Here is a 115343-nt window from a genome sequence, read left to right on the forward strand (position 1 = left end):
GCGCCCTGGTATCTCTTACGGCGAGACGGATGACTACAGCTACAACGTCGTGAACGATCCAGTACCGGTGCGCGACTTTAATGCGACCATCCTTCATTGTCTTGGCATCGACCACAACAAGCTGACGTACAAGTTTCAGGGACTCGACCAGAAGCTGACGGGGACTATACCCGCAAACGTGGTGAAGGGGCTCCTGGCATGAGGGCGTGTGTTCGCAGATAAAACTCTTTGGAAGGACAACGTCGCACGCAGACGATGGACTGCTGCACTCGTACTGTCGCTACTGTTGTTGAGTTTGCCATGGATCGTTCGGCTGAACGGCCAGCCCCATGCTGACTGGCAACAGTTCCTCGGACGTTTTCATCCGCTTGCGGTCCATCTGCCGGTTACGCTCATACTGTTGGTGCCTCTGCTTGAACTTGGTGGCAGGTGGAAGCCTGCGCTACGTGAAACTGCAGGCTTCGTGCTCGGCCTCGCATTCGCAGGCTGCATAGCATCGCTGATGCTGGGGTATCTACTTGCTTTTGGGAGCGGCGCGGCCGGTCCTGGAGTCACGCGACACATGTGGGGCGGCATTCTGCTCACGATATGTACCATGCTGTGTCTGCTGGCACGCCCACTATGGTCAGCGTTGCCGACAGACAAGGTCTATCCTGCACTGCTGACCATCACGCTCATCGTGATGATGTGGGCCGCGCACCAAGGTGGCTCGCTCACGCACGGCAGCAACTACCTCATCATGTACGCGCCACGTCCGATCAAAACGATCGCTTCACTGGGTGGTTCGCAGGCCAAGAGCGACTCATTTTACGTGCAGCATATCAACCCCATCTGGGATAAGAAGTGCTTGTCTTGTCATGGCGACGGCCAGGTGAAAGGCAACCTGCGCATGGACACCTTTGAAGCACTCATGCTGGGGGGAAAAGATGGTCCCGTAATCGTGCCCAACAAGCCGGACGATAGCTTGTTGCTCAAGCGGGTCACACTTCCTGAAAGTCACAAGCAGTTCATGCCCGCGGAGGGAAAACCACCTCTCAGCAAAGAAGAGATCGCATGGATCCGGGCATGGATTCAGCAGGGCGCATCGCCCACAACCACTCATCTTGCAGGCATCTCGATTCGCGAACAGAGCGACATTCCACTTGAACCCGTGGGAGACTACAGCGCGCTACAGCCTGAAATCGACCGCATGAAGAATGCTCCTGGAGCAAAGCTGCTCACCGTTTCTGCAAAGCCATCTGACGGCTTGATACTCAACACACTCGACGTTGCAGGCAACTTTGGCGATGCGCAGTTGGCACAGTTTGAGAAATACGCACCGTTCATCGTCGAGGTCGATCTCGCGAGGACTGCCGTCACTGATGCCAGTTTCTCCACGCTCGCCAAATTCACACACTTGCGCGCGATTCATCTGGACAACACAAATGTTACCGGCATCGGCATCGAGAAGCTTGCAGCGCTAAAGCACCTGACCTATCTCAACGTGAGTGGGACGAAGATTACCAGCGAAAGTGCCGACCGGTTGAAGTCGCTGCCCGGCTTGCAGCATATCTACCTCTTCAACACACCCGCACAGCCTTTGGCACCAGCAGAAGCGAGGAAGACATCATGAGCAGTGCACCCACCTGGACACGCCGCGGCTTCTTGGCAGGTTCAGCCGCAGTAGCGGTCGCAGGCAGTTCGAATCAGCAAACCACGGCACATGCGCAGACAGCTTCGCCGGCCAGCACAATCACCGGCAACGGCGAATGGATATACCGCACAGTGAATCACTGGGGTGCTCTGCCTGCTGGAACCACTTACGGCGGTACGCACGGCGCGATCGCTACCGATGCTGCAGGCAATATCTACGTCGCCACGCAAAGCAGCACCGGTGTCCTCGTATATTCACCGGACGGCACGCTGTTACGCAGTATTCTCAAGGACTACCCTGAAGTGCATTCCATGGTGCATGAACAGGATCCATCCGGAGAACGCTTCCATGTAACAGTGCAGAAAGGAACGCCAGAAGCGAACTGGCTCTACCTCACCGTCAAGCCGGACGGCACGGTATTGAGAAGAATTACAGCGCCGCGTGATGCAGGTTTTGCAACACCAAATGCATGGCGTCTCACCGCAGCAGTGCCCGCGCCCGATGGAGACCTTTGGATCGCAAATGGATACGGCGACTCGCGCCTGTTTCGTTTCGATAAGACTGGAGACTACAAAGCGGCTTACGCAGGCAAGGGAATTGCAGACGGTATGTTCCAGTGCAGTCATGGACTTGCCATCGACACACGGTATGACCAACCCTTACTTCTGGTCTGCGATCGCGAAAACCGTAGGCTCGTACACATGGACTTCGATGGCAAGTTCGTCCGCAATATTGCCATGCATATGCGCCGTCCGTGCCAGGTCAGCTTCTACGGCGAACACGCAGTCGTCTCTGAACTCGAAGGCCGTGTCACGATCCTCGATAAAGACAACGCCATCGTGGCATTTCTTGGTGATAATCCTGATCGCACGATGTGGGCGAAATACGACCTGAATCCTGCAACCGTTGCCCCCGCACTCTTCAGCGCCGCACACGGCTGTCTCATAGATTCACACGGCAGTATTTACATCTCCGACTGGAACAAGACCGGCCGTGTCTCCAAGTTCGAACGTATAACTGCTTGAGCAACGACCAGCGCGTGAGAAGTTGACTCGCGATATCGTCAATCCTGACAGGCGCACCTCTCGGCCTTATTGGTGGCTGGTTAACCTGCAGCGCTAAGGCACGGAAGTAGCTGACGTTTTCATCGTCTGGATGGGGGCGCTACCAAGGAGGATTGCAGCGAAGGCCTCTAGACCCGAACTGCCTCCGTGTTTGTCCGCCACTGCTCGTCATGCACAATTTGAGAAGATCACGGCGCATGGTGTGACGCATCTCCTGCTTCTTCTGTCATTTCCGGAGTTCGGTGTGTTTGGTGGGTAACACCAATTCAATGCAGTGCGACTGGAATAGGAAGCGATTTAACGCCACCGGTCATTCCGTAGGAAACGCGCCCTGGTCACTTGCCATCCATTCCCGCAACGAGGTGACTAAGCGTGGATGCATCGGACGTACTGGTAGAGCGGCTTATCGCGTGGGGTGTGGATACGATCTTTGGTCTACCCGGTGACGGCATAAACGGTGTAATGGAAGCACTCCGTAAGAAACAAGAGAAGATACGCTTCATCCATGTCCGACATGAAGAATCTGCAGCGTTTATGGCGTGCGCCTATGCAAAGTTCACTGGCAGGTTGGGCGTGTGTCTGTCCACCAGCGGCCCCGGCGGAATTCATCTCCTGAACGGTCTTTATGACGCAAAATTGGACGGCGCTCCTGTACTTGCAATTACAGGAATGCAATTCACAGACGTCACCGGTTCTTTCGGACAACAGGATGTGCAGTTGGACAAAGTCTTTGTCGATGTAGCTGTGTACAACGAACGCATCATGAGTCCGACCCACGTTGAACCAACGATGGACCTGGCTATTCGCACAGCCATCACGCAACGTGGTGTAGCGCATGTCACGATTCCCATTGACGCCCAGATGATGGAAGTGAAAAGTTCCCAACGTTCCGAGCGTAACGTGGCTCACCATAGCAATGCGGTTTACGCCATTGCGGGAAATAAACCCATTGAGGGCGATTTGCAGGCGGCCGCGGCCGTGTTAAATGCCGGGAAGCGCGTTGCGATTCTTGCTGGCGCTGGTGCATTGCAGGCAACGGAAGAACTGCTACAGATTGCGGAGTTGCTTGGAGCGCCTATTGTGAAGCCGCTGCTGGGTAAGGCAGTGGTGCCGGACGATTCTCCATACACGACAGGTGGCATCGGTTTATTGGGAACAGCTCCATCACAGGAGGTGATGGAGAACTGTGACACACTCCTGATGGTCGGCACCAGCTATCCGTATATGGAATACCTGCCAAAACCGGGCGACTGTAAGTGTGTCCAGATCGACGCAAATCCGCAACGCATCAGCCTGCGCTATCCCGCGGAAGTGGGCCTTGTAGGCGACAGCAAAAAAACGCTTCGTGCTTTATTGCCTTTGTTACAACGCAATGAGTATCGCCGCTTTCTGGAACAGGCTCAGAGCGGCATGAAGGACTGGAACAAGATCATTGAAGCGGAGGGTACGGATTCCGCGTCGCCGATGAAGCCGCAAGTGGTGGGTTATGAGCTGAGCAAGCGCACCAGGGAAGATGCCATCATCGTCAGCGACAGCGGCACCAACACCACTGTGTGGGCGCGCTACATGCAGGCGAAGAAGGGACAGAAACACTCTTGCAGCGGCAATCTTGCCACCATGGCAGGTGGCATGCCGTACGCAATCGCTGCGCAGATTGCCTATCCCGATAAACAGGTCATTGCAGTGATCGGCGATGGCGGGTTCACCATGTTGATGGGCGAAATCATCACAGCAGTCACGTACAAACTACCTATCAAGTTCGTCATCATCAAAAACAATACGTTGGGCCAGATCAAGTGGGAGCAGATGGTCTTTGAAGGCAATCCGGAATATCAGTGTGACTTGTTGCCGATCGACTTCGTAGCGCTCGCACGCTCGGTCGGTGCTGAAGGCATTCGTATTGACGATCAGAAGACAGCGGGAACAAAGTTCGACGAGGCCCTGGCCATGTCTGGTCCAGTCATCGTTGAGTGCGTGGTGGATCCATTGACCGCGATGCTGCCTCCCAAGATCACAGCGAAGCAGGCACTGAAATTTACAGAGGCCTTGGCGAAGGGAGAGCCGAATCGATTGAAGATCGCTCTCACGGCTGCCCACGATACCGTCCGACAAATTGTGTAATCACCATCGCGGGGCAGGCAACTGTCCCGCGGCTCATTTAGGAATGCTTTGAACAGCTCTCCCAAAATCACAAGCGGTACCGCGAGTGCCTACACCATACCCATAGATGTGCCGGAGGGAGACGGCACGTTTGCCTGGAACTCCACCACGTTGGTTGTGGTGGAACTGGCATGCGGGGATGGGACCGGTCTCGGCTATACGTACAGCCATAAAACAGCCGCATTGCTTGCCCAGGATTTGATCGACAAGGTCGTTGTCGGATCAGATCCGTTCGATACGAATGCGCTGTTTGCCAGGATGCGCTACGAACAGCGTAACTACGGGCGCGAGGGAGTCGCGGCGACTGCACTATCCGCTGTGGATATTGCTCTTTGGGATTTGAAGGCAAAGCTGATGGGGCAACCACTGGTTCGCGTGTTGGGACAGATGCGCGAAGCAGTTCCTGTGTACGGTTCCGGTGGGTTCACGACATACACAGACTCGCAGTTGAAAGAGCAGTTAGCTGGTTGGTTGCAGCAAGGAATAACCCGCGTGAAGATGAAGATCGGAGCCCACCCGGAAGACGATGTGCGCCGTGTCGCGGTAGCTCGGGAAGCAATCGGAGACGAAACAGAATTGTTTGTAGACGCCAACGGTGCGTACTCATGCAAGCAGGCTCTGTCATTCTCAGAGACGTTTGCAAAAGACTACAGGGTGAGTTGGTTTGAAGAACCTGTGAGTTCTGACGATCTTGAGGGTTTGCATCAGCTGCGTACTGCAGGACCCGCAGGCATGGATATTGCTGCAGGCGAGTATGGGTTCACCGCAATGTATCTGCAACGCATGCTGGAAGCACAGGCGGTCGATGTTCTTCAGGCCGACGCAACCCGATGTGGCGGTGTAACAGGCTTTATGGATGTAGCGGCACTCTGCGATGCACATCCGCTTCCGCTATCAGCACATTGTGCCCCAACGGTACACACGCACATTGCGTCTTCTGCGCGTCCATTGCGTCACGTGGAGTATTTCCACGACCATGCTCGGATTGAGCGCATGCTTTTCGATGGATTTCGGGAACCTGTGCAGGGTGCTTTGTACCCCGATCTCTCGACTCCGGGATTGGGTATCGCTTTCAAACATCAGGACGCGGAACGATTCCGCGTGGGAGTTTGAGTATGCGGTTACTCCCTGCGGACACATCGCCGCACGCCATGCTTCAGCGGATTCGAACTCCGGTTCGTCCTCCGTTCGCAACAGCGCTCAAACATCTGCAGCACGGCACGTTTCAGCGAACACTGTCATTGATGGTGGCGGGTTCCAGCGCAGTGAGTGCGATGGAGGTCGGATATGAGCACTATCGCGGTAGCTACTCCAATCCCGTGATGTACACGCCGGTATTACTCTCCGCTGCCCTCACCTTCGCCAGTGGTACCGCAGTTTTCTCCCGTCGTGCAGCCAGAACATGGATGCGCTATCTCTCATTCCTGACATTGGTCGACGGAGTCATCGGCTTCGGATTTCATATTCGTGGAGTGGCTCGTAAACCGGGTGGATGGCGCATGCCGTTAGTGAATATCGTCATGGGGCCACCTCTTTTCGCTCCGCTTCTCTTTGGCACTACTGCCTATTTGGGGGTGATTGCTTCATACCTGCAACGGGAAGAGGATGAAACCATTGGAACCGCCACCATGGACAAGTTGGTCCATGGAGACAAACCGGATTGGCGCGAGGACATTCGCATAGGTCGATTCCAAAAACATCTCTGCGTGGTATGCGCCATCGGTACGTTGTGTTGCGGAGGAGAATCCTTGTACTCGCACTATAAGGACAACTTCAAGTACGGCGTGCAGTGGTCACCTGTGTTGTTGACCCCGTTGCTTGCGGGCTCTGCAATCGCCGCAGTGGGGAGCGAGCGCTGTGCTAACACATTGCTGCCGGTCGTTTCTGCAGCGGCTATCGCTAACGGCATTGTGGGTACTGGGTATCACATTCGAGGCATACTCCGTCGTTCTGGGGGGCGCAGGAAGCCCTTGTACAACACGCTCTATGGTCCGCCGATCTTCGCACCGATGTTGTTCGCAGCAGCGGGCATGCTCGGGATGATGGCGTACCTCATGCGACGGGAGAAGTCATGAACAACACTCAGGCGAATTCAGTCAATGAAAACGAACGAATTCAACGAGAGCAACCTGGTTACTATCCCGGTTGGGATGTGATGTCACAGGTTGCCTATTGGGACGCAGCGACACGCAATCTTGTAGAAGAACGCCTTGCGCCTCCCAAACCACTTCGCTTTTTCAGTGAAGCAGAAGCTCTGACTATGACAGCGCTGTTGGATCGCGTCCTGCCGCAGGATGACCGCGTACCGTCAAGCCGTATTCCGTTGCTGCCGACGCTCGATGCGCGGCTCTATGAGAATCGGATCGAGGGTTATCGCTATGAGGATATGCCGAGTGATCAGCAGGCGTATCGATGGGCAGTGGAGTCTCTCGACGCGATGGCAGAGGAGGCCTTCAATGCATCCTTCGCGAAACTCACATCCCATTCGCAGGAGCTGTTGTTGAAGTCCCTTCATGACGGCGAACCGATGGCTGCAAAGATGCTGTGGCAGCGGATGAATGTAAAGCGCTTCTGGACGTTGTTAGTGAACGATGCTGCCGCCGCGTACTATGCTCATCCTCTGTCCTGGAATGAAATTGGTTTCGGTGGTCCTGCGTATCCACGTGGCTACATGCGGCTGGAAGAGGGCGAAGCGGAGCCGTGGGAGTTCACGGAACAACGCTATCCATGGTCTGCGCCCGCGAACAGTGTGAGTGATCAGGACGGCAGCGGATCGGGTGATAACGATTGAGCTTCTTCGACAAAGACAAGCCGCTGTTCAGAGCGTTCAAAGCAGCGAACGATGAGTTGCATCATCTTGGCTCCATGCAGAAGATCGTCATTCCACGACGTCGATGGAGAGATGAGGATGAAGTCGACGTTGCGATTGTCGGCGTTGGCGCAGCAGGCGGTGTGCTCTTGCAAAGGCTCGCCCGAGCGGGACTAAGTGTCGTGGGATTTGAAGCAGGACCATTCTGGGATACAGAGCGTGATTGGGTAAGTGATGAAGCTGGCTCTCACAATCTTTACTGGAACGATCTGCGCATCACCGGTGGTGAACATCCACTAGCACTCGGCAGCAATAACAGCGGAAAGGGAGTAGGAGGCGGAAGTGTCCATTGGGCCGCGTTCACGCCGCGCTTTCATCCCAGCGATTTTGAGGTTTACACAAGGGACGGTGTAGGTGCCGATTGGCCACTGACCTACGAAGAAATCGAACCGTACTACGAATTGCTGGAACGGGAGATGCCTGTCGCTGGGCCTGCCTACTATCCGTGGGGAAAGCCACATGGCTATCCGTATGCGCCACACCCGATGGGTGGTGTGGGCGACACCTTGATCAAGGGGTGCACCAAACTCGGCATCGGTGTTTCGGCGGGTGGACCGGTGGCAATCCTCTCCGCGTCTCGTGGAGATAGACCGCACTGTATTTATCGCGGTTTCTGTATCCAGGCATGCAAAGTCGGCGCGAAAGCATCCACGTTGATCACACACGTGCCGGACGCGCTCAAGAACGGCGCAGAGATTCGTGATGAGAGCATGGTGTCGCGCGTCTCGATCAACAAACAAGGCCGCACAGATGGTGTGGTTTATTTTGATCGCGATGGCCGCGAACATTTTCAGAAAGCACGCATCGTCATTGTGAGCGGCTATGCCATTGAGACGCCACGGCTCTTACTGAACTCGGCATGCCCCGGCCACGAGCATGGTCTTGCCAATTCGAGCGGCACACTTGGGAAGTACCTGATGGCTCAGGCAGGCAATGTGATCGCCGGGCGCTTCGATGAACTGATCCGTATGTACAAGGCCCCGCCAGCACATGCGCTTACGGAGGAGTTTTACGAGACGGACCCAAAGCGTGACTTCGCACGCGGCTTCGCTGTGCAGACCGTCGGCCCACTCCCTATCGCGTTTGCTAAACAAATGGCCGCGGCAAAGGGTGTATGGGGCTGGGGGCTCCGCAGAACCATGATGGATTACAACCACTGGTCAGCACTTGGTCTACTTGGAGAAATCCTCCCATGGGAAGAGAACCGCGTGGAGCTGGCGACCGGATCGGATCAAAAAGATCGTTTTGGCCTGCCCGTTGCAAGGGTCTCATTTACATTGCACGAGAATGACAAACGCATGATTGAGTTCGGAAAGAACAAGGTCGTGGAGATCATGCGTGCAGCAGGCGCTGTAGAAGTCGTACAGGAACCACGATACGCACACCTTGTAGGAGCGGCCCGCATGGGATCCACTCCGCATGACTCTGTCTGTGACAAGTTCGGCCGCACGTGGGATGTGAATAATCTGTTTGTGATGGACGGCAGCGTGATGCCAACCCAAGGTTCTGCAAATCCAGGACTGACGATTCAGGCTTTAGCCGCACGCACTGCGGACTACATTCTGTCGCAAAAGGATTCCATCATGAACGGTGGGCAGCGTGATCTTGCGACTCCGCCTGTTCGTAAGACGTTATGTCCGCCGGGAACCTTCCGAAGCGGCATTCCGCATCTCTAAATGGCTTAGGCCTCGCCGATTGTGATTCCGACAAGGCCAAGCACATGAACTCCGGCAGAAACTCAACTGACTTCGAGTCCACCTGTCGCGCCGTACACTTCGCCCGTGACATAGCTGGACTCCTGCGACGCCAGCAGCACATACAGCGGTGACATTTCCACCGGCTGTCCAGCTCGCTTCATCGGTGTCTCCGCTCCACACTCTGGAATTTTCTTCTGGGGTTGACCACCACTGATCTGAAGCGTCTCCACACCGGACCAAGCGCGACGCAGTTCACGCGGATTCCGTCTTGCGCAACCTGACGAGCGAGAGCACGAGTGAATGCAAGGATCGCTGCTTTTGTGCGGAGCGTAGTCCAGCAGCGAAGGGCTCGGATGTGTCGCCTGAATCGATGCGGTCGGTAATGATTGAGCTCCCTTCCGCTTCAAAGGCGATGCTGCTTTGCGAGTCAAAAGAGGGCAAACACATTCACTCCATATGTCTTGGTGTTCGTAAACATGGCTGGCCGCTTGCATTTTTGTGCGCTTGCGTGTAGTTAGTTAATAAACCTACATACAAGGTCTGCAAACCGGAAACTGAGCGTCCGGCGGAGTCTGCAGCAGCATCGCTGCGGCGGTGTGCTCTTCCACCCGGCAGATCGCAAGTTCGTCGCGTTCGCGTCTTCAGCATTACCAAAAAGCAAGTTCGTCTGTCGCACCGCCGTTCCACCCAAGCATTGCACTGAGCTGTTTGAGGAGGTTCACCGCACGATGAAGTTGTTTCCCCGCTATCTTCCCGCCGCCCTGTTTCTGATCGCTGGCCCAGCCGTGGCCCAGCAAACTGGCTTGTCCGGAAAGGTGACGGACGCCTCAGGCGCAGTCATCGCCGGCGCCTCTGTGAACGTTAAGCAAGTGGGCGCGTCTGCGTTCCAGACGAAGAGTAATCGTGAAGGCGTATGGATTCTTCCTTCACTGCCTGCGGGCGATTACATCGTGACCGTAACGGCGCCTGGGTTCTCCACAATGGAGACAAAGATCAGCATGCTGGTGGGGCAAACACCAACCGTAGACAGTGTGCTGCCTGCATCAGGAGGTAACACTGATGTGGTCGTAACGGCTGAAGCCGTTGCGGTGGATACGACGACTTCCGCAGTCGCTGGTAACGTGACACCGACAGAAGTTCAGGGTACGCCGATCAACGGCCGTAACTACATGTCGCTGGCAACGCTGGTTCCCGGTGTGAAGATCAATGCAGTCACTTCGGATGTGCCGGTAGGCTCTGCATCGGAATCGGGTAAGTTCCAGATCACGATGGATGGTCTGCAGGTCTCGCAGGATACGGCGGGGTCCTCGTTCGGTCAGCCGCGCTTCTCTCAGGATGCGATCTCGCAGTTCCAGATCATTACCAATCGCTTCGACGCGACGCTTGGCCGATCTGCAGGTGTGTACGTGAACGCGCAGTCGAAGTCGGGCACCGATATGTTTCATGGTGGCTTGTTCGGCTTCTTCCGCAATTCTTCGTTGAATGCACCCGATCCTGTTACGAAGACGGTGCTTCCGTTCAGCGATCAGCAATACGGTGGCACGCTGGGCGGCCCCATCCTGAAGCAGAAGCTTTGGTTCTTCGGATCGTATGAAGGCGAACGCAAGCCCGATACGGCAACGACTCAGTCACCCGCAGCGAACTACGCCAACTACACCCATGCGGTGAACTTCAAAGTGAATGAGTACCTTGGCCGGGCCGACTACCAGCTGAATGCAAATAATCACATCCTGTTGCGTGGCGATGGATTTACCTACAACAACGATTACAACGGCGTCAGCGGCAACACCGACCCATCGCGTGCTTACCAGGCGACGCGCACCAGCTACGGCTTTGTTGCAGACTGGAACTCCACACCAAGTACGCACTTGGTAAATGACGTTCGGGCGGGCTATCACCACTTTGGCTGGCAGAATCTGCCATACACGTCGTCCATTCAGATCACGCTTCCCACTGTGACGGTCGGTGGCCCGTACAACTATCCACAGATCTTTTCTCAGGACACGCAACAGTATCGCGATGACTTGTTCTGGTTGAAGGGCAAACACACGATCCGCGCAGGTGGAGAATATCTCTACACAAAGCACGGCGGCTTCTTTCAACAGAACGTGCGCGGCGCGTCCACCTGTACGGTTGGCAGCGGTTTCAACTTTGCAACGGCATTTCCAAACGGCACGCTTGATCCTTCCACATGGAACCTGACTTATATCTCATCGCAGTGCACTTCGAACACGTTCGTGCAGGGCTTTGGTAACTTCACTGTCAATGTGCCACGCTCGATCCTTGGACTGTGGGCGCAAGACGACTGGAAGCTCTTACCGCACTTCACGTTGAATCTTGGCATACGCTGGGACGATGATCTGGGTGCTTTTACGGGCGGACCGAAGTTGACGAATGGGCTGCTGGTGCCCGGTGGCAACGACAACAACAACTTCTCGCCTCGAGTTGGATTCGCATGGGATGTCATGGGCGACGGCAAAACCAGCCTTCGTGGTGGAACAGGCCTTTACTTTGCGGATATCTCTGCAAATCAGATCATCGATCAGCAGATCTTCAACGGAGTATCGACCATTCAGGCTTCGGTCTCAGGAACCGGGGGCAGTGTGAATCTGGCCAACCCCTTCAATGGCGGTAATCCTGCTGCGAATCCAGGTGCCTACCTGCAGGCTGTGCAGCCACTGGCCAAAGACTCCAAGGTGCCATACGCATTGCAGGCCTCGTTCGGTTTACAACGGCAATTGCCCTGGAACACGTTGCTCACTGCGGACTTCGTCCACACGCGTGCGTACCACGACTGGATTCGCTTACAAGGAAACTACCTGGTCGATCCGACCAACCCGCAACGCAATCTGAATTCAACCGCAGCTTTGAGTGCTTCAACAGCCGTTAGCTGTGGCAATGGTTCGGTCGCGGTATCAACGCCTACGAACTATGCGTCTGCAAAGCAGGTATGCAATCAGAGCTTCACCACCGTGAACCAGTTCTTTACGCCACCAGGGTCAGGTTCCATCTTTGACGCGCTGCAGGTAGGCATGCGTCACACATCGCAACGCTTCACCGCGGCGTTGGCATACACATGGGGACGTACGAAGAACTCCACCGAAGGCCCGTTCTACTATCCGAACAAACCCTTCGCGTACAACATCAAGGATGAGTGGGCAAACGGTACGGACGATCAGCGTCATTCGTTGACCGTCAATGGCGAGTACAGGTTCAAGTACGGCTTGTCGTTGTCGTCACTGTATCGCTTTGGCTCCGGCCAGGCGTATGCGGTTGCTACGGGAACATCAGGACCAAACGGCTACTCCCCGAGCTATAACCGCACGCTCGGTGCTGGTGTTACTCCCGTTGCACCGGGCACTACTCCGTGTTCTACAGCGAGCTGTCTGGTAGTGTATGCCCCACTGAATCACTTTCACTACGATTCAGGGTTCGGTTACTACGTGATGGACCGCAATAGTTTCCGCGGACGTGCATACGAACGGCTGGATGCGCGGCTGCAGGAGACGTTCCCGATCCACGAGCGCTTCAAGGCAAGCGTCGGCGTTGAGGTGTTCAATATGATGAACCACTTCAACCCGGCGGCCTATAGCTTGAATGCGAATGCTGCAACCTTCGGCAGGCCCTCTTCCGCACAAGGTTCAGGATATCTGGAATATGCGGCACGACAGCTGCAGTTCCTTGCGCGGTTTTCCTTCTAGCAGGTGGTTCGGCACGCAGCATTCGGGCGTGCCGAACTGCTTTAGTGACTCTTCCTAATCGATCGCCGCAGGAGCGTATCTCTGATGTTCGCTGTCTCTGTTCGCAAAGCTTTGCCGTTCGTCGTTTCCAGTCTTGCCGTCTCTGCACTCTGTGCTTCCGCGATGGCTGCTCCGGTCACGCCAGCGAAACCGGCGGTTAAAAAGGCTGCTTCAGTGATCACCGTTGATGAGGTAACCAACGGGCAGGTCACCGTCTCGCCTGACGGCAAGCGTCTGTTGCTTGATCTGCAAGGCCTGATCTACGCCATGCCGATGACCGGTGGTAAAGCGAAACGTGTGACCGAGCCGTTTCAAGAGGCTTCGCACCCTGACTGGTCGAAGGCCGGCGATATCGTTGCACTGCAGTGCTACGCCGGAGGCACCTTTCACATCTGGACAATGAAGCCGGATGGCACTGGCCTGAAGCAGGTCACGTTTGGCCATGGCGACGACCGCGAACCTCGCATCAGTCCCGATGGCAAGACGATTGTGTTTGCTAGTGATCGCGCATTCAAGAGGGCTGCGAATGGAGCATCGGTTGGATCGTATGACATCTGGACGGTGCCGATTGCAGGTGGCCAGCCGAAACAACTGACACATGGTGATGAAGATGAGTTTGGACCATCGTGGTCTGCCGACGGCACAAAAGTCGCATTCGTTGCAGGTACCGGCATCAACGCGACCTTGATCAAGTCGCTTGATCTTGCCACAGGTAAGGAGATGGTACTGCGCAAGGCGTCCGGCAACAATCGCTTCGAAGCTCCGTCATGGTCGCCGGACGGAAAATACCTCGCCTTTGTGGAGTTTGAGGCTGCAGATGCTCGCACGGTGAACACGGGTGTGATGAAGGTGGTCGCTGCGGACGGTAGTGGTGATGCGATCATGACACGTTCGACAGATGCGTTTCCGTTCCCCGCGATCTGGTTGTCTAATACAGAATTCCTCTACACGGGAAGTGGACACATCCTCCACGCTGGCCTCGCAAGCGGGGAGGAAGCGCCTGTTGCATTCACAGCAGATATCCCGTATCAACCGCATGGCTTTCACCACAAGGTTCGCGATTTTGATTCCACTGCTGCAAAGATCGTCAAAGGCATCTATGCGCCCGCGATTTCGCCAGATGGTAAGTCCGTTGCGTTTGTCGCACTCAACGAGCTTTACGTCATGCCAATCGGAGGAGAGCCAAAGGCCATCACACACGACACGTTCTATAAGCAGGGACCAGCGTGGTCACCCGATGGATCAAAACTTGCATACATCAGTGACAAAGATGGAATCGAGAACATCTACGTTCACTCCATGAGCGATGCAGGCGACGATCAGGATAAACGTATCGCTCCGCAGCAGACAGCTCAGATTATGCCCGCGTGGTCGCCCGACGGGAAATGGATGGCCTTCCAGGATCAGACCGGCGCTACCTTGCTGGCAGATGTGTCTTCCGGCAAGGTGAAGCCACTGGCTCCATCAACGTTCTTTCCGGGTCGTGCAGCCTTTTCGCCGAACGGAAAGACAGTCGCCATCGCAACCATTCGTCCGTATACGAAACGATTCCGTGAAGGAACCAGTGCGATCCTCACAGTGGACATTGGTTCTGGCAAACAACAATGGTTTGAGCCTGCGCCATTCGAGTCTGTAACGACGCGTACAGAGGATGGTCCGGTCTACACCGCGGATGGTAAGAGCATGCTTTTTGTCATGCATGACCTCCTGTATCGCATGCCGGTCGATGCGAATGGACACCCCAGCGGCATTGCCGAAAAGTTGAATGACGAAACGACCGACGCTCCCTCCATTAGCGCCGATTCGTTGCATGTGCTGTATCTGAACAATGGCAAATTGCACATGATGAATACCTCGACAAAGGCTATCCAACCCATTGCAATGAACCTGACCTGGACTCCGGCCAAACCGAAGCAGAAACTGCTGATCCATGCGGGTGCTGTGTGGCAGGGCAACGGTCCCGGCGTGCTCCATGATGTGGACATTGTCATCACGGACAATCGCATCACCAGCGTTGGCCCTCACACGGCAACTGCGCCTGCGGGGATTACCCGCACCATCGAAGCGCCGAACTCGACGGTGCTCCCGGGACTTTGGGAGAACCATGCGCATCCCGACAGTGACAATGGCATCTACTACGGCGCGCGTATGGGACGCCTCTGGCTGTCTTACGGTGTGACGACAACGCGGGGCATTGCTGACAACGCATACCGTAGTGTGGAGCACAATGAGAGCTATCGATCTGGTGCTGCAGTGGGCCCACGCACATTCTCCACAGGGGAGGCCGTAGACGGTGAGCGTGTCTACTATCCCATGATGATTGCCACCACCAGCGAAGAACAGCTTCAACGCGAGTTTGAACGCCTGAAAGCGCTCGACTTCGACATGGTTAAGCTCTATGTGCGGTTACCTTTTGCGTGGGCTGCCAAAGGTATCGACTTTGCGCATAACCAAATGGGCGTCGACACGGCGAGCCACTACCTGATGCCTGCGGTCTCGCTTGGCGAAGATGGGATGTCGCACATATCAGCAACTTCGAGATTCGGCTGGGCGTACTCGCGTTCGTTGACCTATCACTCGTACGGTGACGTACAGACGCTGTTGTCAAAGAGCGGCATGTGGACCATTTCCACCACATTCGCGCAGGCACAGTATGCCGAAGACCTGGGAATAATGAATGATCCACGCCAGGGAGTAGCTCCGCCATGGGAACATGGCCGTGTGGTCACTGCAACGCAGACCGCGCAGAAGGTGAATCAGAAGGACGCGTACACACACCTGAAAGACGAAGAAGAGGTGGTGGCGAACACGTTCCATCATGGCGGCATAATACTTGCCGGAACAGATTCCCCACTCGACATACCTGCAACAAGTCTTCATCTGAATCTGCGTGCGCAGGTAAAGTACGGCGGTTTGAAGCCATGGCAAGCGCTGACGACGGCGACGTCCATGGCGGCGAGGGCTTATGGCTACGACAAGGACCTGGGCACTCTGACGCCGGGCAAGCTGGCAGATCTGATCATCGTAGGTGGAGACCCTTTGACGAATATTGATGACGTCGCGAAGGTGCAGTGCGTCGCGGTCAATGGCAAGCTGCGGAGCGTTGATGAAATTGCTGAACCGTTTACAAAAGACGTGCCCAAGAACAACGTGTGCTCCATACGCTGAGCGGACCGAACAATACCGGGCCGGAGTGAAGGCACGTATCAATCTCGATGGAAGCGGCACACAATAGTAGAGGCTCGCTCTTCCAGCCCGTGGCGAAGGACGGCCCCGTCAAGAACGATGGGCTTCAGGATGAAAAGTCAATCTAGCTGTAGCCGTGCGCTACGCCGATGACGGAGTTAGGAAGCTCGATCCGCATTTTCTGGCGAAAAAAGTCCAACGGTGCGTGCCAAAAGGGCCACGTACGATCAGACCAACATCTGTACGAAGCTCAAGCTGGAATGTGTCAATTTGCCGTACAAGGTTCACTCCTTCTGAGTCATGCGTTCGGACTGAGCGATGTCATGTAGGGCAGGAGCGCAGCGTGTTCAGGCATGCAGCCGGTGAATACAGCCGGCTTTGCTAATAGTTCGGTCCCCATACTAAAATTCACAGCGATTTACACGGACAATTTTTCGGTCGGTCGCGGGCAAGCACTCAGATGTTTTGCGGCTGTTCGCACGAGTTGATGACAGTGATTGCGCTCTGTGACACTGGGGATTCATTCTGACGTGGATCGCAGTCTGACATGTCATTTACGTCTTCGGCCTCACCCAACGAACGTTCGCAGAACTGAAAAGGAATCGGAGTCATACCATGACGTATACGCGACGGCAGTTCGGCAAGCTGGCAGCGACCACTCTCCCCTTCGCCGCGTTTGCAGCGTCATACCCGAGGCCGCTCTTTGCCCAGGGCAAACCTGATTCCATCTTCGGCGGCGTCCAGATCGGCATTATCACGGCGTACAGCTACCACAACATGCCGGACGATGCCAGATCCCTGGTGAGTTACATGGTCAGAGACGGCATCAGTGCGACTGAGAGCCATGACGAGCCGCTGGCTGAGTTCCTGGGTGCTCCGAAGGCGCCTGTGCGGCCGCGCCCCGTCAGTGCACCTGCAGGTACCGAACGCCCTGTCGGCGGACCTCCTGCGGGCGAGCCGCGTGCTCCTCGTGTTCCAAGCCCGGAACAACTCGCATATCAGGAAGCACTCAACAAGTGGCGTCTTGCAACGCCGCCTGCGAAGTTCGGAGAGGTTCGCAAGTTGTACAACGACGCAGGCATTTCGTTCTACGGCTTCAAAATGAGCCTGACCAACGCGATGCCGGATGAGCTGTATGACTGGACGTTTGAGGTGGTGAAGGTTCTTGGCGCGAACCAGTTGACCATGGAAATGCCGGATGGCGATTCAGCCCTGACCGCGCGCATAGGCAAGTTTGCACTCAAACACAAAACGAGGGTCGGGTATCACGCCCATCTGCAAGCGACACCAACGACCTGGGATGAGGCAATGTCGCAGTCTCCTTACAACTGCATCAATCTCGACATCGGCCACTATACTGCCGCCGGCAATCATGATGTTGTAGCCTTCGTGCAGAAACACCATGAGCGCATTACCAGCGTGCATCTCAAGGATCGCAAGTTCAAAGAAAATGGTGGCGAGAACATGCCATGGGGACAGGGCGACACTCCCATCAAGGAAGTGCTGGCACTGATGAAGAAGGACAAGTATAAGTTTCCGGCCACGATCGAGCTGGAGTACCGGCCGCCCGAAGGATCGGACAGCGAGAAAGAGATTCTGAAGTGCCTTGCGTACGCGAAAGCCGCCTTGGCATAGCCAGAAACGAGCTTGCAGCAAAGCGCAAGCACTCAGGGGACAGATGCGTCGGATCGTGGGAGTCGAGGGTAACTTTTAATGAAGAAAAAAATGCAGTGGTGGTGGATGGTTATAGTCCTTGCATCCTTGCCATCCATCCTCAAAGCCCAGCAGCCGGGAGCAGCAGAGGGCCACGCGGGTGCCAGCCCGGGGGGCCCGCAAGGCCGCCTGCAAACCGAGCCCTACAATGCCCCTCGGCCACCGGTAGCTCCCGCCGTAATAGCGCATGGCAAAGAAGTGTTCAGCGCCAACTGCAGCTTCTGCCACGGCGACGATGCGCGTGGGGGATCGGTGGGCCCAAACCTGATCCGCAACAAGGTGGTGCTGGACGATCAGAATGGCGAACTCATCGAGCCCGTCGTACACGGCAGCCGGCAGGCAGAGGGTATGCCCAAGTTCAACCTGGCCAATGACGACATCGTCGCCATCGCTGGGTGGTTGCACAGCCAACCGCTGGGCAACAGGGGCGCGCCTTCAACACTGGACATCGTGGTGGGCAATCCTCAGATGGGTAAGGCCTACTTCAACGGTGCTGGCAAATGCAGCACATGCCACTCCGTGACCGGAGATTTTGCTGGCATCGGCGGCAAGTATTCGCCGAAGGATTTGCAGAACGCGATTGTCTCTGGTCGCGCGGGCCGCGGTGGGGGTGGGAAGACTGTGACCGTGACATCTGGAGGACGGACAGTTGAGGGCCGCCTGGACCACCTGGATGCATTCAACGTCTCGCTAACGGAGAAGGACGGCACACACGTCAGCTTCGAGATCAACAACGGCGCACCACAGGTGGTGGTTCACGATCCTCTGCAGACGCACGTAGACATGCTGCGGACTTGGAAAAACAGTGACCTCCGCAACCTGACGGCCTACCTCACAACATTGAAATAGGAGTTCTGCCCGTGACGAACACAATGATGCGGCTCATGGCCGGGTTGTCCTTCCTGTTGCCGATGGCGCTGCAGGGGCAAGCAACCGCAGCTACTGGCGTGGGCCTGGACCCGGCCACTTTGACACAGCAGTTGGCCAAGCCGGCAACCACTTCGTGGCCAACCTATGCGGGCGATTACTCACAGCGGCGCTATAGCGTTCTGGACCAGATAAACCGCACCAACGTGAAGGATCTGACGTTGGCCTGGAAGAGCGTAGCGCTTACCGCCGGACCGGGTGGTGGAGCAGGGGCACGGCGAGGCTTCGGGCCGCCGGGATTTGTCGCGCCGACTATTGTGGGCGGTGTTACCGAGACACCGGTCCCGGTACCGGGTTCCAGCAGTGGCTCTCCGCGCATCACCGGTTCCATTCTCCAGGTGAATGGCGTGCTCTACATCTCGTCGCCTGACAATGCCTGGGCCATGGATGCTCGCGATGGCACGGTTCTGTGGCATTACTGTTGGACAACGCGCGGCGGCGATCACATTGGCAATCGTGGCATGGCCATGTACGGCGATACGCTGTACTTCGAGGTGCCAGAGGATTACCTGGTCGCGCTCGATGCCAAGACGGGCAAGGAGCGCTGGCACAAGGAGATTGCACCCTATACTCAGCAGTACTTCTCAACGACTGCGCCGGTGGTGGTGGGCAATCACGTACTCGTTGGAACCAGTAGCAACCTGGATCAGCCGGGCTTCCTCCAGTCGTTCAATGCAGAAACGGGCGAGCTGCAATGGAAGACCTTCCTGGTGCCGATGAAAAAGGGCGATCCGGGATGGGATACCTGGGGCAGTATGGACGCAGCCCAACACGGCGGTGCTATGCCTTGGCTCTCCGGCTCCTACGATCCGGCAACCAAGCTTTACATCTTCGGAACCGGGAATCCGATCCCTGCCTATTCGGCTGCTCCGCGTGGCGCGGACGCAAAAGACACCAATCTGTTCACCTGCTCGATCGTTGCGCTCGATGTCGAAACGGGCAAAATGGCCTGGTACTACCAGACCTCACCTGACGACACCCACGATTGGGATTCCGTGCAGGCACCGGTCTTTGTGGATGGTACGTTCGACGGCAAGCCTCGCAAGCTGGTGATGGAAGCGACCCGCAACGGCTACTTCTTCGTCCTTGATCGCGTGACCGGGCAGCATCTGCTGACCACCAAGTATTCACCGGCGGCGAATTGGGCGACCGGGCTTAACGCGAACGGCAACCCGATTCGAGATCCAGACCAGGACTCGACGGTAGCGGGCTCGCTGGTCTCACCTACCAACGGTGGCGCGGTCAACTGGCAGCCGCCCAGCTTTTCCCCGCAGACAGGGCTGTTCTACGTCGGTCTGCATCAGGGGTACGCGATGTACTACCTTACACAGACCGATCCGAAGCAGATCATGGGATTGGGAGGGAAGGAAGAAGACGCAGTTGGCTCTTACCCCAGCTCGATTGTCGGCATTGACTATCGCACCGGCAAGACTGTGTACAACTACGTCTTCCCGGGTGACGGCTCTCCCACGGGACTGCTCACCACTGCGGGACACCTGCTGTTCTCCGGTGATGGTTCCGGCAATCTGGTGGCCTACGACGCCAGCACGCCAAAACCGCTGTGGCACGCCCGCATCGGCAACGTGTCCAACGCTCCAGAGACCTATTTGCTGGATGGCCGGCAGTACATCCTGACGGTAACCGGCGACACAGTCTACGCCTTTCGGCTGTCGCAGTGATTGCAGGCAAAAGCGTCGCAGCTGAACTGCTCCCGTCTGGCCCCGGTTTGGCCAGACGGATGAATCCTCAATGACCCGGCTATGTTTACCGGATCGTTTGGATCGGTGCTGGCGATAAAGGTAACGTTCTTCTTCATTAACGTTCAGCGCACGGCGTAGTATGGCCGCCATGCGATATCTTGCAACGGCTTGTTTGTTGGTGGGGTGCGGTGTGAGTCTTGGGCAGAGTTCTGGAGCGCCTACGATGGGTACGGGAGAGCTGGCAAAGGCACGGGTGTTTACGCCGGAACAGGGCAGCGTGCGCACGATGGCGAACGGCGGGCAGAGCCGCGACATCCTGCGTGCGGCATTGGCTACCGGAGAGCCTGTCTCGATCCATGAGTCAACGCAACCGGTCGGAGCCAAGCCGAATCCACCGCATACGATTCAGCACTCAGAATTCATCCTGGTGCGCGAAGGGACGCTGCTCTTTGAGCATGATGGCGTTTCGGAGGAGGCCAAGCCGGGCAGCGTGATCTATGTGGCCTATGGGACGATGCATACGGTTCGGAATGTGGGCAACACACCGGCGAAGTATGTGGTGATCGCGATCGGTGGAGATCAGAAGAATTAGAGAGAACGCATCTTTGTGGAACGGCTACGGGTATAGCCTGAACCCCTTCGTTCAGCGTCTGCACGACTGCGGCGATTTCTCCATGGTCCTTGCGGACATTGCGGTCGCTCAACTGCTGTAGCGGGTATAGTCGGTTCCCAATCCCATCCACTCGTCCCGAGCCGATTCGACGCGTAGTGAAAATGCATTGCGGATCGTGACGTGTAAGGCGCGCATCTTGCAGACCCCAAATCTGCAGTTGTGTTTCAGGAAGCAAAATCTCACGCTTTCCGAAGAAGGTTAACGACGGGCAAAGATCATTGGCACACATACGGACGCCAGTGCGCGTACCGCATGGAAGAAATGACCCACGCCAAGCCCATGCGGATGCCTGAAATCAAAGTTACCGACTTAACGTGTGCCAGACACATAAGTCCTGCATAAAACAATGTTTGTCTGGGGAGTTGAGCTAGCTGCGCCGCGGTGGAGATTGCGCGTCAATGTTTGCAGTCTCTCTTTTGTGAGCGTAAATTGGCGGAGCGAAAAAAACGATTTGATTTTCTGCCCCCAATTTCAGGAGAGCCATCTATGAAAACACCACGCGGTCTATGGTGCACGGTAGCACTTGTAAGTCCTCTGCTTCTGATAAGCGCCTCAGCGCATGCTCAAAGCAGCTTCGGTCAAATCTCAGGTGTTGTCACTGACCAGACCGGAGCCGCAATTCCTAACGCGAGTATCTCCATCACTTCGGTCACAACCCAGGCGATACGTACGGCAACGTCCGATTCCGGTGGAAGCTATATCGTCACAAACCTTCCCATTGGGGAGTATGTGATCTCCGTCAAGCAGTCCGGCTTTCGCGAAGCAAAGCAGTCTAATGTCACCATCACTGCCGATGCGAAGGTGACCTCAAACTTCTCACTGCAGCTTGGCCAGCTTTCCGAAGTAGTCGAAGTTCAAGGTGGCGCGATCGAAACGCTTAACACCACCTCTGGTGAAGTTTCCCGTGTCATCGACGCCAAACAAGTTGAGAACCTGGCACTGAACGGACGTAACTACACGCAGTTGCTCACGCTCGTGCCCGGCGCGGTCGTGACCAATCCCGACATCTTCGCCGTTACAACATCTCTTGCTTCGAACAATCAGACCATCAATGGAAACCGGTCCGACTCCAACAACCTCACCGTTGATGGAGCCTACAACCAGGTGGCGGGATCCAATGGTTCGCTGATGAATAATGTGGGAGCCGATTTCATCAGCGAAGTTAAGATCAACACCTCGAATTCGTCTGCGGAATACGGTCGAACTCAGGGACCAACTTTCAACATCGTCACAAAGAGTGGATCGAACGCGTTTCATGGTGGCGCTTTTGAGTTCCACCGCAACAGCTACCTGGATGCAACGAACTATATTGCTCGCAAGAAAACACAGTTGATCTATAACGACTTTGGCTTCTTCCTCGGCGGTCCCATCCTTCGAGACAAACTCTTCTTCTTCGTAGGAGAAGAATGGAAGCGGCTACGCCAGCAGGCCACTGCGAGTACCTTTACAGTGCCAACAACGGCCATGCTGAACGGAGACTTCAGCGCTCTTTGCTCCGCAGCTAAGGATGCCGCCGGAAATCCCGGATCGTTCAATGGCGCAGGCGTTTGTTCGGCCGTCAGCGGCAGTTTTGGCCAGTTGTACTATCCAGGCACAACGACGCCGATACCGAACAACAACATCTCGTCACTGATGTCAGTCGATGGAAAAGCAATTGCGAACATCTACAAAACGATCATTGCCGGCGGGTTGAGCTATCGCGATGGCGGCATTCCCTCGAACAATTTGACGCTTGCCCCTTCTAACCCTTTGAACTTCCACCAAGACCTTGTGCGAGTGGATTACGTTATCAACCAGAAGCACTCGCTGTTTGCCCGTTGGATTCACGATCAGAACACGCTGATTGATCCCTTTGGAACGTTTTCCAATAGTGGCATTCTCAATACAACTCCAACGACGCGTAACCGCCCAGGGCAAAGCTACCTCATCAGCGAAACCTGGACCATTCGCCAGAATCTGATCAATCAGGTACAGGCGAACGCCAGCTGGGCTGCGCAGCGCATCCCGCCGTATGGCAATAACTGGAAGCGAGAAACCTATGGGTTTGCCTTCAACAAGCTCTATCCAGGCGTGGGCCCATATCCAAACGGTATTCCGATCGGGAACATCACCAACTATGCGGGCTTCCAAGGCCCCAACTTCTCGCTCATTTCGCCATCCACTGACATTCAGGTCGCAGACAGTGTCACGTATGTGAAGGGCGATCACAATATGAAGTTCGGTGTCGTCTACATCCGAGACCGCGTGGATCAGAATGGCCGCGCCAACTACACCGGAACGGTAACCTTCAACCAGAACGGAACCGCCACTGCCCGCTCCAGCAATTGCGGTCAGGCAGCCTTTAACACTACTTGCTATTCCCTATCTGATGCCTTCCTGGGTAACTTCCAATCGTATTCAGAGAACAGTGCAGATCCTGTGGGCCATTTCCGCTTCAATCAAATTGAGGGCTACGTACAGGATCAATGGCGCGTCGCGAGGAATCTGAGCCTTGACCTGGGACTTCGATACCAGTGGCTCCAGCCCTTCTACGCTCAGGGAAACAACCTGACCAACTTTGATCCTGCGGTATATAACGCAGCCAACGCCGTAGCAGTAACTCCAGGCGGTACTCTGGCCAACCCTGGTGTAGGCAATCCATACAACGGTCTTATCCGGGTCGGCGATGGTGTACCCCAGGACCAGCAGAAGCGGGTTCCCAATGTGAACACAAGTCTCTTCGGGCTGATTCCCTCAGGTGCGCCTCGCGGGTTCTACAAGATGAATGGAGCCGTTGGACCGCGCTTCGGCTTTGCCTATGCCGCGAATGACAAGACTTCGATCCGGGGCGGCGCAGGCCTTTTCTACTACCGTCCGCAAGGCAATCTGGTTTTCAGTCAGCTCAACCTGCCGCCCTTCCTCCAGAACACGCAACTTGGCGTCGGCAACCTCGCCACACTCAATTCGGTTTCTGCAAATAGTACGGGGTTGCAGGCGGGTATCAGTGCCGTAGACCCCAAGGGCAAGTCCCCTTATACATGGCAGTACAGTCTTGGTGTTCAGAGACAATTGCCAGCCAAGGTTCTGGTGGAGGCCAGCTACGTGGGAAGCGTGGCACATCATCAGTTACGCCAGCCCAATATCAATATTCCTGACTTGGCGCCGGTCTTCGCCAATCAAAATTCCGCGTCGCCAAATTCGTCTATCGCCGCGTTCAACCCTTATAAGGGTTTCAATGCAATCAGCTCAAACCTCTTCGACTCCAATTACAACTACAACTCTCTGCAGCTGTTTGCTTCCAAGCGAAGCGGCGCCCTCACAACGACGCTCTCTTACACGTATTCCAAGGCACTAGGGGATTCTTCGGGCAACAACATTACGCTGGAAAATTGGCGTAATCTCGCATACAACTACGGCCCGCTTTCGAACGACCGCCGTCACGCATTTGTCGCAAGCTTCACGCTGCAGACTCCAGAGTTGAAGGGCAAAAACTTCCTGCTGCGTGAGGTCGCAGGTGGTTGGCAGCTCAGCGGTGTCGCACGGCTTCAAAGCGGTGCGTATTACACCATCCAGCAGACTTCCACCATTCAGCTCGGCACAGTACGCGCTGATTACGCGCCGGGGCAAGGACGTGTCTACAACGCTCACGCGGGCCTCTGCGGCTATCTGAACAACGGCGCCGGTGGTACCTGCAATGACAGTTCAAAGCCCTACGTGACCACTCCGAAGGCACAGGCCAGCCACTACGGCAATGCGCCTGTGGGCGGGGTAGTCGGGCCGGGTCTGGCACAGACCGATGCGACTCTTTCCAAGACGTTCCCATTTGGTGAAATCGCGCGGCTCAAGCTGCAGGCTGATATGTTCAACGTTCTAAACCGGACAAACTTCAACGGCCTGAATCTGAATACCAGCAGCAGTAACTACGGCACGATTTCGTCTGCATTCCCCCCGCGGCAGATGCAACTTGGTGCACGAATTCTGTTCTAGCCAAACAGTAGAAACACTAAAGGGGAGCAGCTTTTCGGCTGCTCCCCTTTGCATGTACCGTTATTCTGCTTTACCGATGCTGTGTTCTGTATACGCCTTTCGAACAACGTCGGCTGCCTTCTTCTTTTCCATACGTTCGGAGAACAAACCTTTGCGGTTATATCCATCCTGCAGCTTCGGAATGTTGCGCGTGGTGGACCGGAAATCCATCAGAACCCATGGGGTTACGCCCCTCACCTGTGGGATCTTCTGCATCATCTTGAACTGATGTTCCAGGACATTGGCCTCTTGTTCTTCCGTCCAGCGATCATGGTCACCTCCGTGATTCCCGTACTTGGCCTCTGCACCAAACTCAGAAAATATCAGCGGCTTGTTCACTGAGAAGGTCCACTCCTTGCGGTCCGCGTCTTCCGGCTGTCCCTCGTACCATCCGATGTATTCGTTCTGACCGACCACATCCAGCGCCTGCATCAACTGGTCATCCTGACGGACTTGATCTTCACTCACTCTTGGCCCAATTAACGCCGAGGTGATCAGGCGAGTGGGATCTGTGTGGCGTGCCTCGTTTGCCAGATCGGTGAGAAACTTCGTGCGCACCGGATTATTCGGCGTTTCATTCGATACAGACCAGAGTATGACCGACGCCTTGTTGCGATCGCGCCGAATCATCTCGTGCAGCATGATCACCGCCTTGTCATACACATCGCTCTTGTCGAAAGAGATGCGCTGCCATAGAGGAATTTCGGACCACAGCATAATCCCTGTCTTATCTGCGTATCGCTCCATACGTTCATCGTGGGGATAGTGACAGAGACGCGCGAAGTTGGCATTTATCTGTTGGAGCATGCTGAACAGGTTCTTCACATCCTCATCCGTCGTGACGCGTCCACCCCGGACCGGCGCCTCCGCATGCACGTTCGCTCCCTGGAGGAAAACCGCTTTGCCGTTCAGCAGAATCTTCGTGCCATCCACGCGAACATCGCGGAAGCCTATGTCATCGGTCACCTCGTCCGTACCCGACGTAAGGACGACTCGATACAGCTTGGGTGATGCAGGCGACCACAAGCTTAGGTTGGTAGCATTGACCGTGAACTCAGCCCGTCCGTCCGCGTTGGTTGTGAGTGTTTTCTCCACGCCCGCCTCAGGAATCCGCAATGTCACCGATGTGCCGGCAGGCGCATCCTGCACATGGATGTAGCCGGTGAGCGTACGCGCATCCCTCGGTGAGAATGTCGGACCATGTTGCAGATGGACGTCATAGTCGTCAATGAAGTAAGTCGGTACTGTGACGAGCGACACATCGCGCGTGATGCCGCCATAGTTGAACCAGTCATAGGACACGCTGGGGATATCGTCTTTGTGACGTGTTGAATCCACGGCAATCACCACAGCGTTCAAGCCGGCGTGCGCCGCTCCTGTCATCTCGCAATCGAACGGCGTGAAGCCACCTTCATGCTGGCAGATGCGCTTGCCATTTACCCATACGAACGATCTGTAATTCGCTGCGCCTACATGCAGAAAGGTTCTCGTTCCCGGTTTGGGCTGCATCGGAACGTCCCGCTCATACCAGACAACACCTTCAAAACGGAACAGTGTCGAATCCTGCGTGTTCCAATCACCCGGTACCTTTAGGGTTGGAGCGGTGCTGAAGTCATACTCCGAGTTGTGAGGCCCCGACTTGATGTTCGGATGGCTATTTTGTGCATAGCCACCATCGCGCACGTTGCCTTTGTCGTCATACAGTTCGCGGGCCGGCGGCTGCTCCACCAAGTAATGCCAATCACCGTTTAAGGATTCTGTATGGCGATGATCTACGCCAACAATCAATGTCCGCAGCGGTTGTTGCGCGGAACCACAACGTAATATCAGGGCAAAGACTAAGGCCGCAGAAGCGCTTCGAAGCAGAGACTTCAAAGACCATTGGGCCGCGCGAAGATCAGACATGATTCTCCCTCGTACTATCCGTGAATGACTGACAGCGGTGCCACGTCGCCCGAGCTGACCGAGAAGAGTAGCAGCGAGATCAGCAACGTGAAAATCGATAGTGATCAGGCTAAATCATCATGTGGATTCGGCCCCAAAAGTCCAAAGTCGCATAGCAACTGCGCATCGAACATCCCCAACGCGCTTCCACATTGACTAGGATCCCGCCAAGGTGATTCTTTTGGGGCCGAGATCAATAGAGAAGATAGTGGGCGCGAATTGCCTTGAACGCATTCAATTCAGACTGCCATCCTGCTGCAATCTTTCGTGGGTCGGACCCTTTTCGAATCTCCTCAAGTACCGGCTTGTTGAGCAACAAACGGTCAACGCGGTCGAGTTGGAATTGTTGCGGATAGAGCTTCCAGAGAGCCGAGACTGCCTCGATACCGAGTTCCGGCGCATCGAGTGCATTGCGATCGTTAACGATGATTTCGACGCCTTCAACTCGTTTGCCAATGTACGGATAATGCTCTGATCCGCTTGGAACATAGGTCACGGGCATGAAACTCACGCCAGGAATTTTTCGAGCTTGCAGATATGCTGCTAACTCCGTTGCGTGAATCCAGGGAGCGCCAAACCGGACGAACGGAGGCTCGCCAGGCCCCTTAACATTCACATTCGTGCCTTCGATTAATCCGATTCCCGGATAGAGCATGGCCTGGGTAAGGCTGCGGATATTCGGCGAAGGGTTGATCCAGAGCAAACCTGTGTCGTCATACCAATCCGACCGCTTCCATCCGCTCATCTTGATTACTGTCAACGAAGCTCCGAGATGTCCTTCCCTATTGAAGAGCTGCGCCAGTTCGCCCATCGTCATTCCTGTACGCATGGGCTCGGAAGATGGATTCACGTAATTCTCGCGACCGGTAGTGGAGAGAGGGCCTTGCACAGCTATTCCGTTGATTGGATTCGGTCGGTCGAGAACAACAATGTCAAGATGATTTGCTGCCGAAGCCTGAAGGAAATACTTCATGAGCGTCTGGAACGTCCAGTAGCGTACACCGACATCCTGAAGATCAATCACAATGGCGTCGAGCCCTTGTGTCTGTTGCGCCGTTGGATGCAGTTGGGCCTCGGTTGCACCAAACAAACTGATGATTGGTAATTGGCTTGCCGGATCAATCTTGTCGTTGATGGAGTACCCGTCTACTGCGGCGTTGATGCCGTGTTCGGCGCTGAACAGTGTCACAACCTTCAATCCGGGAACGGCTTCTGCTGCATCCTGCCGCAGTACATCAATCGTTCTTCGTTGTTGCGAATCAACCCCCACAGGGTTTGTGAGGACTCCCAACCGTAATTGTCCCTGGTGCTTTTCGGCGAGTTGCTTGAGGGGAGCAAAGTGCTCTGCCTCCAATACGTCGATTCCCGTTTTAGTCTGACCGTGCAACAAGGTCGTCACAGCGAGGATCCCTAACGGCAACAATCTTCGAAATCCCATACAGCACCTCTAAATTCCTTTTGAAATTTCCTAGAAAGAGAGCCGCGCTGCGAACTGCAGCTGTCTGCCTTGTGCATTCGTACGCAAGGAGTTGATGACACCGAAGGTCGATGTTCCCAATGTAGAACCAGGCTGACCGAAGTTTGGTGTGTTCGATAAGTTAAATGCTTCCGCGCGCAACTGAAGGACGGCTCTTTCAGGAAGCTGGAAATCCTTGAATATAGAGACATCAAAGTGACGGTAGTGCGGCCCATAAAGGCTGTTTCTGGATGTGGTCCCAAGCGTTCCAAGTGGCTGGGCAGAAAATGCGGCCGTATTGAACCATGCCGCAATTGTCTTGTTCGCTAGGTTCGGATTTCCTACCTGATTCGGACGGTCTGAACCGACACCGGTATTTGTGCGCGGACTTGAGTTGACCACAGTGAAAGGCTGGCCAGTCTCCCAAACATCGATTGCATTGAACTGCCAACCTTTGCCGACAACACCTGCGATTCCGTTGAGGTGATCTGCAAATGCCAAACGGTAGTTCAACATCATGGTGAAGCGGTTCCGCACATCCAGTTCACTGTTGCCATATTCGACGGTTGAGTTGTGAGCAGGATCTGCACTGGTGTAGAGGCCCCCGGCAGAGAATCCTTGTACATCGCCAAGCGCGTGCGCCCACGTGTAGTTGGCCTGTAGCGTGAGCCCGTGGCTGGTTTGCTTTACTAGCGTTGCCTGAAACGAATTGAAGTTGGAGGTGCCGTTGGATTGAATGTTATAGATATCCGTTACCGCCGGATATTTCGAATAGAACGGCCGCAGGGTCGTATAGGCTCCTGCTGTTGTTTGGCCAAGTGGACCGAGGTTGACGTTCGGAGAAATGCGCAGACGATGGCCCAGCTCTGCAACATAAGCCAGGGTTAGAACGGAATCGAAACCGAGATCGTGTTGGATATTCGCGTTGATCTCATGCACGTAGGAATTGCGATAATCCAGCTGCATACCGCGAAGCGCGCCCGATGGCGACGTAGTGGAGGCAAGCGTGGGCAACGGTAGTGGAGTTGAGAAGGTCGTCGTATTCGGGTTTGGTTGATAGGTTCCAACGTATGGCGGATCAGCAAAAGGCACGGAAGGCCCGGTGTTGTCGCGGAAGAAAACTACTGCGTAACCAGCTCGCAAGACTGTCTTGGGAGTAGCGCTGAACGCCATCCCCAGGCGAGGTGCAATGGAACGATAGTCGGTCTGAATATCTGCTGTGTCTGACGCACCTCCTCCACCGGCTACGCGAAATGTTCCGGAGACGGGATCAAAGTGGGAGATATGTCCGAACTTGTCTTTAACCGGAGTGATGATGTCGTACCGAAGGCCAAGGTTCAATGTCAGCTTATCTGTTGCTCGCCAGTCATCCTGGACGAAAAGGCTTGGCTCGAAGTTTCGCAGGTAGCGTGGGTAAAGCTGGACAACTCGCGATACCTGGTAGACATTCCCTTCGAGCAGATTGATGAGAGGAGTAAGTGTCGAGATCGTAGACGTGGTGGGGTTCGTAGTGAAGGTAAATGATCCTGAACCGGAAGTAGGTTGCTCGTTGTAAACCTGTCGACGAATGAGCATAGCCCCATACTTCAAAGAGTGGCGGCCTTTCACCTGGGTTAACGCAGCGCTGTACTGAAACGCATTATCCCTATCGAACAGTGGGAGCGAGCTTGAAACACCCAGCGGAGCGTAACCGGTCACGGAAACGGTCGGAAGAGCCGAGGTGAAGATGTCGAGATTCGCATTTGTGATGCCAAATGCGTTGCCGTAATTTTTGCCATAATTCAGCGGCAGCGAAACGTTACTGATGTGGGTATAACCCGCCTTTAATTCAAGAAGAAGCGAAGGGTTGAATACGTGAATGTAATCAGCGAGCCACTGATAGGCTTGCTGGGAGGCCGCCCCCGGGAAGGATACTGAGCCGCCTGGGTCTACTCCGCCCACATTGGGCAGAGCACTTGGCGTGAGTGTACTGACGTTGTTATAGGCCCACCGTCCAAAGATGGAGTTGCACTCATTGAAGTGGTGATCAATGCGGGCATCAGCAGTAGTGCTGTTCTGTGTCTGTGGGTATGAAGATGTGTAAGTCGTCGCTCCGTTGTTCGGAGCTGGATAAAGCGCAAAGTATTTTGCACCAATCGAATTGATCTGTGAACTGCTTAGAACTGGGCCACCACGATCAGAAAAATCTCCGGGGTGAGCTACTTCGTAGGCGGTGGGAACCAAGTTGTTGACAAGAGAATTAGTGGCGTCGATTCTGCGAAATCCTTCGTAGTCAGCGAAGAAGAAGGTCTTGTCGCGGAAAACCGGACCACTGATGCTCCCGCCAAATTGATTTTGACGAAACTTTGGCTTTGTTGGAACAGCAGCTTTAGTCGCAAAAAAATTCCGCGCATCGAACATATCGTTCCGCACGAACTCGAAGATCGATCCATGAAACTGACTACTTCCGGAACGCGTAATCAGGTTGATGATTGCACCGGGGGTCTTGCCCACCTCTGCCGGTGGGACACTTGTGATGACTCGAAACTCCGCAATCGCATCCACCGAGGGACGAACGCCAATGGTGCCTACGGTGTACTCAACGTTATCCACGCCTTCTACCATCTGGTAGTTCAACGTATCGGACTGGGCATTCGCGACAACCGCGGATGTCTGCCTGCGATCGTCGGGCCGGTTGCCGTTGGCAATGGCGGACGATGTCCCTTCATTTGCTCCGGCTGCAAGCTGTGCGAGTTGAACGAAGTTTCGGCCGTTCAGTGGAAGATCCTGCACTTGCCGCTGACTCACCTGAGTGCTGAGATTGCTTGTGTCAGTGCCAAGCATGGAAGGGGCGGAGGTGACATTAACCGCAACATGACTGCCTTCAAGAGTCAACGCCACGTCTAGGCGTCTACGATCACCACCACCAAGAGCAAACTGCTGCACCTGATATTGCGCGAACCCAGGCGCATCAACAGAAAGCTTGTAGGTTCCATTCTGCAAAAGACCGAAAGTGTATTCTCCGGACGCGTTTGTCTGCGTATTGCGAACTACATTTCGCTCCGTAAGCGTCAACGTTACGTTGGCGTTTGGAACGAACGCGCCGCTAGCGTCCCGCACTGTTCCGATAACTTCTGCCGTTGATACCTGTGCCATCGAACTTTCTGGAAGAAACAGCGTGGTCATGATCAGGAAACCAAAGGAGACTAGACATTGGCACAACCAACGGAAACGGGATGAAGTCATGGGGAACTCCCTTTTATTCTGAACATCTGCAGACACATCGCAACTAGCAAAACCACCGGGATGCATCTGCCTCTTTGTCAAAAATCATGGCGGAGAGAAACTTTCGTCTGTGTATACAGGGAAATAATTGGGCGCGTCAACGCGGGGTCAATTTGCCGACCACTCAGGCAATGGGTAGCCCTCCGGCTTGCGTCAGACGCCGCAGGAGCAAAGCCAGAACTCGTCGTGAACAACCTTCGTCATGCAAGCCATGAAAGGTTCGAAGTTGCGCGAGATTTCATTGCCACAGAACTGAATGCACGCAACAAGGGGAATGCCTGTCACATCGTTGCTTAAGGGCTTCATTCTCCCCATGGGAATGAGGCCCTTAAGTAACGAGCGAATACGCTCCACCGTGACTGGAGACTTAGCCGCGCGATGTGGCAAGCGTTCAGCTGGAGTCGCATTCGCATCGCCTGTAAAAGCTATGGTTGACGCGGTCCGACACAATCATCAGGATGCTTCCCATCGCATTTCCTTGTCACAAGGGCCGACGTCAATTTCTGAATTTCAAGTTGCTGACTGCCGACTCTGGACCTGCCTTCTTAGAACTGATACGTAAGCCGTGAACTGAATGCACGTGGCTGGCCAGGTATCACGTCGTAGCTTCCGAAGTCTTTGAGGAAGTACACGCTATCTCCAACACTGGTCAGGTTGGCATCGAGGCGCAGATGGCCTAAGGTATACGTCCCGCCTAGGTTGACGTTGGTGTACTCCGGCAGACGCACCTGGTTGCCGAGTACGCCCGGTCCTTGGACTACGTTCGCGGTATCCAGAAACGCCCGGTTGCCAACGTAGTTGAATCCGAGGTGAACCTGCACTGGGATATGCGCGAATGCGTATCGCAGGAACATGTTGCCCCGGTGCTTTGGCGTGTCAGCGATCTGGAAACCGAGATTGCCAGAGTTGCTCTTGACGATCTGTCCATCCAGGTAGGAATAGCCAGTGTCCAGAAAGATTCCACGGCCTGCACGCCAGCTCTCTTCGAACTCGATCCCGCGCACGCGATAGTCGCCGTTGTTGATGCTGTATCCCGGATGCGCAGGGTCGGAAGTAACCGCATTCGTGCGGTGGATCTGAAAGAGGCTGATGCTCCCACTGAACGCGCCTTCGCTGTGGCGAATGCCGCCCTCGCCCTGCCATGAAGTCTCTGGACTGAGGGCCGTACCGCTGTAGGTAAGAGTGTTGACGACCGGCATGATGTTGAAGCCAGTGGCATATCCGCCGAAGAGGGAGAAGCCGTGGTTTAGTCGGTATGTGGACCCAAGCTGAAAGGTCGGATGGTTGAAGTTGCTGTCAGTCACCGTGGCAGGAGTCGTGAAGTCAGGCGCGAGCGCACGGTGGTTCAAGTAGAAGTCTTCACGAAAGGCGGCAATAACATTGAGTCGAGTCGTCACGTCGATACGGTCCTGCGCATACAGCCCCCAACCGTTGTAATTCGTGAAGCTCACAGTACTGAGTGGATAGGGGCCATCCGCCACATTTCCATACGTCGGATTGAGAGTATTGATGGAAGGTACTGAAGGCATGTTCTGCTGGAAGAAGTTCACTCGATACAGGCTGTTCTGCGTGCCGAGGATAAGGTGGTGTTTCATCCCCAACGTATTCACAGTCCCAGCGAAGTCGAATTGTTCATTCGGATAATGGTGACGCTCCTCGTCATAACGGCCCGTACGCGATACGGTAACCAGGTCTGCGAGCACCTTGTTCAGGTTCAACTCCGAATAGATACCGGTGAAGGTGGAGTAGGAGATGCGAGGCGTAAACGTCCACGACTCGCTCAGTTTGATCGGAGCCCACGCCTGAATCAACTGTCCCGTCGCAGTGAAATTGCTGTGCCCTGGATCGCCGTCCATCGTCGGATCACCGAGGAATGCGGAGCGCGAAATCTGTCGAACGCCATTTGGCAGAACGGTTCCAATCACCGGAAGGCCAGGGTTGCGGTAGGTATCTCGCTCCTGCCACTCACCCACGAAATGCACTGCGACACGATTGTTAGGTTCCCAGCTCGCTGAGAAGTTTCCATTTTGCCGATTGATCGGCAAGTAGTTCACGAAGCTGCCGGAACGCTCGACTTCTCCTGTTGCTCGAAAGTAAAGATTGCGTATCGGACGCAACGGGCCAGTCACGTCGAAGGAACCGGATGCCTGATTGAACGAGCCCGCGATGATGCTTACGCTCCCTGCGAAGTCATGTTGCGGACGTTTCGTTGTGATATTCATGGCGCCACCGACTTCTCCCTGGCCAAGGATCACACCCGAAGGCCCCTTGATGACCTGTACATCTTCGATGTTCACCAGTGCCGAGGGATCTACGTTGAAGAAGTAGTTCTGAAACACTCCGTTGTAGATCGGATAGGCCGTGAAGCCACGAATACGAAAGGCGAACCCTTGGTAGGTAGACTCGCGGGACGGCCCGGGAGTCGCCGATGGAACTGTCGCGAGAATGTCGCTTAAGCTGATTGCATTGCTGTCCACAATCTTTTGGTGAGAAACGACCTGAACTGCCTGCGGAAACTGCTCGAGTGGGATATCGAACTTCTCCTCAACGGCGGAGCTCGGAGTTCCAGTCACCACCACGCTCTGACTCGCGCTGCCTACGATGAGCCGAACGTCTGCGGTGGTGATCGCATCCGAGGCGATTCTCACCTGGGCATTCGTCGCATGGAAGCCATTCGCTTCCACTGTCAGGTTGTAGGCTCCTTCCATCGGGCTGGCGATGCGGTAGTGTCCGCTGGCGTCGGTGATCGTCTCATAACGAAGCGTTCCGTTCGCTTGTGTGAGTGTGACCTTTGCCCCGACGAGCGCCGCACCTGAAGGATCGGTCACGGTTCCAGAAATAGCCGTGGCCTGCGACTGTGTCGGAGCCTGCGGAGCTGCCCATAGCGGCAGCATGCACATCACCAAGAGCGGTAGGTATAAAAGCGGATTGCGTCTCATAGCGTGAGTTCCTCAAAGTTGTTGCCATCGTCATCGTGTCCGCACCGAGTGCCTGGAAGGATGACGGTAAAGTCGGTTTACCGCCGACCGTGTTCGTAGCCGAAAGCGAATGGGTTCTGCAGAGTTCATTTGCGACTTCGTTTAGTTCGCAATGAACTTCTCGGGCGAAGCGTCGAAGAGTTGTTTATGCTCTCGCATGCAGAAGTAGTAGGTCTTGCCCTTGTACACAGAAGAAAGCTTCGGATCAGGGTCCATACCGCAGACAGCGCAACGAACATGCTTCGTATTCAGAGAGACCGTCTTGGCAAAAGCAGCATTGGAATTCGGGTGCTGCCATCCATCGCCCTGGTATTCCAGCATGTTCGCCGTTTCGCGAACGGTGTCCTCGCCGAAGTAGCGCTCGACCACTCGTAGAGCGAGATCAATACCAGACGTAAGACCGCCCGCTGTAGCAAGGTTTCCGGCCTCAACAAAACGAGCGCCACGTTGAACGTGGATGTCTGGATACTTGGTTTCGAGGTCGGTGTAGAAACCATGGTGGGTAGTGGCCGACTTCCCGGCGAGCAAGCCCGTGCTGGCCAGTACAAACGCCCCAGTGCAGACGGACATTGTCACGTCCGTCTGCTTGCTCACACTCCGTATCCACTCCTTGGTCTTTTCGCTGACAGGGTCCTGCGCTGGAATGACAACCACCTTCGGCGCAGGTGCGTCCGCGATGGTGTATTCGGGAATCACCTTCATCCCTCCACTCAGACGAACCGGATCGCTTGTCTCTGCTACCGTGTAGAGCCTGAAGGCGTCGAACGATGCCTTCGGTTTCGGCACACGTTCGAAGACTTCCCATGGTCCGCAAAAGTCGATGACAACGGCCTCATTCGAGAGAAGGAACGCGACCGGGATAGACTCCTTTGCTGGAGGCGTTAGCGGGTTGTGCGGTGCAACATCACGAACTGCCTCGCTCTTCGGTGTGGCTTTGCAACCAGCGAGCGATGAAGCGAAGGGAGCGAGCAGAGAAAGCTGCAGTGCTTTACGACGATTGATGTGAGTCATACCACTAGTCCTTTCCAAGACGAACGCGCAAGGTGACGTACCCCGAAATCGGCTGATTCGGCATGACGACCGGAAAGCCAAAATATTGGTATGGGTCGAAGGTCTTGTGCGCTGTGAGATTCACAGCCGAACCCTGCACTGTGTATCTGCCAAATTCGTATGCGGCCTGCGCATCGATAGCGGCATAGCCTGGAACAGCGATGGTGTTCGGGAGAGTGATCTCGCGCTTTGTGAACGCGGTCACGCCTGCACCAAACGACAGTCCTCTGGCGATGCCGTTCTGTATCCGATAGCGCCCTGCAATGCGTCCACTGTTACGCGGTACTCGCTGCAGAAAATCACCAACCGGCGTGGAGTTGTCTTTAGTGACCGTGGCCTGCACATACGCATAGTTCGCCAGCAAGGAGAAGGAGCGTACCGGCTCCCACGTGATATCTGCATCTGCTCCGCGAGCACGTTGCTGCCCCGTCTGCACGGAGTACAGGAAGTTCACCGGATCAGGCGTTGCAACGTTGTTGCGGGTCTGATTAAAGACGGCAACTGTACCTGCCAGATGCGCTCTGGTCAGTGCCAGCTTCACACCGCCTTCGACGTTCTGCGAAGTCTCCGGCTTCGGAGCTTGCTGTACGACAAGACCAAACGCACCGCGAAAGGCTGTAGCGTATGCAGCGTAGAGAGAGACACCGCTGGCGACCCGGAAGTTACCGCCGATGCGTCCCGAAGCGTGGTTGTAGGTCTTGTCGGTGGCCTGCTCGCGCTCACGGAAGTCTAGCTTCGTATAGCGGACAGATCCCGTCAGACTGAGCCGCCCGTATGTGGCCTGGTCCTGACCATAGACTGCGGTGGTTTTATAACGATCCGTTTGAAACAGGCTTGCCGGAGTGGGAGGGCCAAACCTCAGGTTGTACGAGGGATGTGCCAGATCCTCTTCACCCACCGGAATGCCAGAGAAGCCCATCTCCGAGTAGAAGTTGGTGTGGTCGTAGCTCACGCCAGCGAGTAGCCCGTGCCGTCCGCCGAGACCACGAAGACTTGCGAACAAGTTGGTATCGAAGGTGCCTTCCCGGACTGGGTTGTTTGTCATGTCCAGCGTAAAGATGGGATACACGGTCGGAGTCGCCGGATCAGGTGGGGCAAGCGCGGGAAGGACGAAGCTGCCGTGCTCATTCGCCTGACTGAAGTAGTAGCGTGCGCTTGTATTCCAATGCACATTGTCATTGAAGTCATGGTTCAGTTCCGCTGTGACCATGTTGCTGTCGAGTACCGTATGCGGCTGCCCAACAGGAGCACCGACGAAGGCGTTGCGATCAATCTGCCCTGCCATTGCCTGCACCGCTGGAACACCGGAATACTCCAACTGGTCGCGATGATTGAACCGCCCTTGAACGAAGAGATTCGTCTTCGACGCCAGTTGAAACGACATAGCCGGTTGTGCCGACCAGCGATCTCCGCTCACCACATCGACCCAGCTATCGTTTCGCTGATACTCGCCAGAGAGACGTGTTGCGATTCGGGAGTTGAGCGGAAGATTGATATCGCCGTACGGATCGACGGTTCCGAAGTTGCCGCCACGGAATCCGACGTAGCCTGAGAACCCAGGCTCCGGGCGTACCGAGACCACGTTGATCAAGCCGCCCAGGGGCGAGCCAAGGCCACCGCCATACATGGTGGAACTCGGTCCTTTCACCACGTCAATCCGTTCCACTCCAACCAGGCTTGTGGGGTCGTTTGCGGTGCTCGTATTGCCAAACATGGAGAGACCGTCGGTGTAGATCTCGGCTGAGAAGCTACGGACAAGAGGAGTGATCCCGAACAGGATTTCTTCGGGTTTCGGTACAACAACTCCAGCGACATTGACCAAAGCCTCCGCCAACGTGCGGCGATCCTGATCGCGAATCACGGTGCTATTTACCACTTCGATCGATTGCGGAACATCGATCAACGGCGTTCGCGTGCGGGTTCCGGCACCGGAATCGAGTGCGGTGTATGGCGTCTCCGTGGCCGACACTTGCACGGTTGTACTCGCCGAACCGACGAGGAGTTTGGCATCGATGTGAAGCGTCTGGTCGGCGGTGAGCTGCGCACCAGTTGCTTCAAAGTTTCGGAAGCCAGACGCAGTGACCTTCAGGGTGTAGCGGCCCTGAGGCAAAGCAGAAAACTTATAGTGACCAATGCTGTTTGTTCTTGCTGTGATGCGATAGTTAGTTGCCGTCTCGACGAGAGAAACGCTGGCACCCGTAATCGCTGCTCCTGAAGGATCGAGAACGTTACCAGAGATTGATCCGCTGGTTTGCGCGGCGGCTGGTAAGGAAGCTAAGCACGTGAAAAGAGCAATTCTTGCGGCCCATCCCGCGATGGACACGGATGGTCGTACCGGATGGAGTGCTCCGTATGTCAAATCGAAGCAATTGTTTCTTACAGGCGAGAAGGCTACGGCTAGTGCCGCAGGTCGGATCAAGGAAATCATTGGTTTCTCCAGCGTTCGGCAGCCGAGATCGGCTACGGTCTTCGTCATGAACTCAGGCGAAGGACTTGTCTGCTGGAGGGCCGCGTTTGCCATGCGCTCGCTCGCTGGCGATGCGTCGCTTGCATTCGGTCTGTACGACGACTGCCGGATGGCTGAGGAGTCCGGCATAGATGGCATGGGCAGATGGCGGAGCAAAGCCGCCTGAAGAATGGATGCCCTTTGTTGCTGCGGGACAATAAGGGCATTTGTCCAGTGGAGCCGAGAACGCCGGTTGATGATCAGAAAGTGGATCGCGCTCGGCCATGCTCATCATGCAATGGTGCTTGCCGTTCCGCCTGCAACACGCAGGCAGGTTTGCATCGTTCCTTGGCATTAGCGCCAAGAGCACCGATACAAACGGAAGGCCAAACAGGGCCACCAACGTGATGGAGATGAGCTTTCTCAAAGTTTTATCAAGTCATTGAGTGATTGCCGTTCATGTAGCCACTAACGAATAGGAAGTACAGTCCGACCAATCCCCATAAAAGAAGGAATCCGATCGAGAAACGTACACACTTTGGGCGCACCTTCTGGTGTGCTTCCGTCACATGCTTTTCTGTATCGCTCGTTGCGCCACAGGCCACTGGGTCAGCGGCAGCAGGATACTAATGAGCCAAATCTTAGCTATGCTGTGCGATCTCCAGGTGCAACTCGCCATCCTTCATCAGGAGGAGATGCACTCTACCAGCATGGATCTCGCAAAAGCGAGGAACCACCGGATCAAGCAGGGACTAGAGAGCTGAGGTGGAAGGAGGGCCGCGCTTATGCCGAGAACGCTCGTGAGCAACGCGCCACTTTGATTTCGTCTGGGTGTGAACCGCAGGATGACTAATGACCTCGCCAAAGACGGCAGACGATACGGTCAGCCCAAAATCCGAGTGCTGGGATGCTTTGAGCGAGGCTGGATAAAACGGGCATTTCTCTAATGGTGCGCGAAACTCTGACTTGTTGCTCGCGACATGGCTACGAGCCACCATGCTCATCGTGCAGTGATGCTTTCCGTTGCGGCGGCAGCAGGCAGGCAGGTCCGACTCACTCTTTGCCGTAGCAGCGAAGAGTGGAGAGACGAACGGCAGGCCGAAGACAGCCAGCAGCAAGATGGAAATCAGTTTCCGCAATGGCTTCATTCAATCATCCGCGTCTCGTCTCAGCAAATCTTTATGCGTTTATCGGCACTATCTCGGTGGAGAGCGCCTAACCCGATGATGAATCACTTGCACGCGCTGGTCGGCTTCACTCCGGGTCACGAGCGCACCTTGAATGGAGGAACCATTCATTAAAGGGATTGTGGTGGAAGCATGCGTGACACGTCGCACTGCAGCATTCCGACTGCAACGTATCTGATCCCCAGCGCAAGGATGTTCATTGAGTTTTCCAGCACCCTTGAACCTTCGCGAAAACGGAAGGCTATGAGAAATAGAGTCGAGTTCGATCGATTAGTCCTGTGAGTCAGCTTTCGGAAGTGATACCTCAATCGGGAGGAACGGAGTGATTACTCCTCCGCAATATGGCGAAGTGCTGGATAAGTTATGTATCCAGCACTTCCCCGTAAAAGGTTGCGGAATCCGGCTCATTCAGCGCGGCTTTAAGTTCTAGCCGCCGCGGGAAGTCAGGATTTTCCAGACCTGTTCAGACGACCAAAGTTGCTAAACTTCAGCACAATTTCGGGCAAAATTCGCGAGATGCTTAGAAAGAGAAAACGAAACTAAGACAGGAGTGGCGGAGAGTGGGGGATTCGAACCCCCGATAGAGCTTTTGACCCTATAACGGTTTAGCAAACCGCCGCCTTCAGCCACTCGGCCAACTCTCCGCGGAGTCTTGCGCGCTCAAAACGCGCAGAAACAGCGCGGAACGGCGAGACAGGTTTGATTATAGCGTGCCTTTGTCAGAATCCGAATTTTTGCTTTTTTGTGGGATTTCGTCCTCGAAAAAGGCACTTTCTTAGCTGTTTTGTCTCACTTAGGGCCGTTCTGCGTGCGCTTTGAGGCGCAGCAGGGTTTCGTCCCAGTGTTGTGCGATGGCTTGCAAGTAATCGCGTGCGTCATCCAGCGCGTTCGGGGCAAGGCCGTAGTGCCGTTCACGGCCTTGCTCCCGGCAGCGCACCAGGCCGGCGCGTTCCAGAACGTGCAGGTGTTTCGTTACGGCCTGGCGCGTCACGCTGGTGGATTGCGTCAGCGATTGGATGGATTGCTCGCCCTCTTCGCCCAGCCGCGATAGCAGCGACAATCGTGTGGCATCGCCCAACGCGGCAAAGACAGGGACACATTGCTGTCGTAGTCGATCGGATGTTGCTGGTTTACGCATCGGGTGATCCGGTCAGAACATAGCGCTGGATGCGTGCCACCTGCTGTTCCCATCCGCTGCTGTTCATCTTGAAGGCGAGTTCGCGGCGCCACTCCGGCACCTTGTCAAAGCCGCATTCCGTTACGCGCAGATGTGTGCCGCCATTGGATGGTGAGAAGTGAAAGGTGACGGTTGTGGGTGTTTCCGAGGAATAGTCCACATCGGGATCGAGAGCATAGGGCAGCCAGCGATAGACGAACCGTGTCTCCGGCTCAATAGTCTCCACGGTCAGTTTCAGACGGATGTGGCTGTACTTCGGATTCGAGATCATGCCCTCCATTACGGCACCCACAGCGAACTGCGATTCCAGCTTCACTCCAAACCATGTGCTGAATTCGCTTGCATCGGTGACAGCTTTCCACACGCGTGAAACGGGCGCTTCAATGAAGATTTCCTTGTCGATACAGTCCTGCATTTACGCAACCTCCAGGTTGCATTTAACTATCCCATCGTCGGTCGGATTGTGCAACCAAAAAGTTGCGTGTCGTTTTGCCATGTCCTGCTGCGATACTGAATGGCAAATGAGAACGGTTCTGGTAACGGGGGCTGCTGGGTTCATCGGTTCTCACCTGGTGGACGCGCTTTTGGCGCGGGGTGAGCGTGTGCGCGGACTGGACAATTTTGCGACCGGACGCGCGGAAAATCTTGCCGGGGTACGCGATCGCATCGAGTTCACAGAAGCGTCGTTATTGGATCGTGATGCATTGGCGAAAGCCGTTGATGGTGCGGAGGTGATCTTTCATCTTGCCGCGCTGCCCAGCGTGCCTCGCAGCGTAAAAGATCCGCGCAGTTCGCATATGGCGAATATTGAAGGAACATTTGAGGTGTTGGAGGCAGCGCGTGCCGCTGGTGTGAAGCGTGTTGTGTATGCGGCATCCAGTTCTGCGTATGGCAATCAGCCGGGCTTTCCGCGTGTGGAGACCATGATCCCGATGCCCATTGCGCCCTACCCGGTGCAGAAGGTGGCAGGCGAGTTCTACATGAAGAGCTATTGGCAGGTGTATGGGCTGGAGACGGTCTGCCTGCGCTACTTCAATATCTTTGGGCCGCGGCAGGTGCCGAACTCAGAGTATTCCGGCGTGATGGCGAAGTTCATTCTTCAACTGCTGCAGGGAGAACATCCAACAATTTATGGCGATGGCGAGCAGGGCCGCGACTTTACTTATGTTGCGAATGCCGTACAAGCAAACCTGCTGGCGAGTGAAGCTCCGGCGGAGAAGGTTGCTGGCCAGATATTTAATGTTGCCTGCGGCGAGCGGCACACGCTGAACGAAACCTATCGCGTGATTGCCGGACTGCTGCAATCTCCGCTTGAACCAGCCTACGGTCCTGCCCGCTGCGGCGATGTGAAGGATTCTCTGGCGAGCATCGAAGCAGCACGGCAAGCCCTTGGATATATGCCGCAGGTGAGCTTTGAAGAAGGCCTGCAGCGCACCGTTGCATGGTATTGCGATCAGCTTCCCCGCAGGTCGTAGCCCTTTTGTTTCAATTTGTTTAAAAGATTGGCGGCATTTGGCGCTCCAGGCGCGGAACTTGCTGCTTTGCCGGGCGTCCAATGGTGAAAAGTATTTGGTGACGGTTTCGCCGGGCGTCGTTCGCTAGCGCAAACAGTGCATCTGGGAGCAGCATGGCGACAGGCAACATTAAAGACAGCGTACAGACACCGACCAAGGGCGGAAGCGTTCCCGCAGTAACGACGCTCGCAGCATGGCGTGCGCGGGTGCAAAACCGCGAAGCCCGCGTTGGCATCATTGGACTGGGCTATGTGGGCTTGCCGCTGACGCTGCTGTTTTCAAGCGAAGGCTTTCGCGTGACTGGCTTCGATGTCGACGAGAAGAAGGTCGACACGCTGAATGGTGGCGCCAGCTATATCTGGCGGATTGAGCCGGAACATATTGCTGCTGCGCAGGCTAAAGGATTTCGCGCGACAACTGATTTCCAGCACATCGCCGAGATGGATGCCGTGCTCATCTGCGTGCCCACGCCGCTGACGGAACATCATGCACCGGACCTGAGTTATGTGGAAGCAACGGTCCATGCGATTGCGCCTTATGTGCATGCAGGACAGTTGATTGTGCTGGAGAGCACAACCTATCCCGGTACGACGGAAGAGATTGTGGTGCGCATCCTCACCGAGGCAGGCGCAGCGCGCGGTTTACACGTACAGATTGCTCCGCCGGAAGAGACAGAGCAGATTGACGGCATCCTGGTGGCGTTTTCGCCAGAGCGCGAAGATCCCGGCAACATGGTCACACCTCGCCGCGAGATTCCCAAGGTTGTCGGCGGCATGGACAAGACGGCTACGGAAGCAGCCTGCGCCTTGTATGGTTCCATCTTCACGAAGACGGTGCCGGTGTCATCGCCTGCAACAGCGGAGATGACCAAGCTGCTGGAGAACATCTACCGCAGCGTGAACATCGCGCTGGTGAACGAGCTGAAACAGCTTTGCATGAAGATGGGCGTGGATATCTGGGAAGTGATCGATGCGGCTGCTACAAAGCCCTTTGGGTTCCAGGCGTTTTATCCCGGCCCCGGCATCGGCGGGCACTGCATTCCGGTTGATCCGTTCTATCTAACGTGGAAGGCCAAGGAGTATGGCTTCACGACGCGCTTCATCCAGCTTGCGGGTGAAGTCAATGAGGACATGCCGGTATTCGTAATGCGGCAGGTCGCTCGCGCGTTGAATGCACGGGGCGTTGCCACCAAGGGTGCAAAGGTGTTGGTGTTGGGTGTGGCGTACAAGGCAGATGTGGACGATCTGCGCGAGTCGCCGTCGCTGGCCATCATCGAGCAATTGCAAGGTTTGGGATGTGATGTGAGCTACAACGATCCCTTCTTTCCCAAAGTGGGACACGGTCGTAAATACGCTCTCAACATGGAATCCACACCACTAGAACGAGTTAGCGAATTTGACTGCGTTTTGATCGCTACCGACCACTCCGCATACGAGATGGAAACGATTGTTGCGGAAGCAAGGCTGGTGGTAGATTCGAGAAACGCCACACGTCATATTCAGTCACCTAAGATTGTTCGTTGCTAAGAATCAGCGAGCAAGCAAGGTAGATCATCGGCCATAAGAGCTGTAGACGGGGCGGGTTCCGCCCCGTTTCTGCTTTCAGTGGCTATTGAAACTGAGAGTTCTCTCACAGGTATCCCTGGGTTGCGGCATATGCCGTGCAACGCGCACTTGTGCGCGTTTCTGTGCCACCAGGTTCCTGCTTGAGGGGATTTCGTACGTTGCCGTTTTGGAAAGATGCCACAAGCCATTTGAGATGTTTGCAGCGATGGCCTGTTGCAAGCTGCTTACCAGTGGCTGCGCTCCTTTTTGCTTTTCCCGGAAGCGTAGCTCAGCCCCAACAATTGGAATCGGCACAGGCTATGCGTGCGCGAACTGCGGTGGAAGAGCCTGCCGCGGCTACACGTAGAGCAAGGGCGTTTGTGCGGTCGCATCAGGCACCGCAACAGGATTCGCCCGCTGCGGCGCTGGTGTCGGCAAAGGCACAACAGGCAAATCTGGTTCAGGCGCAGGCGACTTCGCTGACGACGCAGTGGACTGCGGTTGGCCCGGTGCAGGTGCAATCGCTGAGTTATGGGTTGGTTACAGGACGCGTCACTTCGCTGGCGTTGGATCCGAATGACGTCAGTAACAACACGCTCTACGTGGGGACTTCCGGTGGTGGTGTCTGGAAGAGTACGAATGCTGCTTCAAGTTCGGTTAGCTTTACACCGCTGACCGATACGCTTTCAGTGTTTTCTCCGAACGCAGGAACGTCGGCGATACCTTCGCTTTCCATTGGCGCCGTTTCTGTGCAGCCGGGAGGAACAGGCGTCATCCTTGCGGGAACGGGCGACCCGAACGATGCGTTGGACAGCTACTACGGTGAGGGCATTCTTCGTTCCAGTGACAACGGCCAGACGTGGTCGCTGGCGCAGGCGCTCAGCTATTCATTCAACGGGGAAGGCATTGCCGGATTTGCATGGAGCACCACGTCACCTCAACTGGTGGTGGTGGCGGTGTCATCGGCGGCAGAGGCCGCGAACGTTCGCGCAACAAACTATCCCGGCGTGCGTGGTCTTTACTATTCCACAAACGCAGGTCAGACATGGACGCCTGCCACCATTCAGGATGGCAGCACTATCATTCAGAACCGCACCACCAGTTACACCAGCTTTCGTGGCAATGCAGCTACGTCTGTCGTGTGGAATCCGATTCGCAAAAAGTTTTACGCGGCGATTCGTTCGCATGGATATTACGAATCCAGCGACGGTGTTACGTGGACGCGCATGACGAATCAGCCCGGCGTGGGATTAACGACGGCGAATTGCCCTCCGCGTCCCGGTGATTATGGGCTGTTGTCATGCCCCATCTTTCGCGGCACGTTGGCCGTGCAGCCAACATCCGGCGACATGTTTGCCGTGACGGTTGATCCGAACAATGGCAGCCAGGGGTTATGGCAGGATGCATGCGCAATCTCTGGTAGTGCCTGCGCTTCTACAACGGTTGCATGGGCGAGCAAGATTGATACTTCCGCAGTCGAGAGCGCGGGCAGTATTCCTCAGGGTGACTACAACCTGACATTGACGGCGATTCCTGCAGCTACATCGCTTGCTACGAATGACACGCTGCTTTTCCTGGGAACATCTGATCTGTATCGCTGCAGTTTGTCTGGTGGATGTTCTTTGCGCAATACGACCAATGCCACTACAGGATGCGCGGCTCCTGCGGGTGTGGCTCCGGCGCAGCATGCAGTGGCGTGGGGCGTGAATGCGGGGAACTCTGCGACGCCCACCATGTTCTTTGGCAACGATGGTGGCTTGTGGCGGTCGTTGGATGGTGTGCGACAGCAGGCGGGAGTGTGCAGTGCCGATGATGCCACGCACTTTGACAATCTGAATGGCTCGCTGGGGTCGTTGGCAGAAGTCGCGGGAATGGCCTCTGATCCGACGGATGCGAATGTGCTGCTTGCAGCTCTTGGTGGGAACGGAAGTGCTGCGAGTACGACCTTGGCGCAGGCTACGGCTATTTCACCGTGGACGCAGTTGAATGCCGCTGAGAGTGGTGCAGTGGCGATTGATCAAGGCAACGGTCGCAACTGGTTGTTGCAGGCTGGTGCGGGTGTGGCGCTGCACGCATGTACGAATGGAAAGCTTTGTACTGCGACAGACTTTAGTGGAGTTGCGACGATTGGATCTTCGCAGGTGAGTGGCGATCTTGCGCTTACCGATCCACCTGCTCTGCTTGATCCGGGGCTGAATACGAATGTGTTGGTGGGCACGTGCCGAGTGTGGCGTGGGCCGGAAGATGGCGGAGGCCTGTGGAGCACATCGAACGCGATCAGTTCACCCATGGGCAGCATGTTGTTGCATAGTCCCTGCAATGGGACTGACGCAATGATTCGTTCCCTGGCAGCAGGAGGACAGACGCAACTAAGTAGTGGGTCGCAGAACAGCGGCTCATCCGTGTTGTATGCGGGCCTGAGTGGCACGCTGGATGGCGGCTCCATTTCTGCGGGGCATATCTACAGCATGACGTCGGCGCCTACGGCGGGATCGTCGACCGCATGGACTGATCTGACAACGAACTCTGTGACCAACGACACATCTCGTCGCTTCAATGCAGGCGGACTTGATGTGTCCAGCATTGCTGTTGACCCTGGCGATCCCACGGGCATGACCGTCTATGCGACGATTCAGGGCTTTGGTTATCCACATGTCTATCGTTCAACCAATGGCGGTGGCACGTGGCTGAACATCTCGGCGAATCTGCCGAATGCTCCCGCAAATGCTGTGGTGGTGGATCCCAATAATCCAGTGGTGGTCTACGTTGCGATGGATACGGGTGTGTATGTGGCGCAGGATGTGACCACATGTGTCGCGGCTGTGAGTGGAACCACTGGAGCGTGCTGGAGTGTCTACGGTACGTCGTTGCCGAACGCACCCGTTACATCACTGTTTGTTTCGCCGGGCATTAGCGTTCCCGGAAGTTCTATTGCGGGTGTGCTTCGCGCAGGCACTTACGGTCGCGGCATCTGGCAGATTCCATTGCTCACTGCAGGTCAAACCTCTGCACCGGCAATCACGTTCTCGTCGACATCACTTACATTTGGCCCCCAGGCTGTGGGTACGACCAGCGCGTCTCAGACAGTCACGCTCAAGAACACTGGCACTGCCGCGATGCAGATTACGGGCGCGTCTGCCAGCGCGGGTTTCGTGGAGACCGATACTTGTTCTGGAACTTCGCTGACGGTGAACAGTACGTGCACTCTTACCGTTAGCTTTGCTCCCGTTACTGCAGGGAATATCACAGGCACCGTGCAGGTGTTTGCGAATGTTACGGGCGGCTACGCATCGGTGACACTTGCCGGAACAGCTACTGGCGCGGCGAAGGTCTTGGTTTCGCCCACGACTGTTTCTTTCGGTGATGTCGCGGTGAATGCTGTCTCCGCATCGCAGACGATTACGGTGAGCAATGTTGGCACGGCTTTGGCAACACTGAATACGCCGGTCGTCAGCACTGGTTATCGGCTGACCGCTACCACTTGCGGAGCCACCTTGGATGCAGGTACCACGTGTACCTTGTCCGTGGCTTATGCGCCGGCAGCGGATGGCGCGAATAACGGCAGCCTTACTCTGACGAACAATGCTGGGACCAGCACGGTATTTCTTAATGGCAATGGTGTTGGTGTCGCGAATGTCGTGTATTCGCCTTCGTCTCTGGTCTTTCACGGCGTGACAGTCGGCGTCGCTGTGGGCGGCACGTTCACGATTTCGAATACCGGTAGCGCAGCCAGTTCGTTGGTCGGTCCGACCTTCACCGGAGACTTCGGCGTCTATAGCAATACCTGCGATACGGTTCTTTATGCGGGACGCAGTTGCACAGTTATTGCATTCTTTGTTCCTACCGCAATCGGATTACGCACAGGCACCATGACCTTTGTGGACAACGCAGGAAGCCATGCGATCGCACTCTCTGGACAAGGCCTGGCTTCTGGTTCACTCGTGATGCCTGCATCGGTTACTTATCCTGTGACCGCAGTGAATAACACCTCTGCGGGCCAAATCATCACGGTGACAAATTCTTCAAGTTCCGCGATATCTTTTGGGATCCCGCAGATCCTTGGTGATTTCGGTATTACAGCAAATACCTGCATTACAGCGACGAACAATGGAATTCTGAATGCGGGCGCTTCCTGCCAGTTGACAGTGGTTTTTTCCCCGACGACAGATGGCCAACGGAATGGCTTTATCACCCTGTCGGATACTTTCAGCGGATCTGTCGCAACCACCCTGTTGTACGGAACGGGCCAGGGTGTAGCGAACGTTACTGTTGCGCCCTCCACGTTGGCATTTGGCAATGTCGGAGTCGGCAGTATCAGCGCGGCGCAGATGGTGCAGATATCCAATTCCGGAACAGCCGTGCTGACGATGAACGGACAGAGCATCAGCGGCGATGCAAACTTTCGTATTGCAACCAATTCTTGTGGGACCTCGCTGGCGATAGGTGCATCATGCACGCTGTCCATCACTTTTGCACCTACAGTATCCGGAGCTCATGCAGGCACGCTTGTTCTTACAGACGCATTAGGCACACACACTGTCGCCTTAAGTGGAAATGGACAGGGGCAAGCTGTGGTGGGGCTTTCGGCAACTGCCATTGATTTCGGCACGGTGCCATTGGGGCAGAGTGCAAGCCAGACCATCACTGCAACAAACACAGGCAATGCATCCACCGGTCTCGTCGTCCCAATAGCGACGGGCGATTTCCGCGTTACCGCGACCACTTGTGGAAGCAGCATCGCTGCGGGTAGTAGCTGCACGATTACGATTGTGTTCGTGCCCGCGGTCGATGGCGCGCGCGCCGGCACCATGACGTTGGCGGACGATACATCTGCTCACGTTATGGCGTTGACTGGCACAGGTAAGGGGAGTGCGTCCGTTGCGTTTGCACCTGCATCTCTCAGCTTCAGCAATACTGCGGTCAACAGCACTTCCGCAACGCAGACCGTGAGCTTTACGAATAATGGAACGGCTGCGGCCACGCTTACTGCGGCAACGATCAGCGGCGACTTCCGCACAGCGTCGAATAGCTGTGGCAGCAGCCTGGCGATCGGAGCATCCTGCAGCATTGCCGTAGTCTTTGCACCGTCAGCGGCTGGCATTCGTTCCGGCATCCTTTCCCTTGCTGATGCGGATGCATTGCATTCTGTTTCCTTGCAGGGGACGGGCGTGGCAGGCACGCTTGCGGTATCGCCCGCTTCCGTTGCTTTTTATGACACCACGCTGAACACCACTACGGCTGTTCGCAACGTGGTGCTGACCAACAGTGGTAGCGGCTCGTTGAAACTAGGCAGCGTTACGGCGACAGATGATTTTGCTGTGAGCAACAACTGCGATGGTATTTCGCTTGTTAGTGGTGGACTGTGTACTCTCTCCGTGACGTTCACACCGAAGTCGGTCGGCGCGCATGTGGGTATTCTTTCCATTCCCAGCGATAGCAACGGAGTTCTCGGTAGCCTTTCTGCGATTGCTCTTTCCGGCAACGGCAAAGGCGCATTCAACATAACGCTGATGCCGACGTCCGTCGATTTTGGAACACAGAGTATCGGCAGTACCAGCGCGGTCACGAACGTTACTGTGTCCAATACCGGTGCAGGTAGTGGCGCACTGAATAGCATCTCCGTTTCCAGCGGCGACTTCAGCGTGCAGGCAAACACCTGTGGGGCTTCTTTGGCACCGCAGGTAGGCTGCACTGTTTCTGTTGTCTTCAAGCCCACCGCAACTGGCACTCGCACAGGAACGCTCACAGTTGTTAGCGATGCAGGGACGCAGACAGTTCCTCTTGCTGGTGTGGGAACAGCTCCCGCAACCGATACGCTTTCAGCGTTGGCTCTCACCTTCGGGCAGCAGGTGGTGAATACCACCAGCGCATCGCAAACAATCACCCTTACGAATAACGGTGATGTGCCTCTTACATTGGTGAGTGCGCAGATACTGGCTGGCGATTTCACGGCGGTCAATGCTTGCGGCCCAACGTTGCCAGCGCATGTGTCGTGTGCTGTCAGTGTAGCGTTTGCTCCGAAACACTTAGGAACACTAACTGGTGTTCTACAGATCAGCGATGTGCAGCGTGCACAGACGGTTGCGCTCAGCGGTAGTGCGATCGCCGGTGCAGGCGTTTCGCTTGCGCCTTCCAGCCTTACCTTTGCGAACACAGGCGTTGGTGCGGTGGGCGCAGCGCAAACATTGACGTTGACGAATAACGGTGGCGTTCCGCTGCTTATTTCCGCAGTCACAATTACAGGCAACTTCGGCATTGTGGCTGGCAGCAGTACATGTTCCACCACCACTGCGATTCCTGTTGGTGACAGTTGTTCGATGGGCATTGCGTTTCTTCCGGATGGCGCCGGCGCACGTATGGGCACCGTTGCCATCACGAGCAACGCAGTCACACAAATAGCGCAGCTCTCCGGTATGGGGATCGACTTCAGTTTCGTTGCCAGCGGCGCAAGTTCTGCGACGATCAACAACGGCCAGAGTGCGGTTTATGCGCTGTTGCTGCGGCCTTCCGTGAGTACGGCGGATGCCGTAACGTTTGCATGCTCTGGTGTGCCTGCTTCAACAAAGTGCACCATCACGCCGCAGTATCGTGATCTCTCCGCGACTGGCACCGTGACGGTGACGTTGTTGACGGGCACCACGGCAAATGCCATTACTGGCACATCGCTGTTTCTGTCACTTGTACCGCTTCCGTTGTGGCTGATGCGTCGAAGAGCTACCCGTGGCATAGCACTTGCATTGATCTCGATCATTGTTCTTGCAGGTGCACAGGGCTGCGGTTCGGGCAGGAAGATGGTTGACGATGGTTCGTCGGGCGGCTCTGGTGGTAGCAGCACCACGCCGTCAGGAAGCTACACCATCACGGTCTCTGCGACGGCTGCGGGTGTTACGCACACAGTTCCGCTTACCTTGAAGGTGCAGTAGCTACAACGCCATTGCAGCAGCATGGGCGCTGGCCCATGCCCATTGAAAGTTGTAACCACCGAGCCATCCTGTCACATCAACGACTTCGCCAATGAAGGCAAGCCCTGGGACCGCCTTTGCCTGCATCGTGGTGCTGTCCAGGTCTGCCGTGCTGACACCGCCTGCGGTGACTTCTGCCTTGGCAAAGCCCTCCGTTCCCGCAGGAGTTACAGGCCATGCGTGTAGTCGCTCTTCCAGTTTGGTGATGGATGTGTTTTTCCAATCCGGTGGAGCGTTCTCATATAGCCAACGTTCTGCCATGCGCTGTGGCAGATGAGCGCGCAGCAGTGCAAACGCTGTGGCGTCATCGCGACGGTGAGTTGCTGCAAGCATCGGAGTGAATACCTCTGCACCCGGCGCAAGGTCAAAATGTACGGCTTCACCCGGTCGCCAGTACGACGAGATCTGCAATACTGCAGGACCGCTCCATCCACGATGCGTGATGAGGATCTTTTCGCGGAACTTCGGTGCCGCACCTTTCTTACGTGGTGCAGTTGTCGCAATTGCTTCCGCGGATAAACCTGAAAGGTCGCACCAGAGTTCGCGTTCGGTGTCGCTCAACGTGAATGGAACAAGCGCTGCACGCGGTTCCACGATGTGCAGGCCGAAGCTGCGTGCGATGTCATAACCCACGCCAGTTGCTCCAAGCTTTGGAATGGATAACCCGCCGGTTGCCACGACGACATTGCGGGCAGTGAATTCGCCTGTGGAGGTGTGCACACAAAAGCCTCCGTCTATTTGCTCCACACGCTCCACTGCTGTTCGCAGTTTCGTCTCTACATTGCTGTTGCGGCACTCCGATTCCAGCAGCGAGATGATCTGCTGCGCGCTGCCGTCGCAGAAGAGTTGTCCCAGAGTTTTCTCGTGATACGGAATGCGATATTTCTCCACCAGTGCGATGAAGTCGCGCGGGGTGTAACGCGCCAGGGCACTCTTGGCGAAGTGCGGGTTCTCGCTGAGGTAATTCGCAGGACCCGCATGGATATTGGTGAAATTGCAGCGACCGCCGCCGCTGATCAGGATTTTTCGTCCTGCCCGCTCGCCCGCTTCCAGCAGCAACACGCGCAGTCCGCGTGCGCCAGCCTGCGCCGCGCAGAACATTCCGGCGGCTCCTGCGCCAAGCACAATACAGTCGTAAGTAGGCGTTTTGGACATCTGATCTTTATCCTATTGGGAATGCAGTTACGCCGTTATATTCCCCCGGCACGTGCAGCGCGTTCTGCTCCGCGTGCAGCCACTGTTGAGCCAGGCACCACGAACCACCACGGGCAGACCGTTGTGCGCAAGGCAGCGCGTGCTGTAAATGATCTACCCGGCCAAAGCGTCTATGTGCTGCGGTGCAAAGGCTGCGGCCATGAGTATGGCGAAGCGGGCATCCGCGTGCATCAGCGCAAATGCCCGGTGTGCGATGGCGGCAAGCCAGGCCTGCCGGTTCCGGCAGAAGAACCTACGTTGTTCGGCTGATAGACGTCCGAATTACGCGATGGCTCCTACTTCGCGCAGTTTTGCGTTTAGTTGTTCCAGAGATTCCTGCGCAGTTCCGGCAACGGAGATGTGCCATGCCTCGTCTTCGGATGGGTCTTCCAGCGTGTCTAGCTGGCTGGTGAGCAGGTTCGGGTTCATGAACTCGTGCGCGCGACGGTGCAGATGGTCTGCAATGGTTTCCTTCGGCGCGGTGAGTATTGCAAAACGCACCGTGTCGTGCGAGAGTTCGCCACGGAGCACATCGCGATATGCGGCCTTCAAGGCAGAGCAGGCCATGATCATGCCTTCGCCGCGCTGAGCATACTCCTCAATCTTGCCGTGCAGGATTGCGAGCCACGGGGCTCGGTCGTTGTCGTCCAGCGGATGACCGGCGGCCATCTTTGCCTTGTTTGCGGCGGGATGAAAATCATCGCCGTCCAGAAACGGCCAGCCCGTCTCCTTTGAAAGCATGGTGCCCAGTGTGGTTTTGCCGGTGCCACTTACACCCATCAGGATCAGGATCACGGTGGTAAGACCTCTCTTCTTTCTATTGTGCGGCATCTATGGGATTGCATCCACCCCGGGGCCCGCGTCTAATCTGGTGTGGTGATTACGCGTCCGCTTTCCGCCCTTCTGCCCGCCGCCGCCTTCCTGCTCGTGTCCGCCTGCGGATGCAAAGCTTCCGCGCCTTCTGCGGCTCCGACCGATGCCCCGAAAGTGGTGGCCAAGACTGCGGCACCCGCTGTTCCTGCAACGGTTGCGCCGGTATATGGCTACAGCGTTGTGGCGAAGTATCCGCACTCCACGAACAGCTATACGGAGGGCTTCCTATACAAGGACGGCAAATTTTACGAAGGGACCGGCATGGAGGGCCGCAGCGGCATCCAGGTGCTTGATCCGGCCACGGCGAAGGTATTGCAGGAACGCAAGATGACCAGCAATTTCTTTGGAGAAGGCATTGTGGACTGGGGCCCGAACATCCTGCAGTGGACTTGGCAGACACACATTGGTGTGGTGATGGATCGCGCCACGCTGAAGCCGCTGCACACCTTCACCTATACGGGGGAAGGATGGGGTATGACGCGCGACAACAAACGCCTGATCACCAGCGACGGCACGGCGACTCTGCGTTTTCGCAATCCGGAGACGTTTGAGGAGATTGGCCATATCGACGTGAAGGATGGCGATAAGCCTGTCGATCAGTTGAATGAGTTGGAATACATCAACGGCGAAATATGGGCCAATGTGTGGCACCTGGAGCGCATTGCGCGCATTTCGCCGAAGGATGGCAAGGTGATTTCGTGGGTGGACGTTAGTGGCATCCTCCCCACATCGGAAAAGCGGGATGACGAGAGCGTACTGAACGGTATTGCTTACGACGAGGCGAAGGGCCGCATCTTCATTACCGGTAAGCAGTGGCCTACGATCTTCGAAATCAAGGTCGGACCGAAGAAGTAATTGCTGTACCTTGTCTATCGTTGTGGCGTAAAAGGTTTCCATCGGATATAGATAGCCTTGCCAGGAGAAGCACGTATGCACCTGATTGGAACGTTGATTATTGGCCTGATTGTGGGCGCGTTAGCTAAGCTGTTCATGCCCGGTAAAGATCCGGGTGGATTCATCATCACGATTCTTTTAGGCATTGCTGGTGCGTTCGTAGGAACGTATCTGGGCCAGCTGCTGCACCTGTATCAGCCGGGACAGGCTGCGGGATGGATCATGTCCGTCATCGGCGCCATGATCCTGCTGGGTCTTTATCGATTGATTGCGGGGCGCAACGCTTAAATGCTCAACGCCTTGCGTAGATCATCTATGCTTTGACCTTGCTGATGGAAGTGCCGTACTACGCTGCCTGTCTGTAATGACCGCGAGACCAGTGATGGATCGGGGCAGGCAAACTGAACACCGGCGGAGCCGAAACGCATGGCGTTGGCTCCGTTTGTTTTTTCCACCACGCCGTCCGTAACCAGCAGATGATTCAGCGCGAGTTGATCGTCACGCTCTACCTGCGTTGCAGTGACGAAACGATCCAGCAATGTTTGTGCTGCGACAGTGGGACGCCACAGCATGAAGCCACAGCACAGGACGAATCCAAGCGCGCGGTCCACGTCCATGGGAATGCTGTGATCCAGTTGCGCAATGACATCCGCATCCGGGAGCGATGCAAGCAAAGGAAGCACATCGCCTACGGGGATGGCATCGAGATCGAGCACCATGACAGAGTGTCCTGCTGCCACCAGGGCACGCAGGTAAAGCGTACGCACCAGCCACAATACGCCGCGGGTTTTCGGATGCAGCTTGCCTTCGTTCCATGCGAAAAAGCCGCGGCAATCCACGACGTGAATGTTGTCGTAAGTCTTCGATATTTGCAGTGCGGCATCATCCATGGCCAGCACCACAATGCGCGAACCGATGTGCTTTTGCACCTGTTGCACCCACAGATCAAACAGCGATAGATAACCGCCGCTGAGTGGCACAAGGACGGTGGGCGAACCGTCGTTGCTGGTGGCAATAGTCTGCACCTCACTGCGAATGTGTGTTTGCAATGAGCCATCCTGCAGTGCGGCAGAAAGCGTGCGCAGCTTGTGCGCTGTGTCGGCCACGAAGGTATTTCCTGCACCGGTCGCATTCTTTTCCGCGTCTTCCAGAAAGTCATCGGCAAGCGCTGGTTCTTCGATGCGCGTTGCCATCTCTGCAAGTTCCAGCGTGAGTTCGGGCGAACGCTCGCCATTGTCTTCCACGATGCGGCGAAAGAGTGCGTGCACACTGCCGGGCTTCATGCGGTGCGACAGCATCAGCGCATACGAAAGCCGGCCGATGGAGTGGCGATCCAGGTCGCGCAGCGGTGTCTGCGCCAGCACGACGGCAGCGGGATACCACAGGTGCATGCGTGCCAGCAGATTGCTCAGTGCCACGCCCATGCGCATGGTTATGCAGCCTCCGTGGGACGATTGCGCTGGAAGCGGCTCATCAGGAGTACGCGGAGTTCATCCATGCGGAAGGTGGCATAAGCTGCAACAGCGAGTAGCAACGTCGATGCAAGCGCCACGCCGGTGGATACAGGCAGTGTCCAGTGTGCGGCTGCAATTGCGGGGAACGATGTGAGTGCAAATGCGGCGATGATGAAGACGATGAAGCGGCGCAGCAGACTGTTGTCGATCATCGCGTCATCGGGGAAGAGTTTGTGATTCAGATAGACCACATAGGCGGTCTGCAGAATCTCCCACACCAGCCACGTCACAATGAATCCAGCCACACCCCACGTGCGCATGGTGAAGACGGAGATGGCGAGCATGATCGCGTAGCCAATGAAGATGCGTGTCGACAGCTTCTCATGCTCGTTGCTTGAGGACTGGAACTGTGTCTTGTGCTCTTTCAGCCCCAGCACGGCGGAGACAACCGCCATCTCAATGCAGAGGTAAGGATGGTAGTCGATGCGGTCATGCAGCCACAGGTGAAACAGCAGCGGACACATCAGCAGACTGCCGATGCTGACCACCGGAATCAGGAACAGCACCACGCGTTCTGACAGATCATAAAGACGCCGCAGTTCGCTCCAGTCAGATTTGCCGACGAGCATTGTGATGTCCTGTCCGATGACGTTCGATGCCATGGAAAGAATCTGGCGCGACATCTGAAAGACCACACGCACCAGCGAAAACAGCGTAACCATTGCGGGGCCAAGAACACGCTGAATCACAATGACCGGACCTTGCCATGTAAGGAATCCTGCCATGGCAATCAATCCGAAGTGGCCGCTGGGCTTCAACATGCGGCCCACTTCTGTCCAGGATCCATCGCGCAGTGAAGGAACCAGCACGCGCTCTGTGTGTCGCAGATCAAACAGCGCATAGATGGTGAACACGAACAGCGTTGCAAGCTGCAGTGCTGCCAGTACCGGGAACGAACTGCGTACAGCCACGCCGCCAGCCATGCTGATGATCCAAAGGAAACGCTGCGCGCTGGAGATGTAATTGCCGCGATGCAAACGGCCCACAGCCATGTAGCTATTCGTCAGCAGGCTGAAGAACATATTCAGGCCAATCTGCAGGATCAGCAGATACAGTGTGAGCGCTGCGGCCTGCGGGCCAACGTGATGCAGCTTCAGCATCTGCGCCACGGGAATCACGAAGACAACAAGGCCACCGACCATAAATACGAACAGCACCAGCAGCAGAAGGCGAAATGCACTTGCCTGAATCGCTTTCGCACCGGGGATATCGCCGCGTGTGAACAGGATCGTCATCTGGTTGTTGGCATAGGTCTGCACGCCGTAGTTGAGCGTGCCCAGATAGTTCACGCTGGCACTCAGCGCGATCCATTCGCCGTAGACTTCCACGCCTTGTCCGTAGAACTTCAGGAAGAAAGGGGGAACTAACAGCTGCATCAGCACGGTTAGTCCCTGGCCCAGGAAGGCCGTCACCAGCAATTGCAGGATGCGCTTTAATCTCATTGTCCTTGTTAGTTTATCTGCACCAGAAGAAAGAGGACGCTGCCAGGCAGCGTCCTCATGTTGAAGTGCGGTCAAAAAACGTTACCAGATGTGAATACGATCTTCCGGTTTCAGATACAGCGCATCGCCGGGTTTCACGCCAAATGCGTCGTACCATGCATCCAGATTGCGCACCGTTGCAGCACGATATTGCCCCGGTGAATGCGGATCGCCAAGCACCTGAGCGCGCAACACGTTTTCGCGTTCCAGCCCCGCGTAGTTCTGTGCAAAGGCAATGAAGAACTGTTGATCCCCCGTAAGTCCACCGACCATTGGTGCAGATTTGCCTTGCAGCGATGCGCGATACGCATCGTATGCGGCCTGCAATCCGGCGACGTCTGCAATGTTTTCGCCCAGTGTTTGCTGGCCATTGACGTGCAGATCGGGGAAGGGAACATAAGCGTCATACTGCTTCGCTAACGCTGCCGTGGAGTCGTTGAAGTGCTTCAGATCGGTCTCGGTCCACCAGTTGCGCACGCGGCCCTTGCTGTCAAAGGCTGCGCCCTCACTGTCAAAGGTGTGTGAAATTTCGTGACCAATGACAGCGCCAATCGCGCCGTAGTTTGCGGCATCCGTGCGTGCAGGATCAAAGAACGGCGGCTGCAGAATGGCTGCAGGGAAGTTGAGAGCGTTGTCCAGTGGAAGATTGACCGCATTCACTGTCTGCGGCGTCATCGTCCATTCTTTGCGATCGGTTGGTTTGTCGATCTGCGTCAGCGCGTACTCATACTCGAAACGTCTTGCGCGCCACACGTTGCCAAAGAGGTCGTCCGGCTTGATCTCCAGCGCGGCATAACTGCGCCACTTCTCCGGATAACCAATGCTCACCTGTAAGGCGTCGAGTTTGATGATGGCTTCCTTGCGTGTGGCAGGCGCCATCCATGTCAGCGTTTCAAGGCGCTTGCGGAAGGCCGTCATCAAGTTGGTGACCATGACCTGCACTCGTGCCTTCTCTTCCGGTGTGAAGTACTTCGCGGCGTATATCTTTCCTATGGCGTCGCCAAGAATGTCATCCACCAACATGACGGCGCGCTGTTGGCGCGGACGCTGTGAAGGCGTACCGGTTACGGTTTTCACAAATTCGAAGCGCTCATCGGCGAATGACTTTGAGACGTAGGATCCGTATGCGGTGATGATGTGGGCTATAAGGAAGTCTTTCCACACGGCGATGGGCTGTGATGCCACAAGATCGCTTTCCGCAGTGAACGCGGTTGGCTGCCACACGATGAAAGTCTTCTGATGTTCCAACCCAGCGGCTGCGAAATACGCCTTCCAATCCAGTCCTGGTGCTTTCTTTTCAAAGTCTTCCAGTGCCCACGGATTGTTGGCGTGCTCAATGTTTTCGCTGTCGGCCAGCGATACCTGCTTTTGCGCGATTGCGGTTTCCAGCGCAAGTACAGCGGTGGCGCGTGCGTCGGCATTTTCGTAACCCAGTAGGCGGAAGACTGAAGCGAGATGTTTGTCGTAGGCATCGCGCACCTGCTTCATACGCGGTGCATCGCTCAGGTAGTAATCACGGCTGCTCAGGCCCAGGCCACCTTGCAGCAGATAGGGCGCGTAATGGTCGGGGTCGTTGAAGCTGGGGGCTACCCACAGTCCGAAAAGATTTGCCGTGTGATAGTTCGTGTTGTTGAGCGCGTCCACGTCATTGCGCAACGAACGCCCAAGTTGAACGGCGAGCTCGTGTCGGTCTTTGATGGCGAGGATGGGTTTCAACTGTGCGTCGAGCGCGGCGCGGCCGTGGGCTTCTATGGCTGCTTCGTCCATGTAGGAGCGATATAGATCGGCGATCTTGCGGCCGTCAGAGCCTGCAGGTGCGCGTTTCAGTTCTGGATTGGTAACGATGGCGGCGACCAGTTTTTGTGCGCGGTCATCCAGAACGGAAAACGTGCTGACGGAGCTGCGGTCGGCCGGGATGGTCAGCCTCGCCAGATACGCGCCATTGGCGTACTTGTAAAAGTTGTCGCCGGGGTTGGTTGTTTTGTCGATGGCGGAGGTGTTCACGCCGTGTTGCTGGGCGGGAACGGCGAAAGGGAATGAGGTCGTGAGCAAGGCTGCCAGGGCAGCCGAAAGAAACAGTTTCATGGAAGGTACTCCAGCCACACATTCTATGCTGCCGTGTCCACGCGGCATTTTCGCGTCCTACCGCGTCTTTCCTGTAGCCTTCGCGTCTTTACATGCGAGAGGATGTTCGTCATGAAAACGCTCTGGAAGTCTGCGGTACTGTGTTCTGCCCTCACGTTGTCTACGCTTGCCTTTGGGCAGAACGCCACCAGCGGGGGCGATCAGCAGCCACAGCAGGATGCGCAGGGAATGCGCAGCGGCCCCGGAGGTCCGGGCGGACGTCGCGGCGGCGCAACGCGTGGCACAGTGGCGTCGGTCAGCGGATCGAACATCGTCGTAAAAGATGAATCAGGAACAACCTGGACCATCATCACCACGGAAAACACACGCGTTATGCGTGGTCGCGAGCCGCTGACTGTTTCTGGAATCCAGGCAGGCGATGAAGTGGTGAGCATGGGCATGCCGGATGCCGACAAGCATGAACTCCACGCCATGATGGTGATGGATGTGCCCGCTGCAGAGGTCGCCAAGGCTAAGGCGAACCTGGGCAAGACGTACATTGTGGGGCGCATCACCGCGATTGACGAGACGAAGCTGACCATCCTTCGCACGGACAAGGTGTCGCAGACGATTTCGCTGGATGAAACCACCAGCCTGCACAAGGGTGGTCGTATTGACCCCGCTGCCATGCAGGCTGCCGGATTGAATGCCGGCATGATGGGCATGGGAATGGGGCCCGGCGGTATGGGGCAGGGAAATCGGAATGGTGGCGGTAATGGTGGCAATCGTCCTGCGCCGAACGCCGAAGGTGAAGCGATTACGCTGGCGGATGTAAAGGTGGGCGATAGCGTGATCGGTCTTGGTTCTGTGAAGGGCGGCGTCTTTGTGCCGACCGATCTGCGCGTGCAGGAGCAACGTGGAGGTGGTCGCCGGAATGGCGATGGACCCCCGCCGCCTCCGCAGCAGTAATCACACATGCTTTGTGCAAAGAGAAAGGGAGCAGCGATTTCGCTGCTCCCTTTCTCTTGATTGCATTTTGTCTATGCGGCGTCGATGCGCAGGTCTGCAAGCGGGTCAGTGTGGATCTGGCGGCGTGTGGTGGCGAAGCCGTAGATCGCGATGTAGACATAGCAGGCTGCGGGAATCAGGAATGCCTTCTGGTAGCCCACGTGGTCGGCGAAGTGGCCGTAGACGTAGGGGATAATCGCGCCGCCAACGATCGCCTGCACCATCAGGCTGCTGCCCTTGCTGGTCAGTTCGCCCAGTCCGGCCAGACCCAGCGTGAAGATGCTGGGGAACATGATGGAGTTGAACAGGCCCACCGAAAGAATGGTGTACATGGCCACGTGTCCGCCGGAGAAGACGCTGGTCAGCACCAGGACAAACGCTACCAATGCGAAGATGCCCAGCAGTGTGCCGGTACGCACCTTTTGCAGAATGGCCGAACCGATGAAGCGGCCAATCATGGCTCCCAGCCAGTAGTAGGAAACATACTTGGCGGCCGCGACTTCAGTGAGGCCGCCGATGTTGGGCTCGCCGAAGTAATTGATGAGGAAGCTGCCGATGGAAACTTCGGCGCCGACGTAGAGGAAGATACCCAGCGCGCCGAGCCATAGCCATGTCTGGTTCCAGATGCCAGGGCCAAAGCCTGCAATGGGACGCAGATCCACGGTGAGGTGTTCCTTGTTGTCGAGCCGCACGGTGTACAGCAGGACAGCCAGCAGAACCAGGATGCCGGTGATGACCAGGTACGGTGTCGTGATGGTGGACGCCTGATGTGCGCGATACGCCGCCAGTTCGTCCGGCGTGAACTTCGCGATGGCAACCGCGGTTGCTGTGCCTACGCCCGCAAGGATGGTGTAGCGACCGATGAGCGGCGCGATGAAAGTGCCGAAGGAATTGAGTGCCTGCGACAGGTTCAATCGGCTTGATGCTGTTTCTTCCGGGCCAACGCTGGCGACGAAAGGATTGGCCGATACCTGCAGCGCGGTAATGCCTGCGGCCAGAATCACCAGGGCACCCAGAAACAGCGGATACGACGCGAGTCGTGCTGCCGGGATGAACAGGATCGCGCCTACTGCTGCCACTGCCAGGCCGGTCACCATCGTGTACTTATAGCCGCGATATTCCACCAGTTTGCCCGCGGGCAGAGCGAAGATGAAGTACGAACCGAAGAACGCCGTCTGAATCAGGGCCGACTCTGCAATGGAGAGCGAAAAGATGCTCTTCAGGTGCGGAATCAGGATGTCGTTCATGCAGGTGAGGAATCCCCACATGAAGAACAGCGTGGTCGCGATGGTCATCGCGCGGTAATCGGTTTGTGTCCGGCGAAAATGATTTGAGCCGGATGATGAGGCGGCAACAAAGGCCATCGGGCGAGATCTTCTTTCGTGTAAGTTCCGTGGCGCTGCTGTGCCCGGCTATCGCTATTGAGGTTAGCGCACACGGGGCGGCTTTCGCACCCGTATTTGCCGGAAGAGACCGCTATTCGCCGCCGGAATCGCTAGGCTGTGCGAAGAGTGGAGGCGGCATTTCCAATACGGAACGACGGCGCGGTGCAACGGAGAGTCCACGGTGTGGCGCAGCATGCGTTCTGCGTTGACCTGGGGTGGGCCGATCCAGCAACGAAGCAATCTCATTCAGGTCGGAACGCAGTTTGCGCAGCCGTAGCGCTGTGGTGTCTTCCGCAGCCGCTTTTTTCGGAGCGGGTGATTCGGCGGCTGGTTCCGGCGCGGAACGCTTTGCATCGCCCTTCAGGGCCTGCCGTGCGCCGGGAATGGTGTAGCCCTCGTCGTAGAGCAGGCGACGGATTTCAGCGAGTGTCTCCACATCGCGGCGACGATAGAGTCGCTGTCCGGTGCCGCCTTTGCCTGGCTTCAGTTGCGGAAACTCCGTCTCCCAGAAGCGCAGCACGTAGGGTGGCAGGTCAAGCAGCTTGGAGACTTCGCCGATGCGGAAGTAGAGTTTGTCCGGAATCTGCAGGGGCGCGACGGATTTCGACTTCCGCTTAGTGTCCGTCCGCGTTGTTTGAGGCGTTGCCAAAAGGCCTGCTCCGAGTGCCGGGTTTGGGGTCAGTTTAGCTCTCGCAGTGTGGTTTGCGCGGCTTTTTTGCGGGTAGGGAACGGCTGTGGTTCCTCTTTTGATGGTGGAAAAGTGAGAAAAAAAGGCCCCGCAATTGGCGGGGCCTCGCTCATGGACAGGAACAGCGGGCAGTCGGAACTCCCGGCGCCACGTTGGTTTGCCTCCTGGGGCCGTCTCCCTGACGAAAAGACCCCGAACCTACTATGCCAACGCTACGGATGGGATGGACTTCACCAGCCACACTAAATATTGGGGCAGGGTATCAAGATTGTCAAGAAAATGGTGCAATTTTTCTGTGGACAAAATTCACAGGGAACCGGCAGGGAAAAAGAGCCGTATTCTTCCCCATAGATCGCCGTCGTGTCTGTTCCGCGGCGAGGAGGATTCCTCATGCATGCACGTGTACGCCTGATTGCCGCGACTGCGCTCCTTCTGCCACTGGCTGGCTGCTTTATCCAGACGAAAAAGGATGCAAACGGCAAGGAAAGCAATGTCGATATCCAGACGCCGCTCGGCGGTATGTCCGTAAAGACGGACAATGCGGCGGTCTCCGCGAAACTGGGCCTTCCCGTCTATCCCGGCGCTGTGCCGGAGAAGAAAAATGACGACGACAAGAACTCCGCGGACGTGAACATGAACTTCGGTCCGTTCCATCTGCGCGTGCTGGCTCAGGGATACACCTCCACAGACAGCCCGGATAAGGTGCGTGCTTTTTATCAGAAGGCGTTGGCGCAGTATGGTGAGGTGATCGAATGCCAGGGCAAGCATCCGGTGAATGGCTCAGCGTCGCGGACGTCTCAGGGGCTTACCTGCGACAACGACAATCACATCACTGTGAGCAACGAAGAGAAGAACAAGATTAAGCTCGATGTCAACGAGACCGAGCTGAAAGCCGGATCGAAGTCGCGGCAGCACATTGTTGGCTATGAGGCGAAGGATGGCGGCACCAAGTTCGGCCTGGTGGCGCTGGAACTGCCTTCGGACAGTGACGACGCAAAGCAGGCGAACTAAGTTCGCCATCGCCGGACAGAGCTTCTGAAACGCGATAGCCTTTGTATATGACGGAACACTGTGCGCGCTGCGGAGCTGCGTTACCGATAGTCGATGGTGATACGGCGGCGTTTTGCGCTGCCTGTGGTCTGCCGCAATTGCGTGTGTCTTCTGAGGCGGTAGTGGCTGTGGCACCGTCGCCGGGGGAGACTGAGCCGGAAAAACGGCTGGATCATCCTCGACTGGACTGGGGAACGGGGCTACGCATGGTGGCTCTTGTGTCTGCTGTGGGGGCTATCGCTCCCAGCCTGCTGCCCGGAGCTGTAGCCACGGGATCAGCGGGTGGTTTGTCGCTGCTGGCGATGCCTCTGCTTACGGTGGCCGCCGTCACGCTGTATCACCGCAGCCGTCCGCGGCGAGAAATCTCACCCATTATTGGCGGTCGGCTTGGTGCCACGCTGGGCCTGATGGTGGGGGCGTGGATTGCGTTTCTCACGGGCGCGGTTGGGTTTGTGCTTCGGTACCGCTACCACTCCACTGCACTGGATTCTGCCCTGCAGCAGGGCTTTGATTCCATGATGGCTCGCATGCAGGAAGCTGGTCCGCAGCCGCCGGAACTGGTTGGATTTATCCGTTCGCCGGAGTTTCTGGCGGGATCGTTCCTGATGGGGCATGTGTTTAGCATTCTGCTGCTGGTGATTACGGGCACGGTCTGCGGATGGCTGGCCGGGGCGCTTCTGCGTTCGCGTCGTCAGCGCCTCTCGCAGTAATGACAGAAAGCCCGATTGTGTGGCGGCGCTTGCCCCGCGCTTCGTCGCCTTCTATCATCACGGCACGATGAGCGACGCAACCACCACGCCCGAAACCACCACCCCCAAGGCCAACATCCGCGAGAAGGGCCGTCTTATGTCGGCCTCTGAGATCGACCGTACCCTGGTGCGCCTGGCCCACCAGATCGTGGAAAAGCAAGAGGGAAGCAGCAACCTGGGCCTGGTTGGCATCAAGCGCCGCGGCATCCCGCTGGCCCAGCGCATCGCAAAGATTATTGAAGGAATTGAGAAGCAGCCGGTGCAGACCGGCGTGCTGGATATCTCCTTCTATCGCGATGACTTGTCTACTGCTGGAAGCAAGCCAATCGTGGAAGACGCCGAGATCGGTTTCGACATTGAGGGCCGCGACATTGTCCTGCTGGACGACGTTCTGTACACCGGCCGTACCATTCGCGCCGCGCTGGATGCGCTGTTCGATCACGGACGTCCGCGCTCGGTGCGCTTGCTGGTGCTGATTGATCGCGGCCATCGCGAATTGCCCATTGAAGCGCAGTTTATTGGCCGCGTTGTGCCCACCTCGTCAAAAGAGATCATTGAAGTGAAACTGCGAGAAGTGGACGGCAACGACCAAGTGCTGCTGGTAGAGCGTGCGGACTGATTTGTTGCAAAACCAAAGGTGAGAACCGGCCAATTGGCCGGTTTTTCGTTTCTGTCAAAAAATACAGATGCAAAATTCACCGTGCGGGCGTAGAAAGTCTTCGTCTCGGCTCTGGTTCTTTAGCGGAGCGGGACTCTCTCAGGAGGAGACATTCATGCCCCTTGGCAAACGCTGTATTGCAGAGTTCTTCGGTACGTTCTGGCTGGTGTTTGGTGGATGTGGCAGCGCGGTGTTGGCAGCCGCGTTTCCGTCGCTGGGCATCGGTTTTGCGGGAGTGGCCCTGGCTTTTGGCCTCACCGTTCTCACCATGGCTTACACGCTGGGCCATATTTCCGGCGGCCATTTCAATCCGGCCGTCACGCTGGGTCTGTATGCCGGCAAGCGTTTTCCGGCGAAGGATATTATTCCGTACTGGGTAGCGCAGGTGATTGGCGCGATCGCTGCTGCGGGCGTGCTGTATCTCATCGCCAGCGGTAAGGATGGCTTTAGCCTGGCAGGCGGTTTTGCCTCCAATGGCTATGGTCTTCATTCTCCCGGCGGATACTCGCTGGTGGCCTGCCTGGTGGCGGAGATTGTGCTGACGGCGTTTTTCCTGCTCATCATCATGGGCTCCACGGATAAGCGTGTTCCCAACGGCTTTGCGCCCGTTGCCATTGGTCTGGGACTAACGCTGATTCACTTGATCTCCATTCCAGTAACAAACACCTCGGTCAACCCGGCGCGTAGCCTTGGCCCCGCGGTGTTTGTGGGCGGATGGGCGTTGCAGCAGGTGTGGTTGTTCTGGGTGGCGCCGCTGATTGGCGGTTTGATTGGCGGCATACTCTACGACCTGCTTTTCAGCGAGTACAAAGAAACCCCTGTATTCACAGCCACGGAACAGGATGTTGCCAACGTTCGCTAAGAATCAGGTTGGGGAACGAAGCGTGGGAAGAGGGCATGGCGCAGCGTCGTGCCCTCTTCTGCATCTGGAGCGTCGTTGCGTGAATCAGATGAGGACATTTGCTCGGCGATAAGCGGGTTTGTTCTTATGACAGAGATGACAGCGACGTTTTTGGCAACGGCATGTGACAGCGGCGGTGCACGATGAAGATCGGCATCACCTGCTATCCCACGTATGGCGGCAGTGGCGTCGTTGCCACAGAGCTTGGTATTGAACTGGCGGCGCGCGGCCACCAGGTGCACTTCATCACGTATCAGCAGCCGTTTCGCCTGACAGGACGCGAGGAAGGCATCTTCTTCCACGAGGTGGCGGTTACGAACTATCCGCTGTTCCAGTACCCGCCGTACGATCTGGCGCTGGCCAGCCGCATGGCGGAGGTGGCGGAGTTTTATGGACTGGATCTGCTGCATGTTCACTACGCCATTCCGCACAGCGTAAGCGCGCTGCTGGCGCGTCAGATGCTTGCGAAACGAGGCATCCGTCTGCCGTTCATCACCACGCTGCATGGCACGGACATTACGCTCGTAGGACAGGATCCTGGCTATCTTCCCATCACGAAGTTCGGCATTGAGGAAAGCGATGGCGTGACGTCCATCTCCGCGGACCTGAAAGAGACCACAGTGCGGTCTTTTGGTGTGGAGAAGGAGATTGAGGTGATTCGCAATTTTGTAAATTGCGACGTCTACAAGCCGGATGACGAAAAACGTCGTGCGCTGCGGCCGCGCTATGCGAAGCCAGACGAGAAAATACTCATTCATCTTTCCAACTTCCGCCGCGTGAAACGTGTGAGCGATGTGGTGGAAGTGTTCGCGCGCGTGGTGAAGGAAGTGCCGTCGCGATTGATGCTGATTGGTGACGGGCCAGACCGCAGCATCGCAGAATCGTTGGCGTTGCGTTACGGCATTCAGGATCGCATTCACTTTTTAGGCAAGCAGGACAGCGTGCAGGATCTGTTGCTGCTGGGCGACCTGATGCTGATGCCCTCTGAAATGGAGAGCTTCGGCCTTGCTGCGTTGGAGGGAATGGCGTGCCGTGTGCCGTGCATTGCTACACGCGTCGGTGGCGTGCCGGAGCTGGTGGAAGACGGTGTAAACGGATTGCTTTTTCCCGTGGGCGATGTGAAGGCTATGGCCGCGGGAGCGATCGAGATTCTGTCAGACGAGCCGCGTCAGCAGGCTATGGCAGCCGCCGCGCGCAAGACCGCGCAGGATAAGTTCTGCACCAGCCGAATCATTCCTATGTACGAGCGCTATTACGAGCAGGTATTGAACCATGCTGGCTGAACGTATTCAGGGTAAATGTTCAGGTTCTTTATAGATTATTGACGCTGCGAAAGTGAGTGGTGTGGATACTTACGCGGTCGGGAGTTACCAGCGACATAAGACGCGGATGACTGAACATATCTCGAATTACCAGTATTTCGGGAATTTCACGATGTGCTACTATCCTCCGCGAAATAGGAGGTAACTCATGTCGGGCATCAAGCAAATTGAAGAAGTCATCATGGTAATTGGCAGTAAGGGCAGCGACGGCGGCTATTCGGTACTAACACCGCACGGCTTAGTGCATGTTCCCGGTAATAATCCGCTCATACGCGAAGCCTACGCTGCGCTGGTAAAGGCAAACTTGAAAGTGCAGGAAATCGCACAGAAGCAGCTCGCAGCCTAGTAGCGTCTCCAGCAGAAGCCAGCGTTCGTTATTATCCGCCTTAATACTCGCAGTTACTAAGTTGTCGTGTATCTGGCTGGAGGCACTTACATCTTCATCCATTCGGCAACCACTCGATGACCTACGATGTAGGCCGCTTCGAGTGCCGGTAGATAGCCGGTGTAAGCGCCGTGTTTTTCGCTGGCCAGATTTTCCGCTGCCGTTACACCCGGTGCGGGCATGTCAAAGTTGCTGGCGGTGCGCAGCAGCAGCGCGCGGTTCCAATCTGCTTTGCCTTGCTGTGTGAGCGACCATAGCGCCAGCATGGAACCGGTGTCGTTCATCGCGGTTGTACCCAGATGCGCCACACCGTCCGTCTCAAACTGCACCCAGCGATGTGCCCACGCGTCCATCTTTGCGCCGTGCCAGAAGATTTCTGTGGCCATGTTCGCGCCAGTAATGACCTTGGGGCCACGCGTTGTGCCGGTGAATCCCCTGTATTGGAGACGCAGTTTGCGCATCGGATCGTCTTCCGGAAGCTTTGCATCGCGCGTCAGCGTGAAGGCCCATTGCATGAGTGTCGTGTTCATGCGGATGACGTTGCCGCGACGGTTCGCGTGTGCGTCGTTGCCCTTCCATGTGCGAACGTCATCTTCCCAATTCGCGCCGCCTTTGGGATCGGATTGCGTGACGCCATCGAGCGAAAGAAAGCCATCGGGCCAGTCTTTCGGCGATTCGCGCGGATCAATCTCTTTGGCCAGATCGCCGTTGATGATGAAGTCTGTCCACACCGCATCGCCAATGGTGCCGTCTGCGGGAGAGATGCCTGCAATGCCGTTCAAGAGCCAGTACGACTGGCGCAGATCGAAACGAGGATCGCTGCCCAGGGCCATCAGATTGATACCGGGCTTGATATTGCCGGGACCGACCGCGACGGCAATCTCTGTTCCGTCAGCGTTTGCGCGGACAGCGCGCGTCATCCCAGGGACTTCAATCACGCGATCCAGATGGTCGCGCTCTACCCAGAACTGCAGTTCGCCGGGACGGTCGCCGGTGTCGTTACCCACTTCGAAGTAACTGACGATGACAACCTTTGGCCGCAGGACGGGCTGCTGCGAGGATGCTACGACGCTGCACAGAAGCGGCAGCAGGCTGAAAAGCTGGCGGAGACGCATGTATTCAGGAGAACACAAGCGCTATCTTCGTAGCCTTCAGAATAGCAATGGGTGAGAGGCACAGACGCCTTCTCACCCATCGTTGGTTCTAATCGAGAGCTAGTGGGCTGTTGAAGCCACAATCGCGGAAGCGATGAGACCAGTCGCAACGGCGGCCATTACGTAGTTGCCGTCCACTTCGCGCCACTCATAACCACGCGGCGGGGGAGCCAGATGATAGCTGCGGTAGTCCACGCGGCGGCCGCGATTCCAGTCGTTGGGCGGCATGCGGTAGCCCTTCCTCCAGTTGTCGTGATGAACATATCCATGCGGCGGCGGAGGAGGATGCCCATGGTCGTAATGGTGATCATCGTGGTGGTCATCGTAATGCTGGGCGAAAGCCGATGCTGCGGGGAACGCCATAGCGCATGTCAGAACCACACCTGCAAACCTGGTCATCTTGGTCTTCATTCTTTTCGTGCTCCTTCGTTCTCGTTCTGCGGCGAACATTGTGCGCCGCCGACACAGACCGTTTAGACACCGTGTTGTGTCTGCAGGATGTTGGAAGCCATGAGGATTTCGCAAAGAATCGCGTTGCGGAGATGGGTTGTCTTGCTCTCATCCGCAAAGCTGCGCCAGAACAGGACACTGCGGGCTTTGGGCTGCTACCATCGCAAAGAACCCATGAGCATTCCGGCTGCCAATTCGACAGCGTCCCATCCCGGCTCACTTACCTCTATTCATGACATTTCACTCGATGGCATTACCCACCTGCTGGCGCTGACGAACCGGCTGGTAGCAGAACCGCATCGCGAGCGTGTGAAACATCTGGATGGACGCAAGGTAGCCCTGCTGTTTTACGAGTCATCCACGCGCACACGTACCAGTTTTGAATTGGCCGCGAAGTCGCTGGGCGCTACGACCACGCTGGTCAGCGATAAGTCTTCGTCCATTGAAAAAGGCGAAAGCCTGCACGACACCGGCGTGACGCTACGTGCGTTGGGCGCGGAGTGCATCATCCTGCGTTCGAATTATTCTGGCGCGCCGGAAGTGCTGGCACGTTCGACGGGTTTGCCCGTGTTGAATGCGGGCGATGGCATGCACGAGCATCCTTCGCAGGCGCTGTTGGATCTGCGCACCATGTTGGTGCGGCTTGGATTGTCGCAGGAACTTACGTCGACGACGATGGCGGGAAAGACGGTCGTCATCACAGGCGATATCCGTCATTCGCGTGTGGCGCGTTCGAATGCGATTCTGCTGCCCAAGCTGGGCGCGCGCGTGATCTTCTGCGGTCCACCGGAACTGTGCCCGAAGGAAGCGCTGGACGTATCGCATGGCGTGGAGATTGAGCGCGATTTCGAAAAGTCATTGCAGCAGGCGGATGTGGCGATGATGCTGCGTATTCAGCGCGAACGCCTTGCGGGTTTGGATATTGATTCGGCCGAGTACATCGCGGGATATCAGTTAAACGAACAGCGTCTGCGCGCGCATGCGCCAAAGGCGTTGGTGATGCATCCCGGCCCCATGGTGCGTGGATTAGAGATTGATTCTGCTGTGGCAGACGGGCCGCAGTCGGCGATTGAAGAGCAGGTGGCGCATGGTCTTGCTGTGCGCATGGGCCTGTTGCATCGCGCACTGCTGGGGGAGGCAAAAGCATGAGCGCCATTCTTCTGCGCGGTGGACGCGTGATTGATCCTGCAAGCGGTGCGAATGACTTCGCCGATGTTCTGCTTGAGAACGGTCTTATTCGTGAAGTGAATTTCACTGCGCAATCCGGCGAGTTGGACGCTTTCGCCGCGGACATGGGCGCTGAAGTTCTCGACTGCACTGGATGCGTTGTTGCGCCGGGCATCATTGACGCGCATGTGCATCTGCGTGAGCCGGGACAAACGCATAAGGAAACCATTGCAACTGGCACGTTAGCCGCGGTTGCAGGTGGCGTTACTACGGTAGTCGCCATGCCGAACACCACGCCCGTCACCGATTCCGTTGCGTTACTCGAGTTTGTGCAGAGCGTGCAGCGTGATCCTTCCGCGCGTGTTTTGGCTATGCCCGCTGCAACGGTTGGCAGCATGGGCGGCGAGTTGACGGATTATGCTGCGCTTGCTGCAGCAGGTGCAGTTGGCTTCACGGACGATGGCAAGCCGGTGCTTGCAGATGAAGTGATGAAGCAGGCGTTGTTGGAGGCTGCGAAGCTTGGCTTGCCCATCTCGCAACATGCGGAAGACACGCGCATGACGGTGGGTGCCAGCATGAACTTTGGGCCTGTGGCGTTTCGCCTGGGACTCCGTGGCATGCCGATTGAAGCGGAGTCATCCATTGTGGAGCGCGATATCCGTTTGCTGGAAGAGATTGAGCGTGAGACCAAGCTCCGTCCGCATTTGCATGTGCAGCATGTGTCCACGGCGAAGGCGCTTGCGGCGATTCGCGATGCGAAGTCGCGTGGCCTGCATGTGACGTGTGAAGTGGCGCCGCATCACATTGCGTTTACAGATGAAGCGATTGCTGGCGACCCTGCACAGCGTTCGCGTCGTTACGACACGCACTTCAAGATGAATCCTCCGTTGCGTTCACGCGCTGAGGTGGATGCGTGCATCGCGGCAGTGTTGGATGGAACAGTGGACATCATCGCCACCGATCACGCACCGCACGCGCACCACGAGAAGAATGTGGAGTTTGAACGTGCGCCGAACGGCATCACTGGACTGGAGACATCGCTGGGCGCATCGCTGCGCATTCTGCATCGCGAACACGGTATGAGGTTGGTTGACGTTCTTGCATTGATGACCTCCGCACCTGCGGAGAAGCTACATCTGCGTAGGATGGGGCACGATGTGGGCCGCATACAAACAGACGCGTTTGCCGATGTGATGGTGTTCGATGCAGCGGCAGAGTGGAACTATGATGTGCGCACGACACGCTCGAAATCGCGCAATACGCCGTTCGACGGCGCACCGATGCTGGGCAAGGTGAAGTTCACGCTCGTGAAGGGCGAAGTGAAGTACCGCGCATAAACTGCGCGGTGCTTCAGCGTTTCGCTTTCTCGAAGCGGTTGTTGTTCCCGCGGCTGCTATAGCGTGTTTCTGGATCGCTGACGAAGATGGTGTTGTCATTGCCTTCCACGGGCACTGTAGTGAACTGATCCAGCCACACGTGGTTTTTGTTGCCCTGTACGCGGACGAAGCGGCAGCGACCGTGTACCTGTACTTCGTTTTCCTGACCTTCCACATACACAGCGGTTCCGCTCTCACACGTTACGGCCTGCTTTTGCTGATTGCCTGCAATCACAGTGTCGTGTTCGCCGGGCTGATCAAAATCGTGCGGAGCAACCTGGCGCTGTGCAAGCAGGGAGGCGGAGAAGGTGACGGTCATCACAGCGGCGGCAATGAGCTTCATATAGGCTTCCTCATAAGAAGGTGCAGAAGGTATGAGCAGAGTAACCCGTCCCCGCGATGCCCGCCGATTTTTCAGCCGCGTGATTGGCTGTTTCGTGATGTTGTGCGGCGTTGCTTTATTGATCTCAGCGGCGATGGGAATGCGTCGTTCGCACCGCGCTCTGCAGAAGGATGAAGCGATTCTGACAAACTTTCGCGCGGAGTTTGAATTGGCTTCCGATGACGTTCTGCGTCAGCGTGCACAGCAACGGGGCGCTGTGATGATGCTAGCGAGCAATGAGACGCAGTACCTATTCCGCATTCGTCGTGAACGTGGCCCCTGGTATTGCAACGCAGTCGATGTGAACGTGGCGGTCAGCGCACAGATTCACGCAGGCAAGCGTGATGTAAGCCTGCAGAAGATGCCAGTGGACTGTCTATAGAAACTACTTCAGTCCGGTGGACTGGGCCTGCTCGTGTGCGTGGTAGCTGGAGCGCACCAGCGGACCACTCTCCACATGTTTGAATCCCATGCGCAGCGCTTCTTCCTTCAGGAACTCGAACTCCTGAGGAGTGTAGTAACGCTTCATGGGGATGTGGTCTTTCGATGGACGCAGGTATTGGCCGATGGTCAGGATGTCAACCTTGATGGCAGCCAGATCGCGGAAGACGTCCAGTAGCTCGTGCGTCTCTTCGCCCATGCCTACGATGATGCCGGTCTTCGTTACTTGCTTCGGGTTCAGCTCTTTTGCAAGACGCAGATAGCCGATGCTGCGCTCATAGCGTCCACCGGATTTGGCCACGCGATACAGTCGCGGCACGGTCTCAATGTTGTGATTCAGGATCTCCGGGCCAGCGGCAACGACGAGACGGATCGCCTCTTCCGTGCCCTGAAAGTCCGGGGTCAGAATTTCCACCTGGCATCCCGGTGCCTGCTTGCGAATTTCGTAGATGACGTTCACGAAGGCTGTTGCGGCACCCACGTTGTCATCATCGCGATTCACGCTGGTGATGACTGCATGCTGCAGGCCGAGTGTTGCCACGGCATAGGCCACGCGACGCGGCTCATCGTGATCAATCGGCTCAGGCTTGCCGCTGGGCACCGCGCAGAAACCGCAGCGGCGCGTGCAGCTATTGCCCAGCATCATGAAGGTGGCTGTCTTGTGATTCCAGCACTCGCCAATGTTGGGGCAGTGCGCACTTTCGCAGACGGTGTGTAGGCCCTGCTCGCGCGTGAGCTTCTTCAGCGCATGGAAGGTCTCGCCCATGGGCGCACGCGCCTTCAGCCATTCCGGCTTGGGCGTGGGCTTCTTCGGGGAGAGATCAATCTGGATCAGTTCCGATGCGGCAGGCGTCACGCTTTCTATTGTATGCCGGGTATAGCATCTCCTCTATGCCCTTCAACCAGGTGATAGTTTCCAGACGCTTTATGTGGCGGCTCATGATCATCGCAACGTTTGTTGGGGCGGTAGCGGCTTGCGCCGAAGGGTACTGGAGACAAGCCGTAGTTTTTCCGTTCAGCCTTGGCGCAATCATCGCTTTACATCCTTTGATGGACAGAAATTTATCGACTTTCGTGGATCGGGCCATGTTTCGCGAGCGAAGAACTTGGATATGCATTGCTTTTCTTGTGGCAGGCTCAATACTCCTCCTGTTTCTGCACTTGTACTTGCTCTCGTAAAGTGTTCGTGTTCTCCTTGCTTCGCTCGATACCAGAGCAATTTTCCAGCAGCGAGTGACATATGTCTTTCTCGACCAGCCGCCGTACCTTTTTGCTTGCCACCGGTATGACTGCCCTTGCCTCGCGCTCTGCTTTCGGAGCGAACCAGCGTCTTCGTGTTGGTGTTATTGGCGCGGGTGGCCGCATGAAGTCTTTGCTGAATGCCGCGGAGGCGAGCGGTTTCGATTTTGAGATTGTTGCCGTCAGCGATGTGTATGTACCCAATCGCGAACAGGTGAAGACGCGGCCGAGCGCCACGAATGCCACGTTGCACAACGATTATCGCGAGGTCACGGACAATAAGAACATCGATGCTGTGATCATTGCCACGCCGGATCACTGGCATGTGCGCGTTGCCACGGCGGCGCTGGCTGCAGGGAAAGATGTCTACCTGGAAAAGCCCGTGAATCACACCATGGAAGAGGGCGAGAGGCTGCGCAAGGCCGTGCGTTCCGGCAAGCGCATTCTGCAGTGTGGCATGCAGCAGCGTAGCTGGTCGCAATTTCGGGATGCGGTGGCGCTGGTGCAGAGTGGTGCGCTGGGTCGTGTGCCGCAGGTGCGCACTTACTGGTGGCAGAACTACGCCGTAAGCTGGGTGCCGAAGCCAGTGGATCTGGCTCAGCTTGATTGGAAGCAGTGGCTGGGTGGCGCGCCGGATCAGCCGTATGACGCGGAGAAGTTCTTTCGCTGGCGTTGGTACTGGAACTTTGGCGGCGGCGCCATGACAGACCTGTTTGCACACTGGATTGACGTGGTGCACTGGGCTTTGAAGGCGGAAGCGCCGTCGATGGCCACCATGCTTGGCGACAAGTATGTGTTCACCAACTGGGATTGCCCGGACACCATCCAGGCCGCGTTCCGTTACCCCGGATTCGACGTGGTCTATGAGGGCATGATGAGTTCATCCATCGACGATGGCGGACTGGAGTTCCGCGGGACCGAGGCGACGCTGAAGCTCACGCGCAGCGGCATGACGGTATGGCGCGAAGGCCTGAAGCAGGGAAACCCGATCGTGAAGGAAGAATCCTTCCGTGATGGCACCATCGACCACATGACGAACTTCTTCCAGTGCCTGGAGTCGCGTAAGGAGCCAAATGCGCCGGTGGAAGCGGGTGTGGCTGCAGCGAATGCGGGGCACATCGGCAATCTTGCCTATAAGAACGGCGGCGTCTGGCAGGCAAAACGAGGGTAAAGGCTTCTCCTGTGGTGGAATAGAGCAAACGCACACATAGGAGACATGCAGCCCATGCTGAAAGTTTGGCGGGGAGAGCGCTGGTTTCACGCGCACGAGACAGCACGCTTTGACGAACTGAACGGCCTGCCGCTGGCCAGCTTCAAACGCCGTGCATGGGCGTTTCTCGTCGACGCCCTGATCATTGGAATCCTGAAGGCGCCCTTCCGGCACTTTCATTTCCTGCCGGAAGCCCATAGCAGTGTGGAGCTGGTCAATGAAATCACCGAGAAGATTCCGGAGCTGATCAAGTCGGTTGTTTTCTTCGGCGTGGCGCTGAAGGTAGGTAAAGGTCAGACACCGGGTAAGTGGCTGATGAAGATCAAGGTCCTGTCGCTGACGCATGACAGCATCGGCTGGTGGCAGTCCATCGAGCGTGGTTTGGGGTATGGCGCGTCGCTGCTGGAGGGCGGTTTCGGCTTCTTCCAGTACTTCCTGAACGGCAACCGCATGTGCGTGCACGATCGTATTGCCGAGACCATTGTGGTGGACACACAGAAGCCGCGTGTGCGTCCGGCGCTGCACCCGGAAATCGATTGCAATGAGCGGAAAATTGAGGCCGAGGCTGCCGTTTGACGCCATGTTTCGGGTCTGTTCGGTGTTCTTTGAATTTTCTTGAAGGCGCGTTGACTGCCATTATCAATAACCCGTAGTATTGCGCCCATGAAACGGCGTGAATTTGTTAAGGGGTTAGCGGTAACGGCCGCAGCCACCACTGCCCTTGCTCAACAGAAGAAGGCTTCGCCCAATGCGGCGAATCCTGTGCCCAATACCAGCACTCTTACCCAGGGCGAGCAGGCCGTTGCTCCCAATAACGCATCTGCACCTGCGGCACGGCAGCGGCAAGCGCGGATGGCATCTTTTAAAACGCCGAACATTCCGCTGTCCGAACCGGACGTTGTAGCGGTAACAGACGTGCGTTATTTCACGCCAGCGCGCTACGCTACGCTGACGCGTTTTGCTGATCTGCTGGTTCCCGCGTCGCAGGGTTATCCCGGTGCACTGCAGGCTGGAGCTCCCGAGTTTTTGGACTTCCTCATCGGCGCATCGCCGGCGGATCGTCAGGCCATGTACAACGACGGCCTGGATCGCCTGAACGCAGATTGCCTGAAGAAGTCTGGCGTTTCGTTTGCGAAGGCTACGGCTGCGCAGGCTGACGCTGCTGTCCGTCCTTACCTAAAGGGCTGGATCAACGATCATCCTCCAATTGAGAAGCACGAGAACTTCATCGCACTGTCGCATCGCGATATTCGCGAGGCCACGATGAACTCGGTTGCATGGGCGCAGGCTGCGGAAGTCTCCGGTGAGCGCGTGAGCGTTGGCATGTATGTGCATCCGCTGGATCCGGGCATTGAGACCTGGGTGAATCACGGTGCTCCCAAGGCATCCGCGCCGCTGACCAAGCAAGCACACTCCTAACCGGTTCTGAAGAGACGAGAGAGCGACATGGCAGAGAAGAAGGTTGACGTACTGATTATCGGTTCGGGACACACCGGCGGCATGGCCGCGAAGATCCTGACGCAGAAGGGCATTGCAGTCACCATGCTGGATGCAGGTCCTGCAATTGACTGGGAAAAGGATCGCACGCTGAAGGCGGCGAACCAGCTCCCCTACAAGGGTTTTGATGCTCCGGGTCGCCACCCGCACATCTTTCAGGCGAGCGAATTCAGCGCGAACCAGTGGGTCGATGAGAAGGTTATCCCTTACAACTACCCCGCAGGTCAGCAGTACAACTGGGTGCGCGTGCGCAGCCTGGGTGGACGTTCGCCGTACTGGGGCCGTCAGAGCTTCCGCCTGTCGGACTTCGAGTTCAAGTGCAAGGATCATGATGGCTTCGGCGAAAACTGGCCGATCTCGTTGAAGGATCTCGCACCGTACTACGACCGCGTGGAAGAGATCTTCCAGGTAAGCGGTCATCATGACAACCTGCCGCAGTATCCAGATGGCAACTTCGTCGAGGACAACTCGCCGTGGTCGCCTGCGATGCAGCGCTTCGTGGATGCAGGTAAGAAGATGGGCGTTCCCGTCACCAAGGCTCGCTCCGCGCGTGGCCGTGACGGTATGGCCGCATCGCTGAACCTGCTGATTCCAGACGCAGTTGCAACCGGTAAGCTGACCACCATCACCAACGCAATTGTCCGCAAGATCACCACGGACAAGAACACGGGCAAGGTGGACGGCGCAATCTTCATCGATCGCCACTCGCACCGCGAGATGGTGCTGAAGGCGCGGGTTGTCATCGTGGCCTGCGGCACGCTGGAAACCACACGTCTGCTGATGATCTCTGGTCTTGCAAACTCCAGTGGTCTGCTGGGACACCACTTGTCGGATCAGATTTACGGTGCAGGCATCTCGGCATCGGTTCCTGAAGCGCGTGGCGGCAAGCCGGGCGTTATCGGTGGCGGCGCACTCATCCCGCGTTTCCGCAACCTGGAAACCAAGACCCCAGGCTTCATGCGTGGCTACGCTGTGAACGTATCCTCCAGCCCGGGACCGATGGATCCGCGTTGGTTCCCGGAATACGGTGCGGCTCTGGATAAGAAGTTGGACGAGTACAACGGCAGCGGATTCACCACGAACATCATGGGTGAGACGCTGGGGCACTATGAAAATCACGTCAGCCTGAACAAGGCAGTCGTGGACGCATGGGGCATGCCCACGCTGACCATCAGCACCAAGTACGGCACGAACGAAGACAACATGGCAAAGGACATGGTGGATACCACCGCTGCCATGGCTGAAGCGGCCGGTTTTGAAGTTCTGGTGCGGAACTACAAGTACAACCCACCGGGTTACTCCATCCACGAGCAGGGCACGGCCCGTATGAGCGACGATCCGAAGAAGGGCGTCGTAAATCAGTGGAACCAGACGCACGACCACAAGAACATGTTCATCACGGACGCCAGCGTTATGGTGTGCGCCGGATGGCAGAACCCGACCATGACGATCCTGTCGCTGGCCATGCGCGCTTCGGAGTATCTGGCCGAAGAGATGCGTAAGGGCAACGTCTAATCGCTGTCGCCATCTAAACAGAAGTACACTTGCAGTAACGGAACGTGCCGTTTCCCTTTCGGGAGCGGCACGTTTCCATCAGGGGAGAAGTTCGTTGAAGAAGTTGTTGCTGGCAGTAGCGTTGATGTTCACATTCGCTCTGGGAGCGCACGCGCAGGATGATGCCATGGGCGCGCCGCCGCAGAATGATGCTGCGCAGGTTGCATCGCCAGCCGATGTGGCGAAGGCCTCTGCGCCGAACGTCACGGGCAGTACCGCTCCGGGACAGCCGATCAACTTCAACCATCAACTGCACGTTGGCACGGCGAAGCTTGGCTGCAACGACTGTCATGAACCGAACCGCGGCGGCGCGACGCTTGCCATCCCGCAGCCTTCCAAGTGCATGCTGTGCCATGCCGCTATTGCCACGGACAAACCAGACATTAAGCATCTGGCAGACGCGGCCAAGAATAACGAACTCATCCAGTGGGTGCGCGTATACCGTGTGCCGTCGTTTGTGACCTTCAGCCATAAGACACACACTTCCGCAGGCGCTACCTGCGAAGGCTGCCACGGACCTGTTGCGCAGCGCACGGCGATTGCAGAAGAGAAGAACCTGCACATGGCTGGTTGCATCGCCTGCCACCAGCAAGTGAATGCACCGGCTACTTGCGATACCTGCCATGCGATTATGTCGAAAAATGGTCAGTCGCCCTTTGACGCAGATAAGACAGTGCTGGCTCGTCTACACGTTCCTGCGGGAGCGTCGCGCACAGAGGCCCCCTTTGCGCAACGCAGCACCACATCGCTTCTTGCAGCCTCTGTGATGAGCATTGCTCCGTATCTTCACGCTCCATCGCTTTGATGAGCACTCCAGATTGGACCAAGCAAAGGCACGGCGTTCGCCGTGCCTTTGCTCTTTTAGGATGGTTGAGCTTGCGCGCTGGTGCAGGCAATCGTTCGCGTGATCGCAGGCATCTGTCAGAGTGAGGCATGGCGCTCTTCCTTCAACTCGCAACCTTGGGTGATGCTCTTGCGGAGACCTCCAGCAAGCTGAAAAAGCGTGCGTTGATTGCAGAGCGTTTGGTGGAGGTGCGAGGGCAGGGGAGCAGCGATGATGCCGGTCTGCTGGCGCTGTATCTTTCTGGCGAGGCGTTTCCCGAGGCGGATGCGCGCAAGCTGAGTATTGGCGGCGCTATGTTGTCGCGGGTGTTGCGGGATGTTGTGCGGCCGACGGAGGAGCAGTTTGCGGCAGCGTGGCGGCGGCATGGGGATATTGGCGCAGCGGCGGGAGATCTGTTTGCGGAGCAGAGCCATACGCCGGAGCCGAGTCTGACCTTCACACAGGTCGCAGAGGCGTTTGCGGCAATTCCGACGGCGAAGACCACGGCGCAACGACAATCGTTGCTGACTGGGTTGCTGGAGCGGTGTTCGCCGGTAGAGGCGAAGTACCTGGTGAAGCTCATCAGCGGAGACATGCGCATTGGGGTGAAGCAAGCGCTGATTGAGGAGGCCATTGCCGTTGCCGCGGAGCAGTCGCTAGCTGAGGTGCGCAACGCTGTGATGCTGGAGGCGGATCTGGCGCGCGCTACAGTGATGGCCTTCGAAGGCACGTTGCGACAAGCGCGCATGCGGCTCTTCCATCCGCTGGGCTTCATGCTGGCGTCGCCGGTGGAGACACCGGAGGAGGCAGTGAAGCGATTCGCCTCCAAGCCGGAGGCTGCGGAGGAAGCGGGCATCAGCGTGCCGCCCGAATCGCATGCAGAGCCAGAGCCGCATGTGCATGCGGAAGATGAATCTGCACTGGACGATGCGGAGCAGGAACATGCAGTGTTGCAGGCGATTCACCTGGATGCGCAGGTGGAGGACAAGTTTGATGGGATGCGTGTGCAGTTGCATTTCGGCAGCAGTGATGATCCCGGGCGCGTTGCGCTGTACTCACGCAACCGCGAGGACGTGACGGCGAGTTATCCAGAGATCGTGGAGGCCTTCGCAAGTGTGAACAAGGCCGTGATTGGCGATGGCAGCGGCGTGATTCTGGATGGGGAGTTGTTGGCGTGGGATGTGCGTAATGAACGTGCGTTGCCGTTTGCAGTGCTATCGCCGCGCATTGGGCGTAAGAAGGTGACGAACGATGTCCGCAGCGGAACGCCGGTCGTTTACATGGCATTTGACATCCTGTTTGCGCATGGTGAGTTGTTGCTCGACCTCCCGTTGAGTGAACGTCGTCGTCGCCTGGAGGCGCTGGCAGCGCGGATGCAAACTGTGACGCTTTCACCATTGGAGGCGGAGCCGCCTTTACCTTCGGGTGGGCTGTTTGTTGAAGACTCTGCTGCGTCTTCGCATGGGGAGCAGCGGTTGCGTGTGTCGCAGGTGGTGGAGGCACACTCCGCGGCTGATCTGGATCGTGCGTATGTTGCTGCGCGTGATCGCGGCAACGAAGGCGTGATGATCAAATCGGCTGGCTCGCTCTATCAGCCAGGTCGTCGCGGACTTTCATGGATGAAGCTGAAGCGGCATCTGGATACGTTGGATGTCGTTATCACCGGTGCAGAGTATGGTCACGGACGTCGCTCGCAGGTGCTGTCGGATTACACGTTTGCAGTGCGTGCCAGTGATGGATCGCTGCAGAACGTGGGCAAAGCCTATGGTGGTCTGACGGATGCGGAGATCGTGGAACTCACCGAGTGGAGTAAAGCGCACACGCTGGAGGATTACGGTCACTTCCGCACCGTTGAGCCGTTAGTGGTGCTTGAAATTGCGTTCAACAACATCATGCGCAGCGATCGCCATGCGTCGGGTTTTGCTCTGCGGTTTCCGCGCATCGTGCAGATTCGCCGGGATAAATCTCCTTCCGATATTGACACAGTGGAACGGGTGGAGGAGATCTACCAGTCGCAGCCGGATAAGCCTGTGTAGCGCTTCTCTTTTTCTTGCATCGGGCCACGGCGTATATTGATTCGGTCGAGACGTTTTCTTTGACGATGCCAAGCAATCAAATCGGTCTCTCTCGTCGTGGGCTGCTCAAAGGCATGGGAACCTTTGGGCTTACTGCAGCAAGCCCAAAGGTTTTTGCTACGTCGCAGACCTTTTCATCTATACAGCCGCCAGAGCTACCACCGTCGCCAGTTACGCGGACAGTTACTCCATTCGCTCTTGGCGATGTCGATCTGCTGGATAGTCCTTTTCTCAAAGCTCGTCTCAAAAGTCAGGGCTACTTATTAGCCCTGGAACCCGACCGGATGCTTCACTCATTTCGTGTTAACGCGGGTCTGCAACCGAAAGCAGAAATCTACGGTGGCTGGGAATCTGCGCCTACGTGGACTGACATTCATTGCCAGGGCCATACCCTTGGCCACTATTTATCGGCGTGCTCACTGATGTACGGCGCAACTCGTGATGAGCTTTTCAAGCAACGCGCGGATTACATCGTTGCTGAACTTCACGATTGTCAGGTTGCAGGTAAGACAGGTCTTGTCACTGCTTTCCCCGAGGGCAATGTCCTCATGGACACCGTCCTCAGTGGTAAGAGGTACACCGGTGTACCGTGGTACACGCTGCACAAGGTATATGCCGGGTTGCGCGATGCAAGTGTGTATACCGACAACCCTGTTGCGTTGGATGTATTGGTCCAGTTCTGCGATTGGGCAGTTGCAGCAACGGCTCCGCTCACGGATGAGCAGTTCCAGAAAATGTTGGACGTAGAGCATGGCGGCATGAATGAAGTGCTTGCGGACGCCTATGAGATGACTGGTGATGCGCGTTATCTCGCACTCGCAAAGCGCTTCTGTCATCAAGCTATTCTTGATCCACTCTCCAAGTCACGCGATCATCTGGATGGCCTTCACGCCAACACGCAAATCCCAAAGGTCATCGGCTTCAATCGGCTTTACCAAGTCACTGGTCAGAAGAACTACCTTGCAGCGTCAGCCTTCTTTTGGAAGACGGTTGCGACCACGCGTTCCTTCGTAAATGGTAATCACGGTGATGAAGAGCACTTCTTTCCAGTCGCGGATTTCAGCGAACACGTGTTCTCTGCGAAAACTTCAGAGACGTGTTGCGACTACAACATGCTCAAGCTGACAAGAATGCTCTTCGAACTGAATCCGTCTGCGGCCTATGCGGACTTCTACGAGCGTGCGCTGTACAACGACATCCTTGCCTCGCAGGACCCTGACACCGGTATGGTGACCTACTTTCAGGGAAATCGTCCGGGATACATGAAGCTCTACTGCACTCCGGTCGATTCGTTCTGGTGCTGCACCGGCACCGGCATGGAGAACCATGCGAAGTACAACGACTCGATCTATTTCAGAGGAGCAGATTCCATCTACGTGAATCTCTTCATACCGTCGGTGGTTCGGTTGCAGCCCGGAGTGTCACTGACACAGACGACGCAATTTCCTGAAGCTGGTGCAATCAGGCTGGAATGGAAGTGCGATCAACCGATAGAGACGACCGTGTACCTGCGGCATCCTCATTGGTGCCGCATCGCGAAGGTCAAAATCAATGGCAAGCCGGTTGTTGAGTCGAAGCAAGCAAGTTCCTACATCGAATTGAAACGCGTGTGGAACAACGGTGATGTGATCGAGTTCGATATGCCTATGGAATTGCGAACTGTGCCTTTGCCCGGCAGCGAGCGCATCATTGCATTTGTTTATGGGCCTATTGTGCTCGCGGGCGCACTTGGAAGCGAAGGCATACCACTTCGTGGCGATATCAATGCGAACGAGCGTCTCTACGGCAAGGTTCTCAACACGCCCTTCACCGCGCCGACCCTGACAAGAGAGCCCTCGACACTAATCCAACAAGCAAGGCCGACTGGATCACCGCTCACCTTTACCATCCCGGCAAGTGGCTCTGCACCCAGCGTTACGCTGGTTCCGTATTACAAGATTGCGCATGAGCGGTACGTGACCTACTGGAAGCTAACGTAAGAGACGGGATGTGGCTTGATTTTGAAATCTGCGTGGTCTTTTGTGGTTCTCATTTTTCTACTGCTTTGTTGTGCGACACAAATGCACAGCGAAGAGTTTTATGTTTCGCCGAAAGGCGCGGACACGAATCCTGGAACCAGGGCTCGGCCTTTTGCGTCACTGGAACGCGCACGGGATGCAGCGCGTGCAGCGAAGCATGATGTGCCTATCACCATCTGGTTGCGCGGTGGTGACTATCGTCGAACGACGGCTTTCACGCTCACTTCTGCGGATAGTGGAACCGCTGCGGCGCCAGTGGCCTATCGCGCAGTGTCGGGAGAGAAGGTGCGCATTGTTGGCGGCGCGCCGGTAAGGAATTTTAAGAAGTGGCGTGGAGAGATTCTGCGTGCTGATTTACGCGCGCAGGGAATTAGCAACTATGGAGAGATTCTTTCGCGTGGCATGGGAAGGCCGAATATTGCTGCGTTGGAATTGTTCTTTCATAACAGGCCTATGACGTTGGCACGTTGGCCAAACGTTGGCTGGGCATATACGGACGCTGCTACGAAAGACAAAGCGCAGAATCAGTTTGCGTATGAAGGTGAACGTGCAGCGCGGTGGGTGAAGGCTCCTGATGCGTGGGTGCACGGCTACTGGTATTACGACTGGGCCGATCATTATGAGCACATCACGCATATCGACACAGCGCATAATCTCATCGATACCGCAGCGCCGAATCCGAACTACAACTACAGGGCTGGGCAGCGCTGGCAGGTTGTTAATGTGTTGGAGGAGCTGGACGAACCGGGTGAGTGGTATCTGGATCGTGCAGCAGGTGTGTTGTACTTCTGGCCACCGTCTCCGATTGCGGCTGGACTCGCAGAGGTTTCGCTTCTTGATAAGCCGTTGGTGAGCGTCGAAGGCGCGTCATATGTGGAGTTCCGTGACCTTGATTTTGCGATGACACGCGCTGATGGCATTGTCATTCGTGATGGCAGTCATGTTCACGTTGTGCATTGCAGCATAGCTAACACTGGCAATGCAGGCGTGGTGATTCGTGGTGGGGATGCGGACATCGTAGAAGACTCGGAGATCCGCGACACAGGCGATGGAGGCATCGTTCTGGATGGCGGTGATCGCAAGACGCTAACTGCTGCTAGGCATGTTGCGGCGCGCAATCATATTCACGACTATGCTCGCTGGTCGCGTACGTATACGCCGGGGATTAACGTGTCAGGTGTTGGGAATCGCGTTGTGGGCAACACGATCGATCATGCTCCGCATTTCGCTATATGGGTACACGGCAATGAGCATTTGATTGAAGGAAACGATATTCATACCGTGGCGATGGAGACGGCTGATGCGAGTGCCTACTACATTGGCGCGGATACGACGGAGCGTGGCAACTCGGTGCGCGGTAATTACTTTCATAACCTGGGGCTGGGAGATATCAATGCCGTTTATCTGGACGACGAATCCAGCGGGTCGTATGTAATTGGCAATGTCATTCGCGGAGCTGCTCGCGGTGCGAAGATTGGTGGCGGCAACGACAACGTTTTTGAGAAGAACAAGTTTGTGGATGACGACATGGGAATCCACTTTGACGCGCGCGGCATGGGGTGGCAGAAGGCTTACTTTGACGGCACCAATCCGGCATTGCTGAATCGCCTGAAGGCAATGCCATACAAGGAAGAACCGTGGCGTAGCCGTTATCCGCAACTGGTTGGATTTCTGAACCAGACGCCGGGGCTGCCCATAGGCAATGTCATTCACGACAACGAGTGTTGGTGCAGGGTGTGGGTCGCTTACTACGACAAGCTGACCGAGGAGAAGAACATGGACTCGGCCGGGAACCAGATTCATCCAGAGAATGCGGTGTGGAATCCGGATTGGGTGAAGGGGATGGGCCTAGATATCGATACGCCGGTGATTGCGCGTCGGCTGATAGCAGTGAATGCAACGGAAGCAAAACTAACTATCGAAAACCAGGGTCGCAGTGCGCAGAGCGGAGTGTTTCAGGTGTGGATTGAGCCGGGAGTGGACGGCAGGATTGTGTCGCAGACAGAAATTCCGTTTTCTCTGAAGCCGGGAGAAACAATGGAACGGACGATTACGGTTGAGCATGCCATCCCAATTCGCCTGGGTGCATATTTGAAAAGCGAGAGCTTTGTTCCGTCCGGGATCAAGATGAAGTGATTCTGTAGCGTGTTGTTTCACGCTTGTTATGGATGCGTATCGCGATTTGCGATACGGTGTTATTTGCTTTCCCATGGATCAGGACAACATGAACGAGACAGGTTTGAACAAAGAGCCGGATGAGGCGGAGATTCGTCGCGCTCGCGAGAATTCCAATCGCGCAATTGCGCGGCGGAATCTGGTTGGCGTTGGGGCTTCGCTGGGCGAGGACTATGTGGGCGTCATTGGCGATGGAACGTTTGTCGCATCGCGTGCCGAGTATCTGCGGCTGTTCAAAATAGGCTTCGATCGTCCGAAGGAGAGTATGACCTATGTGCGCACGCCTGAGGTCATCCATGTTGCAGACGATCAGGCTTTGGCTGCCGAGCATGGCAGTTGGGTTGCAACGCTGTCTTCTGGTGCCGTCGCGTACACCGGTAGCTATGCTGCGATGTGGCGGCGAACAGCAAGTGGTTGGAAGATTCGATCAGAGATTTTTGTCACGCTTCAGGGATAAGCGTTGCGCACGCAAGTTGTGTGCTTGTCTGCTCAAGTTGAGATGTCGTATTCCTAGCGTGCTGGCGCACAGCGCCAGCAACGCTAGGATCATCTATCTGGCACCGGTCGCGGCATCCTCGATCACCTTCGCCACCTCTTTCGGATGAGACAGCATCACGACGTGGCTAGACGGCAACGTCGTCGTTGTTGCATCGAGCTGTTTGGCCATGCTTGCCTCATGTTCTGGCGCAATCATGCGATCATTGCTCGCAACGATGTACCACGATGGCTTGCTGCGCCACGCGGCCTGCGTGGGCTGGGCTCCAAAGATCGAGCCAGAGGTCTGCGGCTGTGTCGCTATCATTAGCGCCTTCTCTTCCTCGTCCAAGTCCTGCGCAAAGTCAGTTGCAATGCCCTCCGGCGATAGCAGAATGAAACCATCCCCAACCGGCACGGCCGTCTGCGGTCCCGGCGGCGGCGGGAAGGGCTTGCTGATCTCCACAATGGACTGCCCGGCATCGGGAGCAAAGGCTGCGACGTATACCAGCGCTGTCACCTTCGGATCGTTGCCAGCCTCCGTGATGATGACTCCACCATACGAGTGGCCGACCAGGGTCACCGGTCCATCCTGCGCGGCGATCGCGCGCTTTGTAGCCGCAACGTCCTCCTGAAAGGTCGTCAGCGGATTGGAGACAGCCGTTACCTTGTACCCTTTGGCGAGCAACAGCGGAATGACTTTCGACCAGCTCGATCCATCAGCAAATGCACCATGGACCAGGACGATGTTCTTGGAATGGGAAGTTTCGGACATGAGTGTTTCCTCCTTGGGGTTATAAACTCTGACCACTCATGTTGAGTGTGTGCGCAAGGCTCGCGCAGACCATTACCGAATCTTGCTGCCCTTTACCGTTTCTTGCTTATTGTTGCGTGGCACTTCTAAAGGCCGTTGGCGTAACACCCATCGCACGGCGAAACGCTCTTGAGAAGTGACTCACATCCTCAAAACCTACCTCTATCCCCACATCCGACACCGTGAGCTTGCCGACCTTTAGCAGATAACGCGCTCTCTCCATACGGCGATCCATCACGTACTTTGCCGGGGTCGACCCTAGGCTGCCCTTGAAGCTGCGGAGAAAATGAAACGAGCTCAGTCCCGCAGTTGCCGCCAGATCAGCCAATGAAATCTGCTGGTGCAGATGTGTCTCCACATAGGCCTGCACCGCACGAATCTGTTTCGGCGCGAGTCGTGGTGTGGTCCGTGTTCTGAGTGGGGCGAGAGCACCCGCATTTCTACTGATCGAAAGAGCAACAGCCGTCGCAATACACTCCAGCCCTATCCCATTGTCCGGACTCGCATCGAAGCTCTCATGCATCAGCGCACGCATCAGGTGATAGATCTTCGGTGTACACGGCGTCAACGCATGCAGAATCGGCAGGGAGGTTCGCCCGCCAGCAGACTGCACAAGAAGATCGAACGTCGGCGGATCGAAAGCCAGCGCAACGCCTTCCATACAGCTCTCGAACCGCACGCTATGCCGGCTTCCTTCAGGCATAATCCAGATCGATCCCGGATGGATCCAGCGCACCCCGGTAAACTCAGGACTCTTGATCTCCGCCCTCGCTGACGGCCCCGTGTAGAGAAAGAGGTTGTGCTGTAGCAGTTCTCTCTCAGCGAACTCGGTCGGCTCATGCATGTGTTGCTCCACATGCACGCCGCGCGCGGCAAGCTCCGCGTGTCTCCGCACAACATGCGGGACAATCGGAATAATCTGCCCCCGCTCCCGGACTGAAATCGAACCAGTCATGCTGCTTCCCCGGTAAGTGATGTCGCTGCTTCTAATAATCCTCTAGTAAATTCGTGAAGTCCGCAAAAACATACAGCAGCGCCATCGATCGGTCTCGACATGTCGGCTTGTGGGAAATAGTGGTCTATAGAAAGTGAGCGACTGGTGTAGTGTGTTGCGCATTCGCGTGGACGGGTTTATGGAAACCTGTAAATCGTTGTGATGCGAGAGGAATGCAGGTCCCTCAGGCTTCACGTCGTTTCGCGCAGGATGATGGCTTTCTACCGTTTGAGCTTTCTCTTACGTGTTGTTTTGAGCGGCCGCTTGTCCGCGCTGGGCGAGTTGTCGAAAGGTGTCGCGTAGTTCGTCCGGGCTGTGGACTACGATGCGCCGGTTGAGTGTGAGTAGCATGGCGGCGAACATGTCCAGGGTGTCGCGGCCGCATCGCATGCGCACGCCGTTGTCTTTTGGTTCCAGGCTGACGCGCCATAGTGCAAAGTGTTGTCGCGCTTCTTCGGCGGACATCTCGACCCACACGTCGACCTGATAACGCGACTGAACGAAGGGCATGTTTTGAGCCATGTAGGCTCGTGCGTCGAAGTCTTGTGGGCGTACGAAGGTTTGGTTAACGGTACGTAGATCCGTGACACGGTCCAGCCGGAAGGTTCGCATGGCTTTGCGTGTGAGGCAATGTCCGATGAGGTACCAGCGATCGTCGACATGGAGAACCGCGTAGGGTTCTATTTCGCGGTTGGACTCTTCCTTGGCATGTGATTCGTAGCGGAAGTGGATGCGCTTGCCTGCGCGGATGGCGGTGGCTGCCGCGATGAGGCAGGAGACGGAAGTTGGAACCGTCCACATACTTGGCTCGAGTGCGACGGTGTCTTCGACGACGCGTACGCTTTCGCGCAGGGCGTGGGGAAGCACTCGTTCCAGCTTGGCGAGTGCGCCTTCCGTGGCGGGAGCAAAGGCTTCAAGGCCAATCTGGCGGAGTGCGCGCAGGCCCAGCGACAGCGCGAATGCTTCTTCGTTGGTAAGCAGCAGTGGAGGCAAGCGGAAGCCTGGGCGTAGGCGGTAGGCGCCGCCGACTCCTGGTGTTGAGTCGATGGGTATGCTGAGGTCTTTCAGGCGGACGATGTAGCGCTGCACCGTGCGCAGGTCTACCTCAAGGCGCCGCGCAAGCTCCGCGCCCGAGACGCTATCGCGTGCCTGAAGAATTTCAAGCACCGTGAGCACGCGCATGACGGGGTCTTGCATAGGGAAAGTGTGCTCTTAATTTACGACAGGGACTGTCGGGAATGGCGAATATGTTGGTGTTCGTGCCCATGAAAGGGCGGGAGGAGCATCATGACAAGCGAATTGACCACCGTAGTGACACCCGAAGAGTTTCTGACGCACTGGCAAGGGCATCGCGGGCTTACACGAAAGATGTTTGAGGCATTTCCTGAGGACAAGCTGTTCACCTACAGCCTTGGCGGCATGCGTACGTTTGGAGAGATGGGCAACGAGTTTCTTGGAATGGCTTTGCCCACGGTGCGTGGCATGACGACGCTGAAGTGGGAGCAGTTCGAGCATGCGAAGCCCACTACCAAGCAGGGGTTGCTGGCTGAGTGGGACACGCAGACAGCGCAACTGAATGCGGAGTTTCCTTTAATCCCCGTGGGGCGCTTCAGCGAAACGATGAAGGCCTTTGGCCAGTGGGAGATGAAGGGCTTTCAGTTGCTGTTTTACGTGCTGGAGAACGAGGTGCATCATCGCGGACAGGGGTATGTGTATCTGCGTTCGCTGGGGATTGAACCACCGGCGTTCTACGACCGCGAGATGTAATGCCTGGAACAAAATAAGGGGCCTCGCGTTGAGGACCCTTTTGAGGGAAATCAGTTCTGGGGGAGGGAGTTGTTTTTAGTTTGTTACGGGGCGGTTGTCGGCCACCGTTGCCGTCTCCGGCGTGGAGCTGACCGTCAGGTCGTCTTCCAGGCGGAAGCGGACGAGGGATTCCGCGGGAATGACGATGTCGCGATTACCCGTGGTGCCTGCGATAACCGTTCCAAGGCCGCCACCAGCGAGTCCGCCTGCGAGGAGGCCGACGCCTCCACTGGCAATGCCGCCAATGAGCATGCCTGCGCCTGCGGTGCCGCCGATCCAGCCCGCGGTACGCTTGCCCTTACCCTTCTTGCTGGCGACGAAATCCGCGGTCTGCACGGGGTAGGACTTACCGTCGTGCATGATCGAAGTCAGTCGCAATTCAAGGACGGAGCGGCCTTTGAAGTGGCCGCGGCGGTGTGCTGCGTCCACGACGCCACGTACGTCGGTACCGCGCGGCAGAATCACCTTGCCGTCACGTGTGACGCTTTCCGATAGGTCGCCGGTAAAGCGGTCTCCGATGTGTGCGTGCTTCACGTCAATGCGCTGATTGATGCGGATGGCCAGTGCGGTTCCGGCTGGGATCGTAATGTCTGCTGGAACAAACTGCGGTGCGGGTGTCGTGGTCGCAGTTGTCACTGGAGCCGCGGGAGCTGCAGCACTATATGCCGGGGCGTTCGCGGGAGGATTGGTTGCCGTCTGCGTGACGGTGCCTTCCGCCATTACACCCGGTGCTTTGAAGCGAGCGGCGTGGCGTGGCGGCGGGTGTACACCCTGGCTCCAATCCGGTAAGCCCTGTGCGGGTGCGGTGCCAACTGGAGCTGTGGACTGGACCGTGGTGGGGATGGTGCTGCCGGGAGCCGGCGGAGAGACCATGGTGAGAGTGGTGCTGCCGTCCGGATCTGAATAGACCACTTCCTGCGGCTGGCCGGTGGCGACGACATCTTTCTTCGCTGCATCAATTGCGCTTTGCTGACGTGAGCATCCGGTGGCCAAACAGGCGACCAGGGAAAGTGCAGCCACAGGCTGTACAAAACCTCTAAGGGAAATCATCGGTGGTTCCTCCACGCGCGGGAGCCATAAGCATTCCGGCTCTGCATCATCGCGCTATGTCTGGGATGCGACATGGATTTTCTTTCGATGCCTGCGGGTGATGCGAAATCGCTGTTATTTAAGTGGATTCAGCGAGTTGCCTGATATGTATGAAAAATCTGCATCGGGTTCATTCAATGGAACATGACGCGAGAAATGCCGTGGCCTGGCACGGTCAGATATCCTGAAAGGGATGCTTGGAAAGTGGTATGCGGACTGGATGATCCGCTGGGAGACGGCGCTTACGACACGCGATACGAATCGCGTGGTTCGGCCGCTGGAGTGGGGTTTTGACTGGCTTGCAGATTTCAGCGAGCTGGCCGCGGAGTCGCATCGACTGGACATGGCCGGTCAGTTGACCACGCAGAATGCGTTGGAACGCATGATGCGTGTGAATGAAGAGATTGTTGCCCGCAACGCGGAGTTCTACGGCTATGCGCTGCCGACGGATTTTCGGTTGGAGCATCGGCATCCAGAGCTGTTCCCGACGAATGTGCGTCCAGAGACGCTGGCGCAAGACCAACAGTTGAAGGATGATGCTGCAAGCGGCAAGCTGGATAAAGCGGAATTTCTGCGGTTCACGTCGCCGGTGCATTCGAAGTATCCCGAGAACGATGCGGTGAATGCGCGTTGGTATCCCGAACCTGCACACAAAGATCCGAAGCGGAAGAAGCAGGCCATTGTGGTGATGCCGCAGTGGAACGCGGATGCGTTCAGTCATAACGCGCTGTGTGCCATCTTCAACAAGTTTGGCATTGCGGGGTTGCGGTTGTCGAAGCCGTATCACGACATTCGTCGGCCTGCGGAGCTGGAACGCAGTGACTATGCGGTGAGCAGCAATATCGGTCGCACGATTGCCGCATGCCGTCAGGCTGTTGTCGACATTCGCGCGTGTGTGGATTGGCTGCAGACGCAGGGTTACGAGCAGTTCGGTGTGCTGGGAACTTCACTAGGCTCTTGCTACAGCTTCATGGCTGCGGCGTTTGATCCGCGCATCCAGGTGTGCGCGTTCAATCATGCGTCGACATGGTTTGGCGATGTGGTTTGGACGGGGCAGAGCACGCGGCATATTCGTGCGGCGTTTGAACGCGAGGGGCTGACACAGGAACAGGTGCGCGCCATCTTCACGTCGATCAGCCCGATGAGTGTGATGGATCGCTTTGCTGCGGAGAAGACGCGGCAGACGCTGGTGATCTATGCGCCATGGGACCTTACGTTCCTGCGCGAGTTCTCTCTGGATGTACTCAGCAACTTCCGCAAGCGGGGCGTGAACTTTGTAAGTCGCGTGTTGCCATGTGGGCATTACACGACGGGCGAAACTCCATACAAGTACATTGACGGCTGGTACATGGGGTCGTTCATTCACAAGGCGTATAAGCAGATGCGGGAGCGTGCAGTGTGAAGCGACTGCTGCTGATGTCAGTAGTATGCACCGCGTTGATGGGCTGCAAGACTGTGCCGCCGCCAAAGCCGCTTGATCAACTGACGCCACAGGAACACGCGGGTTATGTGTTGTTTCAGCAGAACTGTGCGCAGTGTCATTACGATCGCGATACAGGATCGCTGCATGGGCCCTCGTTGTTGAGTGTGTACAAGAAGGAATATCTGCAGAGTGGCGCGCCTGCGAACGACGAGCGCATTACGTGGACGATTCAGCATGGACGCGGCATGATGCCGCCGCTGGGTGGACAGGTTTCGCAGGATGACATTGCGTCGATACTGGCGTACCTGAAGACGCTGTAACCTGAAAGAAGAAGATGAGCGAGAAGGAAATCAAACGCATCAAGCTGCCGCCGGGTTCGGTACGGCCTGATATTGAAGGCTCCAAGGGCCCGCGCATGTTGCCGGGTATGGCGATGATCGCGATCTTCATGCTGTTTGTTTCGATGGCGAATGCGATCAACGTGATCGCGCATCGTGATCAATTCCGCACGAGCGCACTGTACGCGATCCTTACTGTGGCAACGATGATCCTGATTGGCGTATTCGGTTTTCTGCGGTTGAAGCGTTGGGGATGGGCGTTGTTGCTGGGCGGTTGCTTCTTCTATTCGCTGGGAAATGCAACGCTGTTTTATCAAACACATCAGCCGGGCTATCTGTTGCCTGCCGCATTTTCGATGGTGTTTTTTTTGTACTTGGTGCGTACCGAGATTCGCGACCGCGTGAAGTAGCGGCCTGACTTTAGTTCGACAACAAGAAACGCAGCGCTTGGTCGCTGCGTTTCTTGTTTGTTCTAATGCTGGCGCAGGTTTCTAAGTGAACATGAACTCCGCGGTCATCTTTGCGGAGACGCCGGGAATGAGGCGCGCCCACTGTGCGCTGAAGCCTTCGGGGAAGATGACCGGATGGTATTCGCCTGCGGCCAGCTTCACTGTTTCGTACTTCACCCATGTGCCGTCGCCTAAGAAATCAATCTGGATTTCAACGGTGCCTGCCTTGTCGCTAATGAGATGAAGCATCTTGTGCTCGAAGTTAGTGAACAGAAACGGATCCGATGGTTCGCCAGCTTTGACCATGTCTTTACGCCATGGGCCGCCCCATCCTTGCGGCTTGCCCCAGCTCCATAGATCGTCTGTTTTGCCGAACCAGATGCCGCTTTGCGGCTGTCCTACGACTGCGTTGTTGTCGTTGTTCGGCGTGGTTTCGTTGCCGCCGAGTGCGAGCATGCCGCGGAAGCTGCAGTAGTCAGGGATGATGCGCAGGTGTTGGCAGACGGGCTTCACACCCCATATGCGATCTTCAAATGCGATAGGCTGCAGCTCGTAGAACATGCCCTGAATGTCCATCATGTAATGTTCGGTTTCCACTTCGCGAATGCGCATCCATTCGGTCTGCCAGCCTTGTTCGAATGCGTGTGAGGGCTTGGGTAGGCGATAGACTTGCCACTCGCCTTTGACCAGCGCGCGGAAGAGAACGGACTTCTCATCCCATCCGCTGGCGAACATGACGTTGCCCATGTTTTCGCGCGCGGCTACGTCCATGTGCGGCTTGTCGCTGATGCGCTTCCACGGGCCTTTGCCGTCCCACTCGAAGAGGCCTGCCTGCGTTTCTCCGTAGGCAAAGAAGCCGTTGTTAGAGACGACGACGCGACCCTGTGCAGTGTAGCCACCTTTGAAGTGTGGCTGCGCCTTGATGTTCATGTCCTTTGTCAGATCGGTCAGCAGGCGCGGCTTCAGGTCGTTCACATCCATCTCAAAGACGAGGCCTTCCATCGTCATGAAGTAGACGCGGTTCTTCGGATCAGTAAGGTGCGGCATGGTGGAGGTGAGGCGATGTTCGACGAGGCCTTCAATGCGGCGCCACTTGCCTGTGGAGTCGATGATGTACGGGCCGATGATGCACTGATTGCTGGCGTGATGGATGAAACGATTTGCGTACACGCCGTTGGGCATGTCGAGCGCTTCGATCTTCAGGTCATCTTCAAGGCGATAGAGGCCGAGGCCTGTGCCGGTTCGTTTGCCAGAGGAGTTGTAGGTGACGGCATAGAGACCGTCAGCCCACGGCATTAACGCGCCCACGCCGCATTCGGTACGTGCGGCGTTGTTGTCCGCCCGAATGCCGACGTTAGGGATTCCGGGAATCACTTTCTGCGCTACTGCATAGCCGGTGGTAGCGGCAAGCGAAGCAAGGAGGGAACGGCGAGTAACGGAACGCGGCAGGTACGTCATGAACAGCATCTCCCTTGTGTGCCCGGACAGGAGCCGCATGTTTGCGTGCAGGCGAAGGCACCTGTTTTCTGGCAGCGGAAGCATACCGCATTAGTCAAACGATTAACTAGCTTAAAAATGCAAAATTTTGACTATGCCTTGTTTTGTTAGAGCAGGCTTGTGATCTTCAGGAGAAGGAGAATCCGTCCCACAGACGCAGTTCTGCTTCTGCAGGTTGTTGCTGCACCTGGCTTGTTGCGTTGAACAGCATGGTGGCACGTTGCTTTGCATCCCATTGTGGCCATGTTGGCAGGCCGTTTGCCGCAGGTGCATTGCCTTTGATGAAGCTGACCCATGCTGTGTGCATTTCTTTTGATAGGGTTTGTGCAGCGGAGGGTTCGCCAGTGGCGAGATGTTCGAAGACGTAGCCGAGGTCGTATGCGTGATAGCTTGTGTCCTTGTGTGGGCCAGTAGCCGCTGTCTCGTCGAGGCGATAGAAATACGTGGCGCCACCGCCGCCCTTCTTATGCGCTTCTGCCACGCGGATGCTTGGCACCCAATACTCTTCGGCGGTAAGCGCGCGGATGTTGCGGTCTGCAGCGGACATTTGCGGATAGACCGTTGCGTAGTGCGATAGCACTGACTGGAACTGTGTTTCTGTAGTGTTGCCCAAGCGTTTTTGCGTGATGCGTTCCGCGGCGTGATCACCGAGGTAGAAGGCGTTTTCGTCGCGGCACGTGCCAATAAGTAGATGCTTGCCGCGCGAACTACCCGCGGCGATGGCAGGGATGGCGCGATGCGGTAGCAGTTGACCTCCGCCCTGGACGCGCAGAGGGAAATTGCCTGGCGAAGCTTCAATCATGCGCTGCTGCAAAGCAATGAGTTGTTGTGGCGGTAGAGCAAGGATCGCATCGTGGCTGCGGTCAGTCAGTTGCGATGCGAAGGCTTCCGTGACGCGATGCGCGCCAGCGGTGTCGAGTATGCGTTCACCGCCACCGCTCTCAGAGATTGCCGCGGAGAAGTACGGGCGCGCTTCTTCAACAGCCATGAGGAATGCTGTGAGCTTTGCGCCTGCAGATTGACCGCCGATGGTGACGCGCGCGGGATCGCCGCCGAAGGCCGCGATGTTTTCATGCACCCATCGCAACGCCATCACAAGGTCGCGCAGGCCGTTATTGGCACTGTCTGTATAGTCGGCGCCGAGTAGCGGTGACCAGTCGAGGAAGCCGAAGACGCCCAGGCGATACGGCACCGTAACCATGATGACGTCGTCTTTGGCGAAGACGGAGCCATCAACATCCACGGGACTGCCACCGGTGAATCCACCGCCGTGAATCCATACGAAGACAGGGAGTGGCGCTGCGGTCTTCGCGGGGGCATAGATGTTGAGGTAGAGGCAGTCTTCGCTCTGGTTGGGGTGGCCGGGCTGCATGGCGCTGGCGGCGAACTTTGTGGCGTCGCGAACGCGCTCCACGGCTTGGCTGGTTGAGTTGCGCGGAAACGCAGCGAACCTACCGGCGGCTGAGCGAAGGGAATGCCGAGGAAGCGGCGGATGCCGTTGGTCTCTTCACCAATGAGTGTGCCGAGCTTTGTCTTCACCTGTGGGCGGTTGCTGGACGTCTGCGCCAGAAGCGGATGAAACGCCGCTCCAGCAGCGGTTATTGCTCCGTATTGCAACATCTGTCGGCGTGTCCACACTGTGCTCATCTCTTCTCCGTACCTGCGGAATCCTTTGTATCAAATGCGCAGTGTGGACGTGGATTTCGCAGGGAAGTAGAGTGTGGCTTCTGTACTGGACGAGCCGGTAATGCAGACATCGCGCAGAGGACAGCGTTTGCAATGGGCTTCGCGCAAAGTGCAGAGACTTTGGCCGAGTTTCTTTACCAGCGTGTGATGGTCGTCCATGGTGATGGCGGTCCATTGCGGTGGTGCCATGGCTATGAGTGCAGTTTCTACTTCCCGTGGCGTCGCACTGGTTTTCGCGACGCCGAGACGAATGGCGATGCGTTGATGGTGTGCGTCAATCGCCAGTGCTTTGCGTCGCAATGAAGAAAAATTGACTACGGCGGCGCTGGCCTTCGAGCCTGCACCGGGAAGTTCTTCAATCCAACGACGAATTTTGTCGGTCCGATATTTCGCAAGGAATGCTAGCGATAGTGCGCCTGTTCGTTCTGTAATGCGTTCGAGCGTTTGTTTTAACTGAACGGCTTTTCGTTCGGGGAAGGTAGAAAGGCGCAGGGCGTCTTCGATCTCGGGGATGGTTGCGTCGCGCAGGCGTTCCCAGCGGACCTCGTCCCATGAGTTAGGGCCGGTGGGCCATCCGTCGAATCGTTCACGGAGTGTGCGTAAGGATGCGTGGCTTTCCGCATCTTTTGTGCGTGAGGACTGGATGGAATAAATCAACTGCGTGAGCGGATCCCACACTTCACGCACGGGCGCAGGGCCACCCCACCATGCGAGGAGGCGATCCTGTATCTCACCCAGGTCGTGAAAAAGCGGCTTCGTCTGGGGCGAAGCCGCTTCAGGAAAGAGCATGCTTTGCGAGTGCGGCGCCACGAGAGATTAGACGCGCAAATACCGACTAGGAAGCGGACAGCGAGATGTTGCCGTCACCGGAGTGGATGCGCAGCGTTGGGCCGCCGCCATTCATGTTGCCGCGTACATGCGTGTGACCACGGTCGCCGTTGGTGTTTGTGAAGAACGGAAGTGAGGAGTTGATACGGCCATCGCCAGTGCTGACATCGACTTCCGCACGCAGATCGTGCGGCAGGTTGATCGAGATGCTGCCGTCGCCAGTGGTTACAGATGAAGAAGAACCGAGCGTGGAACCCGGCATCAGGCGAAGCGCTACCGCGCCGTCGCCACTGCGTGCTTCAAACTGGTTCAGGCGACCCTCCAGATTCATGCTGCCATCGCCGGTGGTGGCATAGAGCGAGCCCTCAGAGCGGCGGAGGGTGATGCTGCCGTCGCCAGTGGTAAGCCGCAATGTGCCCACCAGATCGTCAGCAGAGATGGCGCCGTCGCCCGTATGGGCGGCGACGCTGCCGTGTAGACCGGCAAGAGTGAGTGCGCCGTCGCCGCTGCGCAGATCCAGATCTGTCTCCATGGGGGTTACGATGGTGACTTCCGGCGAGTGGCCACGCCAGCCACCGAAGAAGTTACGCGTCATTTCCTTGTGTTTCAGGGAGAAGTGGATGCCGTTGCCGCCCTGTAGTTCGGCAATGGACCACTGCGATGGATCGCCGTTGCGATAGTCCACGCGAACGCTCACGTTACGGCACCCGCCGCAAGAACGCACCTGGACCGATGCGTCGTCCACCTGCACTTGAAGCATGGGCTTTCCGTTCACGTTGTAACTCTTGTCCCAGGTCGATTGGGCAGAGGCCGTGACCAGGAACGATCCCGATAAAAGCAGCGCCAGAGTGATCGATCGCATAAAAACTCTCCTTACACCATGCTGATACGTTTCAAACCAGCATTCCGTTCACAGATTCTGCACCATTCGCGTGGTTTTCCGATAGTTCTGCGCCAATAAAAAGCGGCCATCCCGAAGGATGGCCGCTGAGGCGATTTGTTTTGTGCGACTTCAGTTAGAACTTGAAGATCGCAGCCAGTTGAAGCGAGCGTCCGCCACCCGTGCCGTTCACGCCGGAACCGGAACCGGTTGTACCGGTTACACGTCCGAAGGTGGCGCTGGTGATGGAGTTCGAGGGGTTGGAGAATTGCGGTGTATTGGTGAGCTGGAATACGTCCATACGAATGTCCAGCGTGGTGCCTTCCATCGGCAGGCCGAAGGTCTTAAAGATGGAGGCATTGTTCTGGAACAGGCCAGGACCTGTGAACGGATTGCGTCCCGTGTTACCCACCGTCACACCATTGATGATCGGGCAGGTAACAGTGGTGGGAGTTGCTGTGGCATAGCCCGTGCAACCGTTTGGCTGCGCGAACGATGCGGGATCGAACCAGTAAGCGTTGTTACCGATGCCCTTCAGCTTCTTAAACGGAGCGACCAGATTGGCATTTTGCTGCCAGCCACTGGTATTGATCGTGCCTCCGTTCGCCGTAACGTTGAACGGTGTACCGCTGTAGAGCAGGACGATACCCGAGACCTTCCAGCCGCCGATCGACTGAGCGAGGAAGCCAGTGTTGGCCCACTTCTTACCCTTGCCCAGCGGCAGCTCGTAAGTGATCGACTGCGAGAAGCTGTTGGTGCGGTCGAAGTCGTTACGAGCGTAGTTGCGGCGCAGGTCCTGGAAGAAGGTGATGGCACCGTCGTCGCCTTGCTGATAGCCAAGACCCTTGCCCCAGGTGTAGGACGAGTTTGAGGACAAGCCGTTGGTAAAGCGGCGGCTCAACGTGGTCTGTAGCGAGCTGTAGTTGCTGGAGAATCCGATGAACTGCTGCGTGACTCCGGCCGAGTGCTGGAACTTGATCTGCAGCGGCTGGCATGCTGTGCCGCAGTTCAAGCGGTCGGGAAGATTGATATTGTTCGCCGCGCCAATGCGGACGCCATGATTGCCAACATACGCGATGGACAGCGAGAAGTTGGCAGGCAGGGCCTGCTGTACGGCAAAGTTGTACGAGTAGACGTACGGATTGTGGTAGTCCTGTGGGATGTAGATGTACGTCTGGTTGTTAAGCAGGCTGTTGGATGGATCGATCTGATAAACGCCTGATGCAGGAACCACTACCGGTACAGGAGCCGGGAAACCGCTCTGGAAGCTTACCGGCTGCGAAAAGGTATTACCGGAGCAGGTGTACTGTGCAGCGAGATAACTGCTGCCAGAGCCGCAGGAAGTGTATGCGTTGTTTGCGCGGACGGGATAGTTGTAGAGCCAGGTGTTATCGGCATACGGCATGTACGCCATACCGATACCGCCGCGTACGACAGTGTTATCACTTACGCGATATGCGAAGCCGGTGCGAGGAGCCCAGTAGTTAAGCTGCTTCTTGTAGCCCAGGTCCATCGCGTTGGCACCGACGCCAGCGATGCGAAGCTGGTTGGTGTTTGGGTCATACTGCGAGAAACCTCCGGTCTTTGCTGGTGTAGCGGGCTGATAGAACTCCCAACGAACGCCAAGATCAAGGGTCAGCTTGTTATTTACCTGCCACTTGTCGCCAGCGAAGCCGAAGTACCACCACTGACGGAAATCAGGGAAGTAGGTAAACAGATCGCGTCCTACGCCGCTGGGAACGTCCAGCAGCATGGATGCGATATCGTTTGCTGCACCCGTTTTGCCACCGGGAATGCTGGTCTGGTTCTGTCCGAACGTAGTAACACCACGGGGGCTGTATGTCTGGCCCTGAAGCAGTCCATCACGAACGCGGCGTATATCCACGCCCCAACGGAAGGTGTGGTTACCCACAATCTTCGTCCAGTTATTCACGAAGTCGATGTTGGCTTCAGCGCGAATCCAGGGCATGGACGGCGAGTAACCAATGAATGGCCCCGAGGAGAAGGTACCGATATTGATGCCAAGCTGGCCGCTGGTCAACTGGTCTACGTTAACGCCTGGTGCACCCGCCGTTGTAGCGTCGTTGGAGCCATAATCAGCCGGCTGCGATGTGTTGCGATAATGGGCCACACCCAGACGAACTTCGGTGAGCAGGGTGGACGAGAAGGCGTGATCGTAGTTCAGACCGGTTGAGAAAGCGTTCTGATGGCCCGTACCCGCAAAACCGCCGCCATTACCGGGGCCGCCAAGGAAGCTGGAGAAGGATGGTGCCTGATACAGCGAATAAATCTGCTGGCTGAAGCGACCGCTGAGGTGATCCTTCGGCGTGATCTGGTAGTCGATCTTTGCGTCGTAGGTATGGGCGTCCTTGTAGAAGGGCGAATTAACGAAGTAGTTGTTGCTGGGTGCAGAAAGCGTATTCAGATTCTGATTCGGCTGGGGGAGCTTCTGCAGCAGTCCCAGAGACACCTTGTTAACGCGACTAATAGGAATTTTGTTTCCGGCAAATGCCGTACGTCCTGCGCCTGTCGTTGGATCGCCGGTTGTGGGATCGTAGACCTGCGTGGGCAGGTCGCTCAGGTCAATGAAGCCGCTGCCGTTGTCTGTGTAGTACTTGGGGAATGGAATGGTCAGCGTGTTCGACGTTCGCTCATGGTCGGCGGTACGGAAGTAATCACCGTAGAAGAAGAGTTTGTCCTTGATGATGGGACCGCTGATGTTTCCACCGAAGTAGTTATAGGTGACCTTGCCCGCCGCCGCAGCGAAGTACGAGCGCGCGTTGAAGTAGCTGTTCTGCAGATACTCTGAAGCGGAGCCGTGGAAACGATTGGTGCCCGACTTCAAGGTGACGTTGGTGACAGCACCGATGGCGCGACCGAGTTCTACCTGGAAGTTGTTGGTCGATGCTTCAACGGAGCCAATTGCGTCGGCGGGCGGGATGAGGATCTGGAGCAGGCCCGTACGCATGTCATCATCGATGCCTTCAATGTTGTAGGCATTGCCCATACGCGGCAGGCCGTTAACTTCGGTCTGGAGAGTGGAACCGGCATTGAAGAACTGCGAGTGCTGGAAGGTTGCAGGGGTGGTGCCGGGAACCAGGTTCAGCAACGACTGGAAGTTGCGGTTCACGCCCATGGGCAGTGATTCGACGCTCTGCTGCTCGATCTTCGTCGAAACGTCAGCGCGGTCAGACTGCATCATTGGAGCCGAGTCAGTGACTTCGATGGTCTCCGTAACGTTGCCGGGGTTCAGATCGAAGTCAGAACGGGTGGTGTTGTTCACCAGTACGTCGACGCTGGGATGCGTTTCGCTCTGGAAACCCTGCATCTGCACGTTCACAGAGTATGAGCCCTGTGAAAGGTTCTGGAAGCTGTAGTTGCCACTGGCGTTAGTGGTCGCTTCGTGTGTGATGTTGGTGGCTTTTTCCGTGATGGTGACCTTGGCGTTTGGGACAGCTGCGCCGGTCTTGTCCTGCACGGTGCCCAGCAGTGATCCGTTCACTGCCTGCGCCATCATCATGCCTGGGAGCATTATGGGAGCGGTTGCGCCTGCCAGCAGCATCAGGCGCACTGCATTCTGCGCCAGACCTTTTCGCATACGCGATGGGAATTGGATGGGTGTCACGTGAATTTCCTCCGAAAGGGCTAACTCTGTGCTCTACATGTGGTCTCTGCTTCACCGCGAGGTAGGACCACTTTTTTGAAGCGGCCAATTTTAGGCATTGGTCAGACCATTGAGCAAGCACGAAATTTCGAATGAACCTGTGATTTTTTGGACAAGAATCGGAGTGGATGCATCGAAACGTTTCGTTCTCCGTTGCGTTGTAAATCGTGCTCCAGGCGCCTATGAGATATGGAAGAAATACGACTCAAAGGCATGACTGGCTTGAAGGACGACATGAAGAAGAGCAACAAAAAACGCAGCCCGAAGGCTGCGCTTTTTGTTTGAGGCAAAGCTTAGAGGCCTGTTTAGACTTTGAGCTTCTTCAGGTATGGAACGCTGGGCGCCATGAGTGACGGATCTTCTTCAAGTTCCACGAAATAGTTTTTGACGCCTGCCTTGCCGGCTGCGGTGAATACCGCCTTCCAATCCACGACGCCTTTGCCAATGGAGACCTGACGGAAGCCGCTCTTGGTCGAAGCGTCCTTCACCCAGTCCTGGCAGTGCATGGACTGGAAGCGACCGGCATACTTCGTTAAATACGTCACGGGGTCAAAGCCCTGCTGCATGGTGGAGACCTGGAACTGCAGCTTCACGGCGGGATGCAGTTCGGCAATCATCACGTCGTAGACCTTCTTGCCTTCCACTGTGGCGGAGACGAAGCCCTCGTTATGCAGCATTGGGATGATGCCTGCGGCGTGGGCCTTTTCTGCGAAGGCGTTGAAGGGATCCACATAACGCTGCACGTCGGCAAGAGTTTCTATGCCTTTGGGCTGGAAGGGGCCAAGGGCGGCGATGGCCATCTGCGTCATGCCAAACTCTTTTGCGTAGGCGATGCTCTTGTCTGTTTCTTCAAAGAGTTCTTTCCCGCCCCAGTGTGCGGAGAAGCAGTCAAGGCCCCAGCCTTTGAGGAGGTCGTGCAGTTCGCGCGGCTTGTACTTCTGCAGCGATGCGAAGTCACTGTAGCCGTAGGGCGAACAGAGTTCCACCGTGGAGAAGCCTGCTGCAACAAGGCCCTTCATGGTGCCTTCAAAGTCCGTGGCAACGCTCTTGCGGAAGACGTAGCTCTGGAAACCGATGGGCAGGCCCAATGGGTATGCAAAGCTTGCGGGTGTGGCGGCTGCGGCGGTGGCGGCAGCGGCAAGCTGGAGGAAGGTGCGTCGTGTCATGGCCATGGGCTTACATCTCCACTGTGAAAACTGCGATCAGCATATCGAACTCATGATGGGTCGTGCTTAACCTAACTTCCCAAGGCTCTCTACGGAGGGCACAAAGTAGTACGAGCCTGTGATGGGCGCTGTATAACGTGTGAGCGCGTCGCGTGTACCATTGACCAGGCCGGCCATGCTTTCCAGCATCTTCTGCAGGGGCTGCTGTTCGGCGCTGAATCCCACAAACATGGTGCCGTGATCCTGCACGTCGCCGTACGGCATGTTGCGGCGGAAGATGTTGCCGAAGGTGTCCTGATCTGTGCGTGCCACATGCGAGTATTCGGGCTTGTCTTCCAGTTCGATGCTGTCCGCCTTGGTGCGGCCCATCGTCAGTTCCTGCTCCTGCACTGGCAGGGCTTCCCATGCACTGGTGTTGTGCTTCCACTTCTGCAGCAGCAGCACGGAGCCTGCAGCACCGGGTTGGCCTTCCGGGATCAATGCGTAGCCGGGTGCTTCCAGCAGCGATGGATTCTCTGAACCGTCGATGAAGCCGGTGAGATCGCGATCATGTTGATACGGCCAGCTAGTGGTTTCGTCAGAGAGCTTGGCAACATCGGCGAAGTCCTTGACCACGGTGCGCGCCATGTCGAACAGAACGTCATACGCGCTGCCAGAGAGCCATACCAGAGCATCGTGCTGCGTTGCTGGCATGGTGAAGCTTTCTATGCCGTTCAGGTCCTTGTTGAAACCGCTGACGTCCGCGGGCATGTCGCCGGGCATCAGAGTGCGCCATAGCTCCGGGCGGACACCGATCACAAAGTTCACGCCGCCGGTAGTGGTGCGTGGTTCGCGAATGGCCGCGATCTTCGATGCAAATGCGGCGTGGTGCTGCGCATCCAGCAGGTCAAATTCCAGATACGCGTGCGAAGAAGTGCCAAGAGCAAAGATGCCAGCCTGTGGTGTGTACATGCGGGGATTATAGGTCGTCGATGCGTTTATGTTGTTGCAGCGCGTGTGCGAACGTGTAGCCAGCAGTTGATAGCGAAACGGGAATCGGCGAATTCCTGTGATGGGCACGCGATGGGCAGAACCTGATGCGGTACGAACGACGGGAAGATGGCCAGCGTGTTTTGCGCAGGTTCAATGTCCGTGTAGGTTTCGTCATTTGCGGAGAACAGGCGCAGTTGGCCGCCTGTGAAACTCTTGGGTTCACGATGGAAGTAGTACACGGCGCTCAACGCTCGATGCGAACCCTGCCCCATGGCGGTCTGCGTGTCGGTGTGTCGCGTGAAGTGTGCGCCGTCGTTGTGCGCGGCCAGTTCCAGTTCGATGCCGGAGACGTCGAATGGTGGCAGGCCCATCTGCGTTAGCCAGCCACGGTATTGGCTGCTTGCGGCTTTGGCGAGCGGCATCTTGAAGGGGCCAACGTCCTGCATCACCAGCGCGCGCCGCAGCTTGTCATCCACGCCGGAATGGACACGCGCCGGCACAAACGCGCTTTGGCTTTCCAGTGTCCAGCGCAGCAGGCTGCTGTGGTCTTCCGCGGAAAGGAAGTTCTGCACGATGAGGTGTGGTGCTTGCGACATGGCGACATTATCGCGCATGGAAACACCTGCTTGCAGTTTCAGAATTACACTCGGAACACTTATGCTGAACCGCCGCGAGTTTCTGCGAACATCCACCCTCGCCGCATGCGCGGCGACCGCTTCCGCGAAGACAATTCCTGCGCTACCCGCGGCGCGCAAACCGAACATCATCATCTTCCTCGCGGACGACATGGGGTATTCCGACATCGGTTGCTACGGCAGCGAGATTGATACGCCGCATCTCAATCGGTTGGCAAAGAGTGGTGTGCAGTTCAGTTCGTTTTACAACTCGCCGCGCTGCTGCCCATCGCGTGCGTCGTTGCTTACCGGAATGTATTCGCACCAGGCGCACATGGGCATGATGGTGGACGATCATGCCCGCTATCCTTTTCCCGCATACGATGGTGACCTGAACGAAAACTGCGTGACCATTGCAGAGGCTCTGAAGCCCGCGGGTTATGCAACGCTGCATTCCGGCAAGTGGCATCTGTCATCGCAGCAGAAGACAGGCGGTAATCCTGACAGGCATAACTGGCCTTTGCAGCGCGGCTTCGATCACGGCTACAGCATGATTACCGGTGCGGGCAGTTATTACACACCGAATTGCCTCACGCGCGACAATGAACCCATCAACCACTTTGACAAAGACTTCTACTTCACCGATGCGATTGGCGATGAGGCGGTGAAGATGATGGGCGACGTGCCCAACGACCAGCCGTTCTTTCTGTATTGCGCATTCAACGCGCCGCACTGGCCGCTGCATGCGCCGGAAGAAGTGACGGCGAAGTATCGCGAGCGCTATCTCGCAGGTTGGGACACGATGCGCGAGCATCGTCATGCGAAGCAACTTGCTTCTGGTCTGCTGAAGGCAGAGTGGCAGATGACGCCGCGCGATCCGCGTGTGCCTGCATGGGAGCGTGCTTCGTACAAGAAGTGGGAAGCCGAGCGCATGGCCGTGTATGCCGCGCAGGTGGAGATTCTGGATCGCAATGTGGGCAAGGTTATTGCGCATCTGGAAGCAACACATCAGCTTGAAAACACGCTGATCTTTTTCATGGCCGATAACGGCGGCAACTATGAAGAGTTCAACATTCAGACGATGCCTGCGGGATCAAAACGCGCCATATGGGTTCCTGATGCCGCACCGGATGGCAGCGAGCTACAGTTCGGCAACGATCCGAACGTGATGCCCGGCCCTGCAAACACCATTCAAAGTTATGGCGGCCCTTGGGGCAATGTGTCGAACACGCCATTTCGTTTGTACAAACACTTCGCACATGAGGGCGGCATCTCCACGCCGTTCCTGGCGCATTGGCCCGAAGGCTTCAAGGCACAAGGGCACATTACGCATCAGGTAGGGCATGAGATTGATGTAATGCCAACATGCCTTGCTGCTGCGGGAGCCGTGATGCCAGCGAAGAGCAAGGCTGGAACTGTGCCTGCTCCGTTGGAAGGCAAGAACCTGATGCCGGTGCTGCGCGGCGGATCGCTTGCGGATCGCGGCATGTTGTTCTGGGAGCATGAAGGCAACTGCGCTGTGCGCGACGGCAAATGGAAACTCGTTGCTGCGTTCCCGGACACGTGGGAGCTGTACGACATGGATGCCGACCGCACAGAGCTGCACAACCTTGCAGAAGCAAATCCTGCGCAGGTACATCGCATGGCCGATGCGTATCGGACGTGGGCCAAGCGTGTAGGAGCGCAGCCATGGCCTATGCCACAGACACCTGGTGGCGATCGCAGTGGATTGCCGCTACCGAAGTATCTGGAAGACGACCGACAGTAAGTTTTGTTAACGAACAGATGACTGCGTCAGCCGTTCCCAGTTAGCGTGCGCAATCTTCTCTTTGTCTTCCGCACTGATGGAGAGCTGTTCGAGGAACTGCTTTGGAGCTCCGCCGGGGCGGTACTGGTAGGGATAGTCTGCAGAGAACAGCACGCGGTCGATGCCAACGACATCGACGGCGTGGCGGAAGTACAGCTCGTTCCACATGCCACTGGGCGTTACGTAGAGGTTCTCGCGCATCACGTTTAATACAGGGCGTTGCAGCGTTTGGACGTGACTCAGGTTCTTCAGGCGTTCCGTGTAGAAGAGGACGACTTCGCCCCAGTGGCCAAGGATCATCTGTAACTGTGGATGTTTATCGAAGACGCCTGCCAGAATCATGCGCACAAATTGAATACCCGCTTCGTAATGCCAGCCGAGGCCAAATGTAGAAAAGGCCGTGTCAGTCATGTCGCTGAAACCGCCGTAGAGCGTGTCGCGCACAGCCCTCTGCGGAATCTGCGGATGGATATACATGGGCACGCCCAGCTTTTCTGCCATGGCAAACATGGGTAGGAAGTCGGGGTGGTCGAGGTTTTTATCGCGAGTGCGGCCGCAGAGCATGGCGCCATGAAAGCCGTGCTCTTTGACGGCACGTTCCAGCTCAAGCGCGGCTTCCTGCGGTGCGGCTGTGGGGAGTGTTGCGAATCCCTGAAAGCGATCGGGATGTTTTGCAATTGCGGCGGCGAGTGCATCATTGGTGCGGCGGGCGAGAGGCACGCTGGCTTCTGTGTCGAGGTTGTGCAGTGCTGGCGTGGTCACGGAGAGCACCTGAACATCCACGCCGCTCTCATCCATCAACGCGATGCGGCCTTCGCCAAGGTCGTCGAGCCGCGCTTCGATCTCGCCGCGGTCAAAGACGGATGTGCCTTCCGTTCCGATGGCAGAGGCTGCCCACGCAGCGCGGATCTCTGCGGTAAGGAAATGTTCTTCGAGCGCGATGATCTTCATGGAGTATCAGATGCGCGTCCCACCCATTCGGAATGGGACGCGCCGTGTTGACGCCGTGAAGTTTGCGTTGTGTTTAGAGCGCGTCAATGCGGGTGCTGCCGCTGCCTGTACGAATGCGAAGCTCCGGGCCGCCGCCGTTCATGGTGCCGTGTACTCCGTGGTGGTGGTTCATGTCACCGCTGGTCATCATGGGGATGTCGCTGTGAAAGCCGCCGCTGCCAGCGGTCGCATCCACGGTGGCGTGCAGATCGCGCGGCAGTGCCAGATGAACGCCCCCGCTGCCTACTTCAATCGAAGAATCGCTCTCCATCTGCTGGCCCGGACGCAGGCGGACGGTCACGCCGCCACTGCCTGAGTGGAGATGGAACTGGCTGAAACCGCCCTCGGCATTGAAACCACCGCTGCCAACGGAGCCACGCAGGCGTCCGGTGCTGTCTGTGACATGCACGCCGCCGCTACCGGCGGTGACGTTGATGCTGCCATTCACACCTGAAAGTTCGGTTCCGCCACTGCCGGATTTCAGTGTGACGTCGCTGGCTGTGGGCGTCTGCACGATCACCTCAGGCGAACGGCCGTGGCTGCCATGCCACCCGTATTCATCACGGCGCTTCAGCGAGAAGGTGACCACGTTGCCGCCGCCGCTCTCTTCCAGCTTGTAGTCCTTCAGGTCCTGGTCGTGGGCGTCCACGTGAATGGTGACAGTCCGGCAAGTGCCGCAGGCGGTCGTATGAATGCTGGCCTCGCCCGTGGTCACATCCAGAACGACGCGACCACTGACGGGATATGACTTATCCCACGTTTTGCCGGACTGGGCGTGGCTGGCAACGGAAGCGACCAGGGCGAACGTTAAAACGGCGAATGAAGACATGCGCATGGCCGGGAAATCCTCTGATGGGCAATACGCAGGGAATGGGCCGCCGGTTCGTTCTTTTTTAAGGAAGTTACTCTATTCAAGTTCTGGGGTGAACGGTGAGGGCAAAGGGCATTGACGAACCACGGTCTGAGGATTCGAATTAGGGCAAGGAACAGAGGCAAACATGGCAAGGATTGTTGTTATCGGAGGCAGCGGGCACGTAGGAACCTATCTGCTGCCAGCACTTGTGGAACAAGGGCACGAAGTAGTAAATGTCAGCCGTGGCAAGGCAACACCGTATAGGGATCACGCGGCATGGAAGCACGTAGAACAGGTTGCGGCGGACCGCAAGGCCGAAGAGACAGAAGGAAAATTCGGGGCGCGGATCGCTGACTTGAAGGCCGACATCGTCGTGGACATGATCACTTTCGAGCTGGAAGGGGCGCAGCAGCTTGTGGAAGCTTTGCGGAACAAAATCGAGCATTACTTGTTCTGCAGCTCCATATGGGTGTACGGTCACGCAACTACGGTTCCATCGGTCGAAACAGACCCAATGAATGCGATCGACAATTATGGAATCAACAAAGCCAAAATCGAGAGCTGGCTCATGCAGCAGTCCCGAAGAGATGGCTTTCCTGCCACTGCCTTTCGCCCCGGTCACATCGTCGGTGAGGGATGGGTGCCGATCAATCCGCAAGCCAATCCAAACCCCGACGTCTTTTCGCGCATCGCGCGAGGCGAAGAACTTTCACTGCCGAATCTTGGACTAGAAATGGTGCACCACGTCCATGCAGACGATGTCGCGCAGTGGATCGTTTGCGCCATTCAAAATAGGGCCGCGTCTATCGGTGAGGTCTTCAATACCGTGTCGGCGCACGCACTAACGCTTCGTGGCTATGCCGAGGCGATGTTCCGCTGGTTCGGTCATGAACCGCGATTAACCTATGCTCCTTTCGAGGACTGGAAGCGCGAACTCTCTGATGCAGATGCCGAGTCGTCCTGGGGTCACATTATGAGAAGCTCGTGCGTTTCCATCGAGAAGAGTCGCCAGAGGCTCGGATACAGTCCGCGCTTTACAAGTGTCGAGGCCGTGAAACAGTCGGTGGCTGCGCTCATCGCTTCCGGTAAAGTGACCGTGCCTGGTAGCTAGATCGAGCGAGTCCCGTTTAACGTCGTTTCCAACGACTTGAAGTTTAGTGAATGTCCTAACAAGAAGGGCCCCGCTTTCGCGGGGCCCTTGATTTCGTTCTGACGGCTTAGTATTCCTTCACGCCGTCCACGAATGCCTTCAGCTTGCGGCTGCGGCTGGGGTGGCGGAGCTTGCGGAGTGCCTTTGCCTCTATCTGGCGGATGCGCTCACGCGTGACCTGGAAGCTCTGGCCTACTTCTTCCAGCGTGTGTTCGCTGCCGTCTTCCAGTCCGAAGCGCATCTTGATGACGCGCTCTTCGCGCGGCGTCAGTGTGCGGAGGACCTGGCTGGTGTACTCCTTCAGGTTGACGCTGATCACAGCGTCGGAAGGCGATACGGCCATGCGGTCTTCGATGAAGTCGCCAAGGTGCGAATCTTCTTCTTCACCGATGGGCGTTTCCAGCGAGATGGGCTCCTGCGCAATCTTCAGAACCTTGCGGACCTTTGCAACAGGGATATCCATGCGTTTTGCGATCTCTTCCGAAGAAGGCTCGCGGCCAAGCTCCTGCACAAGCTGACGGCTGGTGCGGATGAGCTTATTGATCGTTTCGATCATGTGCACCGGGATACGGATGGTGCGGGCCTGGTCGGCGATGGCGCGCGTGATCGCCTGACGGATCCACCACGTTGCATACGTGGAGAACTTGTAGCCGCGGCGATACTCGAACTTGTCCACGGCCTTCATCAGACCGATGTTGCCTTCCTGAATCAGGTCAAGGAACTGCAGACCGCGGTTGGTGTACTTCTTCGCGATGGAGACCACGAGACGAAGGTTCGCCTCGATCAGCTCACGCTTCGCGCGCTCCGCGTCCATGTCGCCCTGCACCATCTCGCGCTGCGTGCGCTTGAGGCTGTCCACGGTGATACCCGCTTCGGCTTCCAGACGCTCCAGATCGTGACGGCAGTTCTTCTGCTGGCGCTTGTATTCCTTCTTCAGCTCTTCGGACTTCGAGGTGTCGAACTTGGTGTCCAGATTCTTGATCTGGCGCTCCAGCGTCCGCATGCCGTCGACGGTCTTGTTCACCTTGTCCAGCAGGCGCTTCTTTTCGCCGTTGGTGTACTTCAGCTCGCGGACAATGCGGCTGACCTTCACGCGCTCGCGGCCAGCAGCCCAACGTAGTTTGCGCTGTTCCTTCTGGCTCTTGGCCTTGCCGGATTCCAGCGTGGCAAGGGCTTCTTCAGCGGCGTGCTGGTGCTTCACCAGGTTGTCGATGCGCTTGGCGGTCGCCTTCACGCGTGCGGCAAGAACGTCTTCCGTCAGCTCGTCCTCGTCAAACGTGACCACTTCCTTCACGTTACGGACGCCGCGCTTCAGGTCTTCGCCCAGCGCAATGATTTCGCGGATAACGATCGACGAGCGGGAGATGGCCTTCATAACGCGCATCTGGCCACGCTCAATACGCTTGGCGATTTCTACTTCGCCTTCGCGCGTCAGCAGCGGCACGGTGCCCATCTCGCGCAGGTACATGCGCACAGGGTCGTTCGTCTTTTCCAGCTGACCCGGTGTCAGATCCAGCTCAACGTCGTCGTTCTCTTCTGATTCTTCGCCGTACTTGTCACGGCCTTCGTACTTGTCCTCGCCGTTGAGGACGTCGATGCCCTGCGTATTGATGGTGGTCAGCAGGTCATCCAGATCATCGGCAGAGGTGATGCCTTCGGGAATCAGGTCATTGACCTCACCGTATGTGAGGTAGCCCTTTTCCTTACCGGTATCAATCATCCGGTCTACGTCTTCTTGATAGTTGTCGATTTCTTCAGCCACGGTGTTTTCCGTCCAGTCCCGAATATTGTGCACAGGAAGCGACACGCCAGGTTGCAGGCGCAGACACGACTCCCTTTATGGATGCGATGTGCATGAGCGGGGAAGCATAGGGCGCGATATCAGAGATCGCAGGCGCAAGGTTGACAGCCGTGTGAGGACTGGACCACAAAGGCGCACTTCTCCAGCGAAGCACAGAGTAGCACATCTGTTTAGACGTAGGAAAGTTAAAAAAGACGCAGCAGTATACGCCCAGTGAAATCAACCTGTCTTTACAGCCTGAGGGCCGTATGGAGGGTCAATCCAGGCGGACGAGATAGGGAAGGGCGTCGGGCTCTGCGGTTCTCATGCTGTCTGCGATAGCAACCGCCTGCCGCTTGTCGTATCCGAGCGGGTTGATGCGTACCCAATGACCCGTAGGCCCTTGAAACTCCAGCACTTTTGCGGTGCTGTAGCGCCTCTGCAGGTCGTTTTGCAGGCGTAGAGCGTTGCGAGAATCTTGGAATGCACCAATTTGCACGCACCATTTGCCTGTGGGCGATACTCCGGCACGCTCCTGCAGAACTTCAATCCGCACCTGCGTTACGCCTGCACGATACACGCCTGTGGCTTTCGCCGCGGCTAATGACAGATCCAGCACGCGCCCATGCACAAAGGGACCGCGGTCGGTAATAACGACGACTACCGATTGATTCGTCGCTGTATTGGTTACGCGAACGGTGGTTCCCATGGGCAGCGTCCGGTGTGCAGCGGTCATGGCGTTCTGGTCGTAAGGCTGGCCGTTGGCGGCCTGGCGGTTGTGATACGGCGGACCATACCAACTGGCAAGGCCCACTTCCACGCTGGAATCGCGAGGGGGCAGGGCGTTGTCATTCCAGTTTGGGGGCGGTGTTGCGTACGACGGCAGTGGCCGTTTCGCTGTTGCGGAACTGGAGGATGAGGCGCCACCGCGCACCGGCGGAGGGGGCGGATAGTTCCGCGACACCCTTGTCTTGTGATGGCATCCGGTGGTGAGCAGCACCAGCAGCAGGCTGGCAAATACCAGCCCCGCGCGCTGCCATTTGCTGTGGCTAGCGCCTGCTGTCATCCATCTTCTCCGCCAGTTTGTGCAGTCCATCCGCAGCCTTTTTCAGCGCAGACGAACCCTGTTGCCGTACCTCTGGCACCACCTCGTCGTTCAGGTAGCGGATCAGGCGCTGCAGTTCGGCCTCGGCACGGTCGGTTGCATCCTGTACTTCGCGATTCCAGTCAGCCATCTCCCGATTCCTTCCCCGCGCCGATGGGCGCACGCATCCACATGCAATTAGAACCGTATCCACAGGAAGGGTTCTGCGGGAATTCTCAGGAGTTGCCGCGAAAGTTAACCCCGGAAGCCGGTGCAACTCAGGAGAAATAACAGGCTTCCTATCTGCGATACCCCCGAGGCATTCTGTATGGAACCCCGGAAAAAGGAAAACGCCACGTTGAAGCGATATCTTATTGCGTCTGCCGCCTCTCTTTTGTTCTCTCCTCTGCTGCTCGCGCAGGAGACGAATGTGCAGCCCGCTGCGGAGGCGCGACTGGAGCAGCCCGCTTTGCTGCCGGATGCACCCTCTGCCGTACGCGATTCGCTGGAGGATCAGGCCCAGGATAAGAACGCGAACTCGCCTGTCCGGGCCAATGTGGGGAATTATGGACGGCCAGTGGCGAAGAAATATGCGAGCGTGATCTATCCCGGTCAGCAGGCGTTGCCGCTCAGTGCCACGGACAAGATGGTTTATGCGGTTCCCGATGCCTTTGGCCTGATCAACGTGGCCAGCATTATGACTTCCGCGGGATGGTCGCACCTGGTGGATTCAGCACCTCATTACGGTCACAACAGCGAAGCTTTCGGTAAACGCGTAGGCGCAGCGGCATTGCGTAATGTGACTCAAAGCTTGAGTACTGATGCTGTTTTTGCTCCGATCTTTCACGATGATCCGCGTTATTACCAGATGGGGCGTGATCAGAATTTCTTCAAGCGCGGCCTTTATGCAGCCTCACGCGTCGTGGTGACGCGATCCGATAGCGGACACGAAAGGCTGAATGCACCGTTGCTGCTTGGATATGGCACCGCAGCCGGAATCAGCAACTTCATCTACCCCGATCAGGACACCGGAGCGAAGGCTACATTGAGTAACTACGGCATGTCGCTGTGCGGTGCTGCCATTGGCATGCTCACCAATGAGTTTCTGGACGACGCTCTGCGCATCGTTCATTTGCGTAAATAGTGCGATTTACTGAGAAAACGCCATTTCGCGTCACCCAGGAAAGCCGACTGATTAAGTCGGCTTTTTATTGCGCAAAAGCAACCCTTCCGTTCGCTGCAAGAGATCGCCGTTCGCTGCTCGATGTTGCTGTTCCGTAAATCGAAGATGTGCCTCCCTGACCCTTCCGGTACGCTTTTTGAGGCGCAAGTCCCTGTGTCTTTATGGGTTCGTGCCGAAAGTTTGGAGCTTGGGATGGGATTCAATCATCTTTAAGCTCGTCGCATAGATTCATTCAGCCCGTCCACGTGATCAACACGGGGCAAGGCATTCGTTCAGGAGAAGGTATGGCCAAGGCATCGAAGCTCGCAGAAAAAGCCCTTACGCTGGCAGCGCAAGGCGCATGGGTGGTGTTTGACAAGCTGAATAACATCAGCCCGAACCCGTCGTTCACGCCAAAGTGGAGCGACAAGCCTCTGCTCAAGAGCTACCAGAAGGAAAAGCCGCCCCTTGGCTGGCCCCGTACGACCGATTCGCTATGCCCCCGCTGCGTTCCGGAGATCCGTCAGCAGATCGTTGACGGTAAGCTGCCCCACGAAATCCTTCTCAACGAGAAGGTCGGCGAGATCAAGGCGCAGATCATTGAGCGCGATGGCCAGATCCTGATGGTGAAGGATTGTCCGATCCACGGCCACTTCGAGGACGTGATGTCCATCGATCCGCCGATGATGAAGCACCTGGAAGACGTCTTCCCGGGCCGCGACATCCGCGCCCACAACGACGAGAAGCTGCACAATCACGGCACCAGCACCGTGACGCACGGACGTGGTTCGGTTCTGACGATCGATCTTACGAACCGTTGCAACATGATGTGCGACCCCTGCTTCATGGACGCGAACCAGGTCGGCTTCGTTCACGAACTGACGTGGGACGAGATCAAGACCATGCTGGACAACGCGATCCAGATCAAGCCGAAGCGCCAGATGTCGGTACAGTTCTCGGGCGGCGAGCCGACCCTGAGCCCGTACTTCCTGGATGCTGTGGCTTATGCCCGTAAGGTTGGTTACAACTCGGTTCAGGCTGCCACCAACGGTATTGAGTTTGCGAAGTCGAAGGAATTTGCGAAGGCCGCGGCAGAAGCCGGTCTGCGCTACGCATACCTCCAGTTCGACGGTATCGGCAACGCTGCAAACAGCCACCGTAAGGTTGGTAACTCGTTTGACGTGAAGCTGCAGGCGATCCACAACCTGCATGAGGCAGGCGTGGACATCGTTCCCGTCACCTGCATCATCAACGGCATCAACAACGAGCAGGTTGGCCGCATCATCGAGTTCGCACTCGACAACCCGAAGAAGATCAACTTCCTCTCGTTCCAGCCTGTGTCGTTCACAGGCCGCGACGAAGCAGTTTCCGACGAGCGCCGTCACGCACAGCGTTACACGCTGTCGCACCTGGCACACGACATCCGCAACCAGACGGGTCTTGGCGAGTCCACCCGCGACTGGTTCCCCATCTCGTTCATGTCCACCTTCTCTGACTGGGCCGATCTGGTTCACGGACCGGAGCATGAGTGGGGCCAGCTTTCCTGCGGTTGCCACCCGAACTGCGGTATCGGCATGGCGCTGATGATCGATAAGGAAACCAAGGAAGCTGTGCCGGTAACTGCGTTCCTGAACGCTGTACAGCTTGCGAAGGACGTGGCTCGTGTCAACGATGCGGCTCGCGGCAAGTTCCTGTCGATCCTGGGTGTGTCGCTTGCGCTGCTGCGCAACTACGACCCGACCAAGTCGCCCACGCACTTCCGTATCCTCGACCTGCTGCAGAAGTTCGACAAGTGCTTCGGCGCTACCGGACGCAACTACGGTAAGGTAACGGGCGACCGTACCATGGCCGACATTGAGAAGCGCCGCGCTGACCGCTGGAACTTCCTCTTTATCGCCGGCATGTGGTTCCAGGATCTGTTCAACTACGACTTCCGCCGCACCGAGCAGTGCATCATTCCGTACGCAACGCAGGAAGGCGAAATCAGCTTCTGCGCATACAACACGGGCATCGGCTGGCGCAACATCATCGAGAAGATGCACATGACGTCGACCCTCACCAAGTGGTACGAGGAGCACGGCCGTCACGAAATCTTCGCCGGCGGTAAGAAGGTAGCCATCGAGAAGCAGGAGAAGTATGACCTGGTTCTGAACGAGGCTCACGTGAACTCCGCTGCAAACGATACCTTCGACAAGAGCGGTATCGCCAAGAACGCACGCGAAGAGAAGATCCGTGCACGCGATGCGAAGCTGAAGCAGGATGCAGAGAACGCCCGCATGGCGAAGCTCTACCGCAAGGAAATCCTGAAGGAGCAGGAACAGCCCGGCTTCGTCGCTCTCGGCGAAATCGGTGGTCTGGGCGGCATCAAGCCCGCTCCGAAGGCTGAAGTTGTTGCTGAGATCAAGAACGACGAACTGGTTGCAGGCGACTAATCTCCTCACCAGAACGAACTAAGAAAGGCCGTCCGAAAGGGCGGCCTTTCTGTTGTCCGTTACTCACTTCATGCCAGTGCATTCAGGAGCGTGTGAATGTCTGCTTCGTTGTTATAGACGGAGGGTGCGATGCGCATGCGGCCGGGATACATCGAGATATCAACCTTGCTGGCTTTCAGCTTTCTGTTGGTCGCCTCGTCATCCCTCACATGGAAAGCAATGATGGAGGCCCCCGCGTCTTCGGGCGTGATACAGGCGTAGCCCAGCTTTGGCAGTTCAGCGCGCAGGATGCCATTTAATGTGTGGGCGTGGTGCTGGATGTTGGGCACGCCGAGTTGCAGTATCCACGGCAGGGATGCGCTGAGTGCGGCGATGACGGGATTGGCGTAGGTGCCGATCTCGAAGTAGCCTGCAGCGTTCTGTAATTGATCGAACGTGGCGGGATAGGGGCCGGGCTTGTCGCCGGGTAGTGCGTGGTATTCCATGTCGCCGAACTGGCGGAAGCTCATCAGCGGGCGTTGCAGTGCGGGCAGCACGTTGGCGCGTGCGTAGAGGAAGCCAATCCCGAAGTCGCCCATGAGCCACTTGTAGCTGGCTGAGGCAAGGAAGTCGACGCCGCTTGCCTTCACATCAATGGGCATGCAGCCTGCGCCTTGCACTGCATCCAGAAACAGCTTTGCTCCGTGTGCGTGGGCGAGATCGGCGAGCCACTTGGGATTGTGCGTGAAGCCGTTAATCCATGAGACAAGCGATACCGCGATGAGTCGCGTGTTCT

The 115343-nt window shown here is 56.6% G+C and carries 87 protein-coding genes, 1 tRNA gene and 1 pseudogene (2 of these 89 cut by a window edge); 48 read left to right on the forward strand and 41 right to left on the reverse strand.

The window, feature by feature from the left end; translation table 11 throughout:
• The 8 genes from JAO32_RS03080 to JAO32_RS03115 form a co-directional block, all read left to right on the forward strand.
• A protein-coding gene (locus JAO32_RS03080) for a DUF1501 domain-containing protein (protein ID WP_334237383.1) crosses the window boundary here: on the forward strand, positions 1 to 202 show its 3' end. Its footprint begins 1346 nt before the window's first position; the window shows 202 of its 1548 coding nt (coding positions 1347-1548); its start codon lies beyond the left edge, outside the window; the stop codon is at positions 200 to 202.
• A 6-nt stretch (positions 203 to 208) separates the two neighbouring features.
• Complete coding sequence (locus JAO32_RS03085; RefSeq protein ID WP_334237385.1) at positions 209 to 1612, forward strand: c-type cytochrome domain-containing protein; 1404 nt, start codon at positions 209 to 211, stop codon at positions 1610 to 1612.
• Positions 1609 to 2658, forward strand: a complete 1050-nt coding sequence (locus JAO32_RS03090) for a twin-arginine translocation signal domain-containing protein (protein WP_334237387.1) — start codon at positions 1609 to 1611, stop codon at positions 2656 to 2658. Before JAO32_RS03085 ends, JAO32_RS03090 begins: the two co-directional genes overlap by 4 nt.
• A 411-nt stretch (positions 2659 to 3069) precedes the next feature.
• Complete coding sequence (locus tag JAO32_RS03095; protein WP_334237389.1) at positions 3070 to 4818, forward strand: thiamine pyrophosphate-dependent enzyme; 1749 nt, start codon at positions 3070 to 3072, stop codon at positions 4816 to 4818.
• 48 nt (positions 4819 to 4866) lie between these two features.
• Positions 4867 to 5970: an enolase C-terminal domain-like protein gene (locus JAO32_RS03100; protein WP_334237391.1), complete on the forward strand. Its 1104-nt coding sequence runs from the start codon at positions 4867 to 4869 to the stop codon at positions 5968 to 5970.
• A 2-nt stretch (positions 5971 to 5972) separates the two neighbouring features.
• The gene (locus JAO32_RS03105) at positions 5973 to 6932 is read left to right on the forward strand and encodes a hypothetical protein (RefSeq protein WP_334237393.1); all 960 of its coding nucleotides are present in this window, start codon (positions 5973 to 5975) and stop codon (positions 6930 to 6932) included.
• On the forward strand, positions 6929 to 7648 hold the full coding sequence (locus JAO32_RS03110) for a gluconate 2-dehydrogenase subunit 3 family protein (protein ID WP_334237395.1): 720 nt from the start codon (positions 6929 to 6931) through the stop codon (positions 7646 to 7648). The genes JAO32_RS03105 and JAO32_RS03110 overlap by 4 nt, the downstream gene beginning before the upstream one ends.
• The gene (locus JAO32_RS03115; protein WP_334237397.1) at positions 7645 to 9402 is read left to right on the forward strand and encodes a GMC family oxidoreductase; all 1758 of its coding nucleotides are present in this window, start codon (positions 7645 to 7647) and stop codon (positions 9400 to 9402) included. Before JAO32_RS03110 ends, JAO32_RS03115 begins: the two co-directional genes overlap by 4 nt.
• A 178-nt stretch (positions 9403 to 9580) precedes the next feature.
• Here JAO32_RS03115 and JAO32_RS20005 read toward each other — a convergent pair whose 3' ends face one another.
• Positions 9581 to 9778: an SDR family oxidoreductase gene (locus tag JAO32_RS20005; RefSeq protein WP_443082570.1), complete on the reverse strand. Its 198-nt coding sequence runs from the start codon at positions 9776 to 9778 to the stop codon at positions 9581 to 9583.
• Between the two features lie 373 nt (positions 9779 to 10151).
• On the opposite strand from JAO32_RS20005, the gene JAO32_RS03125 reads away from it, so the two are divergent.
• The 7 genes from JAO32_RS03125 to JAO32_RS03155 all read left to right on the forward strand — a co-directional run bounded on the left by JAO32_RS03125 (position 10152) and on the right by JAO32_RS03155 (position 25328).
• Positions 10152 to 13124: a TonB-dependent receptor gene (locus tag JAO32_RS03125; protein ID WP_334237401.1), complete on the forward strand. Its 2973-nt coding sequence runs from the start codon at positions 10152 to 10154 to the stop codon at positions 13122 to 13124.
• 84 nt (positions 13125 to 13208) lie between these two features.
• A complete protein-coding gene (locus tag JAO32_RS03130; protein WP_334237403.1) occupies positions 13209 to 16331 on the forward strand; it encodes an amidohydrolase family protein in 3123 nt (1040 codons plus the stop codon).
• A 633-nt stretch (positions 16332 to 16964) separates the two neighbouring features.
• Complete coding sequence (locus JAO32_RS03135; RefSeq protein WP_334237405.1) at positions 16965 to 17984, forward strand: sugar phosphate isomerase/epimerase family protein; 1020 nt, start codon at positions 16965 to 16967, stop codon at positions 17982 to 17984.
• 78 nt (positions 17985 to 18062) lie between these two features.
• Positions 18063 to 18911 carry a c-type cytochrome gene (locus tag JAO32_RS03140; protein WP_334237407.1) on the forward strand — a complete coding sequence of 283 codons (849 nt, stop codon included), beginning with the start codon at positions 18063 to 18065 and terminating at the stop codon, positions 18909 to 18911.
• 11 nt (positions 18912 to 18922) lie between these two features.
• Positions 18923 to 20668, forward strand: coding sequence for an acido-empty-quinoprotein group A (locus JAO32_RS03145; RefSeq protein WP_334237409.1), 1746 nt, complete (start codon positions 18923 to 18925; stop codon positions 20666 to 20668).
• Positions 20669 to 20912: 244 nt separating this feature from the next.
• Positions 20913 to 21281 (forward strand): cupin domain-containing protein, encoded by a 369-nt coding sequence (locus JAO32_RS03150; RefSeq protein WP_334237410.1) that lies wholly within the window; start codon positions 20913 to 20915, stop codon positions 21279 to 21281.
• Positions 21282 to 21848: 567 nt separating this feature from the next.
• Positions 21849 to 25328 (forward strand): carboxypeptidase regulatory-like domain-containing protein, encoded by a 3480-nt coding sequence (locus tag JAO32_RS03155; RefSeq protein ID WP_334237412.1) that lies wholly within the window; start codon positions 21849 to 21851, stop codon positions 25326 to 25328.
• Positions 25329 to 25388: 60 nt separating this feature from the next.
• Here the strand turns inward: JAO32_RS03155 and JAO32_RS03160 are convergent, their stop codons facing one another.
• The 11 genes from JAO32_RS03160 to JAO32_RS03210 form a co-directional block, all read right to left on the reverse strand.
• The gene (locus JAO32_RS03160; protein WP_334237414.1) at positions 25389 to 27272 is read right to left on the reverse strand and encodes a glycoside hydrolase family 2 protein; all 1884 of its coding nucleotides are present in this window, start codon (positions 27270 to 27272) and stop codon (positions 25389 to 25391) included.
• Between the two features lie 232 nt (positions 27273 to 27504).
• On the reverse strand, positions 27505 to 28710 hold the full coding sequence (locus JAO32_RS03165; protein WP_334237415.1) for an exo-beta-N-acetylmuramidase NamZ family protein: 1206 nt from the start codon (positions 28708 to 28710) through the stop codon (positions 27505 to 27507).
• Between the two features lie 69 nt (positions 28711 to 28779).
• Positions 28780 to 31902 (reverse strand): TonB-dependent receptor domain-containing protein, encoded by a 3123-nt coding sequence (locus JAO32_RS03170; RefSeq protein WP_334237417.1) that lies wholly within the window; start codon positions 31900 to 31902, stop codon positions 28780 to 28782.
• Positions 31903 to 32576: 674 nt separating this feature from the next.
• On the reverse strand, positions 32577 to 34925 hold the full coding sequence (locus JAO32_RS03175) for a TonB-dependent receptor (RefSeq protein ID WP_334237419.1): 2349 nt from the start codon (positions 34923 to 34925) through the stop codon (positions 32577 to 32579).
• Positions 34926 to 35111: 186 nt separating this feature from the next.
• Complete coding sequence (locus tag JAO32_RS03180) at positions 35112 to 36020, reverse strand: DJ-1/PfpI family protein (RefSeq protein ID WP_334237420.1); 909 nt, start codon at positions 36018 to 36020, stop codon at positions 35112 to 35114.
• Positions 36021 to 36024: 4 nt separating this feature from the next.
• Entirely contained in the window at positions 36025 to 38487 is a 2463-nt protein-coding gene (locus tag JAO32_RS03185; protein WP_334237421.1) for a TonB-dependent receptor, read from the reverse strand.
• Positions 38488 to 38539: 52 nt separating this feature from the next.
• Positions 38540 to 38800, reverse strand: coding sequence for a hypothetical protein (locus JAO32_RS03190; protein WP_334237423.1), 261 nt, complete (start codon positions 38798 to 38800; stop codon positions 38540 to 38542).
• 457 nt (positions 38801 to 39257) lie between these two features.
• Positions 39258 to 39653, reverse strand: coding sequence for a hypothetical protein (locus tag JAO32_RS03195; protein WP_334237425.1), 396 nt, complete (start codon positions 39651 to 39653; stop codon positions 39258 to 39260).
• A 590-nt stretch (positions 39654 to 40243) separates the two neighbouring features.
• Positions 40244 to 40336, reverse strand: a tRNA-Ser gene (locus tag JAO32_RS03200).
• A gap of 149 nt (positions 40337 to 40485) precedes the next feature.
• The gene (locus JAO32_RS03205) at positions 40486 to 40830 is read right to left on the reverse strand and encodes an ArsR/SmtB family transcription factor (protein ID WP_334237426.1); all 345 of its coding nucleotides are present in this window, start codon (positions 40828 to 40830) and stop codon (positions 40486 to 40488) included.
• The gene (locus tag JAO32_RS03210; RefSeq protein WP_334237428.1) at positions 40823 to 41284 is read right to left on the reverse strand and encodes an SRPBCC family protein; all 462 of its coding nucleotides are present in this window, start codon (positions 41282 to 41284) and stop codon (positions 40823 to 40825) included. Before JAO32_RS03210 ends, JAO32_RS03205 begins: the two co-directional genes overlap by 8 nt.
• Positions 41285 to 41390: 106 nt before the next feature.
• Here JAO32_RS03210 and JAO32_RS03215 point away from each other — a divergent pair, with 106 nt between their 5' ends.
• The 3 genes from JAO32_RS03215 to JAO32_RS03225 all read left to right on the forward strand — a co-directional run bounded on the left by JAO32_RS03215 (position 41391) and on the right by JAO32_RS03225 (position 50850).
• Entirely contained in the window at positions 41391 to 42344 is a 954-nt protein-coding gene (locus JAO32_RS03215) for an SDR family oxidoreductase (RefSeq protein ID WP_334237430.1), read from the forward strand.
• 152 nt (positions 42345 to 42496) lie between these two features.
• Positions 42497 to 43909: a nucleotide sugar dehydrogenase gene (locus tag JAO32_RS03220; RefSeq protein WP_334237432.1), complete on the forward strand. Its 1413-nt coding sequence runs from the start codon at positions 42497 to 42499 to the stop codon at positions 43907 to 43909.
• A 338-nt stretch (positions 43910 to 44247) separates the two neighbouring features.
• Positions 44248 to 50850 (forward strand): choice-of-anchor D domain-containing protein, encoded by a 6603-nt coding sequence (locus tag JAO32_RS03225; RefSeq protein ID WP_334237434.1) that lies wholly within the window; start codon positions 44248 to 44250, stop codon positions 50848 to 50850.
• On the opposite strand, the gene JAO32_RS03230 is transcribed toward JAO32_RS03225, so the two are convergent.
• On the reverse strand, positions 50851 to 52044 hold the full coding sequence (locus tag JAO32_RS03230; protein WP_334237436.1) for an NAD(P)/FAD-dependent oxidoreductase: 1194 nt from the start codon (positions 52042 to 52044) through the stop codon (positions 50851 to 50853). It lies immediately after the preceding gene.
• Positions 52045 to 52065: 21 nt separating this feature from the next.
• On the opposite strand from JAO32_RS03230, the gene JAO32_RS03235 reads away from it, so the two are divergent.
• On the forward strand, positions 52066 to 52353 hold the full coding sequence (locus tag JAO32_RS03235; RefSeq protein ID WP_083346018.1) for a zinc-ribbon domain-containing protein: 288 nt from the start codon (positions 52066 to 52068) through the stop codon (positions 52351 to 52353).
• Between the two features lie 12 nt (positions 52354 to 52365).
• Here the strand turns inward: JAO32_RS03235 and JAO32_RS03240 are convergent, their stop codons facing one another.
• Complete coding sequence (locus JAO32_RS03240; RefSeq protein WP_334237440.1) at positions 52366 to 52914, reverse strand: gluconokinase; 549 nt, start codon at positions 52912 to 52914, stop codon at positions 52366 to 52368.
• Between the two features lie 45 nt (positions 52915 to 52959).
• Between JAO32_RS03240 and JAO32_RS03245 the strand changes: the two genes are divergently transcribed.
• Both JAO32_RS03245 and JAO32_RS03250 read left to right on the forward strand, forming a co-directional pair.
• Positions 52960 to 53811: a glutaminyl-peptide cyclotransferase gene (locus tag JAO32_RS03245; RefSeq protein WP_334237443.1), complete on the forward strand. Its 852-nt coding sequence runs from the start codon at positions 52960 to 52962 to the stop codon at positions 53809 to 53811.
• A gap of 75 nt (positions 53812 to 53886) precedes the next feature.
• Positions 53887 to 54138 carry a GlsB/YeaQ/YmgE family stress response membrane protein gene (locus JAO32_RS03250; protein ID WP_334237444.1) on the forward strand — a complete coding sequence of 84 codons (252 nt, stop codon included), beginning with the start codon at positions 53887 to 53889 and terminating at the stop codon, positions 54136 to 54138.
• Here the strand turns inward: JAO32_RS03250 and JAO32_RS03255 are convergent.
• The 3 genes from JAO32_RS03255 to JAO32_RS03265 all read right to left on the reverse strand — a co-directional run bounded on the left by JAO32_RS03255 (position 54135) and on the right by JAO32_RS03265 (position 58930).
• Entirely contained in the window at positions 54135 to 55280 is a 1146-nt protein-coding gene (locus tag JAO32_RS03255; RefSeq protein WP_334237446.1) for a putative nucleotide-diphospho-sugar transferase, read from the reverse strand. The two genes, JAO32_RS03250 and JAO32_RS03255, sit on opposite strands and share 4 nt — an antisense overlap.
• Positions 55281 to 55282: 2 nt before the next feature.
• Positions 55283 to 56806 carry a lipopolysaccharide biosynthesis protein gene (locus tag JAO32_RS03260; protein ID WP_334237447.1) on the reverse strand — a complete coding sequence of 508 codons (1524 nt, stop codon included), beginning with the start codon at positions 56804 to 56806 and terminating at the stop codon, positions 55283 to 55285.
• A gap of 81 nt (positions 56807 to 56887) precedes the next feature.
• Positions 56888 to 58930, reverse strand: a complete 2043-nt coding sequence (locus tag JAO32_RS03265; protein WP_334237449.1) for a M13 family metallopeptidase — start codon at positions 58928 to 58930, stop codon at positions 56888 to 56890.
• 111 nt (positions 58931 to 59041) lie between these two features.
• Here JAO32_RS03265 and JAO32_RS03270 point away from each other — a divergent pair, with 111 nt between their 5' ends.
• Complete coding sequence (locus tag JAO32_RS03270) at positions 59042 to 59878, forward strand: DUF5666 domain-containing protein (RefSeq protein ID WP_334237451.1); 837 nt, start codon at positions 59042 to 59044, stop codon at positions 59876 to 59878.
• Positions 59879 to 59949: 71 nt separating this feature from the next.
• Here the strand turns inward: JAO32_RS03270 and JAO32_RS03275 are convergent, their stop codons facing one another.
• Positions 59950 to 61281 (reverse strand): sugar MFS transporter, encoded by a 1332-nt coding sequence (locus JAO32_RS03275; protein WP_334237453.1) that lies wholly within the window; start codon positions 61279 to 61281, stop codon positions 59950 to 59952.
• A gap of 112 nt (positions 61282 to 61393) precedes the next feature.
• A complete protein-coding gene (locus tag JAO32_RS03280) occupies positions 61394 to 61951 on the reverse strand; it encodes a MerR family transcriptional regulator (RefSeq protein WP_334237455.1) in 558 nt (185 codons plus the stop codon).
• A gap of 429 nt (positions 61952 to 62380) precedes the next feature.
• On the opposite strand from JAO32_RS03280, the gene JAO32_RS03285 reads away from it, so the two are divergent.
• The 6 genes from JAO32_RS03285 to JAO32_RS03310 all read left to right on the forward strand — a co-directional run bounded on the left by JAO32_RS03285 (position 62381) and on the right by JAO32_RS03310 (position 67016).
• Positions 62381 to 63001, forward strand: coding sequence for a hypothetical protein (locus tag JAO32_RS03285; RefSeq protein ID WP_334237457.1), 621 nt, complete (start codon positions 62381 to 62383; stop codon positions 62999 to 63001).
• 47 nt (positions 63002 to 63048) lie between these two features.
• Positions 63049 to 63750 carry a hypothetical protein gene (locus JAO32_RS03290; protein ID WP_334237458.1) on the forward strand — a complete coding sequence of 234 codons (702 nt, stop codon included), beginning with the start codon at positions 63049 to 63051 and terminating at the stop codon, positions 63748 to 63750.
• 67 nt (positions 63751 to 63817) lie between these two features.
• Positions 63818 to 64408, forward strand: a complete 591-nt coding sequence (pyrR, locus tag JAO32_RS03295; RefSeq protein WP_334237684.1) for a bifunctional pyr operon transcriptional regulator/uracil phosphoribosyltransferase PyrR — start codon at positions 63818 to 63820, stop codon at positions 64406 to 64408.
• A 154-nt stretch (positions 64409 to 64562) separates the two neighbouring features.
• Entirely contained in the window at positions 64563 to 65309 is a 747-nt protein-coding gene (gene aqpZ / locus JAO32_RS03300) for an aquaporin Z (protein ID WP_334237460.1), read from the forward strand.
• Positions 65310 to 65491: 182 nt separating this feature from the next.
• The gene (bshA, locus tag JAO32_RS03305) at positions 65492 to 66631 is read left to right on the forward strand and encodes an N-acetyl-alpha-D-glucosaminyl L-malate synthase BshA (RefSeq protein WP_334237462.1); all 1140 of its coding nucleotides are present in this window, start codon (positions 65492 to 65494) and stop codon (positions 66629 to 66631) included.
• A 187-nt stretch (positions 66632 to 66818) separates the two neighbouring features.
• Positions 66819 to 67016 carry a hypothetical protein gene (locus JAO32_RS03310; RefSeq protein ID WP_334237464.1) on the forward strand — a complete coding sequence of 66 codons (198 nt, stop codon included), beginning with the start codon at positions 66819 to 66821 and terminating at the stop codon, positions 67014 to 67016.
• 86 nt (positions 67017 to 67102) lie between these two features.
• On the opposite strand, the gene JAO32_RS03315 is transcribed toward JAO32_RS03310, so the two are convergent.
• Together JAO32_RS03315 and JAO32_RS03320 are read right to left on the reverse strand one after the other, a co-directional pair.
• On the reverse strand, positions 67103 to 68170 hold the full coding sequence (locus JAO32_RS03315; RefSeq protein ID WP_334237466.1) for a purine nucleoside permease: 1068 nt from the start codon (positions 68168 to 68170) through the stop codon (positions 67103 to 67105).
• Between the two features lie 99 nt (positions 68171 to 68269).
• Positions 68270 to 68620, reverse strand: coding sequence for an RcnB family protein (locus JAO32_RS03320; RefSeq protein ID WP_334237468.1), 351 nt, complete (start codon positions 68618 to 68620; stop codon positions 68270 to 68272).
• A gap of 213 nt (positions 68621 to 68833) precedes the next feature.
• Between JAO32_RS03320 and JAO32_RS03325 the strand changes: the two genes are divergently transcribed.
• Complete coding sequence (locus JAO32_RS03325; RefSeq protein ID WP_334237469.1) at positions 68834 to 69808, forward strand: aspartate carbamoyltransferase catalytic subunit; 975 nt, start codon at positions 68834 to 68836, stop codon at positions 69806 to 69808.
• Complete coding sequence (locus JAO32_RS03330; protein WP_334237471.1) at positions 69805 to 71163, forward strand: dihydroorotase; 1359 nt, start codon at positions 69805 to 69807, stop codon at positions 71161 to 71163. Before JAO32_RS03325 ends, JAO32_RS03330 begins: the two co-directional genes overlap by 4 nt.
• Positions 71164 to 71176: 13 nt before the next feature.
• Here JAO32_RS03330 and JAO32_RS03335 read toward each other — a convergent pair whose 3' ends face one another.
• On the reverse strand, positions 71177 to 71545 hold the full coding sequence (locus tag JAO32_RS03335; protein ID WP_334237473.1) for a DUF3060 domain-containing protein: 369 nt from the start codon (positions 71543 to 71545) through the stop codon (positions 71177 to 71179).
• 31 nt (positions 71546 to 71576) lie between these two features.
• Between JAO32_RS03335 and JAO32_RS03340 the strand changes: the two genes are divergently transcribed.
• Positions 71577 to 71966, forward strand: a complete 390-nt coding sequence (locus JAO32_RS03340; RefSeq protein WP_334237475.1) for a hypothetical protein — start codon at positions 71577 to 71579, stop codon at positions 71964 to 71966.
• A gap of 3 nt (positions 71967 to 71969) precedes the next feature.
• On the opposite strand, the gene lipA is transcribed toward JAO32_RS03340, so the two are convergent.
• Positions 71970 to 72881, reverse strand: a complete 912-nt coding sequence (gene lipA / locus JAO32_RS03345; protein WP_334237477.1) for a lipoyl synthase — start codon at positions 72879 to 72881, stop codon at positions 71970 to 71972.
• A gap of 384 nt (positions 72882 to 73265) precedes the next feature.
• On the opposite strand from lipA, the gene JAO32_RS03350 reads away from it, so the two are divergent.
• The 9 genes from JAO32_RS03350 (at position 73266) to JAO32_RS03390 (ending at position 85073) form a co-directional block, all read left to right on the forward strand.
• Entirely contained in the window at positions 73266 to 74435 is a 1170-nt protein-coding gene (locus JAO32_RS03350) for a Gfo/Idh/MocA family protein (RefSeq protein WP_334237479.1), read from the forward strand.
• 45 nt (positions 74436 to 74480) lie between these two features.
• Entirely contained in the window at positions 74481 to 75050 is a 570-nt protein-coding gene (locus JAO32_RS03355; protein WP_334237481.1) for an RDD family protein, read from the forward strand.
• 87 nt (positions 75051 to 75137) lie between these two features.
• Positions 75138 to 75893 (forward strand): gluconate 2-dehydrogenase subunit 3 family protein, encoded by a 756-nt coding sequence (locus tag JAO32_RS03360; RefSeq protein ID WP_334237483.1) that lies wholly within the window; start codon positions 75138 to 75140, stop codon positions 75891 to 75893.
• Between the two features lie 27 nt (positions 75894 to 75920).
• The gene (locus JAO32_RS03365; RefSeq protein WP_334237484.1) at positions 75921 to 77486 is read left to right on the forward strand and encodes a GMC family oxidoreductase; all 1566 of its coding nucleotides are present in this window, start codon (positions 75921 to 75923) and stop codon (positions 77484 to 77486) included.
• Positions 77487 to 77580: 94 nt separating this feature from the next.
• The gene (locus JAO32_RS03370; RefSeq protein WP_334237486.1) at positions 77581 to 78330 is read left to right on the forward strand and encodes a cytochrome c3 family protein; all 750 of its coding nucleotides are present in this window, start codon (positions 77581 to 77583) and stop codon (positions 78328 to 78330) included.
• Positions 78331 to 78458: 128 nt separating this feature from the next.
• Positions 78459 to 80384: an ATP-dependent DNA ligase gene (locus JAO32_RS03375; protein ID WP_334237488.1), complete on the forward strand. Its 1926-nt coding sequence runs from the start codon at positions 78459 to 78461 to the stop codon at positions 80382 to 80384.
• A 113-nt stretch (positions 80385 to 80497) separates the two neighbouring features.
• Complete coding sequence (locus JAO32_RS03380; RefSeq protein ID WP_334237685.1) at positions 80498 to 82402, forward strand: glycoside hydrolase family 127 protein; 1905 nt, start codon at positions 80498 to 80500, stop codon at positions 82400 to 82402.
• A 15-nt stretch (positions 82403 to 82417) separates the two neighbouring features.
• A complete protein-coding gene (locus JAO32_RS03385) occupies positions 82418 to 84577 on the forward strand; it encodes a right-handed parallel beta-helix repeat-containing protein (RefSeq protein ID WP_334237489.1) in 2160 nt (719 codons plus the stop codon).
• A gap of 88 nt (positions 84578 to 84665) precedes the next feature.
• Positions 84666 to 85073, forward strand: coding sequence for a YybH family protein (locus tag JAO32_RS03390; protein ID WP_334237491.1), 408 nt, complete (start codon positions 84666 to 84668; stop codon positions 85071 to 85073).
• Between the two features lie 93 nt (positions 85074 to 85166).
• On the opposite strand, the gene JAO32_RS03395 is transcribed toward JAO32_RS03390, so the two are convergent.
• From JAO32_RS03395 to JAO32_RS03405, 3 genes are all read right to left on the reverse strand, one after another.
• Positions 85167 to 85865: an alpha/beta fold hydrolase gene (locus JAO32_RS03395; RefSeq protein ID WP_334237493.1), complete on the reverse strand. Its 699-nt coding sequence runs from the start codon at positions 85863 to 85865 to the stop codon at positions 85167 to 85169.
• Between the two features lie 106 nt (positions 85866 to 85971).
• Positions 85972 to 86859, reverse strand: coding sequence for an AraC family transcriptional regulator (locus JAO32_RS03400; RefSeq protein WP_334237494.1), 888 nt, complete (start codon positions 86857 to 86859; stop codon positions 85972 to 85974).
• Between the two features lie 279 nt (positions 86860 to 87138).
• Positions 87139 to 88095: a helix-turn-helix transcriptional regulator gene (locus JAO32_RS03405; RefSeq protein ID WP_334237497.1), complete on the reverse strand. Its 957-nt coding sequence runs from the start codon at positions 88093 to 88095 to the stop codon at positions 87139 to 87141.
• Between the two features lie 90 nt (positions 88096 to 88185).
• Between JAO32_RS03405 and JAO32_RS03410 the strand changes: the two genes are divergently transcribed.
• Positions 88186 to 88665 (forward strand): DinB family protein, encoded by a 480-nt coding sequence (locus JAO32_RS03410; protein WP_334237499.1) that lies wholly within the window; start codon positions 88186 to 88188, stop codon positions 88663 to 88665.
• Positions 88666 to 88740: 75 nt separating this feature from the next.
• On the opposite strand, the gene JAO32_RS03415 is transcribed toward JAO32_RS03410, so the two are convergent.
• Positions 88741 to 89754: a hypothetical protein gene (locus JAO32_RS03415; protein WP_334237501.1), complete on the reverse strand. Its 1014-nt coding sequence runs from the start codon at positions 89752 to 89754 to the stop codon at positions 88741 to 88743.
• Positions 89755 to 89986: 232 nt separating this feature from the next.
• On the opposite strand from JAO32_RS03415, the gene JAO32_RS03420 reads away from it, so the two are divergent.
• Genes JAO32_RS03420 through JAO32_RS03430 form a run of 3 tightly spaced genes read left to right on the forward strand, consistent with a single transcriptional unit; the run spans position 89987 to position 91964 of the window.
• Positions 89987 to 91195, forward strand: a complete 1209-nt coding sequence (locus JAO32_RS03420; protein ID WP_334237502.1) for an alpha/beta hydrolase family protein — start codon at positions 89987 to 89989, stop codon at positions 91193 to 91195.
• Positions 91192 to 91536, forward strand: coding sequence for a c-type cytochrome (locus JAO32_RS03425; RefSeq protein ID WP_334237505.1), 345 nt, complete (start codon positions 91192 to 91194; stop codon positions 91534 to 91536). Before JAO32_RS03420 ends, JAO32_RS03425 begins: the two co-directional genes overlap by 4 nt.
• Before the next feature lie 14 nt (positions 91537 to 91550).
• Positions 91551 to 91964, forward strand: a complete 414-nt coding sequence (locus JAO32_RS03430) for a hypothetical protein (RefSeq protein ID WP_334237507.1) — start codon at positions 91551 to 91553, stop codon at positions 91962 to 91964.
• Between the two features lie 81 nt (positions 91965 to 92045).
• Here JAO32_RS03430 and JAO32_RS03435 read toward each other — a convergent pair whose 3' ends face one another.
• The 8 genes and pseudogenes from JAO32_RS03435 to JAO32_RS03470 all read right to left on the reverse strand — a co-directional run bounded on the left by JAO32_RS03435 (position 92046) and on the right by JAO32_RS03470 (position 103310).
• Positions 92046 to 93461: a hypothetical protein gene (locus JAO32_RS03435; protein WP_334237509.1), complete on the reverse strand. Its 1416-nt coding sequence runs from the start codon at positions 93459 to 93461 to the stop codon at positions 92046 to 92048.
• A 166-nt stretch (positions 93462 to 93627) separates the two neighbouring features.
• Positions 93628 to 95147 (reverse strand): annotated as a pseudogene (locus JAO32_RS03440) (carboxylesterase/lipase family protein).
• 30 nt (positions 95148 to 95177) lie between these two features.
• Positions 95178 to 95975: an endonuclease III domain-containing protein gene (locus JAO32_RS03445; protein ID WP_334237513.1), complete on the reverse strand. Its 798-nt coding sequence runs from the start codon at positions 95973 to 95975 to the stop codon at positions 95178 to 95180.
• A gap of 46 nt (positions 95976 to 96021) precedes the next feature.
• Positions 96022 to 96876 carry a DUF4097 family beta strand repeat-containing protein gene (locus JAO32_RS03450; protein WP_334237515.1) on the reverse strand — a complete coding sequence of 285 codons (855 nt, stop codon included), beginning with the start codon at positions 96874 to 96876 and terminating at the stop codon, positions 96022 to 96024.
• Between the two features lie 154 nt (positions 96877 to 97030).
• Positions 97031 to 100519, reverse strand: coding sequence for a carboxypeptidase regulatory-like domain-containing protein (locus JAO32_RS03455; protein ID WP_334237517.1), 3489 nt, complete (start codon positions 100517 to 100519; stop codon positions 97031 to 97033).
• Between the two features lie 344 nt (positions 100520 to 100863).
• On the reverse strand, positions 100864 to 101730 hold the full coding sequence (locus tag JAO32_RS03460; RefSeq protein WP_334237520.1) for a sugar phosphate isomerase/epimerase family protein: 867 nt from the start codon (positions 101728 to 101730) through the stop codon (positions 100864 to 100866).
• Between the two features lie 60 nt (positions 101731 to 101790).
• Entirely contained in the window at positions 101791 to 102675 is an 885-nt protein-coding gene (locus JAO32_RS03465; RefSeq protein ID WP_334237522.1) for a Dyp-type peroxidase, read from the reverse strand.
• Positions 102676 to 102701: 26 nt separating this feature from the next.
• Positions 102702 to 103310 carry a 2OG-Fe(II) oxygenase gene (locus tag JAO32_RS03470; protein WP_334237523.1) on the reverse strand — a complete coding sequence of 203 codons (609 nt, stop codon included), beginning with the start codon at positions 103308 to 103310 and terminating at the stop codon, positions 102702 to 102704.
• 43 nt (positions 103311 to 103353) lie between these two features.
• Between JAO32_RS03470 and JAO32_RS03475 the strand changes: the two genes are divergently transcribed.
• Positions 103354 to 105078, forward strand: coding sequence for an arylsulfatase (locus JAO32_RS03475; RefSeq protein ID WP_334237525.1), 1725 nt, complete (start codon positions 103354 to 103356; stop codon positions 105076 to 105078).
• A 6-nt stretch (positions 105079 to 105084) separates the two neighbouring features.
• Here the strand turns inward: JAO32_RS03475 and JAO32_RS03480 are convergent, their stop codons facing one another.
• Positions 105085 to 106068 carry an amidohydrolase family protein gene (locus JAO32_RS03480; RefSeq protein ID WP_334237526.1) on the reverse strand — a complete coding sequence of 328 codons (984 nt, stop codon included), beginning with the start codon at positions 106066 to 106068 and terminating at the stop codon, positions 105085 to 105087.
• 73 nt (positions 106069 to 106141) lie between these two features.
• Positions 106142 to 106942 (reverse strand): DUF4097 family beta strand repeat-containing protein, encoded by an 801-nt coding sequence (locus tag JAO32_RS03485; protein WP_334237527.1) that lies wholly within the window; start codon positions 106940 to 106942, stop codon positions 106142 to 106144.
• A 163-nt stretch (positions 106943 to 107105) separates the two neighbouring features.
• Here JAO32_RS03485 and JAO32_RS03490 point away from each other — a divergent pair, with 163 nt between their 5' ends.
• Positions 107106 to 108071 carry an NAD-dependent epimerase/dehydratase family protein gene (locus tag JAO32_RS03490; RefSeq protein ID WP_334237529.1) on the forward strand — a complete coding sequence of 322 codons (966 nt, stop codon included), beginning with the start codon at positions 107106 to 107108 and terminating at the stop codon, positions 108069 to 108071.
• Between the two features lie 106 nt (positions 108072 to 108177).
• Here the strand turns inward: JAO32_RS03490 and rpoD are convergent, their stop codons facing one another.
• The 3 genes from rpoD to JAO32_RS03505 all read right to left on the reverse strand — a co-directional run bounded on the left by rpoD (position 108178) and on the right by JAO32_RS03505 (position 111125).
• Positions 108178 to 109872, reverse strand: a complete 1695-nt coding sequence (gene rpoD, locus JAO32_RS03495; RefSeq protein ID WP_334237531.1) for an RNA polymerase sigma factor RpoD — start codon at positions 109870 to 109872, stop codon at positions 108178 to 108180.
• A 295-nt stretch (positions 109873 to 110167) separates the two neighbouring features.
• Positions 110168 to 110956 carry a septal ring lytic transglycosylase RlpA family protein gene (locus JAO32_RS03500; RefSeq protein ID WP_334237533.1) on the reverse strand — a complete coding sequence of 263 codons (789 nt, stop codon included), beginning with the start codon at positions 110954 to 110956 and terminating at the stop codon, positions 110168 to 110170.
• Positions 110940 to 111125, reverse strand: coding sequence for a hypothetical protein (locus tag JAO32_RS03505; RefSeq protein WP_334237535.1), 186 nt, complete (start codon positions 111123 to 111125; stop codon positions 110940 to 110942). Before JAO32_RS03505 ends, JAO32_RS03500 begins: the two co-directional genes overlap by 17 nt.
• Positions 111126 to 111332: 207 nt before the next feature.
• Between JAO32_RS03505 and JAO32_RS03510 the strand changes: the two genes are divergently transcribed.
• Together JAO32_RS03510 and JAO32_RS03515 are read left to right on the forward strand one after the other, a co-directional pair.
• Entirely contained in the window at positions 111333 to 112118 is a 786-nt protein-coding gene (locus tag JAO32_RS03510; protein ID WP_334237538.1) for a hypothetical protein, read from the forward strand.
• 323 nt (positions 112119 to 112441) lie between these two features.
• Entirely contained in the window at positions 112442 to 114568 is a 2127-nt protein-coding gene (locus JAO32_RS03515; protein ID WP_334237540.1) for a radical SAM protein, read from the forward strand.
• Between the two features lie 68 nt (positions 114569 to 114636).
• On the opposite strand, the gene JAO32_RS03520 is transcribed toward JAO32_RS03515, so the two are convergent.
• Positions 114637 to 115343, reverse strand: partial view of an aminotransferase class V-fold PLP-dependent enzyme gene (locus tag JAO32_RS03520; RefSeq protein ID WP_334237542.1) — the 3' portion only. The gene runs 538 nt beyond the window's last position; 707 of the gene's 1245 nt are visible here — the last part of the coding sequence; its start codon lies beyond the right edge, outside the window; it ends in the stop codon at positions 114637 to 114639.

It is taken from the genome of Terriglobus sp. ADX1 (assembly GCF_036877645.1).
Lineage (GTDB): Bacteria > Acidobacteriota > Terriglobia > Terriglobales > Acidobacteriaceae > Terriglobus.

Excerpts from the sequence above, each read along its gene's own strand:
- JAO32_RS03090 (WP_334237387.1), top strand. The coding sequence starts at position 1,609 with ATGAGCAGTGCACCCACCTGGACACGCCGCGGCTTCTTGGCAGGTTCA.
- JAO32_RS03105 (WP_334237393.1), top strand. The coding sequence starts at position 5,973 with ATGCGGTTACTCCCTGCGGACACATCGCCGCACGCCATGCTTCAGCGG.
- JAO32_RS03110 (WP_334237395.1), top strand. The coding sequence starts at position 6,929 with ATGAACAACACTCAGGCGAATTCAGTCAATGAAAACGAACGAATTCAA.
- JAO32_RS03125 (WP_334237401.1), top strand. The coding sequence starts at position 10,152 with ATGAAGTTGTTTCCCCGCTATCTTCCCGCCGCCCTGTTTCTGATCGCT.
- JAO32_RS03130 (WP_334237403.1), top strand. The coding sequence starts at position 13,209 with ATGTTCGCTGTCTCTGTTCGCAAAGCTTTGCCGTTCGTCGTTTCCAGT.
- JAO32_RS03135 (WP_334237405.1), top strand. The coding sequence starts at position 16,965 with ATGACGTATACGCGACGGCAGTTCGGCAAGCTGGCAGCGACCACTCTC.
- JAO32_RS03140 (WP_334237407.1), top strand. The coding sequence starts at position 18,063 with ATGAAGAAAAAAATGCAGTGGTGGTGGATGGTTATAGTCCTTGCATCC.
- JAO32_RS03150 (WP_334237410.1), top strand. The coding sequence starts at position 20,913 with ATGGGTACGGGAGAGCTGGCAAAGGCACGGGTGTTTACGCCGGAACAG.
- JAO32_RS03155 (WP_334237412.1), top strand. The coding sequence starts at position 21,849 with ATGAAAACACCACGCGGTCTATGGTGCACGGTAGCACTTGTAAGTCCT.
- JAO32_RS03160 (WP_334237414.1), bottom strand. The coding sequence starts at position 27,272 with ATGTCTGATCTTCGCGCGGCCCAATGGTCTTTGAAGTCTCTGCTTCGA.
- JAO32_RS03170 (WP_334237417.1), bottom strand. The coding sequence starts at position 31,902 with ATGGCACAGGTATCAACGGCAGAAGTTATCGGAACAGTGCGGGACGCT.
- JAO32_RS03175 (WP_334237419.1), bottom strand. The coding sequence starts at position 34,925 with ATGCTGCCGCTATGGGCAGCTCCGCAGGCTCCGACACAGTCGCAGGCC.
- JAO32_RS03180 (WP_334237420.1), bottom strand. The coding sequence starts at position 36,020 with ATGACTCACATCAATCGTCGTAAAGCACTGCAGCTTTCTCTGCTCGCT.
- JAO32_RS03185 (WP_334237421.1), bottom strand. The coding sequence starts at position 38,487 with ATGATTTCCTTGATCCGACCTGCGGCACTAGCCGTAGCCTTCTCGCCT.
- JAO32_RS03190 (WP_334237423.1), bottom strand. The coding sequence starts at position 38,800 with ATGATGAGCATGGCCGAGCGCGATCCACTTTCTGATCATCAACCGGCG.
- JAO32_RS03195 (WP_334237425.1), bottom strand. The coding sequence starts at position 39,653 with ATGAAGCCATTGCGGAAACTGATTTCCATCTTGCTGCTGGCTGTCTTC.
- JAO32_RS03205 (WP_334237426.1), bottom strand. The coding sequence starts at position 40,830 with ATGCGTAAACCAGCAACATCCGATCGACTACGACAGCAATGTGTCCCT.
- JAO32_RS03210 (WP_334237428.1), bottom strand. The coding sequence starts at position 41,284 with ATGCAGGACTGTATCGACAAGGAAATCTTCATTGAAGCGCCCGTTTCA.
- JAO32_RS03215 (WP_334237430.1), top strand. The coding sequence starts at position 41,391 with ATGAGAACGGTTCTGGTAACGGGGGCTGCTGGGTTCATCGGTTCTCAC.
- JAO32_RS03220 (WP_334237432.1), top strand. The coding sequence starts at position 42,497 with ATGGCGACAGGCAACATTAAAGACAGCGTACAGACACCGACCAAGGGC.
- JAO32_RS03225 (WP_334237434.1), top strand. The coding sequence starts at position 44,248 with ATGCGTGCGCGAACTGCGGTGGAAGAGCCTGCCGCGGCTACACGTAGA.
- JAO32_RS03230 (WP_334237436.1), bottom strand. The coding sequence starts at position 52,044 with ATGTCCAAAACGCCTACTTACGACTGTATTGTGCTTGGCGCAGGAGCC.
- JAO32_RS03235 (WP_083346018.1), top strand. The coding sequence starts at position 52,066 with ATGCAGTTACGCCGTTATATTCCCCCGGCACGTGCAGCGCGTTCTGCT.
- JAO32_RS03240 (WP_334237440.1), bottom strand. The coding sequence starts at position 52,914 with ATGCCGCACAATAGAAAGAAGAGAGGTCTTACCACCGTGATCCTGATC.
- JAO32_RS03250 (WP_334237444.1), top strand. The coding sequence starts at position 53,887 with ATGCACCTGATTGGAACGTTGATTATTGGCCTGATTGTGGGCGCGTTA.
- JAO32_RS03255 (WP_334237446.1), bottom strand. The coding sequence starts at position 55,280 with ATGCGCATGGGCGTGGCACTGAGCAATCTGCTGGCACGCATGCACCTG.
- JAO32_RS03260 (WP_334237447.1), bottom strand. The coding sequence starts at position 56,806 with ATGAGATTAAAGCGCATCCTGCAATTGCTGGTGACGGCCTTCCTGGGC.
- JAO32_RS03265 (WP_334237449.1), bottom strand. The coding sequence starts at position 58,930 with ATGAAACTGTTTCTTTCGGCTGCCCTGGCAGCCTTGCTCACGACCTCA.
- JAO32_RS03270 (WP_334237451.1), top strand. The coding sequence starts at position 59,042 with ATGAAAACGCTCTGGAAGTCTGCGGTACTGTGTTCTGCCCTCACGTTG.
- JAO32_RS03275 (WP_334237453.1), bottom strand. The coding sequence starts at position 61,281 with ATGGCCTTTGTTGCCGCCTCATCATCCGGCTCAAATCATTTTCGCCGG.
- JAO32_RS03285 (WP_334237457.1), top strand. The coding sequence starts at position 62,381 with ATGCATGCACGTGTACGCCTGATTGCCGCGACTGCGCTCCTTCTGCCA.
- JAO32_RS03290 (WP_334237458.1), top strand. The coding sequence starts at position 63,049 with ATGACGGAACACTGTGCGCGCTGCGGAGCTGCGTTACCGATAGTCGAT.
- pyrR (WP_334237684.1), top strand. The coding sequence starts at position 63,818 with ATGAGCGACGCAACCACCACGCCCGAAACCACCACCCCCAAGGCCAAC.
- aqpZ (WP_334237460.1), top strand. The coding sequence starts at position 64,563 with ATGCCCCTTGGCAAACGCTGTATTGCAGAGTTCTTCGGTACGTTCTGG.
- bshA (WP_334237462.1), top strand. The coding sequence starts at position 65,492 with ATGAAGATCGGCATCACCTGCTATCCCACGTATGGCGGCAGTGGCGTC.
- JAO32_RS03310 (WP_334237464.1), top strand. The coding sequence starts at position 66,819 with ATGTCGGGCATCAAGCAAATTGAAGAAGTCATCATGGTAATTGGCAGT.
- JAO32_RS03315 (WP_334237466.1), bottom strand. The coding sequence starts at position 68,170 with ATGCGTCTCCGCCAGCTTTTCAGCCTGCTGCCGCTTCTGTGCAGCGTC.
- JAO32_RS03320 (WP_334237468.1), bottom strand. The coding sequence starts at position 68,620 with ATGAAGACCAAGATGACCAGGTTTGCAGGTGTGGTTCTGACATGCGCT.
- JAO32_RS03325 (WP_334237469.1), top strand. The coding sequence starts at position 68,834 with ATGAGCATTCCGGCTGCCAATTCGACAGCGTCCCATCCCGGCTCACTT.
- JAO32_RS03330 (WP_334237471.1), top strand. The coding sequence starts at position 69,805 with ATGAGCGCCATTCTTCTGCGCGGTGGACGCGTGATTGATCCTGCAAGC.
- JAO32_RS03335 (WP_334237473.1), bottom strand. The coding sequence starts at position 71,545 with ATGAAGCTCATTGCCGCCGCTGTGATGACCGTCACCTTCTCCGCCTCC.
- JAO32_RS03340 (WP_334237475.1), top strand. The coding sequence starts at position 71,577 with ATGAGCAGAGTAACCCGTCCCCGCGATGCCCGCCGATTTTTCAGCCGC.
- JAO32_RS03350 (WP_334237479.1), top strand. The coding sequence starts at position 73,266 with ATGTCTTTCTCGACCAGCCGCCGTACCTTTTTGCTTGCCACCGGTATG.
- JAO32_RS03355 (WP_334237481.1), top strand. The coding sequence starts at position 74,481 with ATGCAGCCCATGCTGAAAGTTTGGCGGGGAGAGCGCTGGTTTCACGCG.
- JAO32_RS03360 (WP_334237483.1), top strand. The coding sequence starts at position 75,138 with ATGAAACGGCGTGAATTTGTTAAGGGGTTAGCGGTAACGGCCGCAGCC.
- JAO32_RS03365 (WP_334237484.1), top strand. The coding sequence starts at position 75,921 with ATGGCAGAGAAGAAGGTTGACGTACTGATTATCGGTTCGGGACACACC.
- JAO32_RS03375 (WP_334237488.1), top strand. The coding sequence starts at position 78,459 with ATGGCGCTCTTCCTTCAACTCGCAACCTTGGGTGATGCTCTTGCGGAG.
- JAO32_RS03380 (WP_334237685.1), top strand. The coding sequence starts at position 80,498 with ATGGGAACCTTTGGGCTTACTGCAGCAAGCCCAAAGGTTTTTGCTACG.
- JAO32_RS03390 (WP_334237491.1), top strand. The coding sequence starts at position 84,666 with ATGAACGAGACAGGTTTGAACAAAGAGCCGGATGAGGCGGAGATTCGT.
- JAO32_RS03395 (WP_334237493.1), bottom strand. The coding sequence starts at position 85,865 with ATGTCCGAAACTTCCCATTCCAAGAACATCGTCCTGGTCCATGGTGCA.
- JAO32_RS03400 (WP_334237494.1), bottom strand. The coding sequence starts at position 86,859 with ATGACTGGTTCGATTTCAGTCCGGGAGCGGGGGCAGATTATTCCGATT.
- JAO32_RS03405 (WP_334237497.1), bottom strand. The coding sequence starts at position 88,095 with ATGCAAGACCCCGTCATGCGCGTGCTCACGGTGCTTGAAATTCTTCAG.
- JAO32_RS03410 (WP_334237499.1), top strand. The coding sequence starts at position 88,186 with ATGACAAGCGAATTGACCACCGTAGTGACACCCGAAGAGTTTCTGACG.
- JAO32_RS03415 (WP_334237501.1), bottom strand. The coding sequence starts at position 89,754 with ATGATTTCCCTTAGAGGTTTTGTACAGCCTGTGGCTGCACTTTCCCTG.
- JAO32_RS03420 (WP_334237502.1), top strand. The coding sequence starts at position 89,987 with ATGCTTGGAAAGTGGTATGCGGACTGGATGATCCGCTGGGAGACGGCG.
- JAO32_RS03430 (WP_334237507.1), top strand. The coding sequence starts at position 91,551 with ATGAGCGAGAAGGAAATCAAACGCATCAAGCTGCCGCCGGGTTCGGTA.
- JAO32_RS03435 (WP_334237509.1), bottom strand. The coding sequence starts at position 93,461 with ATGACGTACCTGCCGCGTTCCGTTACTCGCCGTTCCCTCCTTGCTTCG.
- JAO32_RS03445 (WP_334237513.1), bottom strand. The coding sequence starts at position 95,975 with ATGCTCTTTCCTGAAGCGGCTTCGCCCCAGACGAAGCCGCTTTTTCAC.
- JAO32_RS03450 (WP_334237515.1), bottom strand. The coding sequence starts at position 96,876 with ATGCGATCGATCACTCTGGCGCTGCTTTTATCGGGATCGTTCCTGGTC.
- JAO32_RS03460 (WP_334237520.1), bottom strand. The coding sequence starts at position 101,730 with ATGGCCATGACACGACGCACCTTCCTCCAGCTTGCCGCTGCCGCCACC.
- JAO32_RS03465 (WP_334237522.1), bottom strand. The coding sequence starts at position 102,675 with ATGTACACACCACAGGCTGGCATCTTTGCTCTTGGCACTTCTTCGCAC.
- JAO32_RS03470 (WP_334237523.1), bottom strand. The coding sequence starts at position 103,310 with ATGCGCGATAATGTCGCCATGTCGCAAGCACCACACCTCATCGTGCAG.
- JAO32_RS03475 (WP_334237525.1), top strand. The coding sequence starts at position 103,354 with ATGCTGAACCGCCGCGAGTTTCTGCGAACATCCACCCTCGCCGCATGC.
- JAO32_RS03480 (WP_334237526.1), bottom strand. The coding sequence starts at position 106,068 with ATGAAGATCATCGCGCTCGAAGAACATTTCCTTACCGCAGAGATCCGC.
- JAO32_RS03485 (WP_334237527.1), bottom strand. The coding sequence starts at position 106,942 with ATGCGCATGTCTTCATTCGCCGTTTTAACGTTCGCCCTGGTCGCTTCC.
- JAO32_RS03490 (WP_334237529.1), top strand. The coding sequence starts at position 107,106 with ATGGCAAGGATTGTTGTTATCGGAGGCAGCGGGCACGTAGGAACCTAT.
- JAO32_RS03500 (WP_334237533.1), bottom strand. The coding sequence starts at position 110,956 with ATGACAGCAGGCGCTAGCCACAGCAAATGGCAGCGCGCGGGGCTGGTA.
- JAO32_RS03505 (WP_334237535.1), bottom strand. The coding sequence starts at position 111,125 with ATGGCTGACTGGAATCGCGAAGTACAGGATGCAACCGACCGTGCCGAG.
- JAO32_RS03515 (WP_334237540.1), top strand. The coding sequence starts at position 112,442 with ATGGCCAAGGCATCGAAGCTCGCAGAAAAAGCCCTTACGCTGGCAGCG.